The sequence below is a fragment of the Enterobacter sp. DTU_2021_1002640_1_SI_PRY_ASU_LCPMC_013 genome (genome assembly GCF_032389435.1).
Taxonomy (GTDB): Bacteria; Pseudomonadota; Gammaproteobacteria; order Enterobacterales; family Enterobacteriaceae; genus Enterobacter; species Enterobacter hormaechei_C.
The window spans coordinates 4,768,704-4,884,046 of record NZ_CP135594.1; the positions used below are offsets into that span (position 1 = coordinate 4,768,704).

100 protein-coding genes, 1 tRNA gene and 3 rRNA genes (2 of these 104 cut by a window edge) are annotated in these 115,343 nt (G+C 55.2%); 65 read left to right on the forward strand and 39 right to left on the reverse strand.

Annotated elements, in window-relative coordinates; translation table 11 throughout:
- Both rhaR and rhaS (RS584_RS22785) read right to left on the reverse strand, forming a co-directional pair.
- Positions 1-596, reverse strand: partial view of an HTH-type transcriptional activator RhaR gene (gene rhaR / locus RS584_RS22780; protein ID WP_315748678.1) — the 5' portion only. The gene continues 253 nt to the left of window position 1, outside the view; 596 of the gene's 849 nt are visible here — the first part of the coding sequence; its start codon is at positions 594-596; its stop codon lies off the left edge, out of view.
- A 73-nt stretch (positions 597-669) separates the two neighbouring features.
- Complete coding sequence (gene rhaS, locus RS584_RS22785) at positions 670-1,506, reverse strand: HTH-type transcriptional activator RhaS (protein WP_315748680.1); 837 nt, start codon at positions 1,504-1,506, stop codon at positions 670-672.
- Between the two features lie 301 nt (positions 1,507-1,807).
- Here rhaS (RS584_RS22785) and rhaB point away from each other — a divergent pair, with 301 nt between their 5' ends.
- The 12 genes from rhaB to RS584_RS22850 all read left to right on the forward strand — a co-directional run bounded on the left by rhaB (position 1,808) and on the right by RS584_RS22850 (position 15,307).
- Entirely contained in the window at positions 1,808-3,277 is a 1,470-nt protein-coding gene (gene rhaB, locus RS584_RS22795; protein ID WP_315748682.1) for a rhamnulokinase, read from the forward strand.
- The gene (gene rhaA, locus RS584_RS22800) at positions 3,274-4,533 is read left to right on the forward strand and encodes an L-rhamnose isomerase (protein WP_315748684.1); all 1,260 of its coding nucleotides are present in this window, start codon (positions 3,274-3,276) and stop codon (positions 4,531-4,533) included. Before rhaB ends, rhaA begins: the two co-directional genes overlap by 4 nt.
- A 115-nt stretch (positions 4,534-4,648) precedes the next feature.
- Entirely contained in the window at positions 4,649-5,479 is an 831-nt protein-coding gene (gene rhaD / locus RS584_RS22805) for a rhamnulose-1-phosphate aldolase (RefSeq protein ID WP_015569930.1), read from the forward strand.
- 82 nt (positions 5,480-5,561) lie between these two features.
- A complete protein-coding gene (gene rhaS, locus RS584_RS22810) occupies positions 5,562-6,548 on the forward strand; it encodes a rhamnose ABC transporter substrate-binding protein (protein WP_032649875.1) in 987 nt (328 codons plus the stop codon).
- A 106-nt stretch (positions 6,549-6,654) separates the two neighbouring features.
- Complete coding sequence (locus RS584_RS22815; protein WP_315748685.1) at positions 6,655-8,157, forward strand: sugar ABC transporter ATP-binding protein; 1,503 nt, start codon at positions 6,655-6,657, stop codon at positions 8,155-8,157.
- Positions 8,158-9,162, forward strand: a complete 1,005-nt coding sequence (locus RS584_RS22820) for an ABC transporter permease (RefSeq protein WP_315748687.1) — start codon at positions 8,158-8,160, stop codon at positions 9,160-9,162. It abuts the gene before it with no gap.
- On the forward strand, positions 9,159-10,160 hold the full coding sequence (locus RS584_RS22825; RefSeq protein WP_315748688.1) for an ABC transporter permease: 1,002 nt from the start codon (positions 9,159-9,161) through the stop codon (positions 10,158-10,160). Before RS584_RS22820 ends, RS584_RS22825 begins: the two co-directional genes overlap by 4 nt.
- A 137-nt stretch (positions 10,161-10,297) precedes the next feature.
- Positions 10,298-11,446, forward strand: coding sequence for a lactaldehyde reductase (gene fucO / locus RS584_RS22830; RefSeq protein ID WP_315748689.1), 1,149 nt, complete (start codon positions 10,298-10,300; stop codon positions 11,444-11,446).
- Positions 11,443-11,757: an L-rhamnose mutarotase gene (rhaM, locus tag RS584_RS22835; RefSeq protein ID WP_045338754.1), complete on the forward strand. Its 315-nt coding sequence runs from the start codon at positions 11,443-11,445 to the stop codon at positions 11,755-11,757. Before fucO ends, rhaM begins: the two co-directional genes overlap by 4 nt.
- Positions 11,758-11,903: 146 nt before the next feature.
- The gene (locus tag RS584_RS22840; RefSeq protein WP_315748690.1) at positions 11,904-13,214 is read left to right on the forward strand and encodes a 6-phospho-beta-glucosidase; all 1,311 of its coding nucleotides are present in this window, start codon (positions 11,904-11,906) and stop codon (positions 13,212-13,214) included.
- A gap of 28 nt (positions 13,215-13,242) precedes the next feature.
- A complete protein-coding gene (locus RS584_RS22845) occupies positions 13,243-14,502 on the forward strand; it encodes a PTS sugar transporter subunit IIC (RefSeq protein ID WP_032668951.1) in 1,260 nt (419 codons plus the stop codon).
- Between the two features lie 79 nt (positions 14,503-14,581).
- On the forward strand, positions 14,582-15,307 hold the full coding sequence (locus tag RS584_RS22850; RefSeq protein ID WP_032668950.1) for a GntR family transcriptional regulator: 726 nt from the start codon (positions 14,582-14,584) through the stop codon (positions 15,305-15,307).
- A gap of 30 nt (positions 15,308-15,337) precedes the next feature.
- Here RS584_RS22850 and RS584_RS22855 read toward each other — a convergent pair whose 3' ends face one another.
- The 4 genes from RS584_RS22855 to RS584_RS22870 all read right to left on the reverse strand — a co-directional run bounded on the left by RS584_RS22855 (position 15,338) and on the right by RS584_RS22870 (position 20,438).
- The gene (locus tag RS584_RS22855; RefSeq protein ID WP_315748692.1) at positions 15,338-16,603 is read right to left on the reverse strand and encodes an MFS transporter; all 1,266 of its coding nucleotides are present in this window, start codon (positions 16,601-16,603) and stop codon (positions 15,338-15,340) included.
- Positions 16,604-16,647: 44 nt separating this feature from the next.
- Positions 16,648-18,771: an alpha-galactosidase gene (locus RS584_RS22860; protein WP_315748693.1), complete on the reverse strand. Its 2,124-nt coding sequence runs from the start codon at positions 18,769-18,771 to the stop codon at positions 16,648-16,650.
- 105 nt (positions 18,772-18,876) lie between these two features.
- Positions 18,877-19,872, reverse strand: a complete 996-nt coding sequence (locus RS584_RS22865; protein WP_003861974.1) for a LacI family DNA-binding transcriptional regulator — start codon at positions 19,870-19,872, stop codon at positions 18,877-18,879.
- Between the two features lie 17 nt (positions 19,873-19,889).
- Positions 19,890-20,438 (reverse strand): helix-turn-helix domain-containing protein, encoded by a 549-nt coding sequence (locus RS584_RS22870; protein WP_003861973.1) that lies wholly within the window; start codon positions 20,436-20,438, stop codon positions 19,890-19,892.
- A 103-nt stretch (positions 20,439-20,541) separates the two neighbouring features.
- Here RS584_RS22870 and RS584_RS22875 point away from each other — a divergent pair, with 103 nt between their 5' ends.
- From RS584_RS22875 to RS584_RS22900, 6 genes are all read left to right on the forward strand, one after another.
- Entirely contained in the window at positions 20,542-21,201 is a 660-nt protein-coding gene (locus RS584_RS22875; RefSeq protein WP_015569922.1) for an AzlC family ABC transporter permease, read from the forward strand.
- Positions 21,201-21,524 carry an AzlD domain-containing protein gene (locus RS584_RS22880; protein WP_193041446.1) on the forward strand — a complete coding sequence of 108 codons (324 nt, stop codon included), beginning with the start codon at positions 21,201-21,203 and terminating at the stop codon, positions 21,522-21,524. The genes RS584_RS22875 and RS584_RS22880 overlap by 1 nt, the downstream gene beginning before the upstream one ends.
- Before the next feature lie 186 nt (positions 21,525-21,710).
- Complete coding sequence (locus tag RS584_RS22885) at positions 21,711-22,157, forward strand: PTS fructose transporter subunit IIA (RefSeq protein WP_193041445.1); 447 nt, start codon at positions 21,711-21,713, stop codon at positions 22,155-22,157.
- A 10-nt stretch (positions 22,158-22,167) separates the two neighbouring features.
- Positions 22,168-23,613, forward strand: coding sequence for a PTS fructose-like transporter subunit IIBC (locus RS584_RS22890; protein WP_315748695.1), 1,446 nt, complete (start codon positions 22,168-22,170; stop codon positions 23,611-23,613).
- Positions 23,603-24,664, forward strand: coding sequence for an aminopeptidase (locus tag RS584_RS22895; protein ID WP_315748697.1), 1,062 nt, complete (start codon positions 23,603-23,605; stop codon positions 24,662-24,664). Before RS584_RS22890 ends, RS584_RS22895 begins: the two co-directional genes overlap by 11 nt.
- A gap of 9 nt (positions 24,665-24,673) precedes the next feature.
- A complete protein-coding gene (locus tag RS584_RS22900; protein WP_315748699.1) occupies positions 24,674-26,416 on the forward strand; it encodes a putative frv operon regulatory protein in 1,743 nt (580 codons plus the stop codon).
- Between the two features lie 42 nt (positions 26,417-26,458).
- On the opposite strand, the gene RS584_RS22905 is transcribed toward RS584_RS22900, so the two are convergent.
- The 6 genes from RS584_RS22905 to fdhD all read right to left on the reverse strand — a co-directional run bounded on the left by RS584_RS22905 (position 26,459) and on the right by fdhD (position 32,597).
- Positions 26,459-27,058, reverse strand: coding sequence for a hypothetical protein (locus tag RS584_RS22905; protein ID WP_315748700.1), 600 nt, complete (start codon positions 27,056-27,058; stop codon positions 26,459-26,461).
- Complete coding sequence (locus tag RS584_RS22910) at positions 27,049-29,472, reverse strand: fimbrial biogenesis usher protein (RefSeq protein WP_315748701.1); 2,424 nt, start codon at positions 29,470-29,472, stop codon at positions 27,049-27,051. The genes RS584_RS22905 and RS584_RS22910 overlap by 10 nt, the downstream gene beginning before the upstream one ends.
- 26 nt (positions 29,473-29,498) lie before the next feature.
- Positions 29,499-30,185, reverse strand: a complete 687-nt coding sequence (locus RS584_RS22915) for a fimbria/pilus chaperone family protein (RefSeq protein WP_315748702.1) — start codon at positions 30,183-30,185, stop codon at positions 29,499-29,501.
- A 76-nt stretch (positions 30,186-30,261) separates the two neighbouring features.
- Positions 30,262-30,969 (reverse strand): DUF1120 domain-containing protein, encoded by a 708-nt coding sequence (locus tag RS584_RS22920; protein WP_032651996.1) that lies wholly within the window; start codon positions 30,967-30,969, stop codon positions 30,262-30,264.
- 464 nt (positions 30,970-31,433) lie between these two features.
- On the reverse strand, positions 31,434-31,646 hold the full coding sequence (locus tag RS584_RS22925; RefSeq protein ID WP_003861966.1) for a DUF1471 domain-containing protein: 213 nt from the start codon (positions 31,644-31,646) through the stop codon (positions 31,434-31,436).
- 114 nt (positions 31,647-31,760) lie between these two features.
- Positions 31,761-32,597, reverse strand: a complete 837-nt coding sequence (fdhD, locus tag RS584_RS22930) for a formate dehydrogenase accessory sulfurtransferase FdhD (protein ID WP_315748704.1) — start codon at positions 32,595-32,597, stop codon at positions 31,761-31,763.
- A gap of 371 nt (positions 32,598-32,968) precedes the next feature.
- Here fdhD and fdnG point away from each other — a divergent pair, with 371 nt between their 5' ends.
- From fdnG to fdhE, 4 genes are read left to right on the forward strand one after another with little or no spacing between them, the layout of a single operon-like run.
- Positions 32,969-36,019 carry a formate dehydrogenase-N subunit alpha gene (fdnG, locus tag RS584_RS22935; protein ID WP_193041436.1) on the forward strand — a complete coding sequence of 1,017 codons (3,051 nt, stop codon included), beginning with the start codon at positions 32,969-32,971 and terminating at the stop codon, positions 36,017-36,019.
- Between the two features lie 12 nt (positions 36,020-36,031).
- A complete protein-coding gene (gene fdxH / locus RS584_RS22940) occupies positions 36,032-36,934 on the forward strand; it encodes a formate dehydrogenase subunit beta (protein WP_006179127.1) in 903 nt (300 codons plus the stop codon).
- Entirely contained in the window at positions 36,931-37,566 is a 636-nt protein-coding gene (gene fdoI, locus RS584_RS22945) for a formate dehydrogenase cytochrome b556 subunit (RefSeq protein ID WP_003861958.1), read from the forward strand. The genes fdxH and fdoI overlap by 4 nt, the downstream gene beginning before the upstream one ends.
- A complete protein-coding gene (gene fdhE, locus RS584_RS22950) occupies positions 37,563-38,492 on the forward strand; it encodes a formate dehydrogenase accessory protein FdhE (RefSeq protein ID WP_003861956.1) in 930 nt (309 codons plus the stop codon). The genes fdoI and fdhE overlap by 4 nt, the downstream gene beginning before the upstream one ends.
- A 39-nt stretch (positions 38,493-38,531) precedes the next feature.
- On the opposite strand, the gene RS584_RS22955 is transcribed toward fdhE, so the two are convergent.
- Positions 38,532-38,903, reverse strand: a complete 372-nt coding sequence (locus RS584_RS22955; protein ID WP_045327153.1) for a type II toxin-antitoxin system VapC family toxin — start codon at positions 38,901-38,903, stop codon at positions 38,532-38,534.
- 2 nt (positions 38,904-38,905) lie between these two features.
- Positions 38,906-39,124, reverse strand: a complete 219-nt coding sequence (locus RS584_RS22960; RefSeq protein ID WP_315748706.1) for a ribbon-helix-helix domain-containing protein — start codon at positions 39,122-39,124, stop codon at positions 38,906-38,908.
- 221 nt (positions 39,125-39,345) lie between these two features.
- On the opposite strand from RS584_RS22960, the gene RS584_RS22965 reads away from it, so the two are divergent.
- Positions 39,346-40,266 carry an alpha/beta hydrolase gene (locus tag RS584_RS22965; RefSeq protein WP_196064117.1) on the forward strand — a complete coding sequence of 307 codons (921 nt, stop codon included), beginning with the start codon at positions 39,346-39,348 and terminating at the stop codon, positions 40,264-40,266.
- Positions 40,267-40,274: 8 nt separating this feature from the next.
- Here RS584_RS22965 and fabY read toward each other — a convergent pair whose 3' ends face one another.
- From fabY to RS584_RS22995, 6 genes are all read right to left on the reverse strand, one after another.
- The gene (fabY, locus tag RS584_RS22970) at positions 40,275-41,216 is read right to left on the reverse strand and encodes a fatty acid biosynthesis protein FabY (protein ID WP_015569910.1); all 942 of its coding nucleotides are present in this window, start codon (positions 41,214-41,216) and stop codon (positions 40,275-40,277) included.
- 44 nt (positions 41,217-41,260) lie between these two features.
- Positions 41,261-41,698: a D-aminoacyl-tRNA deacylase gene (gene dtd / locus RS584_RS22975; RefSeq protein ID WP_045348649.1), complete on the reverse strand. Its 438-nt coding sequence runs from the start codon at positions 41,696-41,698 to the stop codon at positions 41,261-41,263.
- Positions 41,695-42,576 (reverse strand): virulence factor BrkB family protein, encoded by an 882-nt coding sequence (locus RS584_RS22980; protein WP_198739793.1) that lies wholly within the window; start codon positions 42,574-42,576, stop codon positions 41,695-41,697. Before RS584_RS22980 ends, dtd begins: the two co-directional genes overlap by 4 nt.
- Positions 42,570-43,169 (reverse strand): glucose-1-phosphatase, encoded by a 600-nt coding sequence (gene yihX, locus RS584_RS22985; protein ID WP_003861947.1) that lies wholly within the window; start codon positions 43,167-43,169, stop codon positions 42,570-42,572. Before yihX ends, RS584_RS22980 begins: the two co-directional genes overlap by 7 nt.
- A 118-nt stretch (positions 43,170-43,287) precedes the next feature.
- Positions 43,288-44,088 carry a DeoR/GlpR family DNA-binding transcription regulator gene (locus RS584_RS22990; protein WP_193041433.1) on the reverse strand — a complete coding sequence of 267 codons (801 nt, stop codon included), beginning with the start codon at positions 44,086-44,088 and terminating at the stop codon, positions 43,288-43,290.
- 34 nt (positions 44,089-44,122) lie between these two features.
- A complete protein-coding gene (locus tag RS584_RS22995; protein WP_315748707.1) occupies positions 44,123-45,019 on the reverse strand; it encodes a sugar kinase in 897 nt (298 codons plus the stop codon).
- 155 nt (positions 45,020-45,174) lie between these two features.
- Between RS584_RS22995 and yihU the strand changes: the two genes are divergently transcribed.
- From yihU to ompL, 7 genes are all read left to right on the forward strand, one after another.
- Positions 45,175-46,065: a sulfolactaldehyde 3-reductase gene (gene yihU, locus RS584_RS23000; protein WP_003861941.1), complete on the forward strand. Its 891-nt coding sequence runs from the start codon at positions 45,175-45,177 to the stop codon at positions 46,063-46,065.
- Positions 46,066-46,082: 17 nt separating this feature from the next.
- Positions 46,083-46,958, forward strand: coding sequence for a sulfofructosephosphate aldolase (gene yihT, locus RS584_RS23005; protein WP_015569905.1), 876 nt, complete (start codon positions 46,083-46,085; stop codon positions 46,956-46,958).
- Between the two features lie 14 nt (positions 46,959-46,972).
- On the forward strand, positions 46,973-48,214 hold the full coding sequence (yihS, locus tag RS584_RS23010) for a sulfoquinovose isomerase (protein ID WP_315748708.1): 1,242 nt from the start codon (positions 46,973-46,975) through the stop codon (positions 48,212-48,214).
- Positions 48,215-48,230: 16 nt separating this feature from the next.
- On the forward strand, positions 48,231-50,255 hold the full coding sequence (locus RS584_RS23015) for an alpha-glucosidase (protein ID WP_315748709.1): 2,025 nt from the start codon (positions 48,231-48,233) through the stop codon (positions 50,253-50,255).
- Positions 50,256-50,300: 45 nt separating this feature from the next.
- Positions 50,301-51,683, forward strand: a complete 1,383-nt coding sequence (locus RS584_RS23020; RefSeq protein WP_003861932.1) for an MFS transporter — start codon at positions 50,301-50,303, stop codon at positions 51,681-51,683.
- Between the two features lie 43 nt (positions 51,684-51,726).
- Positions 51,727-53,151: an MFS transporter gene (locus tag RS584_RS23025; RefSeq protein ID WP_315748710.1), complete on the forward strand. Its 1,425-nt coding sequence runs from the start codon at positions 51,727-51,729 to the stop codon at positions 53,149-53,151.
- Between the two features lie 74 nt (positions 53,152-53,225).
- Positions 53,226-53,912, forward strand: coding sequence for a porin OmpL (ompL, locus tag RS584_RS23030; protein ID WP_193041428.1), 687 nt, complete (start codon positions 53,226-53,228; stop codon positions 53,910-53,912).
- An 80-nt stretch (positions 53,913-53,992) separates the two neighbouring features.
- On the opposite strand, the gene typA is transcribed toward ompL, so the two are convergent.
- The gene (typA, locus tag RS584_RS23035) at positions 53,993-55,816 is read right to left on the reverse strand and encodes a ribosome-dependent GTPase TypA (protein WP_006808726.1); all 1,824 of its coding nucleotides are present in this window, start codon (positions 55,814-55,816) and stop codon (positions 53,993-53,995) included.
- A gap of 377 nt (positions 55,817-56,193) precedes the next feature.
- Here typA and glnA point away from each other — a divergent pair, with 377 nt between their 5' ends.
- The 4 genes from glnA to RS584_RS23055 all read left to right on the forward strand — a co-directional run bounded on the left by glnA (position 56,194) and on the right by RS584_RS23055 (position 60,465).
- Positions 56,194-57,603, forward strand: a complete 1,410-nt coding sequence (glnA, locus tag RS584_RS23040) for a glutamate--ammonia ligase (RefSeq protein WP_003861925.1) — start codon at positions 56,194-56,196, stop codon at positions 57,601-57,603.
- 167 nt (positions 57,604-57,770) lie between these two features.
- Positions 57,771-58,820 carry a nitrogen regulation protein NR(II) gene (glnL, locus tag RS584_RS23045; protein WP_003861923.1) on the forward strand — a complete coding sequence of 350 codons (1,050 nt, stop codon included), beginning with the start codon at positions 57,771-57,773 and terminating at the stop codon, positions 58,818-58,820.
- Positions 58,821-58,831: 11 nt separating this feature from the next.
- Positions 58,832-60,244: a nitrogen regulation protein NR(I) gene (gene glnG, locus RS584_RS23050; protein WP_193041427.1), complete on the forward strand. Its 1,413-nt coding sequence runs from the start codon at positions 58,832-58,834 to the stop codon at positions 60,242-60,244.
- Positions 60,245-60,354: 110 nt separating this feature from the next.
- Positions 60,355-60,465 (forward strand): YshB family small membrane protein, encoded by a 111-nt coding sequence (locus RS584_RS23055; protein ID WP_017382667.1) that lies wholly within the window; start codon positions 60,355-60,357, stop codon positions 60,463-60,465.
- Between the two features lie 100 nt (positions 60,466-60,565).
- Here the strand turns inward: RS584_RS23055 and hemN are convergent, their stop codons facing one another.
- Positions 60,566-61,939 carry an oxygen-independent coproporphyrinogen III oxidase gene (hemN, locus tag RS584_RS23060; RefSeq protein WP_015569899.1) on the reverse strand — a complete coding sequence of 458 codons (1,374 nt, stop codon included), beginning with the start codon at positions 61,937-61,939 and terminating at the stop codon, positions 60,566-60,568.
- Between the two features lie 188 nt (positions 61,940-62,127).
- Entirely contained in the window at positions 62,128-62,643 is a 516-nt protein-coding gene (yihI, locus tag RS584_RS23065; RefSeq protein WP_047052501.1) for a Der GTPase-activating protein YihI, read from the reverse strand.
- A gap of 579 nt (positions 62,644-63,222) precedes the next feature.
- Between yihI and yihA the strand changes: the two genes are divergently transcribed.
- Positions 63,223-63,852, forward strand: a complete 630-nt coding sequence (gene yihA / locus RS584_RS23070; protein WP_003861913.1) for a ribosome biogenesis GTP-binding protein YihA/YsxC — start codon at positions 63,223-63,225, stop codon at positions 63,850-63,852.
- Between the two features lie 312 nt (positions 63,853-64,164).
- Here yihA and polA read toward each other — a convergent pair whose 3' ends face one another.
- On the reverse strand, positions 64,165-66,957 hold the full coding sequence (gene polA / locus RS584_RS23075; protein WP_315748711.1) for a DNA polymerase I: 2,793 nt from the start codon (positions 66,955-66,957) through the stop codon (positions 64,165-64,167).
- Between the two features lie 439 nt (positions 66,958-67,396).
- Between polA and RS584_RS23080 the strand changes: the two genes are divergently transcribed.
- Entirely contained in the window at positions 67,397-68,305 is a 909-nt protein-coding gene (locus RS584_RS23080; protein ID WP_032620765.1) for an acyltransferase, read from the forward strand.
- A 22-nt stretch (positions 68,306-68,327) separates the two neighbouring features.
- On the opposite strand, the gene dsbA is transcribed toward RS584_RS23080, so the two are convergent.
- From dsbA to RS584_RS23095, 3 genes are all read right to left on the reverse strand, one after another.
- Positions 68,328-68,951 (reverse strand): thiol:disulfide interchange protein DsbA, encoded by a 624-nt coding sequence (gene dsbA / locus RS584_RS23085; protein WP_003861908.1) that lies wholly within the window; start codon positions 68,949-68,951, stop codon positions 68,328-68,330.
- 27 nt (positions 68,952-68,978) lie between these two features.
- Entirely contained in the window at positions 68,979-69,965 is a 987-nt protein-coding gene (locus RS584_RS23090; RefSeq protein WP_023295647.1) for a serine/threonine protein kinase, read from the reverse strand.
- 75 nt (positions 69,966-70,040) lie between these two features.
- Positions 70,041-70,310 (reverse strand): YihD family protein, encoded by a 270-nt coding sequence (locus tag RS584_RS23095; protein ID WP_003861904.1) that lies wholly within the window; start codon positions 70,308-70,310, stop codon positions 70,041-70,043.
- 68 nt (positions 70,311-70,378) lie between these two features.
- On the opposite strand from RS584_RS23095, the gene mobA reads away from it, so the two are divergent.
- Together mobA and mobB are read left to right on the forward strand one after the other, a co-directional pair.
- Positions 70,379-70,963: a molybdenum cofactor guanylyltransferase MobA gene (gene mobA / locus RS584_RS23100; protein ID WP_017694040.1), complete on the forward strand. Its 585-nt coding sequence runs from the start codon at positions 70,379-70,381 to the stop codon at positions 70,961-70,963.
- Positions 70,960-71,463 carry a molybdopterin-guanine dinucleotide biosynthesis protein MobB gene (mobB, locus tag RS584_RS23105; protein WP_017694039.1) on the forward strand — a complete coding sequence of 168 codons (504 nt, stop codon included), beginning with the start codon at positions 70,960-70,962 and terminating at the stop codon, positions 71,461-71,463. Before mobA ends, mobB begins: the two co-directional genes overlap by 4 nt.
- A gap of 99 nt (positions 71,464-71,562) precedes the next feature.
- Here mobB and rrf read toward each other — a convergent pair.
- The 4 genes from rrf to RS584_RS23125 form a co-directional block, all read right to left on the reverse strand.
- Positions 71,563-71,678 (reverse strand): 5S ribosomal RNA (gene rrf, locus RS584_RS23110).
- A 193-nt stretch (positions 71,679-71,871) separates the two neighbouring features.
- A 23S ribosomal RNA gene (locus RS584_RS23115) occupies positions 71,872-74,777 on the reverse strand.
- A gap of 182 nt (positions 74,778-74,959) precedes the next feature.
- Positions 74,960-75,035 (reverse strand) — tRNA-Glu (locus tag RS584_RS23120).
- An 84-nt stretch (positions 75,036-75,119) separates the two neighbouring features.
- A 16S ribosomal RNA gene (locus tag RS584_RS23125) occupies positions 75,120-76,661 on the reverse strand.
- The 16S, 23S and 5S rRNA genes sit together here with 1 tRNA gene alongside, the layout of an rRNA operon.
- Positions 76,662-77,113: 452 nt before the next feature.
- Here RS584_RS23125 and RS584_RS23130 point away from each other — a divergent pair.
- Positions 77,114-77,821 carry a FadR/GntR family transcriptional regulator gene (locus RS584_RS23130; RefSeq protein WP_315748713.1) on the forward strand — a complete coding sequence of 236 codons (708 nt, stop codon included), beginning with the start codon at positions 77,114-77,116 and terminating at the stop codon, positions 77,819-77,821.
- Positions 77,818-79,251: a multidrug transporter subunit MdtD gene (mdtD, locus tag RS584_RS23135; RefSeq protein ID WP_315748714.1), complete on the forward strand. Its 1,434-nt coding sequence runs from the start codon at positions 77,818-77,820 to the stop codon at positions 79,249-79,251. Before RS584_RS23130 ends, mdtD begins: the two co-directional genes overlap by 4 nt.
- Here the strand turns inward: mdtD and rbsR are convergent.
- The 7 genes from rbsR to kup all read right to left on the reverse strand — a co-directional run bounded on the left by rbsR (position 79,217) and on the right by kup (position 87,154).
- Positions 79,217-80,209, reverse strand: coding sequence for a ribose operon transcriptional repressor RbsR (rbsR, locus tag RS584_RS23140; RefSeq protein ID WP_017694038.1), 993 nt, complete (start codon positions 80,207-80,209; stop codon positions 79,217-79,219). The two genes, mdtD and rbsR, sit on opposite strands and share 35 nt — an antisense overlap.
- 3 nt (positions 80,210-80,212) lie before the next feature.
- Positions 80,213-81,142 carry a ribokinase gene (gene rbsK / locus RS584_RS23145; RefSeq protein WP_015570155.1) on the reverse strand — a complete coding sequence of 310 codons (930 nt, stop codon included), beginning with the start codon at positions 81,140-81,142 and terminating at the stop codon, positions 80,213-80,215.
- Between the two features lie 108 nt (positions 81,143-81,250).
- Positions 81,251-82,141, reverse strand: a complete 891-nt coding sequence (gene rbsB / locus RS584_RS23150) for a ribose ABC transporter substrate-binding protein RbsB (protein ID WP_003862397.1) — start codon at positions 82,139-82,141, stop codon at positions 81,251-81,253.
- A 27-nt stretch (positions 82,142-82,168) separates the two neighbouring features.
- Entirely contained in the window at positions 82,169-83,134 is a 966-nt protein-coding gene (gene rbsC, locus RS584_RS23155; protein WP_003862395.1) for a ribose ABC transporter permease, read from the reverse strand.
- A gap of 4 nt (positions 83,135-83,138) precedes the next feature.
- Positions 83,139-84,644 (reverse strand): ribose ABC transporter ATP-binding protein RbsA, encoded by a 1,506-nt coding sequence (gene rbsA / locus RS584_RS23160; protein WP_015570154.1) that lies wholly within the window; start codon positions 84,642-84,644, stop codon positions 83,139-83,141.
- A gap of 7 nt (positions 84,645-84,651) precedes the next feature.
- Positions 84,652-85,071, reverse strand: coding sequence for a D-ribose pyranase (gene rbsD / locus RS584_RS23165; RefSeq protein ID WP_003862392.1), 420 nt, complete (start codon positions 85,069-85,071; stop codon positions 84,652-84,654).
- Between the two features lie 214 nt (positions 85,072-85,285).
- Positions 85,286-87,154: a low affinity potassium transporter Kup gene (kup, locus tag RS584_RS23170; protein ID WP_006808744.1), complete on the reverse strand. Its 1,869-nt coding sequence runs from the start codon at positions 87,152-87,154 to the stop codon at positions 85,286-85,288.
- Between the two features lie 222 nt (positions 87,155-87,376).
- On the opposite strand from kup, the gene ravA reads away from it, so the two are divergent.
- Positions 87,377-88,873 (forward strand): ATPase RavA, encoded by a 1,497-nt coding sequence (ravA, locus tag RS584_RS23175; protein ID WP_315748716.1) that lies wholly within the window; start codon positions 87,377-87,379, stop codon positions 88,871-88,873.
- Positions 88,867-90,318: an ATPase RavA stimulator ViaA gene (gene viaA / locus RS584_RS23180; protein WP_193042609.1), complete on the forward strand. Its 1,452-nt coding sequence runs from the start codon at positions 88,867-88,869 to the stop codon at positions 90,316-90,318. The genes ravA and viaA overlap by 7 nt, the downstream gene beginning before the upstream one ends.
- Here the strand turns inward: viaA and asnA are convergent, their stop codons facing one another.
- Positions 90,319-91,311, reverse strand: a complete 993-nt coding sequence (asnA, locus tag RS584_RS23185) for an aspartate--ammonia ligase (protein ID WP_003862385.1) — start codon at positions 91,309-91,311, stop codon at positions 90,319-90,321.
- A gap of 151 nt (positions 91,312-91,462) precedes the next feature.
- On the opposite strand from asnA, the gene asnC reads away from it, so the two are divergent.
- The 23 genes from asnC to pstB all read left to right on the forward strand — a co-directional run.
- Positions 91,463-91,921: a transcriptional regulator AsnC gene (asnC, locus tag RS584_RS23190; protein WP_003862383.1), complete on the forward strand. Its 459-nt coding sequence runs from the start codon at positions 91,463-91,465 to the stop codon at positions 91,919-91,921.
- Between the two features lie 90 nt (positions 91,922-92,011).
- Positions 92,012-92,461 carry an FMN-binding protein MioC gene (mioC, locus tag RS584_RS23195; RefSeq protein WP_003862381.1) on the forward strand — a complete coding sequence of 150 codons (450 nt, stop codon included), beginning with the start codon at positions 92,012-92,014 and terminating at the stop codon, positions 92,459-92,461.
- Between the two features lie 374 nt (positions 92,462-92,835).
- Positions 92,836-94,725: a tRNA uridine-5-carboxymethylaminomethyl(34) synthesis enzyme MnmG gene (gene mnmG / locus RS584_RS23200; protein WP_063868582.1), complete on the forward strand. Its 1,890-nt coding sequence runs from the start codon at positions 92,836-92,838 to the stop codon at positions 94,723-94,725.
- A 107-nt stretch (positions 94,726-94,832) separates the two neighbouring features.
- On the forward strand, positions 94,833-95,456 hold the full coding sequence (rsmG, locus tag RS584_RS23205) for a 16S rRNA (guanine(527)-N(7))-methyltransferase RsmG (protein WP_315748717.1): 624 nt from the start codon (positions 94,833-94,835) through the stop codon (positions 95,454-95,456).
- A 615-nt stretch (positions 95,457-96,071) separates the two neighbouring features.
- Positions 96,072-96,452: a F0F1 ATP synthase subunit I gene (atpI, locus tag RS584_RS23210; RefSeq protein ID WP_003862375.1), complete on the forward strand. Its 381-nt coding sequence runs from the start codon at positions 96,072-96,074 to the stop codon at positions 96,450-96,452.
- An 8-nt stretch (positions 96,453-96,460) separates the two neighbouring features.
- On the forward strand, positions 96,461-97,276 hold the full coding sequence (atpB, locus tag RS584_RS23215; protein WP_003862373.1) for a F0F1 ATP synthase subunit A: 816 nt from the start codon (positions 96,461-96,463) through the stop codon (positions 97,274-97,276).
- A 49-nt stretch (positions 97,277-97,325) separates the two neighbouring features.
- On the forward strand, positions 97,326-97,565 hold the full coding sequence (gene atpE, locus RS584_RS23220) for a F0F1 ATP synthase subunit C (protein WP_000429386.1): 240 nt from the start codon (positions 97,326-97,328) through the stop codon (positions 97,563-97,565).
- A 48-nt stretch (positions 97,566-97,613) separates the two neighbouring features.
- Positions 97,614-98,084, forward strand: coding sequence for a F0F1 ATP synthase subunit B (gene atpF / locus RS584_RS23225; RefSeq protein WP_003862370.1), 471 nt, complete (start codon positions 97,614-97,616; stop codon positions 98,082-98,084).
- A 14-nt stretch (positions 98,085-98,098) separates the two neighbouring features.
- Positions 98,099-98,632 carry a F0F1 ATP synthase subunit delta gene (gene atpH, locus RS584_RS23230; protein ID WP_015570151.1) on the forward strand — a complete coding sequence of 178 codons (534 nt, stop codon included), beginning with the start codon at positions 98,099-98,101 and terminating at the stop codon, positions 98,630-98,632.
- A 12-nt stretch (positions 98,633-98,644) separates the two neighbouring features.
- Positions 98,645-100,186: a F0F1 ATP synthase subunit alpha gene (gene atpA / locus RS584_RS23235; protein ID WP_003862367.1), complete on the forward strand. Its 1,542-nt coding sequence runs from the start codon at positions 98,645-98,647 to the stop codon at positions 100,184-100,186.
- A gap of 51 nt (positions 100,187-100,237) precedes the next feature.
- A complete protein-coding gene (atpG, locus tag RS584_RS23240; protein ID WP_003862364.1) occupies positions 100,238-101,101 on the forward strand; it encodes a F0F1 ATP synthase subunit gamma in 864 nt (287 codons plus the stop codon).
- A 31-nt stretch (positions 101,102-101,132) separates the two neighbouring features.
- Positions 101,133-102,515 carry a F0F1 ATP synthase subunit beta gene (gene atpD / locus RS584_RS23245; protein ID WP_015570150.1) on the forward strand — a complete coding sequence of 461 codons (1,383 nt, stop codon included), beginning with the start codon at positions 101,133-101,135 and terminating at the stop codon, positions 102,513-102,515.
- Between the two features lie 20 nt (positions 102,516-102,535).
- Positions 102,536-102,955 carry a F0F1 ATP synthase subunit epsilon gene (locus RS584_RS23250; RefSeq protein ID WP_006177560.1) on the forward strand — a complete coding sequence of 140 codons (420 nt, stop codon included), beginning with the start codon at positions 102,536-102,538 and terminating at the stop codon, positions 102,953-102,955.
- A gap of 138 nt (positions 102,956-103,093) precedes the next feature.
- Entirely contained in the window at positions 103,094-104,464 is a 1,371-nt protein-coding gene (gene glmU, locus RS584_RS23255; RefSeq protein WP_032646648.1) for a bifunctional UDP-N-acetylglucosamine diphosphorylase/glucosamine-1-phosphate N-acetyltransferase GlmU, read from the forward strand.
- 225 nt (positions 104,465-104,689) lie between these two features.
- A complete protein-coding gene (gene glmS / locus RS584_RS23260; protein ID WP_315748718.1) occupies positions 104,690-106,519 on the forward strand; it encodes a glutamine--fructose-6-phosphate transaminase (isomerizing) in 1,830 nt (609 codons plus the stop codon).
- 416 nt (positions 106,520-106,935) lie between these two features.
- Positions 106,936-107,517 carry a chaperone-usher fimbrial major subunit gene (locus RS584_RS23265; protein ID WP_315748719.1) on the forward strand — a complete coding sequence of 194 codons (582 nt, stop codon included), beginning with the start codon at positions 106,936-106,938 and terminating at the stop codon, positions 107,515-107,517.
- Between the two features lie 71 nt (positions 107,518-107,588).
- Positions 107,589-108,272, forward strand: coding sequence for a fimbrial chaperone (locus RS584_RS23270; protein WP_315748720.1), 684 nt, complete (start codon positions 107,589-107,591; stop codon positions 108,270-108,272).
- A gap of 17 nt (positions 108,273-108,289) precedes the next feature.
- Complete coding sequence (locus RS584_RS23275; RefSeq protein WP_315748721.1) at positions 108,290-110,815, forward strand: fimbria/pilus outer membrane usher protein; 2,526 nt, start codon at positions 108,290-108,292, stop codon at positions 110,813-110,815.
- Between the two features lie 9 nt (positions 110,816-110,824).
- Positions 110,825-111,901 carry a fimbrial protein StgD gene (gene stgD, locus RS584_RS23280; RefSeq protein WP_315748722.1) on the forward strand — a complete coding sequence of 359 codons (1,077 nt, stop codon included), beginning with the start codon at positions 110,825-110,827 and terminating at the stop codon, positions 111,899-111,901.
- 246 nt (positions 111,902-112,147) lie between these two features.
- Complete coding sequence (gene pstS, locus RS584_RS23285) at positions 112,148-113,188, forward strand: phosphate ABC transporter substrate-binding protein PstS (RefSeq protein WP_017383706.1); 1,041 nt, start codon at positions 112,148-112,150, stop codon at positions 113,186-113,188.
- A 128-nt stretch (positions 113,189-113,316) separates the two neighbouring features.
- Positions 113,317-114,276: a phosphate ABC transporter permease PstC gene (gene pstC / locus RS584_RS23290; protein ID WP_015570141.1), complete on the forward strand. Its 960-nt coding sequence runs from the start codon at positions 113,317-113,319 to the stop codon at positions 114,274-114,276.
- A complete protein-coding gene (gene pstA / locus RS584_RS23295) occupies positions 114,276-115,166 on the forward strand; it encodes a phosphate ABC transporter permease PstA (RefSeq protein ID WP_003861156.1) in 891 nt (296 codons plus the stop codon). Before pstC ends, pstA begins: the two co-directional genes overlap by 1 nt.
- A 47-nt stretch (positions 115,167-115,213) precedes the next feature.
- A protein-coding gene (gene pstB, locus RS584_RS23300) for a phosphate ABC transporter ATP-binding protein PstB (protein WP_003861154.1) crosses the window boundary here: on the forward strand, positions 115,214-115,343 show its beginning. 644 nt of this gene lie beyond the right edge of the window; the window shows 130 of its 774 coding nt (coding positions 1-130); the start codon lies at positions 115,214-115,216; its stop codon lies beyond the right edge, outside the window.

Consider the following 115,343-nt stretch of genomic DNA (forward strand, 5'->3'; position numbering starts at 1 on the left):
CAGAATTTTTCCAGCACGAAACTCTTGTTCAGACTGCCCGCAAGCCGGGTGATGAGCTTATCCAGCAGCGCTTCCTGTGTGGTAGCAGAGGGATTATCCGTAGCGTAACGATGCCGCTTCAGGGTCATCACCAGCTGGGCAAAAAGCAGCTCCGACATCTGGTTTGCCACCGGATCGCTCTTCTGGCTCTCCTGCTCCAGCTGGGAAATCGTCTGGCGCACCTGAGCCATGCCGTTGCTGCTTAAGCGCCAGTGCGGTTCGCCTCTGGCATCATGAAAACCGGGGATATTGCCCGCCCAGTCGACATTCAGTTTAAGTCTGTCGGGGCAGTAGATGACGTTCTGCAACACCAGATCGTTAACCGAGGCGTAGGAGTGTTTGTCTTCAGCGCGGATGTAGAACAGGTCTCCGCGCGTGATGCGGTAGGGGCGGTCGTTGAGGACGTGCAGGCCGTTGCCTCGCCATACCAGCACCAGCTCGCAAAACTCGTGGGTGTGCTCGGCAAAGACGTTTTGCGGGTAGCGGTCGGCCACCGCGACGGCCTGACTCGCGGAGGCAAAAAAATCATCTTTGCGAAGAATGAGCTGAGCAGCCACACCACAACCTCTACGGCGAATAACCGGACATTATTAGCCTTTTTGCAGCAAAAAAACGGTGACTGCCCTCGCGTTACTGAAGCAACGCGTCTTTCCCCTGACGAATATCGCGCGGCGACCAGTTAAACTCCCGGCGAAAAAGCGTCGAAAAGTGGTTACTGTCGCCGAATCCGCAGCGATAGGCGATATCGGTGACGCTTTCGTCGGTATGACGTAAAAGGTGCCGCGCTTTGATCAGGCGCAGACGGTTGAGGTAGCGCTGCGGCGTCAGCCCGGTATGCTGCTTGAGCTGACGATGCAGCGTGCGCAGCGAGAGCGAAAAGTCATCCGCCAGCGTTTCCCAGCAGACATCTTCGGCAAAATGATCTTCCAGCCAGGCCATCAGCTGATTCAGGCGCGCGTCGTTATTTTCCAGCCCTTCCACCAGGCTGCTGCGCCGCAGCAGCACCAGCAGCTGCATAAACAGCAGCTCGCGGGTAGCAATGGCGTGCGTCTCCTGTCCATCCTCGCTCTGCTCCATCTGGCTCACCAGCTGACGCACCTGCTGCAACGTGGTCTGATTCACCCGCCAGTGCGAGGGGTAGTGACCGTCCTTCTCCTGCGGCAACAGCTGATTCAGCCCGGAGAGAAACTGGAACGCATCCGGAGAACGATAGAGCACATTGGTCAGGCAAAGGTTGTCGGTATGTTCATACAGGTGCCTGTCGTGATCGCGCACGAAGCACACCGTACCGCCGCTGATGGTATACGGCTGACCGTTAAACACGTGGATACCCGTTCCGTGCTCAACAATCACAATTTCATGAAAATCATGATGATGCTCCGGGAACGCAGCCTGAGGCAGCCGTGGCTCAATCGCGACCGGCGAAGCCCCCGAAGGAAAAAAATCGACGCTGTGCAGTACGGTCATAACGGCCCCCACCAATGAGAAAAGTTCTCAAAATAGTAATTAAGGCCTTCCACGCTCACCTTAAATTTTTGACAGCAAACCGCGCAAAAGCTGTCGGTTTTTCAAGAAACAGGCGGAAAGATCAGGAAATGCGGTCAGCGTCACACTGCCTGCAAACCCCGCCATTACTGGAAACTGTGAACTCCCTCACGTTCATCTTTGCTTTCTTGCCAGCGCGAGATTTGGGCTGTCAGTGGCGAGAAGGTGGCTATTTCTTCCCTTTCTTACACTCCTCGCTAATGACTTAAGAAAGGACCCGACCATGACTTTTCGCCATTGTGTGGCTGTCGATTTAGGCGCATCCAGCGGCCGTGTAATGCTCGCCACCTGGGACTGCGACCTGCACACCCTTACGCTTCGCGAAATGCACCGTTTCGCCAATTGTCTGCAAAAACAGGACGGTTTTGTTACCTGGGATATCGACGCCCTGGAAGCAGAGATCCGCACCGGACTTCACAACGTCTGCGAAGACGGTATTCGCATCGACAGTATCGGCATTGATACCTGGGGTGTGGATTACGTACTGCTGGACAGTCACGGCGAACGCGTCGGCCTGCCCGTCTCCTACCGCGACAGCCGCACCGATGGGCTAATGGCGCACGCCATCGCCCAGCTTGGCAAGGAGAACATCTATGGTCGCAGCGGCATTCAGTTTCTGCCGTTTAACACGCTGTATCAGCTGCGCGCGCTGGTTGAGCAACAGCCAGAGCTGGTCGAAAAGGTGGCGCATGCGCTGCTGATCCCGGACTACTTAAGCTACCGTCTGACCGGCAACATGAACTGGGAATACACCAACGCCACCACCACGCAGCTGGTTAACATCAACACCGATAACTGGGATGAACATCTGCTGGCGTGGACGGGGGCATCGCCTTCCTGGTTCGGCGCGCCAACCCATCCGGGCAATGTGATCGGCCACTGGCTTTGCCCGCAGGGGAATGAAATCCCTGTTGTCGCCGTCGCCAGTCACGACACCGCGAGCGCGGTCATTGCCTCGCCGCTCGCCGGCAAAGACGGGGCGTACCTCTCTTCCGGCACCTGGTCGCTGATGGGCTTTGAGAGCAAAACACCCTACACCAGCGATGTCGCACTGGCGGCGAACATCACTAACGAAGGTGGCGCCGAAGGGCGCTACCGGGTGCTGAAGAACATCATGGGCCTGTGGCTTCTCCAGCGGGTGCTGAAAGAGCAGAACATCACCGACCTGCCCGCGCTTATCGCGGAAACCGAAACGCTGAAGGCCTGCACCTTCCTGATTAACCCGAACGACGACCGCTTTATCAATCCGGCGCACATGAGCGCTGAAATCCAGGCCGCCTGTTTTGAAGCGGGGCAGCCGGTACCTTCCCGCCCCGCCGAGCTGGCGCGCTGCATTTTTGACAGTCTCGCCCTGCTCTATGCCGACATCCTGAGCGAACTGGCTGACCTTCGCGGCAAACCGTTCACGCAGCTGCATATCGTGGGCGGCGGCTGCCAGAACCAACTGCTGAACCAGCTCTGCGCGGATGCCTGCGGCATTACCGTGGTGGCAGGTCCGATTGAAGCCTCCACGCTCGGCAATATCGGCATTCAGCTGATGACCCTGGACGAACTGTCCAACGTTGACGATTTCCGTTCGGTGGTGACGGCGAATAACAGCCTGACCACCTTCACCCCCCATCCCTGCCATGAAATTGCCCGCTACCGGGCGCAGTTTCAGCAAAAACGACTGACTAAGGAGCTTTGCGCATGACCACTCAACTAGAACAAGCCTGGGACCTGGCTAAACAGCGTTTCGCCGCCGTCGGCGTGGATGTCGAAGAGGCGCTGCGCCAGCTCGACCGTCTGCCCGTCTCCATGCACTGCTGGCAGGGTGATGACGTTGCTGGCTTCGAAAACCCGGGCGGTTCCCTGACGGGGGGTATTCAGGCCACGGGTAACTATCCGGGCAAAGCGCGCAACGCCACCGAACTGCGTGCGGATCTGGAGCTGGCGCTGAGCCTGATCCCCGGGCCAAAGCGCCTGAATCTGCACGCCATTTATCTCGAATCCGACGAGCCGGTGGCGCGTAATGAAATCAAACCGGAGCACTTTACGAACTGGGTGGCGTGGGCGAAAGCCAACAAGCTGGGCCTGGACTTTAATCCCTCCTGCTTCTCGCACCCGCTGAGCGCGGACGGCTTTACCCTTGCGCACGCCAACGACGAAATCCGCCAGTTCTGGATCGACCATGTCAAAGCCAGCCGCCGCGTTTCTGCGTATTTCGGCGAGCAGCTTGGCACGCCGTCGGTGATGAACATCTGGATCCCGGACGGCATGAAGGATATCACCGTAGACCGACTGGCCCCGCGCCAGCGCCTGCTGGCCGCGCTGGATGAGGTCATCAGCGAGAAGCTGGACCCGGCGCACCACATCGATGCCGTCGAGAGCAAGCTGTTCGGCATCGGCGCAGAGAGCTATACCGTCGGCTCGAACGAGTTCTACATGGGTTATGCCACCAGCCGCCAGACCGCGCTGTGCCTGGATGCCGGCCACTTCCACCCAACCGAGGTGATCTCCGACAAGATCTCCGCCGCCATGCTCTACGTCCCGCGCCTGCTGCTGCACGTCAGCCGTCCGGTGCGCTGGGACAGCGACCACGTGGTGCTGCTGGATGACGAAACCCAGGCGATTGCCAGCGAAATCATCCGCCACGATCTGTTCGACCGCGTGCACATTGGCCTCGACTTCTTCGACGCCTCCATCAACCGCATCGCGGCGTGGGTTATCGGCACCCGCAACATGAAGAAAGCCCTGCTGCGCGCGCTGCTGGAGCCTGTCGCCGCCCTGAAACAGCTGGAAGAAAACGGCGACTACACCGCGCGCCTGGCGCTGCTGGAAGAGCAGAAATCCCTGCCGTGGCAGGCGGTGTGGGAGATGTACTGCCAGCGTCACGATGCGCCTGCGGGCAGCCAGTGGCTGGACAACGTGCGGGCATATGAGAAAGACGTATTGAATAAGCGCGGGTAATTTTGCCCTCACCCTAACCCTCTCCCACAGGGAGAGGGAACTTTTACCCCCTCTCCCTGTGGGAGAGGGCTGGGGTGAGGGTTCAACCTCACCGCGATAACTGGAAATGAAAACTATGCAGACCATCACCACCTCCTGGTTCGTCCAGGGCATGATCAAAGCCACCTCCGACGCCTGGCTGAAGGGCTGGGACGAGCGCAACGGCGGCAACCTGACGCTACGCCTGGACGACGCGGATATCGAACCCTTCGCGGCCGATTTCCACCAGAAGCCGCGCTATATCGCCCTGAGCCAGCCGATGCCGCTGCTCGCCAACACGCCGTTTATCGTCACCGGTTCCGGGAAGTTCTTCCGCAACGTTCAGCTCGACCCGCAGGCCAACCTCGGCGTAGTGAAAGTGGATAGCGACGGCGCGGGCTACCACATTCTGTGGGGGCTGACGGATGAGGCGGTGCCAACCTCTGAGCTGCCGGCGCACTTCCTCTCCCACTGCGAGCGCATCAAGGCGACCAATGGCAAGGACCGCGTGATCATGCACTGCCACGCCACCAACCTGATCGCCCTGACCTACGTGCTGGAAAATAATTCTGATTTCTTCACCCGCAAGCTGTGGGAAGGCAGCACCGAGTGTCTGGTGGTGTTCCCGGACGGCGTCGGCATTCTGCCGTGGATGGTGCCGGGCACCGACGAAATCGGCCAGGCAACCGCGACGGACATGCAGAAACACTCACTGGTGCTGTGGCCGTTCCACGGCGTCTTCGGCAGCGGCCCGACGCTGGATGAAACCTTCGGCCTGATCGACACCGCCGAGAAATCCGCAGAGGTGCTGGTGAAGGTCTATTCCATGGGCGGCATGAAGCAGACCATCACCCGGGAAGAGCTGATCGCCCTGGGTAAACGCTTTGGCGTCACCCCGATGCAGTCGGCGTTAGATTTGTACCAATAACAACATCGCGCCCCGCTCATTGAGACGGGGCGAAAACCACCTGCAATCCCTACAACTAACTCAAGTCAGTGGAGTAAAAGCAATGAAAATAAAAGCAAGCTTGATCCTCACCGTTGCCGCTCTGGCGTTGTCCGGTTCCGCTTTAGCAGAAGTGAAAATCGCCCTGGTGGCGAAGTCCTTAGGGAATGGATTCTTCGAGGCAGCGAACGTCGGCGCGCAGGAGGCGGCCAAAGAGTTAGGCGATGTAAAAGTGATTTATACCGGCCCGACCACCACCACGGCGGAAGCGCAGATCGAAGTGCTGAACGGGTTGATCGCCCAGGGCGTGGATGCGATCGCAATTTCCGCGAACGATCCGGACGCCGTCGTGCCGGTGCTGAAAAAAGCGATGCAGCGCGGCATCAAGGTTGTGTCGTGGGATTCCGGCGTGGCGAAAGCCGGACGTCAAATCCATCTCAATCCCTCCAATAACGCCCTGATTGGCGAAACCAACGTCAAGCTCGCCGCCGATGCCCTGAAAGCGCTGAACGTGGAGAAAGGCGATGTAGCGGTGCTGAGCGCCACGCCAACCTCCACCAACCAGAATACCTGGATTGCGGAGATGAAAAAGGTGCTACCGAAGTACCCGTCCGTCAATCTGGTAACCGTGGCCTACGGGGACGATCTCTCTGACAAGAGCTACCGCGAAGCGGTCGGCCTGCTGAAAACCTACCCGGAGCTGAAAGTGATTGTTTCGCCTTCTTCCGTGGGCATTGTGGCTGCCGCGCAGGCGGTGAAGGACCAGGGCAAGATTGGCAAAGTGTACGTCACCGGTTTAGGCCTGCCGTCTGAGATGGCGGGCGCGGTGAAGTCCGGCGCAAGCAAGAGCTTTGCCATCTGGAACCCGATTGACCTGGGCTATGCCGCAACCTACCTGGCGGATGACCTGGTGAAAGGCACCGCCACGAAAGGCGAGGCCAGCATGGGCAAGCTGGGCAAAGTGAAGCTGGATGCCGACGGCAACGGCGCGATGGCCGAGCCGTTCGTTTACGATGCCAGCAATATTGATAAGTTCTCGAAAATCTTTTGATCCTTTCCCCCCTCACCCTAGCCCTCTCCCAAAGGGAGAGGGAACGTTAACCCCCTCTCCCTTTGGGAGAGGGTCGGGGTGAGGGTGAACCAAACGGAGAACTATCATGACCCCATTGCTACAGCTTTCTGGCATCACCAAGGTGTTCCCCGGCGTGCGTGCTCTTGAGAACGTGCAGCTTGCGCTGTGGCCCGGCAAAGTGACCGCCCTGATAGGCGAAAACGGCGCGGGCAAGTCAACGCTGGTCAAAGTGATGACCGGCATATACCAGCCCGACGAGGGCGAAATTCTCTACAAGGCGATCCCCGTTCACCTTCCGACGCCGGAGTCGGCGCATAAAATGGGCATCACCGCCATTCACCAGGAAACCGTCCTGTTCGATGAACTCTCGGTCACCGAAAATATCTTTGTTGGTCAGTACCTTCACACGGGCTTTTTTAAAAAGCTCGACTGGCCGGAGATGCACCGCCGGGCGCAGGCGATCCTCACCCGGCTTGAGGTGCAAATCGACCCGCGCGCGACGCTGAAAACCCTGAGTATCGCCCAGCGCCATATGGTTGCCATCGCCCGCGCGCTGTCGTTTGAGGCGCAGGTCGTCATTCTCGATGAACCGACGGCGGCCCTGTCGCAGCATGAAATTCTCGAGTTTTACCACATCGTTGAGCGCCTGAAGCAGGAGGGCAAGGCCATCCTGTTTATCTCCCACAAGTTCGACGAGATCTTCGAGCTTGCAGACCACTACACCATCCTGCGCGACGGCGCGTTCGTCGGAGAAGGCGCGATGAGTGCGATAACCGAAGAGCGGATGGTGTCGATGATGGTCGGGCGCGCCATCACCCAGACCTTCCCGAAAATCGAGTGCGAAAAAGGCGAGACGGTGCTGGAGGTAAAGAACCTCTGCCACCCGACCGAGTTTGCCAACATCTCCTTCTCCCTGCGTAAAGGGGAAATCCTCGGCTTCTACGGGCTGGTCGGCGCCGGGCGTACCGAGCTAATGCAGGCGCTTTCCGGCGTCACGCGGCCGTCGTCGGGCGAAATTATCCTCAACGGCCAGCCTCAGCGCTTTCGCCATCCTGCGGATGCGATCAAAGCTGGTATCGTCTGCGTGCCGGAAGAGCGGCAGAAGCAGGGCGCGATTATCGAGCTGCCGATTGCCCAGAACATCAGCCTGCCGCAGCTCGGCAAGCTCAATCCGAACGGCGTACTGCACGACGACCGCGAATGGAAGCTGGCAGACGACTACGCCAGGCGCCTGCAAGTGAAAGCCTTTAGCTGGAAGCAGGCGGTGGAAACGCTCTCCGGCGGCAACCAGCAAAAGGTGGTTATCGCTAAGTGGCTGGCAACGCATCCTGACGTGATCATCCTCGATGAGCCGACAAAAGGCATCGATATCGGCTCAAAGGCAGCCGTTCATCACTTTATGTCCGAACTGGTCAGTCAGGGGCTGGCGGTGATTATGGTCTCGTCCGAACTGCCGGAAGTGATGGGCATGGCGGACCGTATCATCGTGATGCACGAGGGGCTGATGGTGGCCGAATACCAGGCGGGAGACGCGACGGCGGAAACCATCGTCAGCGCCGCCAGCGGTGCAAAACAGGAGGCGGCATAAATGCTTAGCTCACTCTTAAAACACCGCGAGGCGCTGCTTGGCGCGGTGATTGTCCTGATGGTCGTCGCCATTGGCAGCCGCGTGCCATCGTTTATCGCACCGGGAAACCTGGTGGAGATGTTTAACGACACCGCCATTCTGATCGTCCTCGCGCTCGGGCAGATGTTGGTGCTGCTCACTAAAGGCATCGACCTGTCGATGGCGGCTAATCTGGCCCTGACCGGGATGATTGTCGCCCTGATTAATTTCCATTACCCGGACGTGCCCGTCTGGGCGCTGCTGATCCTTGCCAGCGCGCTTGGGCTGCTGATGGGCGCAATAAACGGCCTGCTGGTGTGGAAACTGGGCATTCCGGCGATTGTGGTGACGCTCGGCACCATGAGCATCTACCGCGGAATGATCTTTTTGCTCTCCGGCGGCGGCTGGGTGAACTCCAACCAGATGGGTGCAGACTTCCTCGGCCTGCCGCGTGCGTCAGTGCTGGGCCTGCCGGTGCTGAGCTGGTGCGCCATCGCCGTACTGTTGCTGGTGGGCTACTTCCTGCGCTACAGCCGCACCGGACGGGCGCTCTACACCGCAGGCGGGAACGCCACGGCAGCGTACTACACCGGGATCAACGCCGGGAAAATGCAGTTTGTCAGCTTCTGCCTCTCCGGGCTGCTGGCCGGGTTCTGCGGGTATCTGTGGATTTCGCGCTTTGCGGTGGCCTATGTCGACGTGGCGAACGGCTTTGAGTTGCAGGTGGTCGCCGCCTGCGTGATTGGCGGGATCAGCACCATGGGCGGCACCGGGCGCGTGCTCGGCTGCCTGTTCGGCGCGCTGTTTCTCGGCGTCATCAACAACGCCCTGCCGGTGATCGGCGTCTCCCCGTTCTGGCAGATGGCGATTTCCGGCTCGGTCATTGTCATCGCTGTGCTGCTGAACGAGCGCGGCAACAAGCGCAAAGGCAGGCTGATCCTGCGCGACGCGGCGCTGGCACGTCAGAAACTGGCGGTGAAACCATGAGCAAAATGATGACATCTGAAGAGTTCAAACCCACTTCTGCGCCGGGCATCTTCCAGCGCCTGCTGTGCTGGGAGGGCTTCCTGCTGGCGGTGACGCTGGCGGTGTTTGTGGTGAACGCGCTCGCCTCGCCCTACTTCCTCAATATCTGGAACCTCTCCGACGCGACGTTCAACTTCACGGAAAAAGCGATCATTGTGTTGCCGATGGCGATGCTGATTATCGCCCGGGAAATTGACCTGTCTGTGGCCTCCACCATCGCGCTCAGCTCCACGGTGATGGGCTTTTGCGCGGCGGCGGGCGTCGATACGCCGCTGCTGGTCTGCGTGGGATTAGGCGTCGGGCTACTGTGCGGGCTGTTCAACGGCATTCTGGTGACGCGCTTTAACCTGTCGTCCATCGTCATCACCATCGGCACCATGAGCCTGTACCGCGGGATCACCTACATCCTGCTCGGGGACCAGGCGCTGAACAGCTACCCGGAGAGCTTCGCCTGGTTCGGCCAGGGCTACGTCTGGGGTGCGCTGTCGTTTGAGTTCGCGCTGTTTATCGTGCTGGCCGCTCTGTTTGCCTTTGTGCTGCACCGCACCAATTTTGGCCGCCGCACCTACGCCATCGGCAACAACCCGACCGGCGCGTGGTACTCCGGCATCAACGTGAAGCGCCACAACCTGATCCTGTTTGCGCTGGTAGGACTGATGTCCGGCCTGGCGTCGGTGCTGCTCACCTCGCGTCTGGGCAGTACCCGCCCGACCATCGCGATGGGCTGGGAGCTGGCGGTGGTGACGATGGCGGTGCTCGGCGGCGTCAATATTCTCGGTGGGTCCGGCAGCATGGTGGGCGTGATTATCGCCGCCTTCCTGATGGGGCTGGTGACCTTTGGCCTGAGCCTGCTTAACGTGCCCGGCATCGTGATGTCGGTGATTATCGGCGCGATGCTGATCGTGGTGATTTCGCTGCCGATTATTACCCGCCGGGTGATGCAGCGAAGACGGAATTAAATTGCCCCTCACCCTAACCCTCTCCCCACAGGGGAGAGGGGACTGCTCGGTGCGGCCTTTCACCCTCTCCCCTATGGGGAGAGGGCTGGGGTGAGGGGGAAACGGATTACCTCAAAATCATATTAAGGAGAATTATCATGAGCTTTATGTTGGCACTCCCCAAAATCAGCCTGCACGGCGCGGGCGCAATCGGCGATATGGTCAACCTGGTGGCAAACAAGCAGTGGGGAAAAGCGCTGGTTGTCACCGACGGCCAGCTGGTGAAACTTGGCCTGCTCGACAGTTTGTTTTCCGCGCTCGACGCCCATCAGATGTCGTATCACCTGTTCGATGAGGTATTCCCGAATCCGACGGAAGCGCTGGTGCAAAAAGGCTATGCGGCATATCAGGATGCGGAGTGTGATTACCTGATTGCCTTTGGCGGCGGCAGCCCGATTGATACCGCCAAGGCGATCAAAATCCTCACCGCCAACCCCGGTCCGTCAACCGATTACTCCGGCGTCGGCAAGGTGAAAAACGCGGGCGTGCCGCTGGTGGCGATCAACACCACAGCAGGCACGGCGGCGGAGATGACCAGCAACGCGGTGATCATTGACGCCGCGCGACAGGTGAAAGAGGTGATTATCGACCCGAACATCATCCCGGATATCGCCGTGGACGATGCCAGCGTGATGCTCGATATTCCCGCCTCCGTGACCGCCGCAACCGGCATGGATGCCTTGACCCACGCCATTGAAGCCTACGTGTCCGTCGGCGCGCACCCGCTGACCGATGCCAACGCGCTGGAGGCGATTCGCCTGATCAACCTCTGGCTGCCGAAAGCGGTCGACGACGGTCACAACCTGGAAGCGCGCGAGCAGATGGCCTTTGGTCAGTATCTGGCGGGCATGGCGTTTAACAGCGCCGGTCTGGGGCTGGTGCACGCCCTGGCGCACCAGCCGGGCGCGACGCATAACCTGCCACACGGCGTGTGCAACGCCATTCTGCTGCCGATCATCGAAAACTTTAACCGCCCGAACGCGGTTGCCCGATTTGCCCGCGTGGCGCAGGCGATGGGCGTTGACACGCGCGGCATGAGCGATGAAGCGGCCAGCATGTCAGCCATTCAGGCGATTCGCGACCTGAGCGCCCGGGTCGGCATTCCGTCCGGCTTCAGCCAGCTCGGCGTGACCAAAGCCGATATTGAAGGCTGGCTGGATAAAGCCCTCGCCGACCCGTGCGCACCGTGTAACCCGCGCACCGCCAGCCGCGATGAGGTCCGCGAGTTGTACCTGGAGGCTTTATGATCCGCAAAGCGTTTGTGATGCAGGTAAACCCGGACGCGCACGAGGAGTACGCGCGCCGCCATAATCCCATCTGGCCCGAGCTGGAAGCGGTGCTGAAAGCCCACGGCGCGCACCACTACGCCATTTACCTCGACAAAACCCGCAACCTGCTGTTTGCGACGGTGGAGATTGAATCGGAGGAGCGCTGGAACGCGGTGGCAAACACCGATGTCTGCCAGCGATGGTGGAAATATATGGGTGACGTTATGCCGTCGAACCCGGATAACAGCCCGGTGAGTGCGGGGCTGAAAGAGGTGTTTTACCTGGACTGATTTCCGTCACTTTCATCAAAATATGCGCATGCTCGCATTTCTCAAAAACCCCTGGCTTACCAGGGGTTTTGCTATTGAATGCTAAACGCCCTGTGTTAATTTCACCCAAAACTGGCATACGCCAGTTAATCATGGAGTGATTTAATATGGCTGATTTAAAGGTTGTTACCCTTGGCGGTGGTTCAGGATATACCCCAGAGCTCATCGACGGATTTATTCGCCGTCACCACGAGCTGCCGGTTAGCGAATACTGGCTGGTGGATATCGAAGCGGGTAAAGAGAAGCTGGACATCGTCGGCGCGCTGGCCCAGCGCATGGTGAAGAAAGCGGGCATCAACATGGCCGTTCACCTGACCACGGATCTGGACGCCGCCCTGAAGGGCGCTGACTTTGTAACCACGCAAATCCGCGTGGGGCAACTGGCGGCGCGCATTCAGGATGAGAAAATCCCGCTGCGCTACGGCGTGCTGGGTCAGGAAACCACCGGGCCTGGCGGCTTTATGAAAGCCCAACGCACCATTCCCGTGCTGCTGGATTTATGCAGGAAGATGGAGGTACTGTGCCCGGACGCATGGCTGATTAACTTCACCAACCCTGCTGGGATCGTGACCGAAGCGCTCTCGCAGCACAGCCCCATTAAATCGATAGGGATTTGCAGCGGGGCAAACAGCATGATGCGCGACGTCGCAAAAGCCTACGGTGTAGAACGAGACGCAGTGGATGCCAGAATTATTGGCCTGAACCACCTGATTTTTGCCGACAGGATCCGCGTGCAGGGGCAGGATTGCACAGACGATTTTATCGAGAAGCTGGCACAAGGCGTGGGCGGCAATCAGCTGAAAAACATCCCTGACATTGGGCTACCTGCCGATTTCATCCGCGCCCTGCGGCTCTATCCGCTCTCTTATCTGAAGTATTTTTACCTCAGCCGCGAAATGGTCGAGCATGAGATTGACGAGCTCACGCACGGCGGCACGCGAGGAGAGCAGTCCCTCGTTATCGAAAAATCGCTATTTGAGCTATACCGGGATCCGACGCTGTGTGAGAAACCCGCAGCCCTCGCCGCCCGAGGCGGTGCGCTCTATTCCGACACCGCCTGTTCCATCATCAGTTCGATTTACAACAATAAACGCGAAATCCACGTTGTTAACGTGCCGAACCGGGGCACCACGCCCGATCTGCCCGATACCGCGGTCATTGAAACCAACGCCATGATCGACGCCTGCGGCGCGCATCCGCTGAGCTACGGACATCTGCCGGTGGCCGTCAAAGGGCTCATTCAGAGCGTCAAAACCTTTGAGGAGCTAACGGTTGAAGCTGCCCTTACCGGAGACCGCCGCGTGGCACTGCTGGCACTGGCGTCGCATCCGCTGGTGCCATCCGTTGCCGTGGCGGAGGCGATATTAAGTGACTACCTGCTCGCCAACCGCGAGTTTTTACCTCAGTACGCGCACTGATGCGCTCAGCGATCTACAGGGAGTTCATATGAAGCGTTTTCTGGAGAATCAGTTAGTGCCGATCATGATGAAAATCGGCAATAACGTCATTCTCGTTGCCGTGCGTAACGGCATCGCCTTTACCTTGCCGTTTATCATTGCCGGCAGCGTGTTTTTGATCGTGGCTAATCTGCCCATTCCCGGCTGGAGCGGGTGGATTGGACAATACGCGGAGCTGCTCAGCATCCCGGTGCAGGCGACGTTTGGCGCCATCGGTCTTATCGCCGCCATCGGCATTAGCTATAACCTGGCCAGGCACTACGCGCTGGATGGCCTGAGCTGCGCCTGCATCACGGTGGCCGTGTTCCTGCTGTCGCAAATCGACGAGTATCACAAGATTAACGTCGATAACTTTGGTGCCTCGGGGCTTTTCTCGGCCATTATTTTGTCGGTGATAACGGTCTATATCGTGCGCTTTTTTATCCAGCGCAAGCTCTACATCACCCTGCCGGACGGCGTGCCGCCCGCCGTGCTTCAGTCGTTTGTCAGCCTGGCTCCGGCCTTCGTCTGCCTCGCACTGATCTGGGTGGTGCGGGTGGTGCTGAACTTTGATATCAATGCCTTTTTCACGCTCATCCTCAGCCCGCTGGTCACGGGGCTGGACACGCTCCCGGGCATGTTGTTGCTGGTTGGGCTAATCTCCCTGCTGTGGTGCTGCGGCATTCACGGCACCAACGTCCTGTCCGGTATTACCAGCCCAATTTTCCTGAAGTTTATTGCTGAGAACACCGAGGCGTATCTTTCCCACCAGCCCATTCCCCACGTCAGCGCCGAGGGTTTCTACACCATTTTTATTTGCTCTGGCGGGTCCGGCGCGACCATGGGGCTGGTGCTGGCGATGCTGATGTCAAAGAGTCGCTATTACCGATCCGTAGGACGGGTTTCCGTGGGGCCGTCGCTGTTTTGCATCAATGAACCGGTTATCTTCGGCGTGCCGATGGTGCTGAACCCGCTGATGATGATCCCGCTGGTACTGACGCCCATGGTGATTTGCACCTGCTCGTGGCTACTTATGACGTTTGGCATTATCGGTAAGCCCGTGTTCCAGATCCCGTGGACAATGCCGCCGATACTGAACGCCTACTTTGCCACCGGAGGGAATATCCCTGCCGCCATCTGGTCCGGCTGCATGGTGCTTATCTCTGCGGTGATGTATTTTCCGTTCTTCAAAATGCTTGAGAAAAAGCAACTCGCGCAGGAAAAGCGCGAAAAAGAAGCCGAAATGTATCCACTCGGTGAGCAAGGTTAAACTTTAGGGCGCTGGTCAGCGCCCGCCTTATCCTTCAGTGGTACACTGCCCGCCTTCATGACTGACTGATACCTTCCTCATGGCCGCTCGCTATATTGAAATCAAAAACAGTATCAGAGACGACATTCTGAATAATCGCTATCAGGTGGGAGAAAAAATCCCGTCTGAACGGGAGCTGTCTCTGATTTACGGCGTCAGCCGCGTGACGCTGCAAAAGTCCATGCACCTGCTGGAGCAGGAGGGCTTTATTGAGCGCATTCACGGAAAGGGAATGTTTGTTACCCGCACCATCGAGAATGATCTGTACTTACTCAATAACGGCACCGGTGATTCAGTGCTGGGCTTTTCCCGCGAGTTTCATCAGGTCGAGGTCTCCAGCCGCCTCATCCGCCATCAGCTACTCACCGCCAGCCCGGCTATTGCCCGAGAACTGGAGATACAGGCTGAACAGCGCGTTCACTTTATTCGCCGCGTACGCCTCATTGACGATGCGCCAGTGCTGATCGAGGATTCGTGGGTCTGCGCATCGGTCATTGCCACCATTCCCGACGAGGTGCTGGACGGCGGCTCGCTGTATGAATACATAGAAACTTACACCGGCAAAAAGATTAAGTTTTACAACTCGGTTATCGAGGGTGATCTGTTTTCCGAAGAGATGGCAGGTCTGCTGGGTATAGCTCCGGGGATGCCGATGTTGAAAGTTTCCGGCGTCACCAAGCTTGAAGACGGCACCGCTTTTAACTATTCGATTGGCTACAACCGGGCCGATAAATTCAAAATCAAAAATAGCTGGGTGGGGAAATAACGCGCCACGGCTTCCCGTGGCACTCAGGATTTAGCGGGTCACCGGCTCGGCGCGCAGCGCGTCAGCGGGTTTGCAGTTTGACAGCGTAAACGCCGACACCACCGTGATCGCCAGCACGAAACAGCCCAGTATCAGATACGTCTCCTGGAAGCCGACCCGGTCATACATATTTCCGGCAAAGGCGGAGAGGAAGATCGCCGCCGACTGTTTGGCAAACTGGAAGCCAATCAGGTAGATGGTGGCCGACAGGCGCGTATCAAACACCCCGGTGATGTACTTGAATGCCCCCACCAGCAGGAACGGGACTTCCAGCGCGTGCAGCATCTTCAGGGCAATCACCTCCACGGCAGTGGTGGCAAACGACGAGCCGATAATGCGCGTCGCCATGATCACCCCGGCAATCAGCAGCGTGTTTTTCGCGCCGATGCGGTTAATGATCCACGGCGAGCAGAACATAATGATCGCGTTACAGATTTCCCCCGCCGTGGTGGCGAAACCAAAGGCGCGGGTCCCCTCCTGCGGCGTGGCGAAGAAGGTTTTGAAGAAGGTGGCAAACTGCTGGTCGAAGACGTCATACACGCAGGCCACGCCAATCACGTACAGGATGAACATCCACATTCTGCGCTGGCGGAACAGGGTAAAAACGGTTTTAGCGGTGATCTGCGGCTGATTCGCGCCCAGTGCGTTCATCACCTGCGCCGTCTGGTTAGGCTTCGGTTTCGCGACCACCAGCAGCAGCATCAGCAACAGCGCCGCGGCCGACCCCATCCAGAAGACGTACGACGGATCGATGCCGAACAGGATGCCGCCCGTTGAGGCGCACAGCCCCCAGCCGAGACAGCCGAACATGCGCGCCTTGCCGTACTCAAAAAAGCTGTTGCGGCTTACGCGCTCAATGTAGGCCTCAATCGCCCCCGAACCCGCTGAGAAGACAAAGCCGATATACAACCCACCGCTCAGCGCCCCCAGCCAGATATTGGTTTTCAGCAGCGGGGCGAAGACGAACAGGAAGAACGGCGCGAACAGGAACAGCAGCACCGAGATGATCCAAAGCAGGTGTTTTTTCAGCCCCAGCTTGTCCGAAATGACCCCCAGCACCGGCTGGAAGGCAATGGCCGACAGCGAGATGCAGGAGAAAACAATCCCGGTATGGGTTTTGTTCAGGCCGATGATGTCCGACAGCCAGATCGGCAGGAACGGAAAGCAGGTGGCCATGATGAAGAAGTAGAGAAAAAAGAACAGCCCGAAGATCCAGAAGTTAGGGTTGTCTTTGTGGGTACAGGTTGTTGTGTTCATTATTTTTATCCTCAACGGAGGGCCGGTTGCCCGGCCCGTCACCCTTACACGCGTTCCACACCAATCAGGATGGCGGTTTCCGGATCCAGAATCGGCAGCGCAATACCCGCCTGCATCAGCCACTCACCGCTTACCGTTTGCGGCGCGTTCATCCACGCCGGCAGCTTACGCATGGTGTGCCCGCCCTCACCCGTAATCTGAATGTTCGGGTGATCGAGCAGCGTGATGCGGTACAGCGCGCTGGCGTCTAACCCCGGCATGCGCAGCGGCATCATCAGGGTGTAATCCGGCATCGCGAGCTGGCTGACCAAAAACAGCCCCTGCGTCTTATCTTCGCTCACTATACCCTGCGCCAGGGTGGTGGCGTCCGGCATATCCACGCGCCACTGGGTGCCGTGATGAATGACCTCTCGCCACCGCTTGTGCAGCGCGGCGTAATGGCGATAGCCTTCACGCTCCTGCGCATTGACGGTGAGCGGATCCAGCTCCAGCCCCATGTGGCCAAACAGCGCTGTTAGCCCGCGGAACTGAATGCTGTGCTGGCGGAAGGTGGCGTGACATTTATGGTGACCGATATGCGCGCCCATCACCTCCGGCGGGAAGAAGTAGCTCATGCCGCGCTGGATAGTGTTGCGCTCCAGCGCGTCGTTGTTGTCGGACGCCCAGAAGCGGTGGCTGCGGGTCAGCACTTCGTAATCAATACGCCCGCCACCCGACGAGCAGGATTCAAACTCAATGTGCGGGAAGCGCTCGCCCAGCACGTCCAGCAGGCGGTAAAACTGGCGCGTCTGCGCGTCGGCGGCGGCTTTACCCTTGTGTCCCGGCTGCACCAGCTCGCGGTTCATGTCCCATTTAACGTAGTCGACCGCGTGCTCGCCCAGCAGCCAGCTCATGCGCTCCACGAGGTAATCAAAGGCTTCGGGTATGTTCAGGTTGAGCACCAGCTGATGACGCCCGGTCGCCTGATCGTAGCCCGGCAGCGCCAGTACCCAGTCAGGGTGCGCGCGGTACAGATCGGAATCGGGGTTAATCATCTCCGGCTCAACCCAGATACCAAACTCCATGCTGAGCTGTTTAACGTGATCGATTACCGGCTTTAGGCCGTTCGGGTATTTTTTCTTGTCCAGATACCAGTCGCCCAGCGCGGCGTGGTCGTCGTTGCGGCCTTTAAACCAGCCGTCGTCGATAATAAAGCGCTCCACGCCCAGCGCAGCGGCCTCGTCGGCCATGCGCATGATGTAGTCCGGATCGTGGTTGAAGTAGATCCCCTCCCAGGTGTTGAGGTGCACCGGGCGCGGTTTATCTTCCGGGAAGCGGATAACATTGTCGCGCAGGTAGCGGTGGAACTGCTGGCTCATGCCGTTCAGCCCGTGCGGGGAGTGACTGGCATACAGGCGCGGCGTCCAGAGCGTTTCCCCCTCTTCAATCGCCATTTCACCCGGCAGGTAGAGCGCTTCGGCCTGCATATAGCGGCGGCCATCGGTTTTCGCCTCTGCGCGCAGGCGGTGGTTACCACTCCAGCCCAGATGTATACCCCAGACGTTGCCGTGCATTTCACTGAATGACGGCGTACCTGAAATCAGCGCCGGGAAATGTTCATGGGAGGTTTTACCCCGACGGTTTTCAATCACAAAGCTGTCATGTTCAAGCATCACGCGGTGCGGCTGAAACTCCCTGATCCAGCGTCCGTGGAAGGCCATCACCTCCAGCGCGCGCTCGGCCACCGGCAGCGTGACGGCAAAGCGATCCACCTGCCACGCCAGCGTTTTCAGGTTGGTTAACCCATGACGCACCACCAGTACGCCGCTGGCATCCAGCGTTATTTCACTGGTCAGGCGCAGGCCTGCATGCTCGTCTTCAGCAGTGATTGTCAGGGCGTTTAACGCCTGCTGCACCTGCGTGGTTTTAAATACCGGCGATCCGTCCAGCCCCTGGCGGTGCCCCTCGATGCCCGGCGAGCCAAACAGCCCATGCCCCAGCTCTGCCATCAGCGTGACGGGGGAGTCGACGTCCAGCCTGCCATTAGCAACCGGGCGCGCAATACTCAGCGCATCCTGCGGCGAAAAGTGCTGAAGGTGTGGCCCCCAGTAGAGAATTTCGGCGAACGGGTGGGTTTTAATCACCACGTCTACCGTATTGCTTTCAAGTCGAAAAATGGAATCTTGCATCAGACATCTCCTGTCATCGGGATGTCCTGAGTGTTGATCCGAAACGTTTCGGATACAAACCAAAACGTTTCGGATCTGTGATCGGGTTTGGAATTTTTGGTGTAATCAGGCCGTCTGGCCTGGGGAGAATTCTGGCTGCCAGAGCACCTGAAGGGTGTCAATGTCGTCGCCATTAATCAGCTGGCGCACCATATCGGCAATCTGTTTCCCGACACCCTGACGGGTAGACTGGATCACCGCCGCGACGTCGATATCGACAATGCTGTCCTGCGGTAAGCCGTCATAGACCACCAGCGAAACGGCATTTTCACCGGTTAAGCGCCCCATCTGCGCCAGGGCCATCGCTGCGCCGTCGCCGTGGGTGTTGCAGTCAGTAATGATGGCCGTGGGCGGCTGCGGCAGGGAGAGAAGTTCTTGCGTGGTGGCATACCCCACGCGACGCGAAGGGGGCATGGCGCGCAGCCATTCGCTGGAAAGTCCGGCTTCCCGCAGCGCGTCCAGGTAACCCTGGCGGCGCTGGGTGATGAATGCCTGGTTGTTGCTTTCGCCCAGCAGCGCAATGCGCTGATGGCCTTTCTCGATCAGCCAGCGGGTGGCCTGATATGTGCCGGCATAGTTGTCGAAATCGAACCACGCGTACGGCTGCGGGAGCTGGCTGCGGCCGAGCGCCAGGAACGGGAACCCGGCGGCCTGTAGCTGCTCAAGACGCGGATCGTGATCCAGCGTATGCGCCACAATCAGCGCATCCACGCGTCGGCTCTGCACCATGCGCATATAGCTGTGTTTGTCCGCCAGATCGTCGTCAGCGATGAGCAGCAGGTCAATCTCATGTCGCGCCAGTTCGTGGCTAATTTCGCCGACCATGTCCATAAAAACGCTGTTATTGAGCGGAACAGGATGCACCGGAAACACCAGCCCGACGGCGTCGATTTTGCCCATCTTCAGGCGACGGGCAAAGGTATTTGGTCGGTAGCCACGGCGCTGGGCCTCCGCTTCCACGCGGGCGCGCGTCTCAGCAGAAACGTCGTCATACCCGTTGAGGGCGCGGCTGACGGTGGTAACAGACAGCCCCAGTTCTTTGGCAATGGCTTTAAGCGACATGATTTTCCGTATCTTTGTTAGTTTTGTTCCGCCACCAGCAGCGCGTGCGTATCTGGCTCCAGCGCCTTAAAGATATGCGGCTGGTCAGCGGGGTAGCAAATGTAATCTCCCGGGCCGAGCTCTTCCGCCGCGTCGATCAGACCGACCATCGCCCGCCCCTGGGTCACGATAATATGCTCAACCGAACCAGGCGGATGGGGCTGGGAAATACGGTCTGCCCCCGGCTGAGTCAGCAGCAGATAGATATCACGACGCGCGCCAGGCGGACACGCCGCGAGCAAAATCGCCTCGTAGTTCGCCTGCCCGGCGACGACTTTTGTGCCCTCGCCGCGGCGGATCACCTGCGTGACGGGTTGCTGCGGCTCCAGTAACCGGGCAAACGGAATATCCAGCGCCACGCAAAGCGACCACAGCGTTTCCAGGCTAGGATTGCCGTTGCCAGACTCCAGTTGAGAAAGCGTGGATTTGGCGATCCCGGCACGGCGGGCAATTTCCGCCAGTGAGAGCCCGGTTCGCAGGCGTTCTCGCACCAGGCTTTTGGCGATCACGCTGATTGGCTGCGTCATAATAACGGCCTCTTTCTCTCTATAACGAACGAATCGTTCGTCTTGTAAAACGTTTCTGATGCGTTCATTATAATGGAAATACGTTCGATATGGCTAAAATGGTATGAAGAATCACCTCTCTTGCCTGAAAGGCGACACGATAAAAGCGATCGTCCTGGTCTGCCTCGCGGTGGGCGTGGTCGGCATGTCTTATGGCTCACTGGCGATGGCCTACGGTTTCCCGCTGTGGGTGCCGTTTGTCCTCTCCCTCACGGTGCTGGCAGGCGCATCCGAGTTTATGTTTATCGGCATCGTGGCGAGCGGCGGCAATCCGCTGGCAGCGGCAGCGGCCGGTTTACTGGTTAACGCGCGCCATGTGCCGTTCGGCGTTACGGTGCGTGAACTGGTGGGCAAGCGCGGCCTGAGCTTTCTGGGCTGTCATATCATGAATGATGAAAGTGTGGTGTTCGGCCTGTCGCAAAAAACCGCCGAGCAGCGTAAAGCGGCCTACTGGCTGTGCGGCCTGGGCGTGGCAATCATCTGGCCGCTGGGGGCGGTGCTGGGCGCGATGGTCGGCAAGCTGCTGCCAGATCCGGAAACCATCGGGCTGGACGCGGTGTTCCCGGCGATCCTGCTGGCGTTAGTGGTGCCGGCATTTAAAAACCGTACCACGCTGATCCGCGCCTGTAGCGGCGCAGTGTTGTCGCTGGCCGCCGTACCGTTTGCGCCGGTTGGCCTGCCGGTGCTGCTCTCTTTGCTCGGCCTTGCCGCGAGGAAAAAATAATGGAAAACATGACGGTCTTTATTCTCGGTATCGCCATTCTTTCTGCCGGAACCTATCTGATGCGTCTTGGCGGAGCGAAGCTTGGCAACCGACTGGCGCTTTCAGAACGGTCGCAGGCGCTGCTTTCAGACGCGGCTACCGTTTTGCTGTTCTCCGTCGCGCTGGCGACAACGTTTTATGAAGGGGATCATTTTGCCGGGATGGCGCGCGTACTGGGGGTGGGGTTCGCGGTGTTTCTGGCCTGGCGCAAAATGCCGTTAATTGTGGTGATCATCGCGGCGGCGGTGGTAACGGCGCTGCTGCGTCTGGCGGGATTACATTAATAACTTTCCTTTCCTGGCGATGATATATTCGTCAGGAAAATCAGTCCCTTCAGGAATGTGGCCTCGTCCACAATAATCATCTCTTCCTCACCGTCGTCTTGTCATACCCCGCTGACATTTTCATGCTCAGCCTTATATCGCCTCACCCGTAGAATCAGGTTACGCAATTCTCAACGGAGTGAAACGATGGCGCACCTGACGTCCGCTTGTATCGATCTCAATATTCAGGGCAACAGCCCCTATTCCATCCTGAAACAGCTGGCGGAGATGGCCTGGCAAAACGGCTTTGTGTCCGACCGCGCCGCATTTTTACAAACGCTGCTTTTACGCGAAAAACTGCACTCTACCGGCTTCGGCAACGGAGTCGCCGTGCCGCACGGTAAAAGTCGTGTGGTCATACAACCGTTTGTTCTGTTCGCACGTAAAGCCTCCAGCGTGGACTGGAAGGCCAGCGACGGCGAAGCAGCAACCTGCTGGATCTGCCTTGGCGTGCCGCAGCAGGGAGAAGAGGCGCAGGTGAAGCTGATTGGCACCTTGTGCCGGAAGATTATTCACCCCGAATTTATCTCACAACTCAAACAGGGCGGTCAGGAGCAGATCCTCACCCTGCTCAACCAGACGCTGAGCGAATAAGGAGCAAACAATGGGAACGTCGTTACGGTTAGTGGCCATCACCAACTGCCCGGCGGGTATCGCGCACACCTATATGGTCGCCGAAGCGCTGGAGCGAAAGGCCCAGGAGCTTGGGCATAGCATTCAGGTTGAAACGCAGGGCGCCAGCGGGGTGGAAAACCATCTGAGCAACGAGGCTATCCGCGCCGCAGACTACGTGATTCTGGCGACCGGGCGCGGGCTGAGCGCCGACGATCGCGCGCGCTTTGCCGGTAAACAGGTTTATCAGCTCCCCATATCCCAGGCGCTGAAAAACATAGAGGCCATATTTGATAACTTACCCACGCAGTCGCAGCTTTTCGCCACCGATAGCAGCGTGAAGCTGGGAAAACAGGATGTGCAACAGGGCAGCGTAATGAGCCATCTGATGGCGGGCGTTTCTGCCGCGCTGCCGTTCGTTATCGGCGGGGGGATTCTGGTAGCGCTCGCCAATATGCTGGTGCAATTCGGTTTGCCTTACAGCGATATGTCGAAAGGCGCACCGTCGTTTACCTGGGTTGTCGAATCGATCGGTTACCTGGGCTTCACCTTTATGATCCCAATTATGGGCGCGTACATCGCCCTGTCGATTGCCGATAAACCCGCCTTCGCACCGGCTTTTCTGGTGTGCTATCTGGCGAACGACAAAGGGCTATTGGGCACGCAGTCCGGCGCGGGGTTCCTTGGCGCGGTGGTGCTGGGACTGGCAATAGGTTACTTCGTGCTGTGGTTTCGCAAGCTGAAGCTTGGGAAAGCGTTGCAGCCGCTGCTGGGCTCGATGCTGATCCCGTTCGTGACGCTGTTGGTGTTTGGCGTATTGACCTGGTACGTTGTCGGGCCGCTAATGTCCGATCTGATGGGTGCCCTGCTGCATTTCCTCAACACCATACCACCGTCGATGAAGCTCGGCGCGGCCTTCCTGGTGGGCGCGATGCTGGCGTTCGATATGGGCGGTCCGGTCAATAAAACTGCGTGGTTCTTCTGCTTCTCGCTGCTGGAAAAACATATCTACGACTGGTACGCCATCGTCGGCGTGGTGGCGCTGATGCCACCCGTTGCCGCAGGTATCGCCACTTATCTGGCGCCGAAGCTGTTTACCGAACAGGAAAAAGCGGCCGCCAGCAGCGCCATTGTGGTGGGCGCGACCGTCGCCACCGAACCGGCCATCCCTTATGCGCTGGCGGCCCCACTACCCATGCTGACCGCAAATACCCTGAGCGGAGGGATCGCGGGCATGCTCACTATCTCGTTTGGTATTCAACGCCTGGCACCCGGTCTTGGCGTGTTCGATCCTCTGATTGGCCTGATGTCGCCGGCTGGCTCGTTTTATCTGGTGCTGGCCATCGGCCTGGCGCTGAACATTGCATTGATTATCGTTCTGAAAAGCGGGTGGCTGAAGCGCAAAGCTGCCCGTATGGAGAAGGCACATGAACATTGATTTACTGAAATCCCTTTGCGACGCCAGCGCGGTCAGCGGCGACGAACAGGAAGCGCGGGATATTTTGATCGACACCCTTGAAGGCCATGCGGATGAGATCGCTTTCGATGGACTGGGCAGCGTTATCGCCCGCAAGGGCACGCGCGGGCCGAAGGTGGCGATTGTCGGGCATATGGATGAAGTGGGCTTTATGGTCACCCACATCACCGGGGCGGGATTTATCCGCTTCGACACCCTCGGCGGCTGGTGGAGCCAGTCGATGCTCAACCATCGCGTGACAATTCGCACCCGCAGCGGCGCAAAAATTCCGGGGGTGATTGGCTCAGTCGCGCCCCATGCGCTGAGCGAGAAGCAAAAGCAGCAGCCGATGACATTTGATGAGATGTTTATCGATATTGGCGCGAACAGCCGCGAAGAGGTGGAAAAATACGGGATTGCAATGGGGGATTTCGTCTGCCCGGAAGCGAACTTTGCCCGCTGGGGCGAGGACAAAATTGTCGCCAAAGCGCTGGATAACCGCGTGGGCTGCGCCTTAATAGCCGAGCTGCTGCTGACGGTGAACAACCCGAATATCACCCTGTACGGCGTGGGCAGCGTCGAGGAAGAGGTGGGCTTACGCGGGGCGCAAACCTCCGCCGAGCGCATTAAGCCTGACGTAGTCATTGTGCTGGATACCGCCGTCGCAGGCGACGTACCGGGCATCGACGCCATTAAATATCCGCTAAACGTGGGTGACGGCCCCGGCGTGATGCTGTTCGACAAACGCTACTTTGCCAGTCAAAAGCTGGTGGCGCTGCTCAGGCAAAGTGCAGAAAAAAAAGGCGCCCCGCTACAGTTCAGCACCATGAAAACCGGCGCGACCGACGGCGGGAGATATAACGTGATGGGCGGCGGGCGGCCCGTAGTGGCGCTTTGTCTGCCGACACGGTATTTGCATGCCAACAGCGGTATGATCTCTCAAAAGGATTATGACGCGGCGCTGAACATGGTGCATGAACTGCTGATGTCGCTTGATGAAACGCAGGTCGCCGCGCTAACGGATTTTCGCTAAGGACCCGCCATGCTCAACGAACGTCAGTTTGCTTTACTCGATGCGCTGGAGTCGCAGCCTGCGGCGCTCAGCGGCCTGGCCCAGCATACCGGCGTTTCTGCCCGCACCATCCTGCGTGATATCGACTACATCAATTTCACCCTCAGCGGCACAGCGCGTATCAGGGCGAAGGGCAGCACCCTGTACCAGCTGGATATTGCTGACAGAAAACAGTATTTCCGACTGTTACAGCGCCATGATAATGATGACCGGCTGCTGGCGCTGCTGCTGATCCGCCCGGTGATGTCCCGCGCGCAGCTGGCGGATGCGCTAAACCTTCCCGATGCCTGGATTGCTGAGCGTCTGCCGCGCCTGCGGCAGCGCTATGCGCGCGCATTCCCGCTCGCCAGCCGTCCCGGCGCCGGGTACTTCATTGATGTCGACCCGGATAAGCGCCTGATCCTGCTGGCTAACCTGTTCAAAAAAGATCCGCTGGCGTTTCCGCTGGCGGGGATCGCCCCGGCAACCTTATCCATGCTGCACGCGCACTGTCAGAGCCTGACGGCGTGGCCGGATATTCAGGCAGATTATCGGGCCAGCATGGTTCTGGCCGGATACGCCCTGCGCCAGCAGCTTCCGGTTTCAGCCGATGCCTCCGGGTCTGGCGCGCTTCGCGACTGCTGCGAGCGGACAGGGATCTGGCTCAGTCCGACGGTGATTAACGTCATCGCCACCACGCTCAATCGGTTACAGCAGCGCGCCAACGGTATCACGTCAGAGTATGTCGCCGGCCAGCTGGCGAGGCTGTCCGCAGTTGGGCAGCCGCAGGTGATCGACGCTCAACTGAAAGACGACCTGACCGCACATCTGAAACGTTGCGTGGCTATGCCAAACTGGCTGCCGGAAAGCCGCCCCGGCTCCATGAATAACCTTAAGGCCGCGTGGCCTGCTGCGTTTGATATGAGCGTGAAATTTATCAACCAGTTGCGCGCGGAGATGGATATTCCGCTTATCGACAGCGATCTGCCGGGACTCTATTTCGCCTGTGCACTGGAGCGACACCACAACGCATGGACGCCCATCTTTCTGCTTGCCGATCAAAACGCCATTGCGACCATCAATAAAATGGCCATTGAGCGAGAGGTGATGAACTGCCGCGTCGTTGTCGCCTTCACGCCCGATGAACTTGTGGCCCTGACAGACGAAAGCCAGCCGGCGCTGATTGTGAATAACAGCCACTTTCTGCTGGATGACGCTCTGCGTAATGTGCTGGTTATCCGCAACATCATCACGGCGGCGGGTATCGATCAGATTAAGGATTATTTGGCCTCGGCATTTATTCGCCAGCAGCCGGAACGCTTTTTCCCGCCCGAGGGATCTTTTCACTACGTGAACCGCATCGGCGAAAGCTGGGATGAAGTCATTGCTGCCGTTACCGCGCGGCTCTTTGAAAAGCAGTTGATTACCCGAGATGAGGCGCTGCGCAATGGCCAACGCGAGCGGGAGGGCGAGAACCTGATCGTCAACCACGTGGCGATCCCTCACTGCTGGAGCGAGGCTGCCGGGCCATTTCGCGGATATTTTATTACGCTGGAACGCACGTTTTACGTGAACAGCGAACCCGTGAAGCACGCCCTTATCGCCTGTGCCAGCGCGGAAAATCGGCAGGAGCTGAAAGTATTTAGTTTTCTGGCCGGCATGTTAAGCAGTCATTCGCCGCAGCAGATCGACCGTGTGGACAGTTACGAGACATTTATTGCGTTATTGCGCTGATGAAAGGAACTGTCCCTGCACAGAAGAGCAGGGACAGAACGATTATCGCGCAGGGAGCGTGTCGACGTTAAGCGTCAGCGTCTCGTTAAAATCCGTGGTGTTGGTAACGCTAAATGCCTTGTCAGAAAGATAGGTCGTAATCATCATGGTGGCGGTGAACTGCTGACCCGCCACTTCCGTGCCGTTAACCGCAGCCAGTGCTTTTTCAGGCTTCAGCGTAATCTGTGATGCGCCCCCCTGAACGGCGACCGCACCAATATCAACCGCAGCCAGCTGCACGGGGCTCCCATCCACCCGCCCATCTTTAAATTCGATTTTCATCGCGCCGCTGTCTGTAAAGCGATACGCCATGTTCTGTCGGGCAGCACCGTCAATGGAGATGCGCATTTTGCGCGCATCCGGACACAGGACTGAAACCTGAAACTCGCGCGTGACCGAGGCATAACCGTTATAGACTTTACCCACATGCTCAGTAGAGGCCTGCCGCATATCCTCCTTACGGTAGCGCCCGTAATCGACTTTCTTCACCGCCGACATCATTTCACAGGTGTCGTCCTCGGCCTGCGCCATTCCTGAAAGTCCCGCTGCGCCGCAGAGCAGCATAAGCATCAGCGCGTATTGACGAACGTTATTCAGAGACATTTCCCTGTCACCTCTTCATAGAATTTATTCGGTTCTGCCTCCGGCAGGGTGTACGTCAGCCTGCAACGCCCCTCATCCAGCTTCGCATACAGCTGCTGGCTGGCAGAGATATCGTTCAGGAAGATCACGCCGTCTTCTGGCGCGCTCGTCACATACTCCCCTGCCGCGTCCACAATCGAGACGCCTTCCGGCAGCGGCGTACCGTCCGCACGGCGTATACTGAGCAGCACGCGGCGCTGGCTTAACGTCGCAAACTCCCACTTCGCCACAGCGCCATGAGACGCTTTGATCGCCGTTCTGCCATTTCTTACGTCCAGATTGCCTGGCAGGCTTTCCGTGTTGATCTCAATCGTGCTTTCACGGAACGGTGACAGCGCGGGAATAATCACCTGGCCCCATTTATCGGTCCATACCGCGCCGCGTGTGGTGTCTATCTCAATGCCAGCCACCGGTTTATCCAGTCTGGCAATGGCGTACGTATCGGTCACGCGATAAGGCGAGAAGGTCACCCCGTCGCTGTGGGCGACAATCCCGCCGCTTAACGCTGCTGAGTAGTTGGTGTTGCTGTCGTTATCCCCTCCTGCCGCCAGCGCCAGGTTGGTGTAATGCAGATTACTGTTCAGCGAGCTGTCCCAGCTGGTGGTGTTCTCTTCCTGGTCCTGAGTGACCCCCACCGTGTACTGGTTCTCAGCGTTGAGCGAGCCCATCGCCCGCGTGCCATAGGAACGCTTACCTTCGCTTTCGCGATACCAGGAGCTGGTTGTCACGCCTGAGCGTCCCAGCGGGATCGACACGTTAACGTAAAACTGATCGTTGTCGCTGCTGTCGTGCCGGCTAACATCCGACTCCCAGTTCACGCTCACGTTGAAGTATTTAAAAGTCTGTGACCACGACGAGATAAACCGGCGGCTGTCATAATCGCTGTTCCAGCTCTCGTTGCGATAATAGCTGAGGGAAAAGCGGCCCAGCGTGGTACTCGACCAGTTGATACCGACGCTGGTGTCGTATTTGGTTTGCGATATATCGTCATCGTCGCCGTAAAGTTCCGTCATCTCGCGGTAGTCCGGTGTGCCATAGCTGCCGCCCAGCGAAAGCCCAATGCCCCACGGCAGGGAGTAACCCAGATCCAGCGTCGTTTTGTTGCCGTCCGTTTGCGTCTGGTTGTCTATCGACGCCAGAAAACCGAGCGATGCATATAGGTTCTGTACCGGAACCGTATCCAGGTTGCCAGAAAAACCGTAATAGTGGTTATCCGCCATCACCATACCGGCCAGGAAATTGACACGCTTGTTGACAGACCAGCCGTTGTTGGCGGACACCACCCACGGGTTTTCGAAACGTGAGTCCATGTCTTCAACGCGTCCCATCGCCAGCGTAAAGCCCGGGGCGCGGCCCACGTGGTTGCTGCGGAATGTGCTCGCCGAAACGGTAAACCGGTTTTCGCTGCCGTCTGTCTCGGTGACCGTTACGTTCAGGTCGGTGTTGAGGTTTGCCAGCGGCACGTCGTCCAGGCTAAATGGCCCAGCGGGAACCAGCGTTGAGTAGATGAGCTGTCCGCCCTGGCGGATATCGACGCGTGCCTGCGGATTACGGGCAATACCGCTGACTTCGATGCCCGTCCCTGCCTGAGGCGAGAGCGCGGTATCCGGCATCATCTGGACCCCGTAAATTCCCGGAATACTGAAGCGACTGTTGGCGATGTTAATCTGGCCGCCCTGCACCATCACGCCATAATCGGTAAAGGTACGCTGGGCATAGGTATAAAGGGACTCGACATCGAAATCCTGATCGCTGCCGTCGCTAATGAACTGCGTGCTGCGCACAATCCAGTCCCCGGCGTTAAAGCCCATCTCAAAGGTCGACTGGAAACGGTCAGCGTTATCACCATCGTATCGGTTATGCGTGCCGAACATAGAGTAATTCAGCAGAGCTGCACGTCCGCCACGCACCTCGGCGAACTGTCGGCCATAATCAGGGTCGATCGCTTCAGGCGGTACAACAACCGATATTTCATCAATATCCGGCGAAGTCTGAATCGTTGATCCGGACCAGTAGTGATAAATCTTCGGGCAGGTGCCTCTTTTCGTCTGTTTAATCAGGCCCGCGTTTTCCAGAAACGCTTTATCAATACAGGGCGTTCCTTCCTCATCAAATTTCACGGGCATAATATTGCGCTGCTTACCATTAATATTAACCGTCACATTATGGTAGCCAGGGGTAAAACGGGGAGTGAGGGAATAGTAATCCGCAATGGCCGGATCAAGCCCGTTATTTTTTAAAGCATCGCTGTCAAATATGGCTCGCGCCAGTTCCAGAGATTCATTCGCATTAGAGGAAATCTCAGCCCGAATATTAAATGCCAGCACGCTAAGGCAAAACACGAGCATTCCCTTTTTACAGGAACCGTTTAACATAACTACTCCATGTTTGTTAAGTGATTTTATTGCTGAAGGTCGGCGATATAATTCCCTGCCTTGTAGCCATAACGCGTTGCCGGATAGATTTCGATTTGTTTTTCGGATGCTGATATTTTGGCTGGGGCGCTGGCCATCATTTTTTCGCCAGGAAGAATGTAAGTCTTAGCTAATGTCGCGATCGTACCCGAGGCCATTAATTTCACCTTTTGCTCCAGTCGGACGACATAAGGCGTATTATTTTCAACCGTGACGTTTCCATTTTTAATCTGCCAGGTGAGATCCTTCCAGGGTTCAATATTTACTGCCAGTCCAGCCGGGTGAATAATGACAGGAAGGTTCTGGCTAAACACCACTTTAACTTTGTTTTTTTCACGCTGAGGGATAGCGGTAAAAATGACACGCTTGAAATGTTCCACCTTCAGAGGCTCAGCGCTGCTTTTCAACACAAAACGCACGCGCTGGGTTTTACCTGCATCGACGCGCACGACCGGCTGCGTGGCAAACAGGCCCGGCTTGGGGTCGTCCGGGAGATCAATAATTTTGGTGTACAGCAGCTGTGCTTCAGCATCCGTGTTTTTAACATCCATGCTGGCCCCCTGCTTGTCTTCATTGACAATAAGCAGCGAGGTATCCGGCACCATCCCGGCAGCCATACCGTTGAATGAGGCCAGCAGGCAGGCACAGATCAGCGTTCTCTTTAAAAGCAGCATAATATTAGTCCATTAATATTGGTAATGACACCCCGCCGGAGTGGGGTGTCAGGTATTTCATGATGCGCGGGTGCGATTACAGATAAACCAGCTCAACGTTGGTTAAGCCGTCCAGGGTGGCTTCATCCGTGATATTTAAATCATCGGTTGGGTTAATCATCGCGGCGACACCCACATTAAAGTTAACCTTGGTTTGTGCGACAGGCGTGCCGCCCAATGTGTCACTGAAGGAATATAATTCGCTTTTGTCTGTGTTTACTTTTAAATAGCGCTGTCCGCCTGTTGTTGCCCACGTTGTTCCGTTATCGCGCGATGCAGTAGGATACAGTTCATCGCCTGCGTCATTCGTGACAGCGCCTTTCGTAAGCTGAATCCCTAATGAGTAGGCACCAATTTTCTTACCATTGTACATACCCAGCCCGGCGGTTTGGTACGCCTCTCTCCCAAATTCCGTATCAATAAAACTGGTCGGCAAAACTTGAGTTGGTCCTGAGTCTGCATGGGCATCATTAAACGTTACTGCAATGCGGGTGGCCTCTTCACAGGTAATGGAAACAGGAATAATTTTAACATCCGCCAATGGTGTAGCCGAAGTGGAATTCAGTGAAGACGCACTTATCGTGCCATAATCGGCAATACCACCACCGCTAATAAATGTAGGCGTACAGGAAGAGGGGACGATTTTACCCGTCACCTGAATATCAACACTGGAAGCTGCCAGAGCAGAGGACGCCACGACAGCCAGCGCGGACGCCAGCATTCCTTTTTTAAACATCGCGTTCATTTAATTTCCTTATAAAAGTGAAATACAAAATATGCCAAATAATTAATATTTGGCCTAAGGGGGTACTACTAAACATTGTTTTAGAAAGTAGCATTACAGATAGCTCAGATCAATAACCCCAAAACGTTTTAGGATTAGAGCCTGAGGAATTCCTTAAATCTCAAGATCAATAATAAATATTTTATATATGAAACTTAAAATAACCGAATGCAACCGCCAAAAACATTCATTGAATAAATACAAGGAATCAACTGGCCAGACCATTTATTTAATATACTTATGGGATTGTTGTTTTTTAAACAAAAGTCACATTAAAAAGCGGATTCTTACTTATTTTATTTAGTTAATAAGGTTTATCCAGGAGGATATGACTGTTTTGGGAGGAGTCAAAAGAAAATTAAGCAGAAGGAAGATGAATGAAACCTGTCCCTGCTCCGAAAAGCAAGGGACAGCGGCTATATGACTTATTTGTTCAGTTCAGCGGTCATGTGTACGCGGTTACCGGTGAATGCCTGGGTAATTTTGTAGGATGACGCGCCCGCTTCCTGAGCCTGTGCGGCGATTTTAGCTTCTGCGCCATCAAGGGTAGAGGCGGATGCAGTCACAGTCTGCGCAGCGAAAGAACCGAAAGAAGTAGCCAGAGCGATTACAGCGACAAAAGTTTTGATGCTTTTCATGAAATAAACCTTTTCGTTAAGTTGTTTAGATAAGGCACCGTGCCTTGATGAAATAAATACTAGCCCTCATCATGAACAACTAAAAGCGGAAGGATTTGCTATAATCATTCAAAATTACTGATTAACAATTAATCGCTGCGGATGGGTGTAAATTGTCGCCCTGCCCGGCTTGCAGAACCCCACCAGCGTCAGGTTGCAGCGCTCTGCCACTTCGACCGCCAGCGTTGTCGCAGCCGACACCGCAAACAGGATCTCCACGCCGCACATGGCCGCTTTCTGCACCATTTCATAGCTGGCGCGGCTCGAAACGAGCGCGGCCCCTTGCTGCCAGACGGCATCTTCACGCGCGCGACGGCCCAGCAGCTTATCCAGCGCCACATGGCGGCCCACATCTTCATGACCTCCGACGATCTCGCCCGACGGGAGCACCCACGCCGCAGCATGTGTACAGCCGCTCAGCTGACCTATGGGCTGGACATCATTGAGGTGCTCCAGGGCTTTGTCGAGGTTACCGAGGTTGAAGGACTGGGTAAACGGCAGCGGCGCGACGGGCTTACCGATATCGTTAAGCTGTTCAACGCCACACACGCCGCAGCCGGTACGTCCGGCCAGTGCCCGGCGGCGCTCTTTCAGCCCCATAAAGCGGCGGCTGGAGAGTTCGATTTGCACTTCAAGACCATTACAGGCCTGAACCACATCCATACCGTAGATCTCCTGCGGATGCGCAATGATGCCTTCCGAGAGGGAAAAACCTATGGCGAACAGCTCCAGATCTTTCGGCGAGGCCATCATCACCACATGCGAAATCCCGTTGTAAACCAGGGCAACGGGGACCTCTTCCGCCAGAAAATCCGGCGTGGCATGTGAAATGTGAGGCGGTCTGTGTACCGACAGTTCCACAATGCCCGCAGGCAGTGGCGACGCGTGGGCAACACGGTTTTGTTTAGACACAACGGTATTCCTGAACAACCACGGAAGTGAGCCTGCTATTGCAACACAAACGGCAGGCCTTACGCATAGTATGGATCAACTTTTCAGCAACCATTCTCCTACTCAATACGGAGGGGTGCAACCGATCAGCTGCTACACCTCTTTAACATGCACAGGATAAAATGTGATTGATATCACATTTTATAATCAATACCGTGATAATACGTTCACTTTGTTTTAACCACGTTAGAACAGGCGTACCGACATTGTGGTATTCTGGGCTTATCCCTCGGAGAAATGAGGGATTAATGCAAATTTTTCTCCTTTGCGGTTAATTCTCAACCGCAAAGTAAAACTACATAGCAATGTCGTAATGAACCAAGGAGTGACCCATGCAGGTCAGCAGAAGGCAGTTCTTTAAGATCTGCGCTGGCGGTATGGCAGGCACCACGGCGGCGGCACTGGGCTTTGCGCCCGGTGTAGCGCTGGCGGAAACACGGCAGTATAAACTGCTGCGCACCCGCGAAACCCGTAACACCTGTACGTACTGCTCCGTCGGCTGTGGGCTGTTAATGTATAGCCTCGGCGACGGTGCGAAAAACGCCAAAGCATCCATTTTCCACATCGAAGGCGATCCGGATCACCCGGTCAACCGTGGTGCGCTGTGTCCGAAAGGGGCCGGTCTGGTAGATTTTATCCACTCCGAAAGCCGCCTGAAGTTTCCTGAGTATCGCGCTCCCGGCTCTGACAAATGGCAGCAAATCAGCTGGGAAGAAGCGTTCGATCGCATCGCTAAACTGATGAAAGAAGACCGCGATGCCAACTTTATCGCGAAGAATGCCGAAGGCACCACCGTTAACCGCTGGCTCTCCACCGGCATGCTGTGTGCTTCAGCGTCGAGTAACGAAACCGGCTATTTAACCCAGAAATTTACGCGCGCACTCGGTATGCTCGCGGTCGACAACCAGGCGCGTGTCTGACACGGACCAACGGTAGCAAGTCTTGCTCCAACATTTGGTCGCGGTGCGATGACCAACCACTGGGTCGACATCAAAAACGCCAACCTCATTGTGGTGATGGGCGGTAACGCCGCTGAAGCGCACCCTGTCGGGTTCCGCTGGGCGATGGAAGCCAAAATCCACAACGGCGCGAAGCTGATTGTGATCGATCCCCGCTTTACGCGTACAGCGTCAGTGGCGGATTTCTACACCCCTATTCGTTCAGGTACTGACATCACTTTCCTGTCAGGCGTATTGCTGTACCTGATGACCAACGAAAAATATAACCGCGAGTACACCGAAGCCTATACCAACGCCAGCCTGATCGTGCGTGAGGATTACCACTTCGAAGATGGCCTGTTCAGCGGTTATGACGCCGAAAAACGCAAATACGACAAAACCAGCTGGAACTACGAGCTGGACGAAAACGGCTTTGCGAAGCGCGACACCACCCTGCAACACCCTCGCTGCGTGTGGAACCTGCTGAAAGAGCACGTTTCCCGCTACACGCCGGAGGTTGTCGAAAACATCTGTGGGACGCCGAAAGCGGATTTCCTGAAGGTGTGCGAGCTGATTGCGGAAACCAGCGCGAAAGATAAAACCGCGTCGTTCCTGTATGCGCTCGGCTGGACGCAGCACTCCATCGGCGCGCAGAACATCCGCACCATGGCGATGGTTCAGCTGCTCCTCGGCAACATGGGGATGGCAGGCGGCGGTGTGAACGCCCTGCGCGGTCACTCCAACATTCAGGGTCTGACCGACCTCGGCCTGCTGTCTCAGAGCCTGACGGGTTACATGAACCTGCCGAGCGAGAAACAGACCGACCTGCAAACCTACCTGACGGCCAGCACGCCAAAACCGCTGCTCGAAGGCCAGGTGAACTACTGGGGCAACTATCCGAAGTTCTTCGTCTCGCTGATGAAAGCCTTCTACGGCGACAAGGCGACGGCGGAAAACAGCTGGGGCTTTGACTGGCTGCCGAAGTGGGACAAAGGTTACGACGTACTTCAGTACTTCGAAATGATGCACCAGGGCAAGGTGAACGGCTATCTGTGCCAGGGCTTTAACCCGGTGGCGTCGTTCCCGAACAAGAACAAGGTTGTCGAGTCTCTGTCGAAGCTGAAGTTCCTGGTGACGATTGACCCGCTCAATACCGAAACATCAACGTTCTGGCAGAACCACGGTGAGTCGAACGATGTCGATCCGTCGAAGATTCAGACTGAAGTGTTCCGTCTGCCGTCTACCTGCTTCGCGGAAGAGAACGGGTCTATCGTCAACTCCGGCCGCTGGTTGCAGTGGCACTGGAAAGGCGCGGATGCCCCGGGCATCGCCTTGAACGACGGCGAGATCCTGGCCGGTATCTTCTTACGTCTGCGTAAAATGTACGCGGCTGAAGGCGGCGCAACGCCTGAGCCGGTGCTGAACATGACCTGGAACTACTCGACGCCGGAAAACCCTGCGCCGGAAGAAGTGGCGATGGAGAGCAACGGTAAGGCGCTGGCGGACGTTATCGACCCGGCGACCGGTGCGGTGCTGGCGAAGAAAGGCGATCAGCTCAGCACCTTTGCGCACCTGCGCGATGACGGTACGACCTCCAGCGGCTGCTGGATCTTTGCCGGTAGCTGGACGCCGAAAGGCAACCAGATGGCCAACCGCGATAACGCCGACCCGTCGGGCCTCGGCAATACGCTGGGCTGGGCATGGGCATGGCCGCTTAACCGCCGCATCCTCTATAACCGCGCCTCTGCTGACCCGCAGGGCAACCCGTGGGATCCGAAGCGTCAGCTGCTGAAATGGGACGGCGCGAAATGGGGCGGCGTGGATATTCCGGACTACAGCACTGCCGCACCAGGCAGCGATGTCGGGCCGTTTATCATGCAGCCTGAAGGGATGGGCCGTCTGTTTGCTATCGATAAGATGGCGGAAGGTCCGTTCCCGGAACACTACGAGCCATTTGAGACGCCGCTGGGTACTAACCCGCTGCACCCGAACGTGGTCTCTAACCCGGCAGCCCGTATCTTCAAGGGCGATTTTGAAGCGCTGGGTAAAAAGGACAAGTTCCCGTATGTCGGCACCACTTACCGTCTGACCGAGCACTTCCACTACTGGACCAAGCACGCGCTGCTGAATGCCATCGCGCAGCCGGAACAGTTTGTGGAGATCGGCGAGAAGCTGGCGAACAAACTCGGCATTGCCCATGGCGATACCGTGAAGGTCTCCTCTAACCGCGGCTACATCAAAGCCAAGGCGGTGGTGACCAAGCGTATTCGCACGCTGAACGTTCACGGTCAGCAGGTGGATACCATCGGCATCCCAATTCACTGGGGCTATGAGGGCGTGGCGAAGAAAGGGTTCATTGCGAACACCCTGACGCCGTTCGTCGGTGATGCGAACACGCAGACGCCAGAGTTTAAGGCCTTCCTCGTGAACGTGGAAAAGGTGTAACGGAGACGACTTATGGCTTATCAATCTCAAGACATTATCCGTCGTTCCGCGACAAACAGTTTCACGCCCGCGCCTCAGGCGCGGGACCACCAGCAGGAAGTGGCGAAGCTTATCGACGTGACCACCTGTATCGGCTGTAAAGCCTGTCAGGTGGCCTGTTCAGAGTGGAACGACATCCGTGACGAAGTGGGTCACAACGTCGGGGTGTACGACAACCCGGCGGACCTGACCGCCAAGTCCTGGACGGTAATGCGTTTCTCGGAAGTGGAGCAGAACGACAAACTGGAATGGCTTATCCGCAAAGATGGCTGTATGCACTGTGCGGATCCGGGCTGCCTGAAGGCGTGTCCGTCAGAAGGGGCTATCATTCAGTATGCCAACGGCATCGTCGACTTCCAGTCCGAGCAGTGTATTGGCTGCGGCTACTGCATCGCGGGCTGTCCGTTTGACGTGCCGCGACTGAACCCGGAAGACAACCGCGTCTACAAATGTACGCTGTGCGTTGACCGCGTAAATGTCGGCCAGGAGCCAGCGTGCGTGAAGACCTGTCCAACCGGCGCTATCCACTTTGGCTCCAAAGAAGATATGAAAACGCTGGCGGCAGAGCGCGTGGGCGAGCTGAAAACCCGTGGTTACGATAACGCGGGCCTGTACGATCCGTCAGGCGTTGGCGGTACGCACGTGATGTACGTGCTGCACCACGCCGACAAGCCGAATCTGTATCACGGCCTGCCGGAGAACCCGGAAATCAGCGCCACCGTGAAGTTCTGGAAAGGCATCTGGAAACCGCTGGCCGCGGTCGGTTTTGCGGCCACCTTCGCAGCGAGCATCTTCCACTACGTCGGCGTTGGTCCGAACCGTGCGGAAGAGGAAGACGACAACCTGCATGAAGAGAAAGACGAGGTGCGCAAATGAGAAAACGTGACACCATCGTGCGCTACACCGCGCCGGAACGCATCAACCACTGGGTCACCGCCTTCTGCTTCATGCTGGCGGCGATAAGCGGGCTGGGGTTCTTCTTCCCGTCCTTCAACTGGCTGATGCAGATCATGGGGACACCACAGCTGGCGCGTATACTGCACCCGTTTGTGGGCGTCATCATGTTCGCGTCGTTCATCATCATGTTTTTCCGTTACTGGCACCATAACCTAATCAATCGGGATGATATCTTTTGGGCGAAGAATATTCGTAAGATCGTCGTCAACGAGGAAGTGGGTGATACCGGGCGTTATAACTTCGGCCAGAAATGCGTATTCTGGGCGGCGATTATCTTCCTGGTCCTGTTGCTGGTGAGCGGCGTGATCATCTGGCGTCCGTACTTTGCGCCTGCTTTCTCAATCCCGGTGATCCGATTTGCGCTAATGCTGCATTCATTTGCCGCAGTGGCGTTAATTGTGGTTATCATGGTGCATATTTACGCCGCCCTCTGGGTGAAAGGCACCATTACCGCGATGGTGGAAGGCTGGGTCACCAAAACGTGGGCGAAGAAACATCACCCGCGCTGGTACCGAGAAGTCCGCCAGAAACAGGAAAAGTCATCTGAATGAGTATTCGCATAATCCCGCAAGATGAGCTGGGGTCGAGCGAGAAACGTACGGCGGAGTATATTCCGCCGTTGTTATTCCCCAGACTCAAGAACCTCTACAACCGCCGCGCAGAGCGTCTGCGCGAGCTGGCAGAGAACAACCCGCTGGGCGATTTTCTGCGTTTTGCCGCGCTGGTCGCCCATGCGCAGGAAGTGGTGCTGTACGACCATCCGCTGCAAATGGACCTGACCGCACGCATCAAGGAAGCCAATGAGCAGGGCAAACCGCCGCTGGATATTCACGTCCTGCCGCGCGACAAGCACTGGCATAAGCTGCTGCATTCCCTGATCGCCGAGCTGAAGCCCGAGATGAGCGGCACGGCACTGGCAGTTATTGAGAACCTGGAAAAAGCCTCCGATCAGGAGCTGGAAGAGATGGCGAGCGCGCTGTTTGCTTCCGACTTCTCACTGGTGAGCAGCGATAAAGCGCCGTTCATCTGGGCTGCGCTGTCGCTCTACTGGGCGCAAATGGCGAGCCTGATTCCAGGTAAAGCCCGCGCCGAATACGGCGAAGCGCGCCAGTTCTGCCCGGTGTGTGGTTCAATGCCGGTCTCCAGCATGGTGCAAATCGGCACCACTCAGGGGCTGCGCTACCTGCACTGCAACCTGTGTGAAACCGAGTGGCACGTGGTGCGCATCAAGTGCAGCAACTGCGAACAGACCCGCGATCTGAACTACTGGTCGCTGGAAAATGAAGACGCGGCGGTGAAAGCGGAGAGCTGCGGCGACTGCGGGACCTACCTGAAGATTCTGTATCAGGAAAAAGACCCGAAAGTCGAAGCCGTGGCCGACGATCTCGCCTCGCTGATTCTGGACGCGAAGATGGAGCAGGAGGGCTTTGCCCGCAGCTCGATCAACCCGTTCCTGTTCCCGGGTGAAGGGGAGTAATCTCCTGTGAGAGTGCCGGGCGGCGCGAGCTTGCCCGGCCTACACCTGGTAAGGCGTAAGGACCTCGTCAATACCCGCAAAATCTTTCGTGTTGCGAGAAATCAACGGACATTTTCTGCTCTGCGCTGTGGCCAGAATGATAGCATCAGGCAGTTTCATTCCATGCTTCTCACGTAGTGAAACGCTTCTTTCCGCAATATCCCGAGACACATCAATAATTTCAAAAGCGCCCATAACGGCTGCCGTTTTCGCTTCATGACCATGCCTGCGAGCGCCCACCATTACTTCCATCCAGGTAATTAAGCTGATGGCACGATGCGACGCGGTATGCTCAATCGCATCCGCAGCTTCAACACGGTTGTTGAAGAGATCAATGAGAATATTGGTATCAAACACTGCCATGTGCTCCATGATTACCACTCCTCACGCAGCTTGCGTTCATACTCAAGCCCGTCCTCTTTTCTGTCTCCCCACAGACCAAGCGCATTTCGGATAACAGAAGAACTCTGCTGGTCAAGATACAGCTCTATCGCTTCCCGAAGCAGTTCAGCACGTGGTTGATTTCGCAATTGCTTGAGATTATCCAAACGTTGAATCACGTCATCAGACAAATCGATAAGTATTCTGCCCATATCAAGTTCCGCCAAACGCTCATATATCACCTTAGTATATCATCTTTGGTTAATTTTCAGGCAAAATACTCTTTATCAATTTAGGGTGAAAGGACGTTTTTTAGGGAATGATCGATTTTGCGAGCCGCTTTCCACAATATGCACCTCTCAACATTTCTCTGTTTTCATCTGCTGTAAACCAGGCTATAAACTGTATAAAAACACAGCAAAAGGACGTAATCATGGCACTGGAAAAGGGTATTGATAAGCTGGTACAGGAGTTTATTGCCGCAGGACGACCTTCCTCGCGAAAGCAGAGTATTGATGACCGGAGAAGCGGATATGTCGCCAGCACAGCGCTAGCCGGGGAAACAGAAACGCGTGTCCAGGTTGAAACGCTTGTTCTTGAGGATATGACCTTTCGGGTATTTTCGCCTTTCAATGCCCCTGAAACGTTATCTTGTGCCCTCTACTATCATGGCGGTTGTTTTGTCAGCGGTGGGTTTGAAACCCATGATAATCAGCTTCGCCAACTGGCGTTTTACGGTAACTGCCGGGTCATTGCGGTTCAGTACAGACTCGCACCCGAGCATACTTTCCCCGCTGCGCATGACGATGCAGAGAGAGCGGCAGATCTTGTCTGGCAAAATGCAGAACAATTAGGTGTGGATAAAAACCGGATTACACTTTGTGGAGACAGTGCGGGAGGTCATCTTGCGCTGGTAACGTCATTGCGGCTTAAGGCCAAAGGTCTCTGGGATCCCGCGCAGCTCATTCTTATCTACCCCATGCTCGACGCTACGGCCAGTTTTGAAAGCTATACCCTCAATGGCATGGATTACGTGATTACTTGCGATACCCTTTTGAGCGGCTATGAAATGTATCTGGCTGGAGCCGACCGTCAACATCCTGAAGTCAGCCCACTGTGGCGCAACGACTTTAGCGGTCTGCCAAAGGTCCACATTGTTACCGCTGAGTATGATCCGTTACGCGACGAAGGCGAGGCGCTTTATCAGCGCCTCACGGAGCAAGGCGTGAAGTGTACCGCTCAACGATGGCGGGGTGTAATTCACGGCTTCTTCCAGTTGGGTGGAATTAGCCAGTCAGCGCGAGACGTTATGCGAGATATTGCCTGGCGCATTAACCATGCCGGGCGAGAGTGAGAAGGAGACTACTCCTCCTCGTTCCCGCCCTCTTCATACGCGCCATACGGCTTCGCAGGCAGAACGATATAGGTGCCTTCAAACACCGCGCCCGGCGTTTCATCGCCGAACAGCTCCACCTGCATCTGTACGCGCGCTTTACGTCCACGCGCCAGACGGTCGAGATCGCCGCCCAGTGCGCCCAGGTCAGCAACCGCGCTCGGCTTGCCGCTGATCGGCGCGCTGTAGCGGATATGGGCATCGGCCAGAATAATGGTGCCGCCGAGATGACGTTCGCGCAGCATCAGCCAGATCAGTCCCCAGCCGGTGAGCGTGGCGAGTGAAAACAGGCTGCCGGCAAACAGGGTATGGTGCGGGTTCTGGTTGCCGGTTTCCGGCATGGTGGTAATAAATTTTTGCCCGGTGTACTGCTGAATACGCACACCCATTTTTTCACTGAGCGGAATGTGCTGATACCACGCCTGCTGGAGCTGCCCGCACCAGTCGGCGCGATGGAGGATATCGTCCAGCGTGGCGATGGGTTTGATCATCAAAAAGTGACGAATCGGCGTAGTTTGCGGGGCGGTGATTTCCCCCTGATTCACGAAACCAAGCTTGGCAAAGAACTCAACGGCATCTTCGCGGGCGCTACAGGTGACACGCTTGACCCCTTCCTGACGGGCAACGGATTCCAGCGTCATAGCCATCAGCGTTCCAAGGCCTTTGTCCTGCACGGAGGGATGAACGGCCATAAAGCGGATTGAAGCTTCGTTGTCGGCATTGATATACAGACGTCCCACGGCAACGAGGTTGCCCTCTTCATCAACCACCATCTGGTGGTGCGCCATCGCGTCCCAGGCGTCGCGTTCAGAGCCTTTAGGTTGATGCAGTGGCTTGCGCAGCATTTCCCAGCGGAAATGGTAATAAGCGTCTAATTCTTCTTCCGTTTGCGGTACTCGAAGGTGATACATAGCTGTACTCTCTCTTGTTACCCGCGGCCATGCCGCCAGTTGGCTCATACCTGGAGCCAGAATGTGACGGGGCCATCGTTCACCAGCGAAACCTGCATATCCGCAGCGAATCGTCCGGTTTGTGTATGCATGTCCTGTTGGCGACAGCGCTCAACAAAGTACTCGTAAAGGGCTTCTGCGCGATCCGGTGCCGCGCCCTTCGAAAAACTCGGGCGCATGCCGCGTTCGGTATCCGCGGCCAGCGTAAACTGGGAGACCACCAGCACGCTGCCGCCCGCCTGCTGAACGTTCAGGTTCATCTTGCCTTCCGCATCGCTGAAAATGCGGTAGCCCAGTACGCGCTCACACAAGCGGTTGGCTTTTTGTTCGTCGTCATCCTTTTCGACACCCAGGAGCACCAAAAGTCCTGGGCCAATTTCACCCGTCACCTCATCCGCCACGGTGACGCTGGCACGGGTTACGCGCTGAATCAATGCAATCATGGTTGGTCTGCTTCTTGTAGTTTTTCAGCTTCTGCTGCTTTTTTGAGTTCGCGGTAGACCCCGAGAGTGACAGTTATTTCGGCGCCAAGCAAGACGATACACCACGTCCAGTAGACCCAGACAAACAAAATGGGGATCACCGCCAGCACGCCGTAAATCAGCTGATAAGAGGGGAACATGGTGATATAAAGCGCGAATCCTTTCTTGCCCAGCTCAAAGAGCAACGCCGCGACCAGCGCACCCACCACGGCATCCCGGTTGGGTACGCGCGTGGTTGGTACCACGCTGTAGAGCAGCCAGAACGAAAGCCACGATAAAATCAGCGGGAATATACGCAGCACGTTATCGATCACGCTGTTTAAGTCGGTCGCCCAGCGCAGCGAAAGAAGGTAGGAACTGATCGCCAGGCTTGCCCCCGCCAGCAATGGGCCAAGGGTTAAAATCATCCAGTAGACGGCAAAGGAGTAAACCTTCGGGCGGACTTTTTTGCTCCGCCAGATGGTGTTGAGCGCACTGTCGATGGAGTACATCAGCAGCAGCGCGGTAACAATAAGCCCACATGCCCCCACCGCCGTCATCTTGCTGGAGTTAGCGACAAACTGTTCAATGTAGTTCTGGATCACATCGCCGGTGGCAGGAATAAAGTTCGCGAAAACAAAATGGCGAAGCTGCATGCTCACATCGGCAAACATCGGAAACGCCGAAAAAAGCGCAAAAATCACCGCCACCAGCGGCACCAGCGAGAGCAAGGACACGTAAGCGAGATTGCCCGCCAGCGTGGTCATGTTGTCCTCGTCAATGCGATGCCAGAGGAGTTTCAGCCACGCCCTCAGCGGGCGCGTGTGGTGATTGGCTTTTTGATGAACGGTTTTTAGCATAACTGCTTCGCAAAGTAGTTCGGTATCGTCTCTTTTCCGGTCACCAGAATGGAGGTGATACCTAACTGATTAGCCCCTTCTATATTATCGGCGTTGTCGTCAAAAAAGACCGCATCCGCCGCCGTGAATCCTTCTTCCTGCAATACCGCCTGATAGATGCGCGCCTCAGGTTTACGCATCCCCATCTCCTGGGAGAGATACACCTTATCTGCCGCCGCGTGGATTTCCGGGTATTCATCCGGCCAGAAGGTGGTATGCAGGCGGTTGGTATTCGACAGGACGACGACACGATGCCCCTGCTCGCGCAGCTTGTGCATGATGTCGATCACTTCGGGGCGGATCGCGACAAATATGGCCTGCCAGCCGTGGGAAAACTGCTCGTAGCTTAACGAGAGACCCATTTCCTGACAGAAACGCTCTGCGAACGCTTCATCGCTGATCTCACCGCGCTCGTGCAGATGGAAAGTCTCACCCATCGCGAAATTCTGCTTTAACGTCGCCAGCGGAACACGGCTAAAATCGCTCCATGCGCCCAGCACCCGGTTAAAATCGATATCAACGATTACATTTCCTAAGTCAAAGATATAAAGCATGTTTATCTCCTTTCGCCGTGGAAAAGTAACTGTAGCGGGAAAGAGAAACTTTAGCTATGCGCCAGATTCAGCTTAGAGAAAGGAGAGGCCCGAATCGCAATATCGGGCCATAGGATTTTCAGCCAGCCTGCTGCTCTTCTCCGGAACTGACTTCGACAACCTCAACCTTGCTGGATTTGAGGTGATTTTGCAGCGCCGGGCCGGGCAGCTCATCAGTGAACAGCGCCGTCGCCTGCGCCACGTTGCCAATTTCAACCGCTGCGGAGGCGTGGTATTTCGTATGATCGGCCGCCAGTAAAATGTGACGGGAGTGAGCGATCATGGTTTTCACCACGCTGGCTTCGTTAACGTCAAATTCCATCATCGCGCCGTCGTGCTCTATCGCCCCGACGCTGGTGACCAGGTAATCTGCGCGAAATCCTGACACGAACGCTGTTGCCGCAGGACCGATAATGCCGCCGTTATGCGGGCGCAGCGTACCGCCGGGCACCATCACCTCAAAGCGCGGATTCTTATAAAGAATGTGTGCCACCCTCAGGCTGTTAGTGATGATGCGCAGATGATTATGGTTAAGCAGTGCCCGGGCAACGTGCTCCACGGTCGTCCCGATGGTGATAAAAATGGTCGAACCGTCGGGAATATAGTCCGCAATCGCTTCGGCAATCGCCCGTTTCTCTTCGGTAAGCGAGACTTCACGCTGTTCGAACGCCGTGTTGACCACGCTGGATGCCCTGCCCGCGCCGCCGTGATGACGGGTGATCAGCCCCTGCTCGCTGAGCTTACGGATATCCCGGCGCACGGTTTGCGTGGAGACATCCAGCAGCTGCGCCAGTTCATCAATGTTCATATAGCCGCGATCGGCAATCAGCGTCAGCAGCTGATCGTGACGCGGGTTGCCGGTCAGTTCGGTAAGGCTCATGGGCTGTCCTCTGAAAACCATCACGCCCCGCATTTTATACAAAAAGTGACAAAAAAGAGCGGGTTTGATCACAGTCGGGTATACCCGCGCGCCCGCCGGGCTTTGTACATTTCAGTGCTGCGACGGCGCTGGCAAAACGCACGGCGTCTGCGGCGGGTAATTTCTGCCCCAGGCTGACCGCCAGCGCACCGTGGAACACGTCGCCCGCCCCGGTGGTATCAATGACGTTCACTTCAAAACCAGGCTGATGACATAGCGTGTCGTTTTCCAGCCAGAAACAGCCGTCTCGCCCCTGAGTGACATACACATGTCCATTTGTGAGCGTTTGTGCTTTCTTCAGCGCATCTTCGGTTTCATCCCGCTGCGTTAACCGCCGCAGTCCTGGCGCGGAGAAGGCCGCGTGGTCGCTTAAGGCAATCAGATCCGCGATGTCCTGCGGGGTGACATCCGCATCCAGCAGCGTCGATACGCCCTGCTGGCGGGCCAGGGTAAATGCCTGTTTTGCCCCGTCATGCCAGCGCACGTCGGCTAAGACAATGTCCCACTGAGAGAAGTCGATTTCATGCAGCCAGTCTGCCGCCGCAGGGAGATCGGGGCTGGGGTAGTTGGCAATCACTCTTTCCCCACCTGCGTCCACCAGCACCGCCGATTGCGACGATCGGGCTCCCTTAACTATGCGCGTATAGCGGGTGTTCACCCCCAGGGATTCCAGCTCCGCAAGCAGTCGTCTGCCGGTATCGTCGTCCCCCACCCGACCAATAAAATCCACTTCCGCGCCCAGTTTCGCGGCTGCCACTGCCGCCGTTGCCGCCGGGCCGCCGCCCACTTCCGTATAGTCTTTTGCGACATATTTCCCACCTTCTTTCGGTAAATCATCGAGATACCAGATGCGATCCAGCACGGTAATGCCGACACAAACGATGCGAGTCATGGTGATTCCTTCTGCGATTTCTGATGCCTTCATTTTAATTTCACCAAATGTTTAAAAAGTGACCCGTGTCAATTTTTTGACTATAAATTACAAATACGATCAAAAACAGACACCACAAACGCGCAAAAATTGACACGATGTGACAGGAGAGAGGCATGTCAGCAATCGCATTTATCGGCTTAGGACAGATGGGCGCGCCCATGGCGAAGAATCTGTTGAAACAGGGCCACCAGCTTAACGTTTTTGATGTGAACCCGCAGGCGGTTCAGGCGCTGGTAGAGAGCGGCGCCCGGGCGGCGGCTACGCCCGCACAGGCAGCAACGGATGCCGAATTCGTGATCACTATGCTGCCAAACGGCGACCTGGTGCGCAGCGTGCTGTTCGGCGAGCACGGCGTGTGCGAAGGGTTATCCCGCGACGCGCTGGTCATTGATATGTCCACCATTCACCCGCTGCAAACCGACGCACTGATCCGCGACATGGCTGAGCAAGGCTTCAGCCTGATGGACGTGCCCGTCGGACGCACCTCTGATCATGCCATCGCCGGTACGCTGCTCCTGCTGGCGGGCGGTACGGCGCAGCAGGTTGAGCGCGCCACCCCCGTTTTAATGGCGATGGGCAATGAACTGATTAACGCCGGCGGGCCGGGAATGGGCATCCGCGTGAAGCTCATCAATAACTACATGAGCATCGCCCTGAACGCCCTTTCCGCCGAGGCCGCCGTGCTGTGCGAAGCGCTTGGCCTCTCCTTTGACGTGGCGCTCAAGGTGATGAGCGGCACGCCGGCGGGCAAAGGTCACTTCACCACGTCATGGCCGAACAAGGTGCTGAAAGGGGATCTTTCACCCGCCTTCATGATCGACCTTGCGCATAAGGATCTGGGGATCGCCCTCGACGTGGCCAACCAGCTCCACGTTCCAATGCCGCTGGGCGCGGCTTCCCGCGAAGTATACAACCAGGCACGCGCCGCCGGGCGCGGGCGCGAAGACTGGACAGCCATTCTTGAACAGGTTCGCGCATCTGCCGGGCTGAAAAAAACACACTGATACGAAAGGACTGAGGAATGACGATGTACACCCTGAAAGATATCACCCGACCTTCCGGCGGTTTTGCGATGCTGGCCGTGGATCAGCGCGAAGCGATGCGCCTGATGTTTGCTGCCGCAGGCGCGCCGGTGCCGGTAACCGACCAGCACCTGACGGATTTCAAGGTCAATGCGGCGAAAATTCTGTCGCCGTACGCCTCTGCGATCCTCGTCGACCAGCAGTTCTGCTACCGCCAGATTGTCGAGCAGCAGGCCGTGGCCAAAAGCTGCGCAATGATTGTCGCCGCCGACGAGTTTATCCCGGGGAACGGCATTCCGGTCGACAGCGTGGTGATCGACAAGAACGTTGACGCGCAGGCGGTCAAACGCGATGGCGGTAAGGCGCTGAAGCTGCTGGTGCTGTGGCGCAGCGATGAAGATCCGCAGCAGCGCCTGGAAATGGTGAAAGCGTTCAATACGCTGTGCCACGACAACGGGCTGCTGAGCATTATCGAGCCGGTGGTGCGTCCCCCGCGCCGCGGCGCCGCGTTTGACCGCGAGCAGGCGATCATCGATGCGGCCAAAGAGCTGGGCGACAGCGGCGCCGACCTCTACAAAGTGGAAATGCCGCTGTTTGGTAAGGGCACACAGCACGAGCTACTGACGGCCTCGCAGAAGCTGAACGAGAACATCGCCATGCCGTGGGTGATCCTCTCCTCCGGCGTGGACGATAAGTTATTCCCGCGTGCCGTAAGCGTCGCCATGCAGGCGGGGGCATCGGGCTTTTTAGCCGGGCGCGCCGTCTGGTCATCGGTGATTGGCCTGCCGGACACCGAGCTGATGCTGCGTGATATTTCCGTACCAAAACTTCAGCGTCTGGGTGAGATCGTCGACGAAATGATGGCTCGCCGTTGAAAAAGGACCCGAACATGAAATGGTTTAACACCCTGAGCCATAACCGCTGGCTCGAACAAGAGACCGACCGCATTCTCGATTTCGGTAAAAGCGCCGCCGTACCGACCGGCTTTGGCTGGCTGGGCAATAACGGGCAGGTGCGCAGCGATATGGGCACCCATCTGTGGATCACCGCCCGCATGCTGCACGTTTACGCGGTGGCGGCGAACATGGGGCGCCCCGGCGCGTACGCGCTGGTTGAGCACGGCATTAATGCCCTGAACGGTCCGCTGCGCGATAAACAGCACGGCGGCTGGTACGCCTGCGTAAACGATGAAGGCGTGATTGATGCGTCCAAGCAGGGCTATCAGCATTTCTTCGTCCTGCTGGGCGCGGCGAGCGCCGTCACCACCGGCCACCCGCAGGCACGCAAGCTGCTGGACAATGCCATCGAGGTGATTGAGCGCTACTTCTGGAGCGAACAGGAGCAGATGTGCCTGGAGTCCTGGGACGAAGCCTTCAGCAAAACGGAAGACTATCGCGGCGGTAACGCCAATATGCACGCCGTGGAAGCCTTCCTCATCGTCTATGACGTGACCCACGACCGGAAATGGCTCGACCGCGCCCTGCGTATCGCCTCGGTGATTATTCACGACGTGGCGCGCAAAGGGGAGTATCGCGTTAACGAGCATTTCGACACCAGCTGGAACCCGATCCGCGATTACAACATCGATAACCCCGCCCACCGCTTCCGCGCCTACGGCGGCACGCCGGGGCACTGGATTGAGTGGGGCCGCCTGATGCTGCACCTGCGCGCCGCGCTCGAGGCACGCTTTGAAACCCCGCCGGAGTGGTTGCTGGATGATGCGAAAGGCCTGTTTCACGCCACTATTCGCGACGCCTGGGCACCCGACGGGGCGGACGGCTTTGTCTACTCCGTGGGCTGGGACGGCAAGCCTATCGTGCGCGAACGCGTGCGCTGGCCAATCGTCGAGGCGATGGGCACGGCTTACGCGCTCTATACCGTGACCGGCGAGGCGCAGTACGAAGCCTGGTATCAGAAATGGTGGGATTACTGCATCAAGTACCTGATGGATTACGAAAACGGTTCATGGTGGCAGGAGCTGGACACCAATAACGAAGTGACCACCAAAGTCTGGGACGGCAAGCAGGATATTTACCACCTGCTGCACTGCCTGGTGATCCCCCGCCTGCCGCTGGCGCCGGGCTTAGCCCCTGCCGTCGCCGCCGGATTACTGGATAGCCTGGCCAAATAATAAAGACGGAGTTTTTATGCGTACCCTACACAATATTGACCTGAAAAATAACGAAAGTGGTTTTACCCTGCGCTGGCAGGACCGTCTGATTTTATCCCACACCGCGGATGCCCCTTGCCTGTGGATCGGCGCAGGCGAGGCGGATATCGAGATGTTTCGCGGCAACTTCAGCATCAAAGACAAGCTCAACGAAAAGATTGCCCTGACGGACGCGACCGTCACGCAGCAAAGCGCGGGCTGGGCGATCCGCTTTACCCGCGGCGACGCGGTGAGCGCGACGCTGCTGGTGGGCGTGGATGGTGAGGGCCGTCTGGAGCTGAAGCTGAAAAATGACGCCGCCAGCCATAACCGCATCTGGCTGCGGCTGGCGGCTCAGCCTGACGATCATATCTACGGCTGCGGCGAGCAGTTCTCGTATTTCGATCTGCGCGGCAAGCCGTTCCCGCTGTGGACCAGCGAGCAGGGCGTGGGCCGCAATAAGCAGACCTACGTCACCTGGCAGGCCGACTGCAAAGAGAACGCGGGCGGCGATTACTACTGGACCTTCTTCCCACAGCCTACCTTCGTGAGCACCCAGAAGTACTACTGCCACGTGGATAACAGCTGTTATATGAACTTCGACTTCAGCGCGCCGGACTTCCACGAGCTGGCATTCTGGGAAGATAACGCCACGCTGCGCTTCGAATGCGCAGAAACCTACGTCGATCTGCTGGAAAAACTGACCGGCCTGCTGGGGCGTCAGCCTGAACTGCCGGACTGGGTTTACGACGGCGTGACGCTGGGTATTCAGGGCGGCACCGAGGTGTGTCAGCAGAAGCTCGACGCCATGCGCGAGGGCGGCGTGAAGGTAAACGGCATCTGGGCGCAGGACTGGTCCGGCATCCGGATGACCTCCTTTGGCAAACGCGTAATGTGGAACTGGAAGTGGAACAGCGCGCTCTATCCGCAGCTTGATGAGCGGATTGCGCAGTGGAAAGAGGAAGGCGTGCAGTTCCTCTCCTATATCAACCCGTACGTCGCCAGCGATAAAGATCTCTGCGAAGAGGCGTCGAAGCGCGGCTATCTGACCAAAGATGCCGACGGCAAGGATTACCACGTTGAGTTCGGCGAGTTCTACGCGGGCGTTATCGACCTGACTAACCCGGAAGCCTACAGCTGGTACAAAGAGGTGATCAAAAAGAACCTGATCGAACTGGGCTGCGGCGGCTGGATGGCCGATTTCGGGGAATATCTGCCGACCGATACCTTCCTGCACAACGGCGTGAGCGCGGAGATCATGCATAACGCCTGGCCTGCCCTGTGGGCGAAATGTAACTACGAAGCGCTGGAGGAGACCGGCAAGCTCGGGGAGATCCTGTTCTTCATGCGCGCGGGCTACACCGGCAGCCAGAAGCACTCGGTGATGATGTGGGCGGGGGATCAGAACGTCGACTGGAGCCTGGACGATGGTCTGGCGTCCGTCGTACCGGCGGCGCTGTCGCTGGCGATGACCGGGCACGGGCTGCACCACAGCGACATTGGCGGCTATACGACCCTCTTCGAGATGAAGCGCAGCAAAGAGCTGCTGCTGCGCTGGTGCGACTTCAGCGCCTTTACGCCGATGATGCGTACCCACGAGGGCAACCGCCCTGGCGATAACTGGCAGTTCGATGGCGACGCGGAAACTATCGCCCACTTCGCGCGCATGACCACCGTCTTCACCACTCTGAAGCCGTACATCAAAGCTGCGGTAGCGCAGAACGCGAAGAGCGGCCTACCGGTGATGCGCCCGCTGTTCCTGCACTACGAGGACGACGCGCGCGCCTACACGCTGAAATACCAGTACCTGTTTGGCCGCGATCTGCTGGTGGCGCCGGTTCATGAAGAGGGACGCCGCGACTGGTCGCTCTATCTGCCGCAGGACACCTGGGTCAATGCGTGGACCGGGGAAACCTGCCAGGGCGGTGACATCACCGTTGATGCCCCGCTCGGCAAACCGCCGGTCTTCTATCGCCAGCACAGCGAATGGGCAGATCTGTTTAGCACCTTACGTCATATCTGATAAGGCTCGCCCGCGGGGAAACCTGCGGGCAGACGGAGAACAATAATGAGTCAACATACTTCTGATCCGGCAACCCTGCGCCTGCCGTTTAAAGAAAAACTCGCCTACGGGATGGGCGATCTCGGCTCTAACATCCTGCTTGATATCGGCACGCTGTATCTGCTGAAGTTCTACACCGACGTGCTGGGGCTGCCTGGCACCTACGGCGGGATTATCTTCCTGATTGCGAAGTTTTTTACCGCCTTCACCGACATGGGCACCGGGATCATGCTCGATTCCCGGCGCAAGATCGGCCCGAAAGGGAAATTCCGCCCGTTCGTGCTGTATGCAGCCTTCCCGGTAACGTTGCTGGCGATAGCTAACTTCGTCGGCACACCGTTTGAAATTACCGGTAAAACGGTGATGGCGACGGTGCTGTTCATGCTGTACGGCCTGTTCTTCAGCATGATGAACTGCTCCTACGGCGCGATGGTGCCCGCCATTACCAAAAACCCGGACGAGCGTGCTTCGCTGGCCGCCTGGCGCCAGGGCGGCGCCACGCTGGGTCTGCTGCTCTGTACGGTGGGCTTTGTCCCGGTGATGAACCTGATTGAAGGCAACGACCAGCTTGGCTACATCTTTGCCGCCACCCTCTTCTCGCTGTTCGGGTTGTTCTTTATGTGGTGGTGCTATAAGGGCGTAACCGAGCGTTACGTCGAGACGCAGCCTGCTAACCCGGCGCAGAAACCGGGGCTGTTGCAGTCGTTTCGCGCCATCGCCGGGAACCGTCCGCTGTTTATCCTGTGCATCGCTAACCTGTGCACGCTGGGCGCCTTTAACGTTAAGCTCGCCATTCAGGTCTACTACACGCAGTACGTACTGAACGACCCGATCCTGCTGTCGTACATGGGCTTCTTCAGCATGGGCTGTATTTTTATCGGCGTCTTTATGATGCCCGGCGCGGTGCGGCGCTTCGGTAAGAAAAAGGTCTACATCAGCGGGCTGATGATTTGGGTGGCGGGCGATCTGCTTAACTACTTCTTCGGCGGCGGCTCGGTGAGCTTCGTGGCGTTCTCCTGCCTGGCGTTCTTCGGCTCCGCGTTCGTGAACAGCCTGAACTGGGCGCTGGTGTCCGATACCGTGGAATACGGCGAGTGGCGCACCGGCGTACGCTCCGAGGGGACGGTCTACACCGGCTTTACCTTCTTCCGTAAGGTATCGCAGGCGCTGGCGGGCTTCTTCCCGGGGATCATGCTCACGCAGATCGGCTATGTGCCCAACGTGGTGCAATCCGCCGGCACGGTTGAAGGGCTACGGCAGCTGATATTTATCTATCCGAGTCTGCTGGCAGTCATCACCATCGTGGCGATGGGCTGCTTCTACAACCTTAACGAGAAGATGTATGTGCGCATCGTGGAAGAAATTGAGCTGCGCAAACGTACGGCATAAATGACGTGATTGAGCGCCCTGCGGGGCGCTTTGAGGATCGACCATGACACATAATACTGATCCGTTAACCCTGAAATTGAGCCTGCGAGAGAAGTGCGCCTACGGGATGGGTGATTTTGGCTCGAACCTGATGCTGTGTATTGGCACGCTGTATCTGCTGAAGTTTTACACGGACGAGCTGGGCATGCCCGCGTTCTACGGCGGCATCATTTTTCTGGTCGCCAAGTTCTTTACCGCGTTTACCGACATGCTGACCGGGGTGCTGCTGGACTCCCGGCGTAATATCGGCGCGCGGGGCAAATTCCGGCCATTCATTCTCTACGCCTCCGTTCCGGTGGCGCTGGTGGCCACGGCGCAGTTTATGGCCAACGACTTTAGCCTGACGGTGAAAACGGCCCTCGCCACCGTGCTCTTCATGATGTTTGGCCTCTGCTACAGCCTGATGAACTGCGCCTACGGTGCAATGGTTCCGACCATCACCAAAAACCCGAACGAGCGCGCGCAGCTTGCGGCGTGGCGTCAGGGCGGCGCAACGGTAGGACTGTTGCTCTGCACTGTCGGCTTTATGCCGATTCAGGCGCTGTTCGTCAGCCAGCCCTCACTCGGCTATCTGGTGGCCGCGCTGGTGTTCGTCACCGGGGGACTGTTCTGCATGTGGGGGTGCTACAGCGGGGTGAAAGAGCGCTACGTCGAGCTTACGCCCGATCACCATAAGCCCGGCATTCTGAAATCGTTCTGCGCGATTTTCCGCAATCCGCCGCTGCTGGTGTTGTGCATCGCCAACCTCTGTACCCTCGCCGCGTTTAACATCAAGCTGGCGATTCAGGTCTATTACACCCAGTACGTGCTGAACGATCTGCATCTCTTGTCGTGGATGGGCTTTTTTAGCATGGGCTGCATTCTGATTGGCGTGTTTCTGGTGCCTGGCGCGGTGAAGCGCTTTGGCAAGAAGCCGGTCTATCTGGGCGGGCTGACGCTGTGGGCGGTGGGCGACGTGCTGAACTTCGTCTGGGGAACCAGTTCCCTGCTGTTCGTGCTCTTTTCCTGCATGGCCTTTTTCGGCACCGCGTTTGTGAACAGCCTGAACTGGGCGCTGGTGCCGGATACGGTTGATTACGGCGAGTGGAAAACCGGGATTCGCGCCGAAGGGTCGGTGTATACCGGCTATACCTTCTCGCGCAAAATCTCCGCGGCGCTGGCCGGTTTTCTGCCCGGTATCATGCTGACCCAGATTGGCTACGTTCCGCATGCCGTGCAGAGCGCGGGCACGCTGCTTGGGTTGCGTCAGCTTATTTTCCTCTGGCCGTGCGGCCTGGCGATCGTTGCCGCCGTGACCATGGGGCTGTTTTATAAACTCAACGAAGCGCGCTTCGCCTTTATTATCGAGGAGATTGGAAAACGGAAAAAACAGACAGCAAATACCCCTGAGATAACCACCAACAATAAAGCGTCAGCAGTCACTTTATAACAATAAATCCGGCCAGTATGTCCTTTCTGTTTATCAGGAGGGAGGCCTTTCTGTACCTGATACATGGACAAATTATGAAAAGAATCATCACCGTACTGATCGTGTCGTCTGTGTCCTGCCCGGTTTTTGCCGGGGCCTATGTCGAAACGCGCGAAGCCTACAACACCGCCTCTGAGCTGCACGAAGTGATCCTGCGTGCGGGCTATAACTTCGATATGGGCGCGGGACTGATGTTCACCAACGCTTATAACGTGGGGAAATGGGACGAACTGAAGCACAGCTATAACGAAATCGAGGGGTGGTATCCACTCTTCAAACCGACCGACAAACTGACCTTCCAGCCCGGCGGCTTGATTAATGACAGCAGCGCAGGATCAGGTGGCGCGGTTTATTTAGATACCAATTACAAATTTACGGACTGGTTTAATCTGACGTTCCGCTATCGCTATAACCATAACAATTACGATACGCCGGACTATAACGGGCAGATGGATAAGAACGACACACATGAATTTGCCAACTACTGGAATTTCAAAGCGACGGATGCGTTTTTCTACACCTTTGAGCCGCACTTTTTCCAGCGGGTGAATGATTACCACAGCAAAAATGGCAAAGATCATCACTGGGAAATTACCAATAAATTCAGCTATAAGATCGACAGAAACTGGCTGCCGTATCTTGAGCTACAGTGGCTGGACCGATGGAATGATTACAACCGCGAGCAGTACCGGATCCGTTTAGGGTTGCGGTATTCGTTCTAATAAAAAAAGCCGCTGATCGCTCAGCGGCTTTTTCGTTGCCGGGTGGAGCATGCGCTTACCCGGCCTACGGCATAACCGAATTACTCTTCTTTCGCACCGCGCATTGCACGTTTACGATCGTTCTCGGTCAGGTGACGTTTACGGATACGAATTGACTGAGGCGTCACTTCGACCAGTTCGTCATCATCGATGAATTCCAGAGCCTGCTCCAGCGTCATCTTGATCGGTGGAACCAGAACCGTTGCTTCGTCAGTACCGGACGCACGCATGTTGGTCAGTTTCTTACCGGTCAGGCAGTTTACCGTCAGGTCGTTAGATCGGCTGTGAATACCGATGATCTGGCCTTCGTAAACTTCAGCACCGTGGCCCAGGAACAGCTTACCGCGATCCTGCAAACCGAACAGCGCAAACGCAACCGCTTTACCCTGACCGTTGGAGATCAGCACGCCGTTGTTACGCTGGCCCACTTCGCCCGGACGAACGTCGTCGTAGTGGCTGAAGGTGGAGTACAGCAGACCAGTACCGGAAGTCATGGTCATGAACTCAGAACGGAAGCCGATCAGGCCACGGCTTGGGATCACGTAGTCGAGACGTACGCGGCCTTTGCCATCTGGATTCATGTTTTTCAGGTCGCCTTTACGCTCACCCAGTGCCTGCATCACAGAACCCTGGTGCTGCTCTTCAACGTCCAGCGTTACGTTTTCGAATGGCTCTTGTTTACGGCCATCGATTTCGCGGAAGATAACTTTCGGACGGGAAACCGCCATCTCGAAACCTTCACGACGCATGTTCTCAATCAGAACAGACAGGTGCAGCTCACCACGACCCGAAACGCGGAATGCATCAGCGTCTTCGGTTTCTTCAACGCGCAGCGCAACGTTGTGCACCAGCTCTTTGTTCAGGCGGTCAAGGATCTGACGAGAGGTAACAAACTTACCCTCTTTACCACAGAACGGAGAGGTGTTGACGTTGAAGAACATGGATACGGTTGGTTCATCAACGGACAGGGCTGGCAGCGCTTCGACGTTCTGCGGATCGCAGATGGTGTCGGAGATGTTCAGTTCACCCAGACCGGTGATGGCGATGATGTCGCCCGCTTCAGCGATGTCGCTCTCGATACGCTCAAGACCCAGGTGAGTCAGAACTTTACCGACTTTACCGTTACGGGTTTTGCCTTCGCTATCGATGATAGTGACCTGCTGGTTAGGCTTCACTTTACCGCGCTTGATACGACCAATGCCGATTACGCCAACGTAGTTGTTGTAGTCGAGCTGAGAGATCTGCATTTGCAGGGTGCCTTCCAGGTCAACGTTTGGCGCAGGAACGCGGTCAACAATCGTCTGGTACAGCGGAGTCATGTCTTCCGCCATGTCTTCGTGATCCAGACCGGCGATACCGTTCAGCGCAGACGCATAAACGATAGGGAAGTCCAGCTGTTCGTCGGTCGCGTCGAGGTTAACGAACAGGTCGAAGACCTGGTCAACAACCCAGTCAGGACGCGCGCCAGGACGGTCAACCTTGTTGATCACAACGATAGGTTTCAGGCCGTGGGCAAATGCTTTTTTGGTCACGAAGCGCGTTTGCGGCATAGGGCCATCAAATGCGTCAACCACCAGCAGCACGGAATCCACCATGGACATCACGCGCTCAACTTCACCACCGAAGTCGGCGTGCCCTGGGGTATCAACGATGTTGATACGGTAGTCATTCCATTTGATAGCGGTGTTTTTGGCGAGGATGGTAATCCCACGCTCTTTCTCCAAATCGTTGGAGTCCATCACACGCTCTTGAGTTTCGGCACGAGCATCAAACGTACCGGACTGCTGTAGCAGCTTATCAACCAGGGTAGTTTTACCATGGTCGACGTGCGCGATGATGGCGATATTACGCAATTTTTCGATCACAACTTTGCCTCAGGCATTTAGAAATAGCGCGTTATTGTACACGGATTAATCGCACTACAAAACAGGATCACAAACATCCCCCGCAAACAAGTATTGCAGAGATGCTTTGTGATCGCTTTCACGGAGCGGTAAAAGGGCACTTTAACGTAAATTGCACCAATATGGTGCTCGATGCTCACACAGAAGCACTATAATGGTGCAACAAATCCAATGTGGTGCAGCCCTTCTGCACTATGGTGCGCATGATAACGCCTTTTTGGGGTGTTTTAAAAGTTGGCACAGATTTCGCTTTACAGAAATACAGTAAAAATATGGCAGCCCAGCCGATTTGAAGACCTCGTTACCACGACGACAATGACCAATCTGGAGAGTTAAGTATGTCCGCTGAACACGTTTTGACGATGCTGAACGAACATGAAGTGAAGTTTGTTGATCTGCGCTTCACCGATACCAAAGGTAAAGAACAGCACGTCACGATCCCTGCTCATCAGGTGAACGCCGAATTCTTTGAAGAAGGCAAAATGTTTGACGGCTCCTCCATTGGCGGCTGGAAAGGCATTAACGAATCCGACATGGTTCTGATGCCAGATGCAACCACTGCGCTCATTGACCCGTTCTACGAAGAACCTACGCTGATCATCCGCTGCGATATCCTGGAACCTGGCACGCTGCAAGGCTATGACCGTGACCCACGCTCCATCGCAAAACGCGCTGAAGAGTACCTGCGTTCTACCGGTATCGCAGACACCGTTCTGTTCGGGCCAGAGCCAGAGTTCTTCCTGTTCGATGACATCCGTTTTGGTGCTTCCATTTCTGGTTCCCACGTCGCTATCGATGACATCGAAGGCGCATGGAACTCTTCCACCAAATACGAAGGTGGTAACAAAGGTCACCGTCCGGGCGTGAAAGGCGGTTACTTCCCGGTTCCTCCGGTCGATTCTTCACAGGACATCCGTTCTACCATGTGTCTGATCATGGAAGAGATGGGCCTGGTTGTTGAAGCGCACCACCACGAAGTGGCAACGGCTGGCCAGAACGAAATCGCAACCCGCTTCAACACCATGACCAAAAAAGCGGATGAGATTCAGATCTACAAATACGTTGTGCACAACGTTGCGCACCGTTTCGGTAAAACCGCGACCTTCATGCCAAAACCCATGTTCGGCGACAACGGTTCCGGCATGCACTGCCACATGTCCCTGTCCAAGAACGGCACCAACCTGTTCTCTGGCGACAAATACGCGGGTCTGTCTGAGCAGGCGCTGCACTACATCGGCGGTGTTATCAAACACGCTAAAGCGATCAACGCCCTGGCGAACCCGACCACCAACTCCTACAAGCGTCTGGTCCCAGGCTACGAAGCACCGGTGATGCTGGCGTACTCTGCCCGTAACCGTTCTGCTTCTATCCGTATCCCGGTGGTGGCGTCTCCGAAAGCGCGTCGTATCGAAGTGCGCTTCCCGGACCCGGCGGCTAACCCATACCTGTGCTTCGCAGCACTGCTGATGGCCGGTCTGGACGGTATCAAGAACAAGATCCACCCGGGCGAAGCCATGGACAAAAACCTGTACGACCTGCCGCCAGAAGAAGCGAAAGAGATCCCACAGGTCGCCGGCTCGCTGGAAGAAGCCCTGCAAGCGCTGGACGCAGACCGTGAGTTCCTGACCGCTGGCGGCGTGTTCACCGATGAAGCAATCGACGCTTACATCGCGCTGCGTACCGAAGAAAACGACCGCGTTCGCATGACGCCGCACCCGGTTGAGTTCGAACTGTACTACAGCGTTTAATTGATTTGTTTTACCCGGCGCATACGCGTCGGGAGTAGTTGCCGTGGAAACTTTAGCCCATCTTCGGATGGGCTTTTTTCTCCACCAACAACCTGATCTCACGCGCTTTTTACCTCTAAAACGCTATACTGCACTAAAATAGTGCAACGACTCCAGGAGACTGCTGAATGGCAACTGGCACGCTGCCCGATGCTGGGCAGATCCTCAATTCTTTGATTAACAGTATCTTGCTGGTCGACGACGAGCTGGCGGTGCATTACGCCAACCCGGCGGCGCAGCAGCTGCTCGCTCAAAGCGCCCGTAAACTGTTTGGCACGCCGCTGCCTGAACTGCTGAGCTATTTCTCGCTGAATATTGGTCTGATGCAGGAGAGTTTGCAGGCGGGTCAGGGCTTCACCGATAACGAAGTGACGCTGGTGATTGACGGACGCTCGCATATTTTGTCCCTCACCGCACAGCGCCTGCCAGATGGCATGATTCTGCTGGAAATGGCGCCGATGGATAACCAGCGTCGTCTCAGCCAGGAGCAGCTACAGCATGCTCAGCAGATTGCGGCGCGCGACCTGGTACGCGGGCTGGCTCATGAAATTAAAAACCCGCTGGGCGGCTTACGCGGTGCGGCACAGCTTTTGACCAAAGCGCTGCCTGACCCTGCCCTGGCGGAGTATACCAACGTCATTATCGAGCAGGCGGACCGTCTGCGTAATCTGGTCGATCGCCTGCTCGGGCCGCAGCAGCCGGGGATGCATGTTTCAGAAAGCATTCACAAGGTCGCGGAGCGGGTGGTGAAACTCGTCTCTATGGAGCTGCCGGATAACGTCACGCTGGTGCGTGATTACGACCCAAGCCTGCCGGAGCTGGCGCACGATCCGGACCAGATTGAACAGGTGTTGTTGAACATTGTGCGTAACGCGTTGCAGGCGCTTGGCCCGGAGGGTGGCGAAATTATTCTGCGTACCCGCACCGCGTTCCAGCTGACGCTGCACGGCGTGCGTTATCGTCTGGCGGCACGTATTGATGTGGAAGATAACGGGCCGGGGATCCCGCCGCATCTCCAGGACACCCTGTTCTACCCGATGGTCAGCGGTCGCGAAGGCGGCACCGGGCTGGGGTTATCCATAGCCCGTAATTTGATTGACCAACACTCCGGCAAAATTGAATTTACCAGTTGGCCGGGACATACCGAGTTTTCGGTTTTCCTGCCGATTAAAAAATAAAGGTGACGTTTATGCAACGAGGGATAGTCTGGGTAGTCGATGACGATAGCTCCATCCGTTGGGTGCTTGAACGCGCGCTCACAGGAGCGGGATTAAGCTGCACGACATTTGAGAGCGGCAGCGAAGTGCTCGACGCACTCACCACCAAAACGCCGGACGTTCTGCTCTCGGATATTCGCATGCCGGGCATGGACGGACTGGCGCTCTTAAAGCAGATCAAACAGCGCCACCCCATGCTTCCGGTCATCATAATGACAGCCCACTCCGACCTGGATGCCGCCGTTAGCGCCTACCAGCAGGGGGCGTTTGATTATCTGCCAAAACCGTTTGATATCGACGAAGCCGTTGCCCTGGTCGAACGCGCCATCAGCCACTATCAGGAGCAACAGCAGCCCCGCCACGCGCCGGATTTCGGGCCTACGACGGACATCATCGGTGAAGCGCCAGCCATGCAGGACGTGTTTCGCATCATCGGGCGTCTGTCGCGCTCGTCTATCAGCGTCTTGATTAACGGTGAATCAGGGACCGGTAAAGAGCTAGTCGCACACGCCCTGCATCGCCACAGCCCGCGGACGAAAGCGCCTTTCATCGCCCTGAACATGGCGGCGATCCCTAAAGATTTGATTGAATCTGAGCTGTTCGGCCACGAAAAAGGGGCGTTTACCGGGGCAAATACCATTCGTCAGGGACGCTTTGAACAGGCTGACGGCGGAACGCTATTCCTGGATGAAATCGGCGATATGCCGCTGGATGTTCAGACCCGACTGCTGCGCGTGCTGGCAGATGGCCAGTTTTACCGCGTGGGCGGCTATGCGCCGGTGAAGGTGGACGTGCGTATTATTGCCGCGACGCACCAGAACCTGGAGCTGCGCGTGCAGGAGGGGAAATTCCGTGAGGATTTATTCCATCGTCTGAACGTGATCCGCGTCCACCTCCCGCCGCTGCGCGAGCGTCGGGAAGATATCCCGCGTCTGGCGCGCCATTTCCTGCAAGTGGCGGCCCGCGAGCTGGGCGTGGAAGCCAAGCAGCTTCATCCGGAAACGGATGCCGCCCTCACCCGTCTGGCGTGGCCGGGCAACGTGCGTCAGTTGGAAAACACCTGTCGCTGGCTGACCGTAATGGCCGCCGGACAGGAAGTGTTGATTCAGGATCTCCCCGCCGAGCTGTTTGAAGCCACCGTGCCCGAAAGCACCGCCGGACATGCGCTGCCGGACAGCTGGGCGACGCTGCTGGCGCAGTGGGCAGATCGCGCGTTGCGTTCCGGTCATCAAAATCTGCTCTCCGAAGCGCAGCCTGAGATGGAGCGCACGCTGTTGACTACCGCGCTTCGTCATACCCAGGGCCACAAACAGGAAGCGGCTCGCCTGTTGGGATGGGGTCGAAACACCCTGACGCGCAAGCTGAAAGAGCTGGGAATGGAGTGATCTTACTCCGCTGTGTAAAGGTTACTTATTGAGCGCAAAGTGCCGTTATTTTGCGCTTTACTGTTCCGATGAGTTTTGTATGATCGTGCCCGGAAACAGGGGGGAGCATCATGCTGGAATCATTAGTGACTTTGCTTTCGAGCGGAGCAGCAGAAAGCCACACGCCACAAACTGCCGTTGCGGCGGTACTGTGTGCGGCACTGGTTGGGCTGTTTAGCTAACGCGCTGTCGATGAAAAGCCGGGTGGCGCTTCGCTTACCCGGCCTACATCTCGCACTTAAGTAGGCCGGGTAAGGCAAAGCCGCCACCCGGCATTACAGCTCAAATCACCCGCGAGAACTGCTGTAAACGCGCCTTCTGACGCAGATAGGCATCGAAGCACATGCAGATATTACGAATCAACAGACGTCCTTTCGGCGTGACGACAACCGCACTCTCCGACACATCCACCAGCCCGTCTTTCGCCAGCGGCGCCAGAAGCTTCAGGTCTTCGGCAAAGTAATCGCTGAATTGCAGATCCCATTGCGACTCCACCTCGCGAAATTCGAGACGGAAGTTGCAGATAAGCGCCTTAATCACGTCCCGACGGATGCAGTCGTCGCGCGTTAGCGCAATGCCGCGCCACAGCGCGTTGCCGGTTTCGTCTATCTGCTGATAGTACAGCTTCAGCTCTTTCTGATTCTGGGCGTAGCAGTCGCCAATCATGCTGATGGCGGAGACGCCCATTCCGAGCAGATCGGTATCGCCCTGGGTGGTGTAGCCCTGGAAGTTACGGTGGAGAACACCTTCGCGCTGGGCAATCGCCAGTTCATCGTCAGGGCGGGCAAAGTGATCCATTCCGATAAACTGATAGCCGGTTTCGGTCAGCGAGGCGATGGTCTCCTGCAAAATGTCCAGCTTCTGCTGGGCGGAAGGCAGATCCGCATCTTTGATTTTGCGCTGAGCGGCGAACAGCGTCGGCAGGTGCGCATAGTTAAAGACGCTCAGACGGTCCGGGTTAAGCTCAGCCACGCGTTTAAGCGTGTAGGCGAAGCTCTCCGGCGTCTGCTTCGGCAGGCCGTAAATCAGGTCTATATTCGTTGAGGTAAAGCCGATTTCACGCGCATGGTTGAGTAAGGCAAAGATAAACGCTTCGTCCTGCTCGCGGTTTACCAGGCGCTGTACTTCTTTGTTGAAGTCCTGTACGCCCATACTCAGGCGGTTGAAACCTTCGGCGCGTAAATGATCCAGCACATCCAGCTCGATTTCACGCGGATCGACCTCGATCGAAATTTCGGCGTCGTCGTTAAAACTGAAATTGCCGCGCAGCAGCGCCATCAGGCGGCTGATCTGCGCTTTATTCAGATAAGTTGGCGTACCACCGCCCCAGTGAAGCTGGCTGACGTGACGCCCTTTAAACAGCGGTGCGCGGTGCAGAATTTCCTGTTCGAGCGCATCGAGGTATTGATCGGCTTTGTGCTGCTGGCGGGTAACGATTTTATTGCAGCCGCAGAAGTAGCAGAGCTTATGGCAGAACGGAATATGGACGTAGAGCGACAGCGGGCGCTCGGGATAGCGCGCCACAGCTTGCTGAAAATCCGCCTCGCCGAAAGCGTCAGAAAACTCCAGCGCGGTGGGGTATGAGGTATAACGCGGCCCGGAATAGTTATATTTCTGGATCAGGGCCAAATCCCAGTCGATAGATGGTACAGACATGCTCACTCCTTCCGTTGGTGTCGCGTTCGTATACGGCGGCCCGTTCTGGTCCCATTGCGGGACATCATTCGGGTGCGCAGCCACTTCTGTCGCCGCGACAACCGCCGTAGTTTAACGAATAACCACACCAGATAACATATAACCGGAAGGGTTATAAGCAGGACGAGTGTACCTGCCGGGTGCAAATGTTAGTTTCCACCTTTCAGCAGACGCATCATATCTTCCTGCTTTTCGTCTTCCTCTTCGTCTTCTTCATCATCGTAGGACAGACCCAGCTTCTGCATCAGTTCATCAATGCGGTCCAGTTTGGCGTCCACCCAGGACTGCTCTTCAGCGGTCAGGGTTTCACCCTCTTCAAGACGTTCCAGCAGCGCATCCAGGCGCTCATCGTTCTCCAGCATATCCAGCTCAGCCTGCGGTGAAAGCATAGGTTTCTCGCTCTTTGGTTTGTGCTGCTTAGTGACCGGCGTGTCTGTCACGCCCAGTGGAATGGGAGTTTTACTGCCGATACGAGGATCTTTCTGCTGCTTGCCTTTTGCAGAAGCGCCTGCGGCACCGCCACCGTTAGCACGGCTACCCGCAGCATGGCCACGATGTTTTTTATCGCGTTTGCGATCGCGCGCTTCCTGATTCAGTTCTTCGCGCGTTTTGCGGCGTGCTTTTGCAGGGCGTTTCGCGCCCGCAGCGGAGGTCGGTTTTTTCATGATGTTTTATCTTTAAGTCGTTTTCTTCAGTATAGAATTGCGGCGAAATCTAGCAGAAAGCAAGCAAAGAAAAAAGGCGACAGAGCAATCTGTCGCCTTTTTTCCTGACTCACAACCCTTAACGGGTCAGACATTCCCTGTTTGCCTACAACAAACCCTGTTTATCCCTTGGCTACTACCGTCCGTGATACGGTTCCGTTTCCTGTTAAAAACGCCTCCAGGCGCCGGTCGTCCTGACAATCCTGAGTCTTCGCCTCCTGGCGCTCCTGACCCTTATCCTTAAGTCGTTATCCTGTTGGCATCCTCGCCCTGGCACACACTTTACCTTGTTCCCTTAAACTAACAAGCAATGAAAAGGTACAAAACCGGATTTTCAGATAATTACTCATTAATAACTCTTTGAATTTTAATATTTTTAGTTTTTTAGCGCCTGCGATTTCTCTTAAATTTCTCATACGCTTAAGGGCAGATCTCTTACATTCCGTAGGGCTTTCACTTACATGTCAATGACGAAGGGAAAAGCCTTTTGCCCGCATTCAGGTATAATCCCCGCAGATTACGATTTTTGGAGACGACCACGTGACTACCTGGAACTACCAACAGACGCATTTTGTCACCAGTGCGCCCGATATTCGCCACCTGCCCTCAGACACAGGGATTGAAGTGGCATTTGCTGGCCGCTCCAATGCGGGAAAATCCAGTGCCCTGAATACGCTCACCAATCAGAAAAACCTGGCGCGTACCTCAAAAACACCTGGCCGTACTCAGCTGATTAACCTGTTTGAAGTGGCTGAAGGCAAACGCCTGGTCGATTTACCGGGCTACGGTTACGCGCAGGTACCAGAAGAGATGAAGATCAAATGGCAGCGTGCGCTGGGTGAATACCTGGAAAAACGCATGTGTCTGAAAGGTCTGGTGGTGCTGATGGATATTCGTCATCCGCTAAAAGATCTCGACCAGCAGATGATTGACTGGGCGGTGGCAAGCGATATTGCGGTGCTGGTGCTGCTGACAAAAGCGGATAAGCTGGCGAGCGGCGCGCGCAAGGCGCAGGTGAACAAGGTTCGTGAAGCGGTGCTGGCATTCAACGGTGATGTACAGGTTGAACCGTTCTCCTCGCTGAAAAAGCAGGGCGTGGATAAACTGCGACAGAAGCTCGACAGCTGGTTTAACGATCTGGAACCGGCGACTGAAGCGGAAGCAGAGTAATAACAGGCGCGGCGATGACCGCGCTTTTTTTCGCCTGAAACTTTCTTTGCCGCAATAAAAAACGCCCCAGTCATTACTGACTGGGGCGGCTAAAATATTCAGCCAAATCCGATTACGTGAAGTAAAAGGTCTGAAAGATAGAACATCTTACCTCTGTACCCTACGTCGTTAACTCTACTCTTTTTTTATCGCTGGACAAAGCACTTTTTGTAGTTTTTTTTCATTCTTTACATAGGGAATTCTAATGATCGTCACAAAACGCGCGTACTTATGTTGCTTACTTACATAAAATGCGCGTTATTCCGATAACCCTCAGTGAGCCTGATCCCAGTTTTCGCCGCTACCCACTTCCACCAGCAATGGTACGTCCAGCTTCATGCTGTTTTCCATCAGTTCATGGATCTTCTGAGAGACCGTCTCCAGATCGTCTTTATGAACTTCAAAGACCAGTTCATCGTGTACCTGCATGATCATTTTCACGCGCGGTTTCTCTTTTTCGAGCCAGGCATCGACGGCGATCATCGCGCGTTTAATAATGTCCGCCGCCGTGCCCTGCATAGGGGCGTTGATCGCAGCACGTTCAGCACCAGCCCGGCGCGCGGCGTTGCTGGATTTGATGTCCGGAAGGTAGAGACGACGGCCATCCAGCGTTTCAACGTAGCCTTTCTCTTTCGCCTGTGCGCGGGTACGTTCCATATATTCCAGCACGCCCGGATACCGCTCGAAGTAGAGATCCATATACTTCTGCGACTCTTTACGCGGGATATTGAGCTGGCGTGAAAGACCAAAGGCACTCATGCCGTAAATCAGACCGAAGTTGATCGCTTTTGCACTACGACGCTGCTCGTTTGTCACGCTCTCCAGCGGCAGCCCAAACACTTCGGCAGCGGTTGCCCGGTGGATGTCCTTCCCTTCGGCAAAGGCCGTCAGCAGGCCTTTGTCGCGTGACAGGTGCGCCATAATACGCAGTTCGATTTGCGAGTAGTCCGCGGAGACAATCAGGTAATCCTCTGGCGCAATGAAAGCCTGGCGAATACGACGGCCCTCTTCATTACGCACCGGAATGTTTTGAAGGTTGGGATCGGTTGACGAAAGTCGCCCGGTCGCCGCCACAGCCTGGTGATAGGAGGTGTGCACGCGGCCCGTTTTCGGGTTGATCATCAACGGCAGTTTGTCGGTATAGGTCGATTTCAGCTTAGCCAGACCGCGGTATTGCAGAATAACTTTTGGCAGCGGATAGTCCAGCGCCAGCTCTTCCAGCACCTCTTCAGACGTTGAAGGGGCGCCACCCGGGGTTTTCTTCAGCGGCTTGATACCCTGTTTTTCAAACAGGATGGTTTGCAGCTGTTTCGGTGACGACAGGTTAAATGCCTCGCCAGCAAGCTCATGCGCTTTCTGTTCAAGCTCGGTCAGGCGCTGCGCCAGCTCACCAGAGTGGTTATGCAGCACCGTTGGGTCGATTTTAACGCCATTGCGCTCAATGCGGGACAGCACAGGCACCAGCGGCATCTCAATGTTCTGGAACACATTCAGCGGCCCTTCGTGCTTCTGCAATTTCGGCCACATTTTGAGATGCAGCTGTAGCGTGACGTCAGCGTCTTCCGCGGCGTAGCGGCCTGCTTCTTCCAGCGCGATCTGGTTAAAGGTCAGCTGATTTTTGCCCTTACCGGCAATTTCTTCAAAGGTGATGGTTTTGTGTTTCAGCCAACGATCGGATAAGGAATCCATATCATGGCGGCCCGCCACGCTGTCCAGAATGTAAGATTCCAGCATGGTGTCAAAAGCGATACCACGCAGCTCAATGCCGTAGTTTTGCAGAATACCGCGGTCGTACTTCAGGTTTTGCCCGACCTTCAGCGCTTTCTCGTCTTCCAGAATCGGCTTCAGCAGTTCTAAGGCGCGCTCGCGGGAGATTTGCTCCGGCGCATCCAGATAGTCGTGAGCTACCGGAACATAGGCTGCAATACCCGGCTCCGTTGCGAATGACAGCCCCACCATATTGGCCGTAATGTTATCGAGGCTGTCCGTTTCGGTATCGAAAGCAAATACTGGCGCTTTTTTCAGCTTTTCAATCCAGGCGACGAGCCGTGACTCCTCAAGGATGGTTTCATAGTTGTCGAAGGAGAGCGCTGCCGCCTCTTCTTCTGCCTGCTCTTCGGCATCGACAACGATGGTCTCTTTCGGCTTCGCCGCAGGTTTAGCCCCTTTCGCCTGAAGCCATTTCCCGGCTTCAACATCCGCGGTCCAGCGTTTAAATTCGTATTTTCTGAACAGGCCAAGCAGTTCGTCGGCGGCGGGTTCCTGCACTTCCAGCTGCTCGCAGGTAAGCTCCAGCTCTACGTCAGTTTTGATGGTGGCCAACTGATAGGAGAGATAAGCCACCTCTTTGTTATCGGCGAGCTTTCCGGCCATGGTTTTTGCGCCACGGAAGGTAAGACCGGCAATTTTTTCGGGTTCTGCATACAGCGTATCCAGCCCGCCCAGCCCTTGCAGCAGCGCCTGAGCTGTTTTTTCGCCTACGCCCGGTACGCCAGGAATGTTATCCGAGGAATCGCCCATCAGGGCGAGGAAATCAATAATGAGCTCTGGCGGCACGCCATATTTGGCGACCACTTCTTCCGGGCCAAGAATGGTGTTTGTCATGGTGTTGATCAGCGTGATCCCGGGCGTTACCAGCTGCGCCATGTCTTTATCACCGGTACTGATCAGAACCGGGCGGCCTGCTTTTTCCGCTTCGCGCGCCAGGGTACCAATTACGTCATCAGCTTCAACGCCTGAGACCGCCAGCAGTGGCAGCCCCATCGCTTTCACCATAGCGTGCAACGGTTCAATTTGCGCACGCAGATCGTCAGGCATAGGGGGACGGTGAGATTTGTAATGCTCAAATAATTCATCGCGGAAGGTTTTACCCTTTGCATCAAACACCACGGCCGCATGGGTTGGGTGGTATTGCAGAATCAGGCTGCGAAGCATATTCAGCACGCCGTACATTGCGCCGGTAGGTTCCCCTGCGCTGTTGGTCAGAGGAGGAAACGCATGATACGCCCGATACAGGTAAGAAGAGCCATCGACGAGTATAAGTGGGTTTTCTGGGATCTGAACCATAATGTCCGTGCCTTTTATGAATTTATGGGTAAAGGATGCCACAGAAGGATGAAAACATCAGGTTTTAGCGCTTTATACAGGAAAAGATTTTGCGATCGGGAAGATCGCTCGCAAAACAAAACTGTGGATAAGTTTGTGCATATTTTTAATACAGGTGAATAACAAGTTTATAAAAGTGATACTAAAAACTTATTTATCAAATAAAATCAAAGCATTGACATGAGATCCATTAAGATCGTGCTTCACTGATGGTTATTTAGTCTATGTGGATATAAGCCTTAAGCGCTCTGTCTATATGCAAAAATTCGCTGCCTGGCAGGAAAAGCCGCAGCCTCCTGGTGTGAAACCGCCCTGGTCTGAGCGAATTTCTGATAAGATCGGCGCCCAGCACCGGATAGCCGGCTGCTCAATTACAGCTAACTATCTGAATAAATTCATTATGTCGAGAATACTCGCAGCGATTACATTATGGTTAAGCGTCATTTTAACTATTCTGGTTACCATCGCCTGTTCTGTGCCAATCATCGTTGCCGGAATAATTAAGCTCCTGCTGCCTGTCCCTCCGGTATGGCGCGCGGTGTCTGCTTTTTGTAATTTTATGATGTACTGCTGGTGTGAAGGGCTGGCGATCCTGCTGCATCTGAACCCCTGGCTGAAGTGGGATGTTCAGGGGCTGGAGAAGCTGAACAAAAAGAACTGGTATCTGCTGATCTGCAATCACCACAGCTGGGCCGACATCGTTGTATTGTGCGTACTGTTTCGCAAACACATTCCGATGAACAAATACTTTCTGAAACAGCAGCTGGCCTGGGTGCCTTTCATTGGACTGGCCTGCTGGGCGCTGGATATGCCGTTTATGAAACGCTATTCACGCAGCTATTTAATTCGTCATCCGGAACGCCGCGGTAAGGACGTGGAAACCACGCGCCGTTCTTGCGAAAAGTTTCGCGCGCATCCCACCACCATTGTTAACTTCGTCGAAGGATCACGCTTTACCGAAGAGAAGCGCCAGCAGACTCGTTCTCCTTATCAGAACCTGTTGCCGCCAAAGGCTGCGGGCATCGCAATGGCGCTCAACGTGCTGGGTGAGCAGTTCGATAAATTGTTGAACGTAACGCTCTGCTATCCGGAAAATGACAGGACGCCGTTCTACGATATGCTCAGCGGCAGGCTGACGCGTATCGTTGTCCGCGTTGATCTGATGCCCGTCAACACTGAACTGCACGGGGATTATGTCAACGATAAAAACTTCAAACGTCGTTTCCAGCTTTGGCTTAATACACTCTGGAAAGAGAAAGACGAGCAGATAGCTAAGATTAAATCTTCATACAAAAACGCCGGTCAGTGACCGGCGTTTTTCTTTATGTTTGTTACTTTTTCTCAACCAGGTATTTCACGGTATCAGCGTACTGTTGTACGAAGATATCCATGCTGGTCGTGTCCATACCACGCATATTCACCTGGTATTTGCCGTTAACATACATCGCCGGCACGCCCTGCAACTGGAAGTCAGCGGCAGCTTTTTCCTGCTGTGCCACGAGAGATTTCACCACGAAACTGTTCCAGGCAGCGTCGTAGTCTTCACCTTTAACACCGGCATCCACGAACACTTTACGGATATCTGCCGTAGTTTGTACGGTCTGGGTTTTCTGTACGGCTTCAAACATAGGCGCGGTGATCTTATCTTCCACACCCAGCGCAATCGCGACCGCCCATGCCTGAGTCAGATCTTTACCCAGTGGGCCAAGGAACTCAACGTGGTATTTCGTCATTTTGGTGCCTTCCGGCAGCTTTTTCTTCACGTTGTCAGAAACATGAAGTACCTGCTCAAACTCGTAGCAGTGCGGGCAGTAGAAGGAGAAGAACTCCAGCACCTGAGGCTCGCCAGCAACAGGCTTGTCCAGCGTAATGTACTGCTTGCCGTCGGTAAACTGCGCAGCAGTTGCGCTAAATGCCAGAATCATACCAGCCAGCGCCAGCCAAATTTTTTTCATGATCAACTCTCTCCTGGGTGTGTCCAATTAATACATCGGCGTTAATTGCAAAGGGGGTTCCTGTAGAACCTTAACCTGCGCGGTAAATGTGGATATCTGGTTGCGCCAGTAATCCTCCCCGGTAAGCCAGGGGAAATTTCGGGGAAAAGCCGGGTCTTCCCAACGCCTGATTAACCACGCGAGATAATAAACAAATCGCATCGCACGTAAAGGTTCTATCAAGGCAATTTCGTCTGAATTAAAGGGGCTAAATTCTTCATAAGCTTCAATTATGGTCTCAAGCTGCATGCGCTGCTCGGCTTTATCACCGTTGAGCAGCATCCACAGATCCTGCACCGCGGGTCCCATACGTGCGTCATCAAGATCGACAAATAGTGGGCCATCGCGCCAGAGAATATTCCCGGCGTGGCAGTCACCGTGCAGGCGCAGAGTAGTAATATCATCCCGCCAGCAGGCTTTTACAGCATCAATAAGCTTATCGGTCGCCGTGAGGAAATTATCCTTTAGCGCATTCGGGATCAGCGCCGATGTTTCGAATACCTGTCGCGGCTCAATAAGATATTCCTGAACACCAATCGTCGGACGGGCAACAAACGGTTTTTTGCGTCCCGTCTGATGAATGCGCCCAAGATAGCGGGCAACCCATTCCATCTGATCGATATTATCCGCCTCAAACTGTCTTCCGCCCAGGCTCGGAAATACCGCGTAGTAAAAGCCCTGATGGGTCAGCAGCGTTTGGTTATTGAATTTAATGGGTGCCGCAACGGGAACATCGTCATCCAGCAGATCGTGGGCAAACTGATGCTCTTCCTGAATTTGTTCTGCGGACCAGCGCTGTGGACGGTAAAACTTTACGACAAAGCGCTGGCGCTCTTCGTCCTGAAATTGGTAGACACGGTTTTCGTAGCTGTTTAAAGGGGTTAACCCGGAATCCACCCGAATACCCTGTTCGAACAGCGCATCCATAATGGTATCCGGGTGTAGTGTCTGGAAAGTAAAAGCCTGGTCGTTCATCCGATCATCCGGAAATTATACGAATGATTCAGGATATCATCTTGTGGCGATTTCGGTGGCTCCGCTTACAAGCTTTTACTCTTTAATTACGCCTCGGGCGCGCAGTAATGCGGTTTTAAAATCCTCTTCATAATCTTTCTGAATGCCAGGAATAACAGCATCTTTAGCCGAGTCACGCATTTTCAGGTGGTAGATCAGGATGTCGTCAGAAAGGTCTGCCAGTTCGCCATCAAAACCTGACTCTTTCGCCAGTTTCTGTAAAAATTGCATCAGATTCAGCTCTGGCTCTTTTTGCCAGGCCGGCTGGAGAAGCTCAATGACTTCATTAAGACGTTTACATTTCATGGTAGTGCTCCTTTCATTTAGAGAGACACGTTAGCAGGGTCAATCCCACAATAAAAGAGGCGATATTCGTGAATCAATGCCAGGAAATCATCGGAGTTGTTCTGGCCGGGGGCAGGGCAACGCGTATGGGCGGAAAGGATAAGGGGCTTCAGCTCCTGAATAACACACCATTATGGCAGCATGTTGCTGATACGCTTGCAGATCAGGTGTCCTCGATGGCGATCAGCGCTAACCGACATGTTGATATTTATCAGCGCAGCGGGTATCCGGTTTATCAGGATAACCTGGTGGACTACCCCGGTCCGCTGGCGGGAATGCTTTCCGTTATGCAGCAGTCGCATGGAGAGTGGTTTCTCTTTTGTTCATGTGATACGCCCTTCATCCCGTCCTGCCTGGTTGAACGTCTGGTGCAGCGGCGCGGTGGTGCTCCCGTCGTCTGGGTACACGACGGTGAACGCGACCATCCAACGATCGCATTGATTAATCGCTCGTTAATATCCGCGCTGGAAGATTACCTGGCCGCAGGAGAGCGACGCGTTATGGTATTTATGCGTCAGTCCGGAGGGCATTCCGTTGATTTCAGCGACATGAAATCGGCGTTTGTGAATGTAAACACGACGGAAGATTTGCAGATAATGCAGGAGAAGAAATGATACCCGTATTAGCGATCTCTGCCTGGAGTGGCACCGGGAAGACTACGCTGCTAAAAAAACTAATACCTGCACTTTGCGCCAAAGGCATTCGTCCCGGATTGATTAAGCATACGCACCATAACATGGATGTCGATAAGCCGGGGAAAGATAGCTACGAGCTGCGTAAGGCTGGCGCTGCACAAACGATGGTGGCGAGTAACCAGCGCTGGGCGTTAATGACAGAAACACCGGATGAAGCACCGCTGGATCTCGCTTATCTTGTCAGCCGGATGGATCACTCCACGCTGGATCTGGTGCTGGTTGAGGGGTTTAAGCATGAGGCCGTGCCTAAGATCTTGCTGTTCAGAAACGGCGCCGGGCATGATGTTAGCGAACTAATGCTGGATGAGCATGTGATTGCCGTGGCCAGTGACGTTGCGTTGTCGCTGGAAGTACCGGTTCTGGATTTGAATAATGTGGAGGGGATTGCAGCGTTTATTTTGGCGTGGTGTGCAGTCTGAGATCTGCCGGGTGGCGGCTTCGCCTTACCCGGCCTGCCGTTTTTCAGCAAACAAACGCAAAAAGGCCATCCTTCCGGATGGCCTCTTCACTTGTTTGATGCCTGGCAGTTCCCTACTCTCACATGGGGAGACCCCACACTACCATCGGCGCTACGGCGTTTCACTTCTGAGTTCGGCATGGGGTCAGGTGGGACCACCGCGCTAAAGCCGCCAGGCAAATTCTTGTGCTCTGTCCTGTGTCTTTCGCACTGATACTGCGTTGGCTGCTCTCGTAAAGTCAGTCACATACCTCAGTATGCTCCTTCCTTTCCTTCGTTTGCCGCCTTGTCTCAGCGCAAAATCCTTCGGACTCTGAATCTAAGCTGAAAATCGTGTCTGTCTCTTTCGCCAAAACACCTTCGGCGTTGTAAGGTTAAGCCTCACGGTTCATTAGTATCGGTTAGCTCAACGCATCGCTGCGCTTACACACCCGACCTATCAACGTCATAGTCTTTAACGTTCCTTCAGGAGACTTAAAGTCTCAGGGAGAACTCATCTCGGGGCAAGTTTCGTGCTTAGATGCTTTCAGCACTTATCTCTTCCGCATTTAGCTACCGGGCAGTGCCATTGGCATGACAACCCGAACACCAGTGATGCGTCCACTCCGGTCCTCTCGTACTAGGAGCAGCCCCCCTCAATTCTCCAGCGCCCACGGCAGATAGGGACCGAACTGTCTCACGACGTTCTAAACCCAGCTCGCGTACCACTTTAAATGGCGAACAGCCATACCCTTGGGACCTACTTCAGCCCCAGGATGTGATGAGCCGACATCGAGGTGCCAAACACCGCCGTCGATATGAACTCTTGGGCGGTATCAGCCTGTTATCCCCGGAGTACCTTTTATCCGTTGAGCGATGGCCCTTCCATTCAGAACCACCGGATCACTATGACCTGCTTTCGCACCTGCTCGCGCCGTCACGCTCGCAGTCAAGCTGGCTTATGCCATTGCACTAACCTCCTGATGTCCGACCAGGATTAGCCAACCTTCGTGCTCCTCCGTTACTCTTTGGGAGGAGACCGCCCCAGTCAAACTACCCACCAGACACTGTCCGCAACCCGGATTACGGGTCCACGTTAGAACACCAGCCATTAAAGGGTGGTATTTCAAGGTTGGCTCCACGCAGACTGGCGTCCACGCTTCAAAGCCTCCCACCTATCCTACACATCAAGGACCAGTGTTCAGTGTCAAGCTATAGTAAAGGTTCACGGGGTCTTTCCGTCTTGCCGCGGGTACACTGCATCTTCACAGCGAGTTCAATTTCACTGAGTCTCGGGTGGAGACAGCCTGGCCATCATTACGCCATTCGTGCAGGTCGGAACTTACCCGACAAGGAATTTCGCTACCTTAGGACCGTTATAGTTACGGCCGCCGTTTACCGGGGCTTCGATCAAGAGCTTCGCGTTGCCGCTAACCCCATCAATTAACCTTCCGGCACCGGGCAGGCGTCACACCGTATACGTCCACTTTCGTGTTTGCACAGTGCTGTGTTTTTAATAAACAGTTGCAGCCAGCTGGTATCTTCGACTGATTTCAGCTCCGCCCGCAGGGGCTTCACCTACATATCAGCGTGCCTTCTCCCGAAGTTACGGCACCATTTTGCCTAGTTCCTTCACCCGAGTTCTCTCAAGCGCCTTGGTATTCTCTACCTGACCACCTGTGTCGGTTTGGGGTACGATTTCGTGTTACCTGATGCTTAGAGGCTTTTCCTGGAAGCAGGGCATTTATCACTTCAGCACCGTAGTGCCTCGTCATCACACCTCAGCGTTAACAAGGAACCGGATTTACCTGGAACCTCCGCCTACATGCTTAAACCGGGACAACCGTCGCCCGGCTGACATAGCCTTCTCCGTCCCCCCTTCGCAGTAACACCAAGTACAGGAATATTAACCTGTTTCCCATCGACTACGCCTTTCGGCCTCGCCTTAGGGGTCGACTCACCCTGCCCCGATTAACGTTGGACAGGAACCCTTGGTCTTCCGGCGAGCGGGCTTTTCACCCGCTTTATCGTTACTTATGTCAGCATTCGCACTTCTGATACCTCCAGCATGCCTCACAGCACACCTTCAACGGCTTACAGAACGCTCCCCTACCCAACAACGCATAAGCGTCGCTGCCGCAGCTTCGGTGCATGGTTTAGCCCCGTTACATCTTCCGCGCAGGCCGACTCGACCAGTGAGCTATTACGCTTTCTTTAAATGATGGCTGCTTCTAAGCCAACATCCTGGCTGTCTGTGCCTTCCCACATCGTTTCCCACTTAACCATGACTTTGGGACCTTAGCTGGCGGTCTGGGTTGTTTCCCTCTTCACGACGGACGTTAGCACCCGCCGTGTGTCTCCCGTGATAACATTCTTCGGTATTCGTAGTTTGCATCGGGTTGGTAAGCCGGGATGGCCCCCTAGCCGAAACAGTGCTCTACCCCCGAAGATGAGTTCACGAGGCGCTACCTAAATAGCTTTCGGGGAGAACCAGCTATCTCCCGGTTTGATTGGCCTTTCACCCCCAGCCACAGGTCATCCGCTAATTTTTCAACATTAGTCGGTTCGGTCCTCCAGTTAGTGTTACCCAACCTTCAACCTGCCCATGGCTAGATCACCGGGTTTCGGGTCTATACCCTGCAACTTAACGCCCAGTTAAGACTCGGTTTCCCTTCGGCTCCCCTATACGGTTAACCTTGCTACAGAATATAAGTCGCTGACCCATTATACAAAAGGTACGCAGTCACCCCATAAAGAGGCTCCCACTGCTTGTACGTACACGGTTTCAGGTTCTTTTTCACTCCCCTCGCCGGGGTTCTTTTCGCCTTTCCCTCACGGTACTGGTTCACTATCGGTCAGTCAGGAGTATTTAGCCTTGGAGGATGGTCCCCCCATATTCAGACAGGATACCACGTGTCCCGCCCTACTCTTCGAGTTCACAGCAAGTGTGCTTTCGTGTACGGGACTATCACCCTGTACCGTCGGACTTTCCAGACCGTTCCACTAACACACAAGCTGATTCAGACTCCGGGCTGCTCCCCGTTCGCTCGCCGCTACTGGGGGAATCTCGGTTGATTTCTTTTCCTCGGGGTACTTAGATGTTTCAGTTCCCCCGGTTCGCCTCGTTAACCTATGTATTCAGTTAACGATAGTGCAACGGATTGCACTGGGTTTCCCCATTCGGACATCGCCGGGTCAAGGGTTCATATCACCTCGCCGGCGCTTTTCGCAGATTAGCACGTCCTTCATCGCCTCTGACTGCCAGGGCATCCACCGTGTACGCTTAGTCGCTTAACCTCACAACCCGAAGATGTTTCACTTCTGATTGCGAAAATTTGAGAGACTCGAACACACATGAGCTGTGTGTCGTTTCAATTTTCAGCTTGATCCAGATTTTTAAAGAGCAAATATCTCAAACATGACTCGCAAGTCAGTTTTGAGATATTAAGGCAGGTGACTTTCACTCACGAACCAGCAAGTGGCGTCCCCTAGGGGATTCGAACCCCTGTTACCGCCGTGAAAGGGCGGTGTCCTGGGCCTCTAGACGAAGGGGACGTACAGTCTCAATCGCAAGACGCCTTGCTATTTACTTTTCATCAGACAATCTGTGTGAGCACTACAAAGGCAGGTTCTTTAAGGTAAGGAGGTGATCCAACCGCAGGTTCCCCTACGGTTACCTTGTTACGACTTCACCCCAGTCATGAATCACAAAGTGGTAAGCGCCCTCCCGAAGGTTAAGCTACCTACTTCTTTTGCAACCCACTCCCATGGTGTGACGGGCGGTGTGTACAAGGCCCGGGAACGTATTCACCGTGGCATTCTGATCCACGATTACTAGCGATTCCGACTTCATGGAGTCGAGTTGCAGACTCCAATCCGGACTACGACGCACTTTATGAGGTCCGCTTGCTCTCGCGAGGTCGCTTCTCTTTGTATGCGCCATTGTAGCACGTGTGTAGCCCTACTCGTAAGGGCCATGATGACTTGACGTCATCCCCACCTTCCTCCAGTTTATCACTGGCAGTCTCCTTTGAGTTCCCGGCCGGACCGCTGGCAACAAAGGATAAGGGTTGCGCTCGTTGCGGGACTTAACCCAACATTTCACAACACGAGCTGACGACAGCCATGCAGCACCTGTCTCAGAGTTCCCGAAGGCACCAATCCATCTCTGGAAAGTTCTCTGGATGTCAAGAGTAGGTAAGGTTCTTCGCGTTGCATCGAATTAAACCACATGCTCCACCGCTTGTGCGGGCCCCCGTCAATTCATTTGAGTTTTAACCTTGCGGCCGTACTCCCCAGGCGGTCGACTTAACGCGTTAGCTCCGGAAGCCACGCCTCAAGGGCACAACCTCCAAGTCGACATCGTTTACGGCGTGGACTACCAGGGTATCTAATCCTGTTTGCTCCCCACGCTTTCGCACCTGAGCGTCAGTCTTTGTCCAGGGGGCCGCCTTCGCCACCGGTATTCCTCCAGATCTCTACGCATTTCACCGCTACACCTGGAATTCTACCCCCCTCTACAAGACTCTAGCCTGCCAGTTTCGAATGCAGTTCCCAGGTTGAGCCCGGGGATTTCACATCCGACTTGACAGACCGCCTGCGTGCGCTTTACGCCCAGTAATTCCGATTAACGCTTGCACCCTCCGTATTACCGCGGCTGCTGGCACGGAGTTAGCCGGTGCTTCTTCTGCGGGTAACGTCAATCGACAAGGTTATTAACCTTATCGCCTTCCTCCCCGCTGAAAGTACTTTACAACCCGAAGGCCTTCTTCATACACGCGGCATGGCTGCATCAGGCTTGCGCCCATTGTGCAATATTCCCCACTGCTGCCTCCCGTAGGAGTCTGGACCGTGTCTCAGTTCCAGTGTGGCTGGTCATCCTCTCAGACCAGCTAGGGATCGTCGCCTAGGTGAGCCGTTACCCCACCTACTAGCTAATCCCATCTGGGCACATCCGATGGCAAGAGGCCCGAAGGTCCCCCTCTTTGGTCTTGCGACGTTATGCGGTATTAGCTACCGTTTCCAGTAGTTATCCCCCTCCATCAGGCAGTTTCCCAGACATTACTCACCCGTCCGCCACTCGTCAGCGAAGCAGCAAGCTGCTTCCTGTTACCGTTCGACTTGCATGTGTTAGGCCTGCCGCCAGCGTTCAATCTGAGCCATGATCAAACTCTTCAATTTAAGTTTGATGCTCGTGAATTAAACTTCGTAATGAATTACGTATGTTCACTCAGAGACTTGGTATTCATTTAGTGTCCGAAGACATTAAGAATCCATGTCACTTTGAGTGCCCACACAGATTGTCTGATAAATTGTTAAAGAGCAGTGCCGCTTCGTTTTCGCTGCGGCGCGGGGTGTGCATATTACGCTTTCCCGCTTCAGAGTCAAGCGTTTGTTTTGCTTTTCTCTGCTGACCCGGCGGCTTGCGTGCCGTTGTTCCGTGTCAGTGGAGGCGCATTATAGGGAGTTCTTCTGAAGTGACAAGAGGAAATTTAAAAAAAGTTTCTGACCGTGTTTTTTTTCACCAAAAGCGATGAGTTCAAGCTACAAATTGTTCTATTTGATGTATCTGCAACCACAATCACACCTGAGATGGCATAATTAACCGCATCAATATTTAAGGAATAAAAGCGATGCCATTAAGCGCACAACAGCTGGCAGCTCAAAAAAACCTGTCCTATGTGCTGGCAGAGAAACTGGCGCAGCTGATCTTAGCGGGTAAATATGCTCCAGGTAGCATCCTGCCCAGCGAGATGGAGCTGGGAGATCAGTTTGGCGTTAGCCGTACCGCCGTTCGCGAAGCGGTAAAAACATTAACGGCGAAAGGGATGGTGCTTCCACGCCCGCGCATTGGCACCCGCGTTATGCCTCAGGGAAACTGGAACTTTCTCGATCAGGAGTTACTCACCTGGTGGATGACCGAAGATAACTTTAATCAGGTCGTCGATCACTTTCTGGTCATGCGCAGCAGTCTTGAGCCTCAGGCCTGCCTGCTTGCCGCCACGCTCGGCACAGCCGAGCAAAAAGCGCAGCTCAATACTTTGATGGAAGAGATGGTGGAGCTGAAAAAGCACTTTAACCGCGAGCGCTGGATAGCGGTCGATATGGCCTGGCATGAACATATCTATAATATGAGCGGAAATCCTTTCCTGACCTCCTTTGCTTCTTTATTCCATTCTGTGTACCACACTTACTTTACCTCTATCACGCAGGATGAGGTGGTGAAGCTGGATTTGCATCAGGCGATAGTCGATGCCATTCAGGAGAGCGACGGGCAGCGAGCCCTGAGTGCGTGCCAGGCGTTGCTGGCCGCACCAACCCACCAGCAGGTAAATAAATGACAGAGAAAAAAGCACGCAGTATGGCCGGACTGCCGTGGATTGCAGCCATGGCGTTCTTTATGCAGGCACTGGATGCCACTATCCTCAATACCGCCCTTCCCGCCATAGCCCAAAGCCTTAACCGCTCCCCGCTGGCGATGCAATCCGCCATCATCAGCTACACCCTGACGGTGGCGATGCTTATTCCGGTCAGCGGCTGGCTGGCCGATCGTTTCGGCACACGCAAAGTGTTCATGCTGGCGGTAACGCTGTTCACGCTCGGTTCTCTGGCTTGCGCCCTCTCCACCTCTCTGACGGAACTGGTTATCTTCCGCGTTCTACAGGGGATAGGCGGCGCGATGATGATGCCCGTCGCGCGTCTGGCGTTATTACGCGCCTATCCGCGCAGCGAACTGCTCCCGGTGCTCAACTTTGTGACTATGCCTGGCCTGGTCGGCCCGATACTTGGCCCGGTTCTCGGCGGCGTACTGGTGACCTGGGCTAGCTGGCACTGGATCTTCCTGATTAATATTCCGATTGGTGTGGCAGGGCTGATTTATGCCCGCAAATATATGCCGAACTTCACCACGCCAAGACGCAGCTTCGATATGGGTGGTTTCTTCCTGTTTGGCCTGAGCCTGGTCCTGTTCTCCAGCGGGATGGAGCTGTTTGGCGAGAAAATCGTAGCGACGTGGCTGGCGCTGGCCGTCATCCTCAGCGGTATTCTGCTGTTCCTTCTATATATACGTCATGCGCATCGCCATCCGACACCGCTTATCTCTTTATCTCTGTTTAACACCCGAACGTTCTCCGTCGGGATCGCGGGCAACATTGCCTCACGTCTGGGCACGGGCTGCGTACCGTTCCTGATGCCGCTGATGCTCCAGGTCGGTTTCGGCTATCCGGCCCTGATTGCTGGCTGCATGATGGCGCCCACGGCGATGGGCTCGATTCTGGCAAAATCGACGGTCACGCAGGTGCTGCGCTGGTTTGGCTATCGTAAGACGCTGGTTGGCGTGACGATCTTTATCGGATTGATGATTGCGCAGTTCTCCCTGCAATCTGCGGCGTTACCAATCTGGATGCTGATCCTGCCGCTGTTTGTGCTGGGTATGGCCATGTCGACGCAGTTTACGTCGATGAACACCATCACCCTTGCGGACCTCACCGACGAGAATGCCAGCAGCGGCAACAGCGTACTGGCGGTCACTCAACAGCTGTCGATCAGCCTCGGGGTTGCCGTGAGCGCGGCGGTACTGCGGTTTTATGAAGGGTTCGAGGGAACTAATACCGTTGAGCAGTTCCACTATACCTTTATCACTATGGGCGCGCTTACCGTGGTATCGGCGGTGGTCTTTATGTTGTTAAAACCAAAAGACGGCCGGAACCTGATTAAAGAGCGTCACAAAGAGAAGGCTAAACCGAACCGCGTTCCATCAGAACAGGAGTAAGCTGCAAACGTTGCTGTTGCAGCGTGGGCTGGGCCATGCGGTGGATCAACACATCGATGGCCAGCTCGCCCAGTTCATCCTTCGGCTGATGGATGGTGGTCAGTGGGGGCGTCATGTAGCGCGCCAGTTCGATATCATCGTAACCGACGATCGCCATGTCGTCCGGAACACGTAATCCCGCCTGATACAGCGCCTGATAAGCTCCGAATGCCATCGCATCGTTACCGATAAACACCGCCTGCGGGCGCAGCTCTTGCGCCAGCAGTTTCTGCATTGCTTCAAATCCACCGTTAAATTCGAAATCGCCGGTGATGCGATAGCCATCAGGAATGGCAAGCCCCGCCCGTTCCATGGCCGAAAGATAGCCTTCCAGACGCAGGCGCGCCGGGGTTTTATCCAGCGGGCCGGTAATACAGGCAATGCGGGTATGACCTTTATCGATCAGATGCTGAGTCGCCATATCGCCGCCCAGCAGCGAGTTATCCTGGATTAGATCGCTGGTGCCGTCGAACGGCGCCCAGTCCATCATCACCGTGGGAATAGAAGGGTAACGCTGGATGATCTCTTTCGAAGGTTGATGCGTTTCGGTACAGAGCAGCAGCAGCCCGTCGACGCGTTTTTGCATCAGCGTTTCCAGGTTACGGTTCATGCGCTGCTCATCGCCTTCGGTATTGCACAGCACCAGGCTGTAGCCGCGCTCGAAGCAGCTGCGCTCCACGCCGCGCACCAGTTCAGAATAAAAAGGGTTGGTACTGGCCGTGATCAGCATGCCGATGGTGCGCGTCTGGTTGAGCTTCAGGCTGCGGGCCAGCGCAGACGGCGCATAGTTGAGTTCTTTAATTGCAGCGTCAACTTTCTCCCGAATCGCCTCGCTGACGAAGCGATCGTTATTGATTACGTGGGAGACAGTCGAGGTAGAAACGCCCGCCATACGGGCGACATCTTTCATTGTGGCCAAGCGTTACCCCTGCTGACTTAAGAATTCATCAATCTCTTTACGCCATGGAACAGAAGGCTGAGCGCCTTTACGCGTCACCGCAATCGCAGCGGCGGCATGCGCGAAGCGGATCGCGTCATCCATTGCTTTTCCTTCCAGCAGCGCCGTTACCAGTGCACCGTTGAAGGTGTCTCCTGCGGCGATGGTATCAATGGCTTTGACCTTAAAGCCCGGTACGCGACGGCCTTCGCCATTGACGCTAGCCCACACCCCACGGCTGCCGAGGGTGATGATTACGGTGCCGATGCCTTTTTCATGCAGTGCAAGCGCGGCACGCGCGGCATCGTCATCATTTTCGACACGGATACCCGTCAGCTTTTCCGCTTCGGTTTCGTTCGGGGTGATGATATCCACCAGCGCCAGCAGCTCGTCTGATAATACACGGGCAGGCGCAGGGTTAAGTACGACAGACGTATGATTTTCATGCGCAATTTTCGCGGCGGCCAGCACGCTTTCAACCGGTGACTCCAGCTGCATCAGCAGGGCTTCCGCTCCGGCGATGATTCCACGCTGCGCTTCGACGCGTTCAGTCGTTAACGCGGCATTAGCCCCTGCATGAATACCGATGACATTCTCACCTTCCGCATTGACGAAAATCAGCGCCACGCCGGTAGATTCCCCTGCAACCACGCTGACGGGTGCAATGTCGATGTTGTCGCTTGCCAGCTGTTTGCGTACGCGCTCGCCGGTATCGTCATCACCCGTACAGGCGATAAACGCGATATTCGCCCCGCTGCGTCCGGCGGCAACCGCCTGGTTTGCGCCCTTACCGCCGAACGCCACCTGATACTGATTGCCAGTGACGGTTTCGCCCGGAGTGGGGAACGTTTCAAGGTTAAGAATGTGATCGGCATTGATACTGCCAAGGACGACGAGGTTGCCTGCGGTTTTCATGTATTGAGGTGTCCATCTGAGAGCGCCACCGGTATTACCCGGTGGCGTATGCCACACTTTTCTTTTATTTGGTGTCCCTCAGGCAGCCAGCGACTGCCTGAATCGCCTTTACTGCTTAATGACCAGTTTCAGGTCAACAGGATATTTGGCCTGAACTTTTTCGCCCTTCAGCACTTTATCGGCAGTTTGCACGCCAGTCGCGCCAATCTGCTCAGGCAGCTGAGCGATGGTCGCAGCCAGTTTGCCATCATTTACTGCTTTTTCACCATCCGGCGTGCCGTCAAATCCGACAACCATCACATCTGATTTACCCGCAGTCTGGAGCGCACGCAGCGCACCGAGCGCCATTTCGTCGTTCTGTGCGAATACCGCCTGCACATCAGGATGCGCGGTCAGCAGGTTCTGCATGACGTTCAGGCCCTTTGTACGGTCGAAGTCTGCCGGCTGGCTCGCCAGCACGTTGAATTTGTGCGCCGCTACAGCCTGCTGGAAGCCTTCACCACGTTCACGGGCTGCGGAAGTCCCGGCGATACCCTGCAACTCGATCACTTTCGCGCCTTCACCTGCTTTCTTCGCGATGTAGTCACCGGCGATTTTACCGCCCAGTACGTTATCAGACGCAATGTGGCTGACCACATCCCCTTTCGTTGCCTGACGGTCAAGGGTGATGACCGGGATCTTCGCCTGGTTTGCCATCTTCACGGCGTTACCGACCGCGTCGGAATCGGTTGGGTTGATCAGCAGGATTTTGGTACCACGAACGGTTAAGTCCTGAACGTTAGCCAGCTCTTTCGCCGGGTTGTTCTGAGAATCCAGCACCACCAGGTTGTAGCCCAGTTTATCTGCTTCTTTCTGCGCGCCATCCTTCAGAGAGACGAAGAACGGGTTGTTCAGGGTAGAGACAACCAGCGCGATGGTGTCCTTCGCCATGGCGTTAGCACTTACGGTTGCGCTCAGCGCGACAGCAGAAACCAGGGTAGCCAGTTTTTTCATGTTCATATCTAAGATGTCCTGTAGTGTCGTCAGTTACTGTTTTTTGTTGTCTACCAGTACCGCCAGCAAAATCACCACTGCCTTAACGATCATCTGGTAATAGGAGGAAACACCTAACAAATTCAAACCATTATTCAGGAAACCGAGGATCAGTGCGCCGATCAATGTCCCAACAATGCGACCTTTACCACCCGCAAGGCTCGTACCGCCCAGAACCACTGCCGCGATGGCATCCAGCTCATAGCCCGTACCCGCCGTTGGCTGCGCGGAAGAGAGGCGCGCCACTTCGATGATGCCCGCCAGAGACGCCAGCAGGCCGCACAGGGAGTAAACGATAATTTTGACTTTATTAACGCTGATACCGGACAGGCGCGTTGCCGCTTCGTTACCGCCCAGCGCATAGATATAACGACCCAGACGGGTATGGTGCAGCATGTACCATGCCGCCAGGAAGACGATAGCCATGATCCAGACCGGGGTCGGGACACCCAGCGGGCGACCGATACCGAACCAGCCAAACAGATCGGCGTTATCGGTAAAGCCGGTATTAATCGGGCTGCCGTTGGTGTACACCATGGTCACACCGCGCAGCAGCAGCATCATCACCAGCGTGGCGATGAACGCCTGAACGCGACCTTTCGCCACAATCACGCCGGTTACAGCGCCAATTGCCGCACCAGCCGCCAGCGCAGCGGCAACGGCCACCAGCGCGTTGACCTCAATACCGACAATCGACGCGGCGATCGCGCCGGTGAGGGCCAGCAGGGAACCGACGGACAGATCGATACCCGAGGTCAAAATCACCAGCGTCATCCCCACCGCCATAATGGCGTTGACGGAGGTCTGCTGAAGAATGTTGAACAGGTTATTGACGGTAAAAAAGTTCGGGCTCATGGTCGAGACAATCGCGATCAGCACCAGCAGGGCAATCAGCGATTTTTGTTCCATCAGCCATGCCTTTGTGAAATAGCGGCGACCAGAAACAGCCTGGGTAGTCATCTTCTTACTCCTGATTCACGCGATTAAGCTTGCCCACAGCGGCAGCCATCAGAACTTCCTGGGTGGCCTGCTCGCGAGTGAATTCACCGCCGAGATGCCCTTCATGCATGACGATAATGCGATCGCTCATGCCTAATACCTCTGGCATCTCGGAAGAGACCAGAATGATGCTCAGACCGTCGGCCTTGAACTGGTTAATCAGCTGATATATTTCTTTCTTCGCGCCCACGTCCACGCCGCGGGTAGGTTCATCAAGGATCAACACTTTTGGGCGCGTCATCAGCCCGCGGGCAATCGCCACTTTCTGCTGATTCCCGCCGGACAACAGGCCAATCGCCTGCTCCATCGATGGGGTTTTAACGTTAAAGAGACGGATAAAATCGCTGACCGCCTGCTGCTCATCTTTGTGTTTCAGGCTGCCGCCGCTGCGGCTGAAATAGCCTAGCGCCGTCAGGGACATGTTCTCTTTCACCGACATGCCCAGCACTAAGCCGTCGCGCTTACGGTCTTCGGAAATATAGACAATGCCGTTCGCCAGGCCATCCTGCGGCGAGCGGGTGACCACCTCATGGCCGTCAAGGGTAACGTAGCCGCTGGTGCGCGGCAGTGCGCCATAGAGCACTTTCATCAGTTCGGTGCGCCCCGCGCCCATCAGGCCCGCGACGCCAAGGATCTCGCCCTTGCGCAGAGTAAAGGAGACGTCATTCACGCCCGGCCCGCAGAGGTTATCCACCTTCAGGCGGATTTCTCCCGGCGCTTTCTCCAGATGCGGATACTGATCTTCGAGCTTACGTCCCACCATCATTTCAATCAGCGTATCTTCGGTCAGGGTTGCCACTTCGCGCTCGGCAATAAACTGCCCGTCGCGAAAGACGGTGACGTCGTCGCAGATCTCGAAGATCTCTTTCATGCGGTGTGAGATATAGACAATGCCGCGGCCCTGGGATTTCAGCTCACGGATCACGCGGAACAGGGATTCGGTTTCGGTATCGGTCAGGGCGTCGGTCGGTTCATCCATAATGATGACCTTCGACTCGAAGCTCAGCACCTTCGCGATTTCCACCATCTGCTGATCGCCGATGGAAAGGTCGCCCACCAGTCGGTCGCTCTTAAAGCGCAGATTCAGCTTCGCCAGCAGTTTGTCCGCTTCGGCATACATGGTTTTCCAGTCGATTTTGCCAAACCGGTTCACGAATTCACGGCCGAGGAAGATGTTCTCCGCAATGGTGAGCTGCGGGATCAGGTTCAACTCCTGGTGGATGATGCCGATGCCCGCTTCCTGAGAGGATTTCGGGCCGTTGAAGGTGGTCTCTTTACCCAGCCACAGCAGCGAACCGGCATCGCGTTGGTAGATACCGGTCAGCACTTTCATCATGGTGGATTTGCCGGCGCCGTTTTCACCCACCAGCGCCATGACGCGCCCGGAATAGACGTTCAGCGCCGCACCGGAGAGGGCTTTTACGCCCGGGAACGACTTATCGATCCCTTTGAGTTGCAGTAATGCGTCCATGATGGCCTCAGAAGGTGACGCCAGCACAGAGAATGATATTCGCATACGGGGAACACTCCCCGCTGCGAATCACCGCCTGACTGTCTGCGGTTTGTTGTTTGAACTGCTCGTGCGTTGTGTAACGAATTTCTATGGTGTTTCCCTGGTGCTGTTGCAGTTGCTCAATGTGGCTGAGCAACGTTTCGTGGAGTTGCGGATTATGTTGTTTGATTTCCGCCGCGAGAATGGCCGCCTCAACCTGCATCTCCGCGGTGACCACTTCCAGTACCTGCATGAACGAGGGTACGCCCTGCGTTAACGCCATATCGATACGGGTTGTGCTGCGCGGAACCGGTAAGCCTGCATCGCAAACCACCAGCGTATCGGTATGCCCAAGACGGGAAATCACCGATGAGATTTCTGAGTTGAGTACTGTGCCTTTCTTCATTTTTTGCTCCACTAGCGAAACGTTTCGCTAAAAACAGTGTAGCCGCAGAAGTGTTCAGAAAACCATCATGACGTAACGGATTTGTGATCAACGTCGAAACGTTTCGCTAAGTGAAATGCAATAGAGGAAAATTGCCGGGTGGCGCTACGCTTGCGCGGGCCTACGGGTCTGGTAGGCCGGGTAAGCGCAGCGCCACCCGGCATATTCAGAAGGGTTAAATCTCGACCTGCGTCCCCAGCTCAATCACGCGATTAGGCGGGATCTCAAACTGGTCAGGCGCACGCAGGGCGTTACGTTGCAGGATGAGATACAGCTTGCCGCGCAGGCGCAGATACCATGGGCGCTTGCCGATGATCAGCGACTCGTGGGACATAAAGAACGACGTCTCCATCATGCGGCAACTCAGGCCTTCCAGACCGCAGCGGTGGAACACCTCTTCCACGTTCGGCGTTTCGCGCCAGCCGTAGCTTGCCACCACGCGCCAGAAGGTTGGGGACAGCTGTTCAATCTGTACGCGACGCACGTTGTGAACGTACGGCGCATCTTCGGTACGCAGCGTCAGCAGGATCACCCGCTCGTGCAGCACTTTGTTGTGCTTGAGGTTATGCATCAGCGCAAACGGGATTACGTTCAGCGCGCGAGACATATACACCGCCGTGCCCGGCACGCGCACCGGTGGGGATTTCTCCAGCGAGGCGATCATGGCCTCCAGAGAGTTACCGTGCTCATGCATACGACGCAGCAGGCGGAAACGTTCGCTCTTCCACGTCGTCATCACAATAAACATCACCAGACCCAGCGTCAGCGGCAGCCAGCCACCGGAGACAATCTTGTCGAGATTCGCAGAAAACAGCGGCACGTCGATGCAGAGGAAGCCAACCAGGATCAGCCCCACGAGGAACTTATTCCAGTGCCAGTTACGGTACGCCACGGTGGTGGAGAGAATAGAGGTCAACACCATCGTTCCTGTTACCGCGATACCGTACGCCGCCGCCAGATTACTGGAGTGCTCAAAGCTGACGATAACAATCACCACCGCGAAATAGAGCAGCCAGTTGACGAACGGAATGTAGATCTGGCCAGACTCCATCTCCGAGGTATGGATAATGCGCATTGGGGAGAGATAACCCAAACGCACGGCCTGACGCGTCAGGGAGAATACGCCGGAAATGACAGCCTGAGAGGCAATGACCGTCGCCAGCGTCGCCAGGATCAGCATCGGAACCAGCGCCCAGTCCGGCGCCAGCAGGAAGAACGGGTTTTTAATCGCTTCAGGGTGTGCAAGCAGCAGCGCGCCCTGACCGAAGTAATTCAGCACCAGTGAAGGCAAGACCACGCTAAACCAGGCGACGCGAATAGGGAGTTTCCCGAAGTGGCCCATATCCGCATACAGCGCTTCAACACCGGTAATGGAAAGCACCACCGCGCCCAGCGCCACAAACGACACCACTTTATATTCAAGGAAGAAATGCACCGCCCACATTGGGTTCAGCGCGTGCAGGACATCCGGGTTGGCGATAATACTGCGTAAGCCCAGCGCCGCCAGGATCAGGAACCAGGCCAGCATAATAGGCGCGAACAGCTTACCCACCAGCCCGGTACCGTGTTTTTGTATGGCAAACAGCAACGTCAGCACGATAATAGCGAGTGGTACCACCCACGTATCAAGCTGTGGCGCGACAATCTCCAGCCCCTCTATGGCCGACATTACAGAAATCGCCGGCGTAATCACGACTTCTCCATAGAAGAAGCTGCCGCCAATCAGGCCGATGATGACCAGCACGGAGGTCATTCTTGCAGACGTATTGCGCCCGGCAAGGGACATCAGTGTCAGAATACCGCCCTCGCCCGCGTTATCAGCCCGCATTACGAAAGAGAGATACTTAAGGGAGACCACCAGGATCAGCAACCAGAAGATGAGCGAGAGGAAACCAAATACGGCGTCACGCTCTACACCAAAACCAAACTGACCGGACAGACATTCACGAAGCGTATAAAGCGGGCTGGTGCCGATATCACCGTAGACAACCCCGATCGCCGCAAGCGTTACAGCGGGTAATGATTGCTTATTATCAGTGCTCATAGACTAGTCTTTTCGTTTGAATAACAAATGTGTGCTTAGTCCCTTGGCCCACAAAAAGCGCACAGTATGCACGATTCAATGCAAAATCGTACCCCTAAATGCAGCCGCATTAATGTAGCGCAAAGAAAATAGCGCCGCACTTCAGCCTATTACCAGGCCAGACCGAAACGTCTATACTCGCTTCAATTAGCCGCCACGACGGCGAAAGGATGCAAAACTATTATGGCTCACTCACATTTATTAGCAGAAAGAATTTCCCGCCTCAGCAGTGCGCTGGAGAAAGGCCTTTACGAGCGTAGCCACGCCATTCGCCTCTGTTTACTGGCGGCGCTGAGTGGGGAAAGCGTATTTCTGCTGGGCCCGCCGGGCATTGCCAAAAGTCTGATCGCACGCCGCCTCAAATTCGCTTTCCAGAACGCGCGCGCATTCGAGTATTTGATGACGCGCTTCTCCACGCCGGAAGAAGTTTTCGGCCCACTCTCCATTCAGGCGTTAAAAGATGAGGGACGCTATGAACGTCTGACGGCGGGCTATCTTCCGGAAGCGGAAATTGTCTTTCTTGATGAGATCTGGAAAGCCGGCCCGGCCATTCTGAATACCCTGCTGACGGCAATTAACGAACGCCGCTTCCGCAACGGCGCCAGCGAAGAGAAGATCCCCATGCGCCTGCTGGTGGCCGCGTCAAACGAACTGCCCGAAGCCGACAGCAGCCTGGAAGCGCTGTATGACCGTATGCTGATCCGCCTGTGGCTGGATAAAGTCCAGGATAAATCAAACTTCCGTTCCATGCTGGTAAGCCAGCAGGATGAAAACGAAAACCCGGTGGCAGCGTCATTGCAGGTCACGGACGAGGAATACCACCAGTGGCAGGAGGAGATCGGCAAGATAAAACTGCCCGATCCCGTTTTTGAGCTGATCTTCATGCTGCGCCAGCAGCTTGATTTGCTGCCTTCCGCGCCGTACGTCTCCGATCGTCGCTGGAAAAAAGCCATTCGCCTGCTCCAGGCAAGCGCGCTGTTTAGCGGCCGCGATGCTGTCGCCCCAATCGATCTGATCCTGCTGAAAGACTGCCTGTGGCACGACGCAGAAGGGATGAATCTGATGCAACAGCAGCTGGACGTTTTGATGACCGGACACGCGTGGGGTCAACAGTCGATGCTTAATCAACTGGGCGCGATTGCCCAACGTCGCCTTCAGCTCCAGCAGCAGCAAAGTGACATAACCGCGCTGAAGGTGAACCGTCTTGGCGGGATGTTTGCCCGTAAACCGCACTATGAACTGCCCGCCGGGCTGACTGACGCCTCGCTCACGCTTCTTCTTCAGCAACCGCTGAAGCTTCATGATATGCAGGTTGTGCACGTGACGATCGAACGCGTTGCGCTGGTTCAGTGGCTGGATAAAGGCGGTGAGATCCGCGGTAAACTCAACGGTATCGGCTTTGCACAGCCGCTGTCGATGGAAGTCGACAGCAGCCAGCACCTTGTGATCCGCGACGTCAGCCTTCAGGGATCGCGCCTGGCGCTGCCGGGCACGGCCTCCGATACTGTTCCGGAGGAGATCAAACAGCAGCTCGAAGCGCTGGATAACGAATGGCATCAGCAGCACACGCGCTTCAGCGAGCAGCAGAAATGCCTCTTTATCCTTAGCGACTGGTTAGGTCGCATTGAAGCCAGCTTGCAGGATGTCAGCGCGCAGATCAAACAGGCGCGTCAATGCTAACGCTGGACACGCTTAACGTCATGCTGGCGGTTAGCGAAGAAGGGTTGATCGAAGAGGTCGTCATTACCCTGCTCGCTTCACCGCAGCTGGCGGCCTTCTTTGAAAAATTCCCGAAGCTCCGAAAAGCAATGACGGACGATCTTCCCCGCTGGCGCGATAACCTGCGCCAGCGGTTTAAGGAGACGGAAGTCCCGCCGGAACTGACAGAGGAAGTGGCTGGTTACCAGCAGTGCCAGCGGCTTTCAACGCCGCAGTTTATTGCCCGGCTACAGCAAACCCTGACGCTGCTTGATAACGTTCACTCCCCGTTTGCCAGCCAGGCCAGAGCGCTGGTCACGGATAACCCCAGCTTCACTCCCGCCCTGCATACGCTGTTTTTACAGCGCTGGCGACTGAGCCTTGTGGTCCAGGCCACGGCCCTTAATCAGCAGTTGCTGGACGAAGAGCGCGAACAGTTGCTCAGTGAAGTCCAGGAGCGAATGACCCTGAGCGGCCAGTTAGAACAGGTGCTGGTGGAGAATGAAAACGCCGCCGGTCGACTCTGGGATATGAGTGCCGGCCAGTTAAAGCGGGGCGATTATCAGCTGATCGTGAAGTACGGCGACTTTCTGGCACAACAGCCGGAGCTGATGAAGCTCGCAGAACAGCTCGGCCGTTCCCGGGAGGCCCGGTCGGTCCCAAAGAAAGATGCGCCGATGGAAACCTTCCGTACGCTGGTACGCGAACCCTCCACCGTACCGGAGCAGGTGGACGGGTTACAGCAAAGCGATGACATACTGCGCCTGCTGCCTACGGAACTCAGCACGCTGGGCATGACCGAACTGGAGTATGAGTTTTATCGTCGGCTGGTGGAAAAACAGCTCATTACCTATCGACTGCATGGCGAAGCCTGGCGCGAGAAGATCAGCCAGCGTCCGGTGGTGCACCAGGATTTTGATGAGCAACCGCGCGGCCCATTCATTGTTTGCGTCGATACGTCCGGATCGATGGGGGGGTTTAATGAACAGTGTGCAAAAGCGTTCTGCCTGGCTCTGATGCGCGTGGCGCTCGCCGATCGTCGTCGCTGCTACATCATGCTCTTTTCCAGCGAAGTGGTGGGGTATGAACTGACCAGCCCACAGGGGCTGGAGCAGGCGATCCGCTTTTTAAGCCAGCGCTTTCGCGGCGGCACCGATCTGGCCAGCTGTTTTCGCAGCATCATTGAGCGCATGCAGGGCGGTGACTGGTACGACGCGGATGCGGTGGTGATTTCCGATTTTATTGCCCAGCGGCTGCCGGACGACGTCGTGAATAAAGTGAAGGAGATGCAGCGCGTGCACCAGCACCGTTTCCATGCCGTGGCGATGTCTGCACATGGAAAACCCGGCATCATGCGCATCTTCGATCACATCTGGCGCTTTGATACCGGGTTGCGTAGCCGCCTGCTCAGACGCTGGCGACGTTAATTAAAGAAGAGAACCGACGCTCTCACGTACCTGCTGCGGCCAGACCCCACACTGTACCTGACCAATGTGAGAGAGTTGCAGCAGCAGCATGGTCAGACGAGACTGGCCAATCCCACCGCCGATGGTCTGCGGCATTTCACCGCGCAGCAGTGCCTGGTGCCACTCCAGTTGCAGACGATCTTCATCACCGGTCACGGCCAACTGACGCTTCAGTGCTTCAGCATCCACGCGGATCCCCATCGAAGAGAGTTCAAACGCATCTTCCAGAACCGGGTTCCAGACCAGAATATCGCCGTTCAGACCGGCATATTCGCTTTCGCCCACGGTGCTCCAGTCATCGTAATCCGGCGCACGGACGTCGTGACGTTTACCATCAGACAATTTCCCGCCAATGCCGATCAGGAATACCGCGCCCAGCTCTTTGGCGATCGCGCGTTCACGGCCTTTGGCATCCAGATCCGGGAAACGGCTCAGCAATTCCTGACTGTGAACAAAGTGGATCGTTTCCGGCAGGAACGGTGCCAGACCAAACTCTTTGCTCACGGCCGCTTCGGTTGCTTTGATCCCGGCGTAGATCGCCTCAACGGTGGATTTCAGCGTACCGACGTGACGCTCGCCATCTCCCATTACGCGCTCCCAGTCCCACTGGTCAACGTAGACAGAGTGAATCGGGGAAAGGCGGTCTTCATCGGGGCGAAGGGCTTTCATGTGCGTGTAAAGCCCTTCGCCCGCGCTGAAGTCGTGTTGTCCCAGGGTTTGACGCTTCCACTTCGCCAGGGAATGAACCACTTCGAACTGGGCGTCTGGCAGTGTTTTCACTTTTACCTGTACCGCTTTTTCGCAACCAGACAAGTTATCCTGCGTCCCGTCACCCACGCGGCTCAGAATCGGCGCCTGAACTTCAATAAGGCCAAGCTTCTCTTCCAGCTGGCGGGAAAAATGGGATTTTACGAAACTGATCTGGCGTTGTTTTGCGATGTAAGCGGTTTTCATTATTTATACTCCTGCGTCCTGTTGATACTGATTAAGCAACAGAACAGGCGCTTAATTCAATAACCCATCAACAAAAAGCCGCCTTCACTTTTGATTCGTTAAAATAAGACGCTAGAATAGAGGGAATCATTAATCTTCATAAGAAAAACCTATGGAAAATTATCAGATCGACAATCTGGACCGCGGCATTCTGGAAGCGCTAATGGCCAACGCACGCACCGCGTATGCCGAACTGGCGAAACAATTTGGCGTCAGCCCGGGGACCATTCACGTTCGCGTCGAGAAAATGAAGCAGGCCGGGATCATCACCGGCGCACGCATTGATGTCAGCCCGAAGCAACTTGGCTACGACGTCTGCTGCTTCATTGGCATTATTCTGAAAAGCGCCAAAGATTACCCCTCCGCGCTGGAGAAACTGAACGCGCTGGATGAAGTCACCGAGGCGTACTACACCACCGGGCACTACAGCATCTTTATAAAGGTGATGTGCCGATCCATTGACGCCCTCCAGCAGGTACTTATCAACAAGATCCAAACAATCGATGAAATTCAGTCCACTGAAACCCTGATCTCCCTGCAAAACCCGATCATGCGTACTATCCGCCCGTGATCGGGCAATTTCATTCCCACATTTTCCACAGGTAGATCCCAGCTCGTTCACAGCGTACAATGGCCGCCTCTTTATCTGAGCGAGCGATCAATGGCGGACATTACTCTTATCAGCGGCAGCACCCTGGGCGGTGCGGAATATGTAGCGGAACATCTGGCTGAGAAGCTGGAAGACGCGGGCTTTTCTACACAAACGCTGCACGGACCGCTGCTGGAAGATCTCCCGACTGACGGGGTCTGGCTGCTGATCACCTCCACGCACGGTGCGGGCGATCTGCCGGATAACCTGCAACCTTTATATGACGAACTGCTGGAACAACAGCCCGATCTGTCAAACGTCCGGTTTGGCGCTGTAGGGATCGGCAGCCGTGAATATGACACTTTCTGTGGTGCCATAGAGAAAGTTGAAGCAGCGGTGACCGCCTGCGGAGCAAAACAGCTGGGTGAAACGCTGAAGATCAACATCCTCGATCATGATATTCCCGAAGATCCAGCCGAGATCTGGCTCGCGGAATGGAAAAATTTACTCAAAAACGATTAAAGATCGCGCGATCAGATGTGGATAACTCTGGTTAAAAGCTCGTATTAAGCCGTAGTTATCCAAATAACAACGTTGGTTTAGTTTTTGACCTGTGTATAAAGTAGCGATCTGATCCCAGCTTATACGGTCCAGGATCACCGATCATTCACAGCAAACGATCCTTCCTAACTGCATGATCTTATTTATAGGATCGGACTTATCCACAAAGGTCTGCGATCCTAATAAGAGATCACAATAGAACAGATCTCTAAATAAAAAGATCTTCTTTTTAATAGCCCAGGATCCCAATGCTTTCTCGAAAGACTAAAGTTGAGTAGAATCCACGGCCCGGGCTTCAATCCATTTTCATACCGCTTTACGCGAGGCAGACCACCATGTTTTATCAGGATCCTTTTGACGTCATCATCATTGGCGGGGGTCACGCAGGCACTGAGGCCGCAATGGCCGCAGCGCGAATGGGTCAGCAGACCCTGCTTTTGACACACAATATCGACACGCTGGGACAAATGTCCTGTAATCCGGCGATTGGCGGCATTGGGAAAGGACACCTGGTAAAAGAAGTGGATGCGCTTGGCGGCCTGATGGCGAAAGCGATCGATCATGCGGGCATCCAGTTTAGGATACTAAACGCGAGTAAAGGTCCGGCTGTTCGCGCCACCCGTGCGCAAGCAGACCGCGTGCTTTACCGTCAGGCTGTGCGCACCGCGCTGGAAAACCAACCGAACCTGATGATCTTCCAGCAGGCGGTAGAAGATCTTATCGTGGAGAACGATCGTGTTGTTGGCGCCGTGACCCAGATGGGTCTCAAGTTCCGCGCAAAAGCGGTGGTGCTGACGGTCGGGACATTCCTGGACGGAAAAATTCATATCGGCCTGGATAACTACAGCGGTGGCCGTGCTGGCGATCCGCCGTCTATCCCACTTTCACGTCGTCTGCGTGAACTGCCGCTGCGCGTAAGCCGCCTGAAAACCGGTACGCCGCCGCGTATTGATGCGCGCACCATTGATTTCAGCGTGCTGGCGCAACAGCACGGCGATAACCCGATGCCGGTGTTCTCGTTCATGGGCAATGCGGCTCAGCATCCGCAGCAGGTACCGTGCTACATCACGCATACCAACGAGAAAACCCATGACGTGATCCGCAATAACCTCGATCGCAGCCCAATGTATGCTGGCGTGATCGAAGGGATCGGCCCGCGCTACTGCCCGTCGATCGAAGACAAGGTGATGCGCTTTGCCGATCGTAACCAGCACCAGATCTTCCTGGAGCCGGAAGGGCTGACCTCAAATGAAATTTACCCGAACGGCATCTCCACCAGCCTGCCGTTCGATGTACAGATGCAAATAGTTCGCTCAATGCAGGGCATGGAGAACGCAAGAATCGTTCGCCCTGGCTACGCTATTGAGTACGATTTCTTCGATCCGCGTGACCTGAAGCCGACGCTGGAAAGCAAATTCATCCAGGGTCTGTTCTTCGCAGGCCAGATTAACGGCACCACCGGGTACGAAGAAGCTGCCGCGCAAGGGCTGCTGGCCGGTCTGAACGCCGCTCGCTTCTCTGCCGAGAAAGAGGGCTGGGCACCGGCGCGTTCTCAGGCTTACCTGGGCGTACTGGTCGACGATCTCTGCACGCTGGGGACCAAAGAACCGTACCGCATGTTTACTTCTCGTGCGGAATATCGCCTGATGCTGCGTGAAGACAACGCCGACCTGCGTCTGACCGAAATGGGCCGCGAGCTGGGTCTGGTGGATGACGAACGCTGGGCACGCTTCAACGAGAAGCTGGAGCGCATCGAACAGGAACGTCAGCGCCTGAAAACCACCTGGGTGAATCCGCAGGCGGAAACCGCTGCCGAAGTAAACGCTCACTTAACAGCACCGCTGTCGCGCGAAGCCAGCGGGGAAGATCTGCTGCGCCGTCCTGAAGTCACTTACGAGAATCTGGTCAAACTGACCGCGTTCGCGCCGGGCCTTGAAGACGCGGAAGCGGCTGAACAGGTCGAGATCCAGGTGAAATACGAAGGTTACATCGCGCGTCAGCAGGATGAGATCGAAAAACAGCAGCGCAACGAAAACACGCTGCTGCCGGAAATGCTGGACTATCGTCAGGTGACGGGCCTTTCCAACGAAGTGATCGCTAAGCTGAACGATCACAAACCTGTGTCGATTGGCCAGGCCTCACGTATCTCCGGCGTCACACCTGCCGCGATTTCGATTCTGCTGGTGTGGCTGAAAAAGCAGGGTATGCTGCGCCGCAGCGCGTAATGCTCTGAAAATTGCCCGGTGGCGCTGCGCTTACCGGGCCTACTGAACCCGTAGGGCGGGTTAGCGAAGCGCCACCCGCCACTTAAGTTTCTCAACAGGTATCCACCGTGCTCAATAAACTCTCTCGTCTGCTGGAACAGGCAGGTATTTCGCTCACCGATCACCAGAAAAATCAGCTGGTGGCCTATGTCGATATGCTGAACAAATGGAATAAAGCGTACAACCTCACCTCCGTACGCGATCCCAACGAGATGCTGATTCGCCATATTCTCGATAGCATCGTCGTGGCGCCGTATCTGAACGGGGAACGTTTTATCGACGTGGGCACCGGTCCGGGCTTGCCGGGCGTTCCGTTGTCTATTGTTCGACCGGAGAGTCAATTCACGCTGCTGGACAGCCTGGGTAAGCGCGTACGCTTTTTACGCCAGGTTCAGCATGAGTTGAAGCTGGAAAACATCACGCCCGTGCAGAGCAGGGTAGAGGAGTTCCCGGCAGAGCCACCGTTTGACGGCGTTATCAGCCGCGCATTTGCGTCACTCAATGACATGGTGAGCTGGTGCAAACACCTGCCGGCGGAGAAGGGGCGTTTTTATGCGCTGAAAGGGCAACTTCCGGGGGAGGAAATCGAGCTGCTTCCGGACGGTTTTGCTGTCGAATCCATTGAGAAACTTCAGATCCCTCAGCTCGAAGGTGAGCGTCATCTGGTGATAATTAAGCCAAACACTTTTTAAAAATTAATAAAAAATGTGGAATTTGTGCTGTTCTGATCGTGTTAAAAAGCAGCACATCCCGTCTGTTTTGGCCGTAGTTAATTTAACCTTGTTGTTACCATGGGTTTTCTTATGGTTAACCTGAAGTGAGTTGTTCACTCTGAGGATAATCAACCGTGAAAATATCAGCCTGCTAAAAGTGGGTAAAGGCAACAAGAATGGAATGTTAAATATTTATTAAGAATGTCAATAAAAGGTTTTTGTTGTATACGGCTCTGTTTTAAAAATAGTTGCGATTTTTTTGCTTTAATTTCATACAGATGAAATAAATCGTTTTACGTCTTTGATAAATACCACTTTATCGCAAATGTGTATTTTGTGATCTCGTGCACGCTTTATCACCAACGTTTCCGCGCTGTTTGCAGTTTTGCCTGAAGGTCGGCACTTAGGTCAAAAGTTGAAAAATAGGACTGGGGAAAAATATTTAAACATTTATTCACCTTTTCGCTACTTAATGTTTGAAATCACGGGTACGCACCGTATAATTTGACCGCTTTTTGATGCTTGACTCTGAGCCTTAAAGGACGTTTTATACGACACGCGGCATACCTCGAAGGGAGCAGGAGTAAAAACGTGATGTCTGTGTCGCTCTTGAGTAGAAACGTTGCTCGTAAGCTTCTGTTCATTCAGTTTCTGGCTGTGATAGCAAGTGGACTGCTGTTTAGCCTCAAAGACCCCTTCTGGGGCATCTCCGCCGCGTGCGGAGGTTTGGCGGTGGTTCTGCCAAACGTGTTGTTTATGATTTTTGCCTGGCGTCATCAGGCGCATACACCCGCCAAAGGCCGCGTGGCCTGGTCCTTCGCTCTCGGCGAAGTGTGTAAGGTGTTGCTGACCTTTGCTCTACTGGTGATGGCGCTGGCGGTTTTGAAAGTGGTATTCATGCCGCTGATAGCAACGTGGGTTTTGGTGCTGGTGGTACAAGTTCTGGCTCCAGCTGTAATCAATAACAAAGGGTAAAAGGCATCATGGCTTCAGAAAATATGACGCCGCAGGATTACATAGGTCACCATCTGAATAACCTTCAGCTGGACCTGCGTACATTCTCGCTGGTGGATCCACATAACCCCCCGGCCACCTTCTGGACGATCAACATCGACTCCATGTTCTTCTCGGTGGTTTTGGGTCTTCTGTTCCTGGCCATGTTCCGCAGCGTTGCTAAAAAGGCGACCAGCGGTGTTCCAGGGAAATTCCAGACGTTCATCGAGATGATCATCGGCTTCGTCCATGGCAGCGTGAAAGATATGTACCATGGTAAGAGCAAACTGATTGCTCCGCTGGCCCTGACCGTGTTCGTTTGGGTCTTCCTGATGAACCTGATGGACCTCCTGCCTATCGATTTCTTACCTTGGATCGGTGAGCACGTACTCGGCCTGCCTGCACTGCGCGTGGTTCCGTCTGCCGACGTGAACATCACCCTGTCGATGGCGCTGGGCGTATTTATCCTCATTCTGTTCTACAGCATCAAAATGAAAGGCGTAAGCGGCTTTGTGAAAGAGCTTACCTTGCAGCCGTTCAACCACTGGGCGTTTATTCCGGTCAACCTGATCCTGGAAGGCGTTAGCCTGCTGTCCAAACCTGTTTCACTGGGTCTGCGACTGTTCGGCAACATGTATGCGGGTGAGCTGATTTTCATTCTGATCGCGGGTCTTCTGCCGTGGTGGTCACAGTGGATTCTGAATGTGCCATGGGCCATTTTCCACATCCTGATCATTACGCTGCAAGCCTTTATCTTCATGGTTCTGACGATCGTCTATCTGTCGATGGCGTCTGAAGAGCACTGATTTTTTACCAACACTACTACGTTTTAATTGAAACAAACTGGAGACTGTCATGGAAAACCTGAATATGGATCTGCTGTACATGGCTGCCGCTGTGATGATGGGTCTGGCGGCTATCGGTGCTGCGATCGGTATCGGCATCCTCGGGGGCAAATTCCTGGAAGGCGCAGCGCGTCAACCTGATCTGATTCCTCTGCTGCGTACTCAGTTCTTTATCGTTATGGGTCTGGTGGATGCAATCCCAATGATCGCTGTAGGTCTGGGTCTGTACGTGATGTTTGCTGTCGCGTAGTAGTTGTTTTAAAACCCCAAGCCACAGAAATTTAAGAGGTATTGTGCTGTGAACATGAACGCAACAATCCTCGGCCAGGCCATCGCGTTTATTCTCTTTGTCTGGTTCTGCATGAAGTATGTATGGCCGCCTTTAATGGCTGCCATCGAAAAACGTCAGAAAGAAATTGCTGACGGTCTGGCTTCCGCAGAACGCGCTAAGAAAGATTTGGACCTTGCACAGGCCAACGCGACAGACCAGCTGAAAAAAGCGAAAGCTGAAGCTCAGGTAATCATTGAACAGGCTAACAAACGCCGTTCTCAGATCTTGGACGAAGCCAAAGCTGAAGCAGAACAGGAACGTACTAAGATCGTGACACAGGCTCAGGCTGAAATTGAAGCTGAGCGTAAACGTGCTCGTGAAGAACTGCGTAAGCAGGTTGCGATTCTGGCTGTTGCTGGCGCCGAGAAGATCATCGAACGTTCCGTGGATGAAGCTGCTAACAGCGACATCGTGGACAAACTTGTCGCTGAACTGTAAGGAGGGAGGGGCTGATGTCTGAATTTGTTACGGTAGCTCGCCCCTACGCCAAAGCAGCTTTTGACTTTGCTGTCGAACACCAAAATGTCGATCGCTGGCAGAATATGCTGGCGTTTGCCGCTGAGGTGACGAAAAACGAACAAATGGCCGAGTTGCTTTCTGGTGCGTTAGCGCCTGAAACCCTCGCCGCGTCGTTTATCGCCGTGTGCGGAGAGCAACTGGATGCCAACGGCCAGAACCTGATTAAGGTGATGGCGGAAAATGGTCGTCTCCGTGTGCTCCCGGATGTTCTCGAGCAGTTTGAGCACTTACGTGCCCTTAGTGAAGCTACCGCTGAAGTTGAAGTAACTTCTGCGACTGAACTGAGTAACGAACAGCTTGCGAAAATCACCGCCGCGATGGAAAAACGTCTGTCACGCAAAGTTAAGCTGAATTGCAAAATCGATAAGTCTGTAATGGCAGGCGTAATCATCCGCTCGGGTGATATGGTCATTGATGGCAGCGTACGCGGCCGTCTTGAACGCCTTGCAGACGTCTTGCAGTCTTAAGGGGACTGGAGCATGCAACTGAATTCCACCGAAATCAGCGAACTGATCAAGCAGCGCATTGCTCAGTTCAATGTTGTGAGTGAAGCTCACAACGAAGGTACTATTGTTTCTGTAAGTGACGGTGTTATCCGCATCCACGGCCTGGCCGATTGTATGCAGGGTGAGATGATTTCCCTGCCGGGTAACCGTTACGCTATCGCACTGAACCTGGAGCGCGACTCCGTAGGTGCCGTTGTGATGGGTCCATACGCTGACCTTGCCGAAGGCATGAAGGTTAAGTGTACTGGCCGTATTCTGGAAGTACCGGTTGGCCGTGGCCTGCTGGGTCGCGTTGTTAACACCCTGGGTGCGCCAATCGACGGTAAAGGTCCGGTTGAGCACGATGGCTTCTCCCCAATTGAAGTTATCGCACCAGGCGTTATCGACCGTCAGTCCGTTGATCAGCCAGTGCAGACGGGTTATAAGTCCGTTGACGCCATGATCCCAATCGGTCGTGGTCAGCGTGAACTGATCATCGGTGACCGTCAGACCGGTAAAACCGCGATGGCAATCGATGCCATCATCAACCAGCGTGATTCCGGCATCAAATGTGTGTACGTGGCTATCGGCCAGAAAGCGTCCACCATTTCCAACGTGGTTCGTAAACTGGAAGAGCACGGCGCGCTGTCTAACACCATCGTTGTGGTAGCAACCGCGTCTGAATCTGCTGCACTGCAATACCTGGCGCCATACGCCGGTTGCGCAATGGGCGAATACTTCCGTGACCGCGGTGAAGATGCGCTGATCGTATACGATGACCTGTCTAAACAGGCCGTTGCTTATCGTCAGGTTTCCCTGCTGCTCCGTCGTCCACCAGGACGTGAAGCATTCCCGGGCGACGTATTTTACCTCCACTCTCGTCTGCTGGAGCGTGCTTCCCGCGTTAACGCGGAATACGTCGAGAACTTCACCAAAGGTGAAGTGAAGGGTAAAACAGGTTCTCTGACCGCTCTGCCGATCATTGAAACCCAGGCGGGTGACGTTTCTGCGTTCGTTCCGACCAACGTAATCTCCATTACCGATGGTCAGATCTTCCTGGAAACCAACCTGTTTAACTCCGGTATTCGTCCGGCGGTTAACCCGGGTATCTCCGTATCCCGTGTGGGTGGTGCTGCTCAGACCAAGATCATCAAGAAACTGTCCGGTGGTATCCGTACCGCGCTGGCACAGTATCGTGAACTGGCTGCGTTCTCTCAGTTCGCATCCGATCTGGACGAAGCAACCCGTAAACAGCTGAGCCACGGTCAGAAAGTGACCGAGCTGCTGAAGCAGAAACAGTACGCGCCAATGTCTGTTGCTCAGCAGGGCCTGGTACTGTTCGCGGCTGAACGCGGTTACCTCGAAGATGTGGAACTGGCGAAAATCGGTAGCTTCGAAGCCGCTCTGCTGGCTTACGTCGACCGTGATCACGCTCCGCTGATGCAAGAGATCAACCAGACCGGTGGCTATAACGACGAAATCGAAGGCAAGCTGAAAGCTATCCTCGATTCCTTCAAAGCAACCCAATCCTGGTAATCGTCCGGCGGCTTGTCTCAGGACAAGCCGTCTGGCATTGAGGAGAAGCTCATGGCCGGCGCAAAAGAGATACGTAGTAAGATCGCAAGCGTCCAGAACACGCAAAAGATCACTAAAGCGATGGAGATGGTCGCCGCTTCCAAAATGCGTAAATCGCAGGATCGCATGGCGGCCAGCCGTCCTTATGCAGAGACCATGCGCAAAGTGATTGGTCACCTTGCAAACGGTAATCTGGAATATAAGCACCCTTACCTGGAAGAACGCGACGTTAAGCGCGTGGGCTACCTGGTGGTGTCGACTGACCGTGGTCTGTGTGGCGGCTTGAACATTAACCTGTTCAAAAAACTGCTGGCGGATATGAAAGGCTGGTCCGATAAAGGCGTTCAGTGCGATCTGGCACTGATTGGCTCTAAAGGCGTCTCTTTCTTTAACTCCGTTGGCGGCAACATTGTCGCTCAGGTGACCGGTATGGGTGATAACCCGTCCCTGTCCGAACTGATCGGCCCGGTTAAAGTGATGTTGCAGGCCTACGATGAAGGCCGTCTGGACAGACTGTACGTTGTCAGCAACAAATTTATTAACACCATGTCTCAGGTGCCTACGCTCACTCAGATGCTGCCGTTACCGGCATCAGAAGATGACGAGCTGAAACAGAAAGCCTGGGATTACCTGTATGAACCCGATCCGAAACCGCTGCTGGATACCCTGCTGCGTCGTTACGTTGAATCTCAGGTTTATCAGGGCGTTGTAGAAAACCTGGCCAGCGAGCAGGCCGCACGAATGGTGGCGATGAAAGCCGCGACCGATAATGGCGGCAGCCTGATTAAAGAGCTGCAGTTGGTTTACAACAAAGCTCGTCAGGCCAGCATTACTCAGGAACTCACCGAGATCGTCTCGGGGGCCGCCGCGGTTTAACCAGGTTTACGAATTACGTAGAGGATTCAAGATGGCTACTGGAAAGATTGTCCAGGTAATCGGCGCCGTGGTGGACGTCGAGTTCCCTCAGGACGCCGTACCACGCGTGTACGACGCGCTTGAGGTACAGAATGGTAACGAGAGCCTGGTGCTGGAAGTTCAGCAGCAGCTCGGCGGCGGTATCGTGCGTACCATCGCCATGGGTTCTTCCGACGGTCTGCGTCGTGGTCTGGAAGTAAAAGACCTTGAGCACCCGATCGAAGTCCCGGTAGGTAAAGCAACACTGGGTCGTATCATGAACGTATTGGGTCAGCCAATCGACATGAAAGGCGACATCGGTGAAGAAGAGCGTTGGGCTATCCACCGCGCGGCACCTTCCTACGAAGAGCTGTCCAGCTCTCAGGAACTGCTGGAAACCGGCATCAAAGTTATCGACCTGATGTGTCCGTTCGCGAAGGGCGGTAAAGTCGGTCTGTTCGGTGGTGCGGGTGTAGGTAAAACCGTAAACATGATGGAGCTGATCCGTAACATCGCGATCGAGCACTCCGGTTACTCCGTGTTTGCGGGCGTGGGTGAACGTACTCGTGAGGGTAACGACTTCTACCACGAAATGACCGACTCCAACGTTCTGGATAAAGTATCCCTGGTTTACGGCCAGATGAACGAGCCACCAGGAAACCGTCTGCGCGTTGCGCTGACCGGCCTGACCATGGCTGAGAAGTTCCGTGACGAAGGCCGTGACGTTCTGCTGTTCGTTGATAACATCTACCGTTATACCCTGGCCGGTACGGAAGTATCTGCGCTGCTGGGTCGTATGCCTTCAGCGGTAGGTTATCAGCCTACGCTGGCGGAAGAGATGGGTGTTCTTCAGGAACGTATCACCTCTACCAAAACCGGTTCTATCACCTCCGTTCAGGCGGTATACGTACCTGCGGATGACTTGACTGACCCATCCCCAGCCACCACCTTTGCTCACTTAGATGCAACCGTGGTACTGAGCCGTCAGATCGCGTCTCTGGGTATCTACCCGGCCGTTGACCCGCTGGACTCCACCAGCCGTCAGCTGGATCCACTGGTTGTTGGCCAGGAGCACTACGACACCGCGCGTGGCGTACAGTCCCTGCTGCAACGTTATCAGGAACTGAAAGACATCATCGCCATCCTGGGTATGGATGAACTGTCAGAAGAAGACAAACTGGTGGTAGCACGTGCGCGTAAGATCCAGCGCTTCCTCTCCCAGCCGTTCTTCGTTGCGGAAGTATTCACCGGTGCTCCTGGTAAATACGTTTCCCTGAAAGACACCATCCGTGGCTTTAAAGGCATCATGGAAGGCGAATACGATCACCTGCCAGAGCAGGCGTTCTACATGGTTGGTTCCATCGAAGAAGCCGTGGAAAAAGCCAAAAAACTTTAACGCCTTAATCGGAGGGTGATATGGCAATGACTTACCACCTGGACGTCGTCAGCGCAGAGCAACAAATGTTCTCTGGTCTGGTCGAGAAAATCCAGGTAACGGGTAGTGAAGGTGAACTGGGTATTTTCCCGGGTCACGCACCGCTGCTCACCGCCATTAAGCCTGGTATGATCCGCATCGTTAAACAGTTCGGTCATGAAGAGTTTATCTATCTGTCCGGCGGCATTCTTGAAGTGCAGCCAGGCAGTGTGACCGTTCTGGCCGATACCGCTATTCGTGGCCAGGATCTCGACGAAGCGCGAGCCCTGGAATCGAAGCGTAAGGCTGAAGAGCACATTAGCAGCTCTCATGGTGACGTGGATTACGCTCAGGCGTCTGCGGAGCTGGCCAAAGCGATCGCGAAACTGCGCGTTATCGAGTTGACCAAAAAAGCGATGTAACACCGGCTTGAAAAGCACAAAAGCCAGTCTGGATCCCAGGCTGGCTTTTTTTTTCGGCCTTAATTCATGATGAAAAAGATGTAGAATTTTAAGCATCAAACGTTTTTACTTCTCACACAAACTACCGTCAGGATGCGTATGTTAAACAGTGCGATGAGCGTGGTGATCCTTGCCGCAGGCAAAGGTACCCGCATGTATTCCGATCTGCCTAAGGTGCTCCACACGCTGGCAGGAAAGCCAATGGTTCAGCATGTTATTGATGCAGCGAATGAATTAGGCGCCAGCCAGGTGCATCTGGTTTATGGACATGGCGGCGATCTGCTGAAAAAAACGCTGCGTGACGACAATCTCAACTGGGTGCTACAGGCAGAACAGTTGGGTACAGGCCATGCGATGCAGCAGGCTGCACCCTTCTTCGCTGATGATGAAGATATCCTGATGCTCTACGGCGACGTCCCGCTGATCTCCGTTGAAACCCTCACTCGCCTGCGTGAAGCCAAACCGCAGGGCGGCATCGGTTTGTTGACCGTCGTACTGGACGATCCAACCGGCTATGGCCGCATTACGCGTGAAAACGGCAACGTGACCGGGATTGTTGAGCATAAAGATGCCACTGACGAACAGCGCCAGATTCAGGAGATCAACACCGGCATCCTGATTGCGAACGGTGCGGATATGAAGCGCTGGCTGTCCAGACTCAACAATAACAACGCGCAGGGTGAATACTACATCACCGACATCATTGCGATGGCGTACCAGGAAGGGCGTGAGATTGCCGCCGTTCACCCGGCGCGTATCAGCGAAACGGACGGGGTAAACAACCGCCTTCAGCTTTCTCGCCTGGAGCGTATTTACCAGTCCGAGCAGGCAGAAAAGCTGTTGCTCGCGGGCGTTATGCTGCGCGATCCGGCGCGTTTCGATCTGCGTGGCACGCTGACCCACGGGCGTGACGTTGAAATAGATACTAACGTTATCCTGGAAGGTAACGTCACGCTGGGCAACCGCGTCAAAATCGGCACTGGCTGCGTGATTAAAAACAGCGTGATCGGTGACGACTGCGAAATCAGCCCGTACAGCGTGGTGGAAGATGCCCATCTTGAGGCGGCATGTACCATCGGCCCGTTTGCGCGTCTGCGCCCGGGCGCTGAGCTGCTGGAAGGCGCTCACGTAGGTAACTTTGTGGAAATGAAAAAAGCGCGTCTGGGTAAGGGCTCGAAAGCCGGTCATCTGACCTATCTGGGCGATGCGGAAATTGGCGACAACGTAAACATCGGTGCTGGAACTATCACCTGTAACTATGACGGTGCCAATAAGTTTAAAACCATCATCGGTGATGATGTGTTTGTAGGCTCCGATACCCAGCTGGTGGCGCCCGTCACCGTGGGCAAAGGCGTGACCATTGCCGCCGGGACAACCGTTACGCGCGATGTGGCCGAGAACGAGCTGGTGTTAAGCCGTGTGCCGCAGGTCAGCAAGCAGGGCTGGAAACGCCCGGTGAAGAAGAAGTAACAACAAGGCGGGTGGCGCTATGCTTACCCGCCCTACGATTGAGTAGGCCTGATAAGGCGTTGCCGACATCAGGCAAACCCGGGTGAGGAGATAAATATATATCTCCCCCCACAAGCAGTACCCATAAAAATAACCCCACTCTCTACAAGGCTCGGGGCGCCCGGAAAGGGCAAATACAGGTCAGCGACAACGCATGGCATAACGCCATAATCAGGAAATCTAACTATGTGTGGAATTGTTGGCGCAGTTGCGCAGCGTGATATTGCTGAAATCCTTCTCGAAGGTTTACGTCGTCTGGAATACCGTGGTTACGACTCAGCCGGTCTGGCTGTGGTCGATGCAGAAGGTCATATGACCCGTCTGCGTCGTCTCGGTAAAGTGCAGATGCTGGCCCAGGCTGCGGAAGACCATCCGCTGCACGGTGGCACCGGTATTGCGCACACCCGCTGGGCGACCCACGGTGAGCCATCTGAAGGCAACGCACACCCGCATGTGTCTGAACACATTGTGGTGGTGCACAACGGCATTATCGAAAACCACGAACCGCTGCGTGAAGAACTGAAAGCGCGCGGCTATACCTTCGTCTCTGAAACCGACACCGAAGTGATTGCTCACCTGGTGCACTGGGAGCTGGCACAGGGCGGTACACTGCGTGATGCGGTGCTGCGCGCTATCCCTCAGCTGCGTGGTGCTTACGGTACGGTGATCATGGATTCCCGCGACCCGTCCACGCTGCTGGCCGCGCGTTCCGGCAGCCCGATGGTGATTGGTCTGGGCATGGGTGAAAACTTTATCGCTTCCGACCAGCTGGCGCTGCTGCCGGTTACCCGTCGCTTTATCTTCCTGGAAGAGGGAGACATTGCCGAGGTGACGCGTCGCAGCGTGACCGTATTCGACACGAAAGGCGAGCAGGTTAAGCGTCAGGAGATCGAATCAAACCTGCAATACGACGCGGGCGACAAAGGTGCTTACCGTCACTACATGCAGAAAGAGATCTACGAACAGCCAAACGCCATCAAAAACACCCTGACCGGGCGCATCAGCCACGGCGAAGTGGATCTGAGCGAGCTGGGCGCAAACGCCAACGAACTGCTCGGCAAGGTCGAGCATATTCAGATCGTGGCCTGCGGTACCTCTTATAACTCCGGTATGGTCTCGCGCTACTGGTTTGAATCTCTGGCGGGCGTGCCGTGTGATGTGGAAATCGCGTCTGAGTTCCGCTACCGCAAATCTGCGGTGCGTCGTAACAGCCTGATGATCACCCTTTCTCAATCTGGCGAAACGGCCGATACCCTGGCGGCGCTGCGTCTGTCTAAAGAGTTGGGTTACCTGGGCTCGCTGGCCATCTGTAACGTGCCGGGTTCTTCGCTGGTACGTGAATCCGATCTGGCGCTGATGACCAAAGCCGGCACTGAAATTGGCGTGGCTTCCACCAAGGCGTTTACCACTCAGTTAACCGTTCTGCTGATGCTGGTGGCGAAACTGGCGCGTCTGAAAGGTCTGGATGCCTCCGTTGAACACGACATTGTGCATGGCCTTCAGGCGTTACCGAGCCGTATCGAGCAGATGCTGTCTCAGGACAAACGCATTGAGGCGCTGGCGGAAGATTTCTCTGACAAACATCACTCCCTGTTCCTGGGTCGTGGCGATCAGTATCCGATTGCGCTGGAAGGCGCGCTGAAGCTGAAGGAGATCTCTTACATTCACGCTGAAGCTTACGCGGCAGGTGAACTGAAACATGGCCCGCTGGCGCTGATCGACGCGGATATGCCGGTTATCGTGGTGGCACCGAACAACGAACTGCTGGAAAAACTGAAATCTAACATCGAAGAAGTGCGCGCCCGTGGTGGTGTACTGTACGTCTTTGCGGATAAAGATGCCGGTTTCGCCAGCAGCGACAACATGCACATCATCGAGATGCCGCATGTGGAAGAGGTGATTGCGCCGATCTTCTATACCGTTCCGCTGCAACTGCTGGCTTATCACGTCGCGCTGATCAAAGGCACCGACGTTGACCAGCCGCGAAATCTGGCGAAGTCTGTTACCGTCGAATAATACCCTAACTACAGAGGCTGTCTTTTTAAGCCAGCCTCTTATTATTCCTTTATGTTGTAATAATTATCCCCCCACCTTTTTTGTTTCTTTTACATCCCGTTACATATTTTAAGCCAACAGCATTTTATTATTCTTTGCGTAAATAATGATCTGTTGGTGCATTCTTTCAAGAAAAGATATAGATATATTCCTAAAAAAATCCCGAAAAAAATAAAATCACACATTTTAAATATCATGTATTTCTATTTATCTATTGCTGATATTTCTACAGTTTATTCGTATTAATCTCGGGTAAAAAACATAATTGTCATATGTCAGGGGTGCGCTGTAATATCGCGTTCGCTTTAAAGGATGGTGTGTTTTATTTATCTGCATTAATGCAGCCTAAATAAATAATATAATTTATGGAGTGTATTATGAAATTAAACGTCTTAGCCAGTGCGCTGGTTTTATCTTCTACTTTTTTATCAGGTGCAGCGTTAGCGGCTGACGGTACCGTTCATTTCCGTGGTGAAGTGATTGACTCAGCGTGTGAAGTGACTTCAGATACTGCCGATCAAATTGTCAACATTGGTCGCGTTGCCGTTACGACGTTCGCTGGTGTTGATTCAACAGCGTCTGTTAAGGATTTCCACATTCGACTGGATAAATGCCCGGCAACCTATACTCAGGCTGCGGTGCGTTTTGATGGTACCGAAGATAAGGACACTATTGGTAAAGGTTATCTGTCAATCGGAACCCCGGTTAATGGTGAGGCGGGTACAGACGGCCAGTACAGTGGCGATGGTCAGGCAATCGCCGCGACAGGTGTAGCGATCAAGCTGTTCAACCTGAGCGATGATACCGCGATCCCTCTTTATAACAATTCTAAATACGTTGCCATTACTGACGGTAAAGCAGATATGGGCTTCAAAGCGAAGTTTGTACAGACGCTAGCGGTGGTGACGCCAGGTACTGCTAACGCTGATTCTCAGTTTACCATCGAATATCTGAAGTAATCGTCATACTTGGTCCGGAGCCTGCAATCAATTCTCATAACAGGCTCCTTTATGTATTGAAGGATATTAATATGCCAGGACGAATAGTAGGTGTGTTATTCGCGTGTTATCTTACCGGTATTTCTACGCTGGCATCCGCAGGGGTTATTATTGGTGGCACTCGAGTAATTTATTTAATTGATAAATCTGACGCGACTATTACTATAAAGAATAATGAAGCGACGATTCCTTATCTTATCCAGACCTGGATCGATCCGTTTAATAATATTCAAACAGCAAGAAAACCGCCTTTTACCGTTATTCCCCCTGTCTCGCGCCTGGAGGCCGGACAGGAAAAAGTACTGCGCATTATGAAAATACAGGGCGAACTCCCTCAGGATCGTGAGTCAGTATTCTGGCTGAATATTAAGAACATCCCACCAACCAGTGGAAAACCTAATTCCCTTGAAATCGCAATTAAGACGCGTATTAAGCTCTTCTGGCGTCCCGCAACGTTGAATATCACTCCTGAACGTGCCGCTTCACGTGTGAAGTGGCACGTTCAGAATCGGCAACTGATTCTGGAAAATCCAACGCCGCTCCATATCAATGTAATGAATGTGACTGTTGACGGCAAAGATGTGCCGCTAAACATTGTCCCGCCTTTTGAAACCTTACATTTGCCGCTCCCTGAAGGCGTTAACGGCCGCGCTCTGGTCTGGCGGTTTGTGAATGATTTCGGTGCGATTAGCCAGGATATAAAAGTAGCGCTTTAAACAAAGGATTGTTTTTTATGGAGTGTTCCCGTTTTTTCATCGCGCTTGCTTCAGGGGTGTTTCTTGGTTTATCCAGCGAGGCAACTGCCAGGGATATGTTCAACCCTGCGCTTCTTGAAATTGATCATCCGGTGGATATCGATATTCACCAGTTTAACCGCGCTAACAACCTGCCAGCCGGGAACTATAAGGTTGATATCCAGGTTAACGGCGAATACGTTGACCGTCGGGATGTGACCTTTAGTGAGGATACGACAACCCGCAGTCTGCATCCTTGCTTTTCTAACGTTAAAACCGTACTCGCTGAACTGGGCGTCAAAGTCGCTGCAATTAAGACGCTTAACAATATTGATGAAAAAACCTGTCTGGATCCCGCACCGCTTGTACCCGGATCAACCTGGACATTCGATACCGATAAACTTCAGCTCAACGTCACTCTTCCGCAAATTTATATTGATGTTGCTGCGCGTGGATTTATCAGCCCTTCACGCTGGGATGAGGGCATCAATGCGCTCATGGTGAACTACCATTTTTCCGGCTCAAGCACGGTGCACGCCAGCGAGGGAGATAAAGATGATTTTTATTATCTCAACCTGCGCAACGGTGCCAACCTGGGGGCATGGCGTTTACGCAACTACAGTACGCTGAACGTTACGGATGGGCACTCCAGTTACCATTCAATTAGTACCTACGTGCAGCGTAATATTGCAGCATTGCGCAGCCAAATCATGCTGGGAGACACGTGGACGGCGAGCGAGGTATTTGACGGTACGCAGGTGCGCGGTATGCGTCTCTATACTGACGATGACATGCTGCCTTCGAGCCTGACAGGATTTGCACCAGTGGTGCGTGGTGTTGCGAAAAGCAACGCGACGGTTATTGTGCGGCAAAATGGTTACATCATTTACCAGTCGGCCGTGCCGCAGGGGGCGTTTGCGCTCAAGGATTTAAACACGACCAATTCAGGTGGCGACCTTGATGTCACCATCAAAGAGGAGGACGGTAGCGAGCAACATTTTACTCAGCCTTACGCCTCGCTGGCGATCCTGAAGCGTGAAGACCAAACCGATGTCGATCTCAGCGTAGGAGAACTGCGCGATCAAAACGACTTTCAGCCGACCCTCTTCCAGGCGCAGGTGTTACGTGGTTTGCCTGCGGGCGTGACCTTATACGGCGGCGTGCAGGCTGCAAGTGACTATACTTCCGCCGCGATGGGGCTGGGGAAAGATATGGGATCGCTTGGGGCTATTTCTGTGGACGTTACGCATGCTCGCGCTCAGTTTGAAGATAGCGAGGACGAGAGCGGGCAATCCTACCGTTTTCTTTACTCCAAACGTTTTGATGATACCAATACCACGTTTCGTTTGGTCGGGTACCGATACTCCACACAGGGCTACTACACCCTGAACGAGTGGGCATCTCGCCAGAATAATGACAGTGATTTCTGGACCACGGGTAACCGCCGTAGCCGGCTGGAAGGGACATGGACGCAAAACTTCGGCGACGGGATGGGAAATATCTATCTTACGCTGAGCCGCCAGCAGTACTGGAAAACGGATGAAGTCGAGCGGCTGGTGCAGCTGGGCTACAGCAATTACTGGCGCAATATTTCGTGGAACGTCTCCTGGAACTATACCGATTCACTCACGTCCGCCCATAACACCTCAGACAGAGATTCCCGCAACAGCCCGCAGAGCGAACAAATTTTTATGCTATCGCTCTCCGTACCGCTTTCAGGCTGGCTGCATGACAGTTACGTCAACTACGGCTTTACGCAGAATAATCATGGGAAAGGCATGCATCAGGTTGGGTTGAGCGGTACTGCGCTGGATGCGCATAACCTCTCCTGGAACGTACAGCAATCTTATGATGCGGATGACGATGCGTACAACAACAGTGCAGGAATGGGGTATGACGGTACCTATGGTTCGGTGAACGCCAGTTACGACTATAACCAGGATAATCAGCGCCTTAATTATGGTGTTAAGGGAGGCATTCTGGCGCACGGCGACGGGATAACGTTCTCACAAGAGATGGGCGAAACCGTAGCGCTGGTGAAAGCCCCCGGTGCTGCCGGGTTGGGGCTGGAAAACGGCACCGGTAAAGCGACGGACTGGCGTGGCTACACGGTGCAGACTCAGCTCAACGCTTATGATGAAAACAGGGTAGAGATAGACAGTGACTATTTTGCGAAGGCCAATGTTGAAATTGATAACAGCATACTCAGCGTCATCCCGACGCGCGGCGCGGTAGTACGAGCGGAGTTTGCCACTCACGTGGGCTATCGCGTCCTGTTTAGCGTGAGGCAAAAGAACGGGAAACCCGTACCGTTTGGCGCAATGGCCACGGCAAATCTGTCAACGGGCACCGTAAGCGGCATTGCCGGTGAAAATGGAGAGCTCTATCTCTCTGGAATGCCAGAGGAGGGCGCGTTTGTACTGACATGGGGCGCAGATAAAGCAGCGATCGCCTGCCCGGTTAACTATCGCCTTCGCCAGCCTGAAGGGGTTGGGCTGGTACAGGTATCGGCAGTATGCCAATAGGGAAATGACATGAAATTCAGGACACAGCTGTTTTTAACCGCGCTGACGATGCTTATGACGCCGGTATGCAAGGCCTACACGACTGGCGATGGCATATGCCATACGGTGGGGGGAGCCAACATCTATAATCTTAACTTAAACGGCAAACAGATTCCGGCGGATAAAAATAAAGCCAGTACAGAGGTGAGAGATCTGGAAACGTTGTCCGCATCCACGACCTACAAGGCTCAATGTGATTGCCTGACCCATTTTACGACAACATTTCGCACGATGTACTACACCGCGCGGTCAATGTTGAGCCCGGACCGGGTAATAAACGGCTATACCTATTACCGACTCAGTGACAATCTCAGCATTGCTACGTCCGTACAGGTGCTGGGGCGGGATTTCATTCCTGTCCCATTCACTGCTGAACCAAACAAAATGACCCATGGGACCTATTGCTATGCCCCGGGTGAAGAGGGGGATGAGGTCACCCTGGATACAGGGTCAAAAATACAGGTCTCCTTTTTAATTAATAAGCCCTTTATTGGCCGGATTAGCGTACCCGGCACGGTGGTGGCCGATCTCTATGGCGGGCTGGACGAGGCTTCCTCCACTGCCAGCACAGACAAAATGGCGGAAATAAGAATCGTCGGTGATATCGTGGTTCCACAGAACTGTGAGATAGCCCCAGGCCAGACGCTGGAAATTGATTTCGGCAAAATCCCTGCCACTGACTTTTCCTCCACCAAAGGCGCTGCCGTGAGCGGTCGCAAGGTGAAAAAGACGATTCAGGTGCAGTGTACGGGCATGCTGGATGAAGATATTGTCTATTCTACCTTCCGTGCCGATCCTGTCGATACAGATGCCATGATGATGAAAGTCAACGGTAACGATGATGTGGGTATCACCGTGTACGACAAGTGGGATCGTCAGGTCAATGTGAATGGCGGAAAAATGGACATGGATAAGGGAATAAACACTGGTGGCGCCGAAAACAATTCGCTCACCTTTTCCGCCGCGCCTGCCAGTGCAACGGGGGCCCAGCCCAAACCGGGCGCCTTTGAAGCTTACGCAACAATCACCCTCGAAATTGAACACTAATCCTCCAACGGCTGTTTATGACAGCCGTTGTCATTTTTAGCCTTTTGCACCAGGCTTATTTGTATCACTGTGACAAAAATATGACATTACTTTGAATTAAAAACCTTTTCTCTCAATGAGTTAATCTTTCATTTTGCATTGTCATAAAACTGTCATATTTCGTACATTTATCTGTCACCTGTTTGTCCTATTTTGCTCATCGTAGCCACTTAAACAATGATTTACGAAATCCTTGCAGGAGACATTATGAAAGTTATGCGTACCACTGTCGCAACTGTTGTCGCCGCGACCTTATCGATGAGCGCTTTCTCTGCCTTTGCAGCAGCAAGCCTGACTGGCGCTGGTGCAACCTTCCCTGCGCCGGTGTATGCCAAATGGGCAGATACCTACCAGAAAGAGACCGGTAACAAGGTCAACTATCAGGGTATCGGCTCCTCCGGTGGCGTAAAACAAATTACCGCTAACACCGTTGATTTCGGCGCGTCAGATGCCCCTCTGTCTGATGAAAAACTGAATCAGGAAGGCCTGTTCCAGTTCCCGACCGTGATCGGCGGCGTTGTGCTGGCTGTTAACATCCCTGGCCTGAAGTCAGGCGAGCTGGTGCTGGACGGCAAAACCCTGGGTGACATCTACCTGGGTAAAATCAAAAAATGGGATGACGAAGCCATCACTAAGCTGAACCCGGGCGTTAAGCTGCCTTCGCAGAATATCGCGGTGGTTCGTCGTGCTGACGGCTCTGGTACCTCTTTCGTGTTCACCAGCTACCTGGCGAAAGTGAACGAAGAGTGGAAATCTAAAGTCGGTTCCGGCTCTACCGTTAACTGGCCAACCGGTCTGGGCGGTAAAGGCAACGACGGTATCGCAGCCTTCGTACAGCGTCTGCCAGGCTCCATCGGTTACGTAGAATACGCTTACGCTAAGCAGAACAACCTGGCTTACACCAAACTGGTTTCTGCCGACGGCAAACCGGTTAGCCCGACCGAAGAGAACTTCGCCAACGCCGCGAAAGGCGCTGACTGGAGCAAATCCTTCGCGCAGGACCTGACCAACCAGAAAGGCGACGATGCATGGCCTATCACGTCTACCACCTTCATTCTGGTCCACAAAGAGCAGAAGAAGCCTGAGCAGGGTGCTGAAGTACTGAAGTTCTTCGACTGGGCATACAAGAACGGCGGCAAACAGGCGAACGACCTGGATTACGCCAGCCTGCCGGACAGCGTGGTTGAGCAGATTCGTGCTGCATGGAAAACCAACGTGAAAGACAGCAGCGGTAAAGCGCTGTACTAACAGGATATATTTAACGAAGATGGCGGGTGGCGCGCAGCGATCCCGCCCTACGGTTCATCCTGTAGGCCCGGTAAGCGTTAGCGCCACCGGGCATATTCGTAAAAACGTCTCAAACAGAAGAGTAATTTATGGCTGCAACCAAGCCTGCATTTAACCCTCCGGGTAAAAAAGGTGACATGATTTTCAGCGCGCTGGTGAAACTGGCTGCGCTGATTGTGCTATTGCTGCTGGGCGGCATTATCGTGTCCCTGATTTTCTCCTCCTGGCCGAGCATTCAAAAATTTGGTTTCGCCTTCCTGTGGACCAAAGAGTGGGATGCGCCGAACGATATTTACGGTGCGCTGGTGCCGATTTACGGCACGCTGGTGACCTCTTTTATCGCCCTGCTGATTGCGGTTCCGGTGAGCTTTGGTATTGCCCTGTTCCTGACGGAACTGGCGCCAGGCTGGCTGCGACGTCCGCTGGGTATCGCCATTGAACTGCTGGCGGCCATCCCAAGTATCGTTTACGGCATGTGGGGCCTGTTTATCTTCGCGCCGCTGTTTGCGACGTACTTCCAGGAGCCGGTCGGTAACGTTCTCTCTGCCATTCCGTTTGTGGGGGCGCTGTTCTCCGGCCCGGCATTCGGTATCGGCATTCTGGCGGCAGGTGTGATCCTCGCCATCATGATTATTCCGTACATTGCGGCGGTCATGCGCGATGTCTTCGAACAAACCCCGGTGATGATGAAAGAGTCCGCCTACGGCATCGGCTGCACCACCTGGGAAGTTATCTGGCGCATCGTCCTTCCGTTCACCAAAAACGGGGTGATTGGCGGCATTATGCTGGGCTTAGGCCGCGCGCTGGGTGAAACCATGGCGGTCACCTTTATCATCGGCAACACCTACCAGCTCGACAGCGCCTCGCTTTATATGCCGGGGAACAGTATTACCTCTGCGCTGGCGAACGAATTTGCCGAAGCGGAATCCGGGCTGCACGTCGCCGCGCTGATGGAACTGGGTCTGATCCTGTTTGTTATCACTTTTATTGTGCTGGCTATCTCCAAGCTGATGATTATGCGTCTGGCTAAAAACGAGGGGGCACGCTAATGGCAACTCTCGACATGCAAAACACCGCTCAGCTTGCGGAATCCCGTCGCAAAATGCAGTCAAAGCGCCGGATTAAAAACCGCATTGCGTTGACGCTTTCCATGGCAACGATGGCGTTCGGCCTGTTCTGGCTGATCTGGATCCTGATGTCCACCATCACCCGGGGTATTGATGGAATGTCCCTGGCGCTGTTCACCGAGATGACGCCGCCGCCGAACACGGCGGGTGGCGGTCTGGCAAACGCCCTGGCGGGCAGCGGCCTGCTGATCCTGTGGGCGACCGTTTTCGGTACGCCGTTGGGCATCATGGCGGGTATCTATCTGGCGGAATATGGCCGCAAGTCCTGGATCGCTGAAGTCATCCGCTTCATTAACGACATTCTGCTTTCTGCCCCGTCGATTGTCGTGGGTCTGTTTGTTTACACCATCGTGGTGGCGCAAATGGAACACTTCTCCGGCTGGGCGGGTGTGATTGCGCTGGCGCTGTTGCAGGTGCCTATCGTTATTCGTACCACTGAAAACATGCTGAAACTGGTGCCGGACAGCCTGCGTGAAGCGGCTTACGCGCTGGGTACGCCTAAATGGAAGATGATTTCGGCTATCACCCTGAAAGCGTCCGTCTCGGGGATCATGACCGGTATCCTGCTGGCTATCGCCCGTATCGCCGGTGAAACCGCACCGCTGCTGTTTACCGCCCTCTCCAATCAGTTCTGGAGCACGGACATGATGCAGCCGATCGCCAACCTGCCGGTGACGATCTTTAAATTTGCGATGAGCCCATTCGCGGAATGGCAGCAGCTGGCCTGGGCCGGGGTGCTGATCATCACCCTTTGTGTACTGTTGCTGAACATTCTGGCGCGCGTCATTTTCGCGAAGAAGAAACACGGTTAAATTTTTACGGCGCGGCACATCGCGGCGCCGAATGAGGAAATGAGTCAATGAGTATGGTTGATACTGCCCCGGGTAAGATTCAGGTTCGTGATTTGAACTTCTACTACGGCAAATTCCATGCCCTGAAGAATATCAATCTGGATATCGCAAAGAACCAGGTAACGGCATTCATCGGTC

What these genes read in the sequence shown, in the direction of transcription:
- rhaS (WP_315748680.1), bottom strand. Translation starts at nt 1,506, where the DNA reads ATGACCGTACTGCACAGCGTCGATTTTTTTCCTTCGGGGGCTTCGCCG.
- rhaB (WP_315748682.1), top strand. Translation starts at nt 1,808, where the DNA reads ATGACTTTTCGCCATTGTGTGGCTGTCGATTTAGGCGCATCCAGCGGC.
- rhaA (WP_315748684.1), top strand. Translation starts at nt 3,274, where the DNA reads ATGACCACTCAACTAGAACAAGCCTGGGACCTGGCTAAACAGCGTTTC.
- rhaD (WP_015569930.1), top strand. Translation starts at nt 4,649, where the DNA reads ATGCAGACCATCACCACCTCCTGGTTCGTCCAGGGCATGATCAAAGCC.
- rhaS (WP_032649875.1), top strand. Translation starts at nt 5,562, where the DNA reads ATGAAAATAAAAGCAAGCTTGATCCTCACCGTTGCCGCTCTGGCGTTG.
- RS584_RS22815 (WP_315748685.1), top strand. Translation starts at nt 6,655, where the DNA reads ATGACCCCATTGCTACAGCTTTCTGGCATCACCAAGGTGTTCCCCGGC.
- RS584_RS22820 (WP_315748687.1), top strand. Translation starts at nt 8,158, where the DNA reads ATGCTTAGCTCACTCTTAAAACACCGCGAGGCGCTGCTTGGCGCGGTG.
- RS584_RS22825 (WP_315748688.1), top strand. Translation starts at nt 9,159, where the DNA reads ATGAGCAAAATGATGACATCTGAAGAGTTCAAACCCACTTCTGCGCCG.
- fucO (WP_315748689.1), top strand. Translation starts at nt 10,298, where the DNA reads ATGAGCTTTATGTTGGCACTCCCCAAAATCAGCCTGCACGGCGCGGGC.
- rhaM (WP_045338754.1), top strand. Translation starts at nt 11,443, where the DNA reads ATGATCCGCAAAGCGTTTGTGATGCAGGTAAACCCGGACGCGCACGAG.
- RS584_RS22840 (WP_315748690.1), top strand. Translation starts at nt 11,904, where the DNA reads ATGGCTGATTTAAAGGTTGTTACCCTTGGCGGTGGTTCAGGATATACC.
- RS584_RS22845 (WP_032668951.1), top strand. Translation starts at nt 13,243, where the DNA reads ATGAAGCGTTTTCTGGAGAATCAGTTAGTGCCGATCATGATGAAAATC.
- RS584_RS22850 (WP_032668950.1), top strand. Translation starts at nt 14,582, where the DNA reads ATGGCCGCTCGCTATATTGAAATCAAAAACAGTATCAGAGACGACATT.
- RS584_RS22855 (WP_315748692.1), bottom strand. Translation starts at nt 16,603, where the DNA reads ATGAACACAACAACCTGTACCCACAAAGACAACCCTAACTTCTGGATC.
- RS584_RS22860 (WP_315748693.1), bottom strand. Translation starts at nt 18,771, where the DNA reads ATGCAAGATTCCATTTTTCGACTTGAAAGCAATACGGTAGACGTGGTG.
- RS584_RS22865 (WP_003861974.1), bottom strand. Translation starts at nt 19,872, where the DNA reads ATGTCGCTTAAAGCCATTGCCAAAGAACTGGGGCTGTCTGTTACCACC.
- RS584_RS22870 (WP_003861973.1), bottom strand. Translation starts at nt 20,438, where the DNA reads ATGACGCAGCCAATCAGCGTGATCGCCAAAAGCCTGGTGCGAGAACGC.
- RS584_RS22875 (WP_015569922.1), top strand. Translation starts at nt 20,542, where the DNA reads ATGAAGAATCACCTCTCTTGCCTGAAAGGCGACACGATAAAAGCGATC.
- RS584_RS22880 (WP_193041446.1), top strand. Translation starts at nt 21,201, where the DNA reads ATGGAAAACATGACGGTCTTTATTCTCGGTATCGCCATTCTTTCTGCC.
- RS584_RS22885 (WP_193041445.1), top strand. Translation starts at nt 21,711, where the DNA reads ATGGCGCACCTGACGTCCGCTTGTATCGATCTCAATATTCAGGGCAAC.
- RS584_RS22890 (WP_315748695.1), top strand. Translation starts at nt 22,168, where the DNA reads ATGGGAACGTCGTTACGGTTAGTGGCCATCACCAACTGCCCGGCGGGT.
- RS584_RS22895 (WP_315748697.1), top strand. Translation starts at nt 23,603, where the DNA reads ATGAACATTGATTTACTGAAATCCCTTTGCGACGCCAGCGCGGTCAGC.
- RS584_RS22900 (WP_315748699.1), top strand. Translation starts at nt 24,674, where the DNA reads ATGCTCAACGAACGTCAGTTTGCTTTACTCGATGCGCTGGAGTCGCAG.
- RS584_RS22905 (WP_315748700.1), bottom strand. Translation starts at nt 27,058, where the DNA reads ATGTCTCTGAATAACGTTCGTCAATACGCGCTGATGCTTATGCTGCTC.
- RS584_RS22910 (WP_315748701.1), bottom strand. Translation starts at nt 29,472, where the DNA reads ATGTTAAACGGTTCCTGTAAAAAGGGAATGCTCGTGTTTTGCCTTAGC.
- RS584_RS22915 (WP_315748702.1), bottom strand. Translation starts at nt 30,185, where the DNA reads ATGCTGCTTTTAAAGAGAACGCTGATCTGTGCCTGCCTGCTGGCCTCA.
- RS584_RS22920 (WP_032651996.1), bottom strand. Translation starts at nt 30,969, where the DNA reads ATGAACGCGATGTTTAAAAAAGGAATGCTGGCGTCCGCGCTGGCTGTC.
- RS584_RS22925 (WP_003861966.1), bottom strand. Translation starts at nt 31,646, where the DNA reads ATGAAAAGCATCAAAACTTTTGTCGCTGTAATCGCTCTGGCTACTTCT.
- fdxH (WP_006179127.1), top strand. Translation starts at nt 36,032, where the DNA reads ATGGCTTATCAATCTCAAGACATTATCCGTCGTTCCGCGACAAACAGT.
- fdoI (WP_003861958.1), top strand. Translation starts at nt 36,931, where the DNA reads ATGAGAAAACGTGACACCATCGTGCGCTACACCGCGCCGGAACGCATC.
- fdhE (WP_003861956.1), top strand. Translation starts at nt 37,563, where the DNA reads ATGAGTATTCGCATAATCCCGCAAGATGAGCTGGGGTCGAGCGAGAAA.
- RS584_RS22955 (WP_045327153.1), bottom strand. Translation starts at nt 38,903, where the DNA reads ATGGAGCACATGGCAGTGTTTGATACCAATATTCTCATTGATCTCTTC.
- RS584_RS22960 (WP_315748706.1), bottom strand. Translation starts at nt 39,124, where the DNA reads ATGGGCAGAATACTTATCGATTTGTCTGATGACGTGATTCAACGTTTG.
- RS584_RS22965 (WP_196064117.1), top strand. Translation starts at nt 39,346, where the DNA reads ATGGCACTGGAAAAGGGTATTGATAAGCTGGTACAGGAGTTTATTGCC.
- fabY (WP_015569910.1), bottom strand. Translation starts at nt 41,216, where the DNA reads ATGTATCACCTTCGAGTACCGCAAACGGAAGAAGAATTAGACGCTTAT.
- dtd (WP_045348649.1), bottom strand. Translation starts at nt 41,698, where the DNA reads ATGATTGCATTGATTCAGCGCGTAACCCGTGCCAGCGTCACCGTGGCG.
- RS584_RS22980 (WP_198739793.1), bottom strand. Translation starts at nt 42,576, where the DNA reads ATGCTAAAAACCGTTCATCAAAAAGCCAATCACCACACGCGCCCGCTG.
- yihX (WP_003861947.1), bottom strand. Translation starts at nt 43,169, where the DNA reads ATGCTTTATATCTTTGACTTAGGAAATGTAATCGTTGATATCGATTTT.
- RS584_RS22990 (WP_193041433.1), bottom strand. Translation starts at nt 44,088, where the DNA reads ATGAGCCTTACCGAACTGACCGGCAACCCGCGTCACGATCAGCTGCTG.
- RS584_RS22995 (WP_315748707.1), bottom strand. Translation starts at nt 45,019, where the DNA reads ATGACTCGCATCGTTTGTGTCGGCATTACCGTGCTGGATCGCATCTGG.
- yihU (WP_003861941.1), top strand. Translation starts at nt 45,175, where the DNA reads ATGTCAGCAATCGCATTTATCGGCTTAGGACAGATGGGCGCGCCCATG.
- yihT (WP_015569905.1), top strand. Translation starts at nt 46,083, where the DNA reads ATGACGATGTACACCCTGAAAGATATCACCCGACCTTCCGGCGGTTTT.
- yihS (WP_315748708.1), top strand. Translation starts at nt 46,973, where the DNA reads ATGAAATGGTTTAACACCCTGAGCCATAACCGCTGGCTCGAACAAGAG.
- RS584_RS23015 (WP_315748709.1), top strand. Translation starts at nt 48,231, where the DNA reads ATGCGTACCCTACACAATATTGACCTGAAAAATAACGAAAGTGGTTTT.
- RS584_RS23020 (WP_003861932.1), top strand. Translation starts at nt 50,301, where the DNA reads ATGAGTCAACATACTTCTGATCCGGCAACCCTGCGCCTGCCGTTTAAA.
- RS584_RS23025 (WP_315748710.1), top strand. Translation starts at nt 51,727, where the DNA reads ATGACACATAATACTGATCCGTTAACCCTGAAATTGAGCCTGCGAGAG.
- ompL (WP_193041428.1), top strand. Translation starts at nt 53,226, where the DNA reads ATGAAAAGAATCATCACCGTACTGATCGTGTCGTCTGTGTCCTGCCCG.
- glnA (WP_003861925.1), top strand. Translation starts at nt 56,194, where the DNA reads ATGTCCGCTGAACACGTTTTGACGATGCTGAACGAACATGAAGTGAAG.
- glnL (WP_003861923.1), top strand. Translation starts at nt 57,771, where the DNA reads ATGGCAACTGGCACGCTGCCCGATGCTGGGCAGATCCTCAATTCTTTG.
- glnG (WP_193041427.1), top strand. Translation starts at nt 58,832, where the DNA reads ATGCAACGAGGGATAGTCTGGGTAGTCGATGACGATAGCTCCATCCGT.
- RS584_RS23055 (WP_017382667.1), top strand. Translation starts at nt 60,355, where the DNA reads ATGCTGGAATCATTAGTGACTTTGCTTTCGAGCGGAGCAGCAGAAAGC.
- hemN (WP_015569899.1), bottom strand. Translation starts at nt 61,939, where the DNA reads ATGTCTGTACCATCTATCGACTGGGATTTGGCCCTGATCCAGAAATAT.
- yihI (WP_047052501.1), bottom strand. Translation starts at nt 62,643, where the DNA reads ATGAAAAAACCGACCTCCGCTGCGGGCGCGAAACGCCCTGCAAAAGCA.
- polA (WP_315748711.1), bottom strand. Translation starts at nt 66,957, where the DNA reads ATGGTTCAGATCCCAGAAAACCCACTTATACTCGTCGATGGCTCTTCT.
- RS584_RS23080 (WP_032620765.1), top strand. Translation starts at nt 67,397, where the DNA reads ATGTCGAGAATACTCGCAGCGATTACATTATGGTTAAGCGTCATTTTA.
- dsbA (WP_003861908.1), bottom strand. Translation starts at nt 68,951, where the DNA reads ATGAAAAAAATTTGGCTGGCGCTGGCTGGTATGATTCTGGCATTTAGC.
- RS584_RS23090 (WP_023295647.1), bottom strand. Translation starts at nt 69,965, where the DNA reads ATGAACGACCAGGCTTTTACTTTCCAGACACTACACCCGGATACCATT.
- RS584_RS23095 (WP_003861904.1), bottom strand. Translation starts at nt 70,310, where the DNA reads ATGAAATGTAAACGTCTTAATGAAGTCATTGAGCTTCTCCAGCCGGCC.
- mobB (WP_017694039.1), top strand. Translation starts at nt 70,960, where the DNA reads ATGATACCCGTATTAGCGATCTCTGCCTGGAGTGGCACCGGGAAGACT.
- RS584_RS23130 (WP_315748713.1), top strand. Translation starts at nt 77,114, where the DNA reads ATGCCATTAAGCGCACAACAGCTGGCAGCTCAAAAAAACCTGTCCTAT.
- mdtD (WP_315748714.1), top strand. Translation starts at nt 77,818, where the DNA reads ATGACAGAGAAAAAAGCACGCAGTATGGCCGGACTGCCGTGGATTGCA.
- rbsK (WP_015570155.1), bottom strand. Translation starts at nt 81,142, where the DNA reads ATGAAAACCGCAGGCAACCTCGTCGTCCTTGGCAGTATCAATGCCGAT.
- rbsB (WP_003862397.1), bottom strand. Translation starts at nt 82,141, where the DNA reads ATGAACATGAAAAAACTGGCTACCCTGGTTTCTGCTGTCGCGCTGAGC.
- rbsC (WP_003862395.1), bottom strand. Translation starts at nt 83,134, where the DNA reads ATGACTACCCAGGCTGTTTCTGGTCGCCGCTATTTCACAAAGGCATGG.
- rbsA (WP_015570154.1), bottom strand. Translation starts at nt 84,644, where the DNA reads ATGGACGCATTACTGCAACTCAAAGGGATCGATAAGTCGTTCCCGGGC.
- rbsD (WP_003862392.1), bottom strand. Translation starts at nt 85,071, where the DNA reads ATGAAGAAAGGCACAGTACTCAACTCAGAAATCTCATCGGTGATTTCC.
- kup (WP_006808744.1), bottom strand. Translation starts at nt 87,154, where the DNA reads ATGAGCACTGATAATAAGCAATCATTACCCGCTGTAACGCTTGCGGCG.
- ravA (WP_315748716.1), top strand. Translation starts at nt 87,377, where the DNA reads ATGGCTCACTCACATTTATTAGCAGAAAGAATTTCCCGCCTCAGCAGT.
- viaA (WP_193042609.1), top strand. Translation starts at nt 88,867, where the DNA reads ATGCTAACGCTGGACACGCTTAACGTCATGCTGGCGGTTAGCGAAGAA.
- asnA (WP_003862385.1), bottom strand. Translation starts at nt 91,311, where the DNA reads ATGAAAACCGCTTACATCGCAAAACAACGCCAGATCAGTTTCGTAAAA.
- asnC (WP_003862383.1), top strand. Translation starts at nt 91,463, where the DNA reads ATGGAAAATTATCAGATCGACAATCTGGACCGCGGCATTCTGGAAGCG.
- mioC (WP_003862381.1), top strand. Translation starts at nt 92,012, where the DNA reads ATGGCGGACATTACTCTTATCAGCGGCAGCACCCTGGGCGGTGCGGAA.
- mnmG (WP_063868582.1), top strand. Translation starts at nt 92,836, where the DNA reads ATGTTTTATCAGGATCCTTTTGACGTCATCATCATTGGCGGGGGTCAC.
- atpI (WP_003862375.1), top strand. Translation starts at nt 96,072, where the DNA reads ATGTCTGTGTCGCTCTTGAGTAGAAACGTTGCTCGTAAGCTTCTGTTC.
- atpB (WP_003862373.1), top strand. Translation starts at nt 96,461, where the DNA reads ATGGCTTCAGAAAATATGACGCCGCAGGATTACATAGGTCACCATCTG.
- atpE (WP_000429386.1), top strand. Translation starts at nt 97,326, where the DNA reads ATGGAAAACCTGAATATGGATCTGCTGTACATGGCTGCCGCTGTGATG.
- atpH (WP_015570151.1), top strand. Translation starts at nt 98,099, where the DNA reads ATGTCTGAATTTGTTACGGTAGCTCGCCCCTACGCCAAAGCAGCTTTT.
- atpA (WP_003862367.1), top strand. Translation starts at nt 98,645, where the DNA reads ATGCAACTGAATTCCACCGAAATCAGCGAACTGATCAAGCAGCGCATT.
- atpG (WP_003862364.1), top strand. Translation starts at nt 100,238, where the DNA reads ATGGCCGGCGCAAAAGAGATACGTAGTAAGATCGCAAGCGTCCAGAAC.
- atpD (WP_015570150.1), top strand. Translation starts at nt 101,133, where the DNA reads ATGGCTACTGGAAAGATTGTCCAGGTAATCGGCGCCGTGGTGGACGTC.
- RS584_RS23250 (WP_006177560.1), top strand. Translation starts at nt 102,536, where the DNA reads ATGGCAATGACTTACCACCTGGACGTCGTCAGCGCAGAGCAACAAATG.
- glmU (WP_032646648.1), top strand. Translation starts at nt 103,094, where the DNA reads ATGTTAAACAGTGCGATGAGCGTGGTGATCCTTGCCGCAGGCAAAGGT.
- glmS (WP_315748718.1), top strand. Translation starts at nt 104,690, where the DNA reads ATGTGTGGAATTGTTGGCGCAGTTGCGCAGCGTGATATTGCTGAAATC.
- RS584_RS23265 (WP_315748719.1), top strand. Translation starts at nt 106,936, where the DNA reads ATGAAATTAAACGTCTTAGCCAGTGCGCTGGTTTTATCTTCTACTTTT.
- RS584_RS23270 (WP_315748720.1), top strand. Translation starts at nt 107,589, where the DNA reads ATGCCAGGACGAATAGTAGGTGTGTTATTCGCGTGTTATCTTACCGGT.
- RS584_RS23275 (WP_315748721.1), top strand. Translation starts at nt 108,290, where the DNA reads ATGGAGTGTTCCCGTTTTTTCATCGCGCTTGCTTCAGGGGTGTTTCTT.
- stgD (WP_315748722.1), top strand. Translation starts at nt 110,825, where the DNA reads ATGAAATTCAGGACACAGCTGTTTTTAACCGCGCTGACGATGCTTATG.
- pstS (WP_017383706.1), top strand. Translation starts at nt 112,148, where the DNA reads ATGAAAGTTATGCGTACCACTGTCGCAACTGTTGTCGCCGCGACCTTA.
- pstC (WP_015570141.1), top strand. Translation starts at nt 113,317, where the DNA reads ATGGCTGCAACCAAGCCTGCATTTAACCCTCCGGGTAAAAAAGGTGAC.
- pstA (WP_003861156.1), top strand. Translation starts at nt 114,276, where the DNA reads ATGGCAACTCTCGACATGCAAAACACCGCTCAGCTTGCGGAATCCCGT.